Source organism: Rodentibacter caecimuris (assembly GCF_010587025.1).
Lineage (GTDB): Bacteria > Pseudomonadota > Gammaproteobacteria > Enterobacterales > Pasteurellaceae > Rodentibacter > Rodentibacter caecimuris.
Genome location: NZ_CP040863.1, coordinates 397,510 through 512,852, shown reverse-complemented (window position 1 = coordinate 512,852; position 115,343 = coordinate 397,510). Strand labels below are relative to the sequence as shown.

The 115,343-nt window shown below is 38.8% G+C and carries 108 protein-coding genes, 1 tRNA gene, 1 other RNA gene and 2 pseudogenes (2 of these 112 only partly in view); 62 read left to right on the top strand and 50 right to left on the bottom strand.

Annotated features, from left to right (window positions below; all coding sequences use genetic code 11):
• From FEE42_RS02600 to purE, 3 genes are all read right to left on the bottom strand, one after another.
• Positions 1-765 carry the 5' portion of an amino acid aminotransferase gene (locus FEE42_RS02600; protein ID WP_164027646.1) on the bottom strand. The gene continues 426 nt to the left of window position 1, outside the view, so 765 of the gene's 1,191 nt are visible here — the first part of the coding sequence; the start codon lies at positions 763-765; its stop codon lies off the left edge, out of view.
• A 139-nt stretch (positions 766-904) separates the two neighbouring features.
• On the bottom strand, positions 905-1,993 hold the full coding sequence (gene purK, locus FEE42_RS02595) for a 5-(carboxyamino)imidazole ribonucleotide synthase (protein ID WP_164027645.1): 1,089 nt from the start codon (positions 1,991-1,993) through the stop codon (positions 905-907).
• Between the two features lie 69 nt (positions 1,994-2,062).
• Positions 2,063-2,560, bottom strand: coding sequence for a 5-(carboxyamino)imidazole ribonucleotide mutase (gene purE / locus FEE42_RS02590; RefSeq protein WP_059366409.1), 498 nt, complete (start codon positions 2,558-2,560; stop codon positions 2,063-2,065).
• 159 nt (positions 2,561-2,719) lie between these two features.
• Between purE and pepN the strand changes: the two genes are divergently transcribed.
• The 3 genes from pepN (at position 2,720) to cytX (ending at position 8,041) form a co-directional block, all read left to right on the top strand.
• Positions 2,720-5,329: an aminopeptidase N gene (gene pepN, locus FEE42_RS02585; protein WP_059366408.1), complete on the top strand. Its 2,610-nt coding sequence runs from the start codon at positions 2,720-2,722 to the stop codon at positions 5,327-5,329.
• A 540-nt stretch (positions 5,330-5,869) separates the two neighbouring features.
• Positions 5,870-6,787, top strand: a complete 918-nt coding sequence (locus FEE42_RS02580) for a LysO family transporter (protein WP_174435482.1) — start codon at positions 5,870-5,872, stop codon at positions 6,785-6,787.
• Between the two features lie 69 nt (positions 6,788-6,856).
• Positions 6,857-8,041: a putative hydroxymethylpyrimidine transporter CytX gene (gene cytX / locus FEE42_RS02575; protein WP_059366407.1), complete on the top strand. Its 1,185-nt coding sequence runs from the start codon at positions 6,857-6,859 to the stop codon at positions 8,039-8,041.
• Between the two features lie 48 nt (positions 8,042-8,089).
• Here cytX and FEE42_RS02570 read toward each other — a convergent pair whose 3' ends face one another.
• The 3 genes and pseudogenes from FEE42_RS02570 to FEE42_RS02560 form a co-directional block, all read right to left on the bottom strand.
• Entirely contained in the window at positions 8,090-8,413 is a 324-nt protein-coding gene (locus FEE42_RS02570) for an HI1450 family dsDNA-mimic protein (protein ID WP_164027644.1), read from the bottom strand.
• A gap of 87 nt (positions 8,414-8,500) precedes the next feature.
• Positions 8,501-9,216: pseudogene (locus tag FEE42_RS02565) on the bottom strand (ABC transporter six-transmembrane domain-containing protein).
• A 161-nt stretch (positions 9,217-9,377) separates the two neighbouring features.
• Entirely contained in the window at positions 9,378-10,607 is a 1,230-nt protein-coding gene (locus tag FEE42_RS02560; RefSeq protein ID WP_135968618.1) for an MFS transporter, read from the bottom strand.
• Positions 10,608-10,778: 171 nt separating this feature from the next.
• Here FEE42_RS02560 and FEE42_RS02555 point away from each other — a divergent pair, with 171 nt between their 5' ends.
• The 3 genes from FEE42_RS02555 to FEE42_RS02545 are packed head-to-tail and all read left to right on the top strand — an operon-like array spanning position 10,779 to position 13,679.
• The gene (locus tag FEE42_RS02555; protein ID WP_237184461.1) at positions 10,779-11,492 is read left to right on the top strand and encodes a FadR/GntR family transcriptional regulator; all 714 of its coding nucleotides are present in this window, start codon (positions 10,779-10,781) and stop codon (positions 11,490-11,492) included.
• The gene (locus FEE42_RS02550; protein WP_059366375.1) at positions 11,485-12,555 is read left to right on the top strand and encodes a Gfo/Idh/MocA family protein; all 1,071 of its coding nucleotides are present in this window, start codon (positions 11,485-11,487) and stop codon (positions 12,553-12,555) included. Before FEE42_RS02555 ends, FEE42_RS02550 begins: the two co-directional genes overlap by 8 nt.
• 20 nt (positions 12,556-12,575) lie before the next feature.
• Positions 12,576-13,679, top strand: coding sequence for a Gfo/Idh/MocA family protein (locus FEE42_RS02545; RefSeq protein ID WP_059366374.1), 1,104 nt, complete (start codon positions 12,576-12,578; stop codon positions 13,677-13,679).
• Between the two features lie 299 nt (positions 13,680-13,978).
• Here FEE42_RS02545 and FEE42_RS02540 read toward each other — a convergent pair whose 3' ends face one another.
• From FEE42_RS02540 to FEE42_RS02525, 4 genes are all read right to left on the bottom strand, one after another.
• Entirely contained in the window at positions 13,979-15,115 is a 1,137-nt protein-coding gene (locus FEE42_RS02540) for an IS1595 family transposase (protein WP_059366373.1), read from the bottom strand.
• A gap of 314 nt (positions 15,116-15,429) precedes the next feature.
• Positions 15,430-16,932 carry a hypothetical protein gene (locus FEE42_RS02535; RefSeq protein ID WP_059366372.1) on the bottom strand — a complete coding sequence of 501 codons (1,503 nt, stop codon included), beginning with the start codon at positions 16,930-16,932 and terminating at the stop codon, positions 15,430-15,432.
• A 2-nt stretch (positions 16,933-16,934) separates the two neighbouring features.
• The gene (locus tag FEE42_RS02530) at positions 16,935-19,112 is read right to left on the bottom strand and encodes an HsdM family class I SAM-dependent methyltransferase (RefSeq protein ID WP_059366371.1); all 2,178 of its coding nucleotides are present in this window, start codon (positions 19,110-19,112) and stop codon (positions 16,935-16,937) included.
• 196 nt (positions 19,113-19,308) lie between these two features.
• On the bottom strand, positions 19,309-19,644 hold the full coding sequence (locus FEE42_RS02525; RefSeq protein ID WP_018356035.1) for a helix-turn-helix domain-containing protein: 336 nt from the start codon (positions 19,642-19,644) through the stop codon (positions 19,309-19,311).
• Between the two features lie 106 nt (positions 19,645-19,750).
• On the opposite strand from FEE42_RS02525, the gene FEE42_RS02520 reads away from it, so the two are divergent.
• Positions 19,751-20,767: an IS1595 family transposase gene (locus FEE42_RS02520; RefSeq protein WP_059366369.1), complete on the top strand. Its 1,017-nt coding sequence runs from the start codon at positions 19,751-19,753 to the stop codon at positions 20,765-20,767.
• Between the two features lie 180 nt (positions 20,768-20,947).
• Here FEE42_RS02520 and FEE42_RS02515 read toward each other — a convergent pair whose 3' ends face one another.
• The 5 genes from FEE42_RS02515 to FEE42_RS02495 all read right to left on the bottom strand — a co-directional run bounded on the left by FEE42_RS02515 (position 20,948) and on the right by FEE42_RS02495 (position 27,924).
• Entirely contained in the window at positions 20,948-22,072 is a 1,125-nt protein-coding gene (locus FEE42_RS02515) for an IS1595 family transposase (RefSeq protein WP_059366368.1), read from the bottom strand.
• Between the two features lie 983 nt (positions 22,073-23,055).
• Positions 23,056-25,671, bottom strand: coding sequence for a DEAD/DEAH box helicase (locus tag FEE42_RS02510; protein WP_135968614.1), 2,616 nt, complete (start codon positions 25,669-25,671; stop codon positions 23,056-23,058).
• A gap of 10 nt (positions 25,672-25,681) precedes the next feature.
• Positions 25,682-27,301, bottom strand: a complete 1,620-nt coding sequence (locus FEE42_RS02505; RefSeq protein ID WP_059366367.1) for a site-specific DNA-methyltransferase — start codon at positions 27,299-27,301, stop codon at positions 25,682-25,684.
• Between the two features lie 63 nt (positions 27,302-27,364).
• Positions 27,365-27,553, bottom strand: coding sequence for a hypothetical protein (locus tag FEE42_RS02500; protein ID WP_164027643.1), 189 nt, complete (start codon positions 27,551-27,553; stop codon positions 27,365-27,367).
• A 35-nt stretch (positions 27,554-27,588) separates the two neighbouring features.
• Positions 27,589-27,924 (bottom strand): helix-turn-helix domain-containing protein, encoded by a 336-nt coding sequence (locus FEE42_RS02495; protein WP_059366366.1) that lies wholly within the window; start codon positions 27,922-27,924, stop codon positions 27,589-27,591.
• A gap of 106 nt (positions 27,925-28,030) precedes the next feature.
• Between FEE42_RS02495 and FEE42_RS02490 the strand changes: the two genes are divergently transcribed.
• The 4 genes and pseudogenes from FEE42_RS02490 to FEE42_RS02475 all read left to right on the top strand — a co-directional run bounded on the left by FEE42_RS02490 (position 28,031) and on the right by FEE42_RS02475 (position 30,525).
• The gene (locus FEE42_RS02490; protein ID WP_059366365.1) at positions 28,031-29,065 is read left to right on the top strand and encodes an IS1595 family transposase; all 1,035 of its coding nucleotides are present in this window, start codon (positions 28,031-28,033) and stop codon (positions 29,063-29,065) included.
• Complete coding sequence (locus tag FEE42_RS02485; RefSeq protein ID WP_059366364.1) at positions 29,065-29,499, top strand: hypothetical protein; 435 nt, start codon at positions 29,065-29,067, stop codon at positions 29,497-29,499. Before FEE42_RS02490 ends, FEE42_RS02485 begins: the two co-directional genes overlap by 1 nt.
• Positions 29,500-29,735: 236 nt before the next feature.
• A pseudogene (locus FEE42_RS02480) lies at positions 29,736-30,323 on the top strand (zeta toxin family protein); the annotation flags it as partial.
• Positions 30,324-30,354: 31 nt separating this feature from the next.
• Entirely contained in the window at positions 30,355-30,525 is a 171-nt protein-coding gene (locus FEE42_RS02475; protein ID WP_157888087.1) for a hypothetical protein, read from the top strand.
• 92 nt (positions 30,526-30,617) lie between these two features.
• On the opposite strand, the gene FEE42_RS02470 is transcribed toward FEE42_RS02475, so the two are convergent.
• The gene (locus FEE42_RS02470) at positions 30,618-31,001 is read right to left on the bottom strand and encodes a hypothetical protein (RefSeq protein ID WP_164027642.1); all 384 of its coding nucleotides are present in this window, start codon (positions 30,999-31,001) and stop codon (positions 30,618-30,620) included.
• 153 nt (positions 31,002-31,154) lie between these two features.
• Between FEE42_RS02470 and FEE42_RS02465 the strand changes: the two genes are divergently transcribed.
• The 3 genes from FEE42_RS02465 (at position 31,155) to FEE42_RS12940 (ending at position 32,766) form a co-directional block, all read left to right on the top strand.
• Complete coding sequence (locus FEE42_RS02465) at positions 31,155-31,625, top strand: hypothetical protein (protein ID WP_059366361.1); 471 nt, start codon at positions 31,155-31,157, stop codon at positions 31,623-31,625.
• 151 nt (positions 31,626-31,776) lie between these two features.
• Positions 31,777-32,583, top strand: coding sequence for a S49 family peptidase domain-containing protein (locus FEE42_RS02460; protein WP_204378672.1), 807 nt, complete (start codon positions 31,777-31,779; stop codon positions 32,581-32,583).
• Positions 32,584-32,643: 60 nt separating this feature from the next.
• The gene (locus tag FEE42_RS12940; RefSeq protein WP_255204533.1) at positions 32,644-32,766 is read left to right on the top strand and encodes a hypothetical protein; all 123 of its coding nucleotides are present in this window, start codon (positions 32,644-32,646) and stop codon (positions 32,764-32,766) included.
• Between the two features lie 213 nt (positions 32,767-32,979).
• On the opposite strand, the gene FEE42_RS12775 is transcribed toward FEE42_RS12940, so the two are convergent.
• The 3 genes from FEE42_RS12775 to purR form a co-directional block, all read right to left on the bottom strand.
• Positions 32,980-33,300 (bottom strand): hypothetical protein, encoded by a 321-nt coding sequence (locus FEE42_RS12775; RefSeq protein WP_237184460.1) that lies wholly within the window; start codon positions 33,298-33,300, stop codon positions 32,980-32,982.
• A 119-nt stretch (positions 33,301-33,419) separates the two neighbouring features.
• Complete coding sequence (gene ppc, locus FEE42_RS02450) at positions 33,420-36,059, bottom strand: phosphoenolpyruvate carboxylase (protein ID WP_135968612.1); 2,640 nt, start codon at positions 36,057-36,059, stop codon at positions 33,420-33,422.
• Between the two features lie 173 nt (positions 36,060-36,232).
• Positions 36,233-37,249, bottom strand: coding sequence for an HTH-type transcriptional repressor PurR (gene purR, locus FEE42_RS02445; protein ID WP_164027641.1), 1,017 nt, complete (start codon positions 37,247-37,249; stop codon positions 36,233-36,235).
• Positions 37,250-37,615: 366 nt separating this feature from the next.
• Between purR and dapD the strand changes: the two genes are divergently transcribed.
• Entirely contained in the window at positions 37,616-38,443 is an 828-nt protein-coding gene (gene dapD, locus FEE42_RS02440; RefSeq protein ID WP_164027640.1) for a 2,3,4,5-tetrahydropyridine-2,6-dicarboxylate N-succinyltransferase, read from the top strand.
• 74 nt (positions 38,444-38,517) lie between these two features.
• Here dapD and tehB read toward each other — a convergent pair whose 3' ends face one another.
• From tehB to metG, 4 genes are all read right to left on the bottom strand, one after another.
• Positions 38,518-39,378 (bottom strand): SAM-dependent methyltransferase TehB, encoded by an 861-nt coding sequence (tehB, locus tag FEE42_RS02435; RefSeq protein ID WP_164027639.1) that lies wholly within the window; start codon positions 39,376-39,378, stop codon positions 38,518-38,520.
• Positions 39,379-39,413: 35 nt separating this feature from the next.
• Positions 39,414-40,091 (bottom strand): multicopper oxidase domain-containing protein, encoded by a 678-nt coding sequence (locus FEE42_RS02430; RefSeq protein ID WP_237184459.1) that lies wholly within the window; start codon positions 40,089-40,091, stop codon positions 39,414-39,416.
• Entirely contained in the window at positions 39,988-40,353 is a 366-nt protein-coding gene (locus FEE42_RS12640; RefSeq protein ID WP_059366355.1) for a hypothetical protein, read from the bottom strand. Before FEE42_RS12640 ends, FEE42_RS02430 begins: the two co-directional genes overlap by 104 nt.
• Before the next feature lie 226 nt (positions 40,354-40,579).
• Positions 40,580-42,628 carry a methionine--tRNA ligase gene (gene metG / locus FEE42_RS02425; RefSeq protein WP_164027638.1) on the bottom strand — a complete coding sequence of 683 codons (2,049 nt, stop codon included), beginning with the start codon at positions 42,626-42,628 and terminating at the stop codon, positions 40,580-40,582.
• Positions 42,629-42,782: 154 nt separating this feature from the next.
• On the opposite strand from metG, the gene apbC reads away from it, so the two are divergent.
• From apbC to FEE42_RS02410, 3 genes are all read left to right on the top strand, one after another.
• A complete protein-coding gene (gene apbC / locus FEE42_RS02420) occupies positions 42,783-43,895 on the top strand; it encodes an iron-sulfur cluster carrier protein ApbC (RefSeq protein WP_164027637.1) in 1,113 nt (370 codons plus the stop codon).
• Between the two features lie 100 nt (positions 43,896-43,995).
• The gene (add, locus tag FEE42_RS02415) at positions 43,996-45,024 is read left to right on the top strand and encodes an adenosine deaminase (protein ID WP_164027636.1); all 1,029 of its coding nucleotides are present in this window, start codon (positions 43,996-43,998) and stop codon (positions 45,022-45,024) included.
• A 176-nt stretch (positions 45,025-45,200) separates the two neighbouring features.
• A complete protein-coding gene (locus FEE42_RS02410; RefSeq protein ID WP_164027635.1) occupies positions 45,201-45,908 on the top strand; it encodes an SIR2 family NAD-dependent protein deacylase in 708 nt (235 codons plus the stop codon).
• A 113-nt stretch (positions 45,909-46,021) separates the two neighbouring features.
• Here the strand turns inward: FEE42_RS02410 and FEE42_RS02405 are convergent, their stop codons facing one another.
• From FEE42_RS02405 to FEE42_RS02395, 3 genes are all read right to left on the bottom strand, one after another.
• On the bottom strand, positions 46,022-46,321 hold the full coding sequence (locus FEE42_RS02405; protein ID WP_237184458.1) for a putative quinol monooxygenase: 300 nt from the start codon (positions 46,319-46,321) through the stop codon (positions 46,022-46,024).
• An 80-nt stretch (positions 46,322-46,401) separates the two neighbouring features.
• A complete protein-coding gene (locus FEE42_RS02400; RefSeq protein WP_059366349.1) occupies positions 46,402-46,944 on the bottom strand; it encodes a KdsC family phosphatase in 543 nt (180 codons plus the stop codon).
• Positions 46,945-46,953: 9 nt separating this feature from the next.
• A complete protein-coding gene (locus FEE42_RS02395; protein ID WP_059366348.1) occupies positions 46,954-47,889 on the bottom strand; it encodes a KpsF/GutQ family sugar isomerase in 936 nt (311 codons plus the stop codon).
• 27 nt (positions 47,890-47,916) lie between these two features.
• Here FEE42_RS02395 and FEE42_RS02390 point away from each other — a divergent pair, with 27 nt between their 5' ends.
• Entirely contained in the window at positions 47,917-48,084 is a 168-nt protein-coding gene (locus tag FEE42_RS02390; RefSeq protein ID WP_157888084.1) for a hypothetical protein, read from the top strand.
• An RNA gene (gene rnpB / locus FEE42_RS02385) (RNase P RNA component class A) lies at positions 48,073-48,449 on the top strand. The genes FEE42_RS02390 and rnpB overlap by 12 nt, the downstream gene beginning before the upstream one ends.
• Before the next feature lie 98 nt (positions 48,450-48,547).
• On the opposite strand, the gene FEE42_RS02380 is transcribed toward rnpB, so the two are convergent.
• Entirely contained in the window at positions 48,548-49,444 is an 897-nt protein-coding gene (locus FEE42_RS02380; protein ID WP_164027634.1) for a LysR family transcriptional regulator, read from the bottom strand.
• Between the two features lie 103 nt (positions 49,445-49,547).
• On the opposite strand from FEE42_RS02380, the gene FEE42_RS02375 reads away from it, so the two are divergent.
• The 3 genes from FEE42_RS02375 to FEE42_RS02365 all read left to right on the top strand — a co-directional run bounded on the left by FEE42_RS02375 (position 49,548) and on the right by FEE42_RS02365 (position 52,350).
• Positions 49,548-49,916, top strand: a complete 369-nt coding sequence (locus FEE42_RS02375) for a DUF2255 family protein (RefSeq protein WP_206023157.1) — start codon at positions 49,548-49,550, stop codon at positions 49,914-49,916.
• Positions 49,917-50,049: 133 nt separating this feature from the next.
• Entirely contained in the window at positions 50,050-50,799 is a 750-nt protein-coding gene (locus tag FEE42_RS02370; protein ID WP_059366345.1) for an SDR family oxidoreductase, read from the top strand.
• Positions 50,800-50,991: 192 nt separating this feature from the next.
• Positions 50,992-52,350, top strand: a complete 1,359-nt coding sequence (locus FEE42_RS02365) for an esterase-like activity of phytase family protein (protein ID WP_206023156.1) — start codon at positions 50,992-50,994, stop codon at positions 52,348-52,350.
• Positions 52,351-52,459: 109 nt separating this feature from the next.
• Here the strand turns inward: FEE42_RS02365 and dacB are convergent, their stop codons facing one another.
• Entirely contained in the window at positions 52,460-53,899 is a 1,440-nt protein-coding gene (dacB, locus tag FEE42_RS02360) for a serine-type D-Ala-D-Ala carboxypeptidase (protein ID WP_164027632.1), read from the bottom strand.
• A gap of 164 nt (positions 53,900-54,063) precedes the next feature.
• Here dacB and greA point away from each other — a divergent pair, with 164 nt between their 5' ends.
• Positions 54,064-54,540: a transcription elongation factor GreA gene (gene greA, locus FEE42_RS02355; RefSeq protein WP_059366342.1), complete on the top strand. Its 477-nt coding sequence runs from the start codon at positions 54,064-54,066 to the stop codon at positions 54,538-54,540.
• 44 nt (positions 54,541-54,584) lie between these two features.
• On the opposite strand, the gene yhbY is transcribed toward greA, so the two are convergent.
• Positions 54,585-54,884, bottom strand: coding sequence for a ribosome assembly RNA-binding protein YhbY (gene yhbY, locus FEE42_RS02350; RefSeq protein ID WP_059366341.1), 300 nt, complete (start codon positions 54,882-54,884; stop codon positions 54,585-54,587).
• A 153-nt stretch (positions 54,885-55,037) separates the two neighbouring features.
• On the opposite strand from yhbY, the gene rlmE reads away from it, so the two are divergent.
• From rlmE to FEE42_RS02315, 7 genes are all read left to right on the top strand, one after another.
• The gene (gene rlmE, locus FEE42_RS02345) at positions 55,038-55,676 is read left to right on the top strand and encodes a 23S rRNA (uridine(2552)-2'-O)-methyltransferase RlmE (RefSeq protein WP_077587352.1); all 639 of its coding nucleotides are present in this window, start codon (positions 55,038-55,040) and stop codon (positions 55,674-55,676) included.
• Positions 55,677-55,756: 80 nt separating this feature from the next.
• Positions 55,757-57,658: an ATP-dependent zinc metalloprotease FtsH gene (gene ftsH, locus FEE42_RS02340; protein WP_059366339.1), complete on the top strand. Its 1,902-nt coding sequence runs from the start codon at positions 55,757-55,759 to the stop codon at positions 57,656-57,658.
• A gap of 111 nt (positions 57,659-57,769) precedes the next feature.
• Complete coding sequence (folP, locus tag FEE42_RS02335; protein ID WP_164027631.1) at positions 57,770-58,597, top strand: dihydropteroate synthase; 828 nt, start codon at positions 57,770-57,772, stop codon at positions 58,595-58,597.
• Between the two features lie 36 nt (positions 58,598-58,633).
• Complete coding sequence (glmM, locus tag FEE42_RS02330) at positions 58,634-59,968, top strand: phosphoglucosamine mutase (RefSeq protein WP_164027630.1); 1,335 nt, start codon at positions 58,634-58,636, stop codon at positions 59,966-59,968.
• Positions 59,969-60,026: 58 nt separating this feature from the next.
• Complete coding sequence (gene sixA / locus FEE42_RS02325) at positions 60,027-60,512, top strand: phosphohistidine phosphatase SixA (RefSeq protein ID WP_059366336.1); 486 nt, start codon at positions 60,027-60,029, stop codon at positions 60,510-60,512.
• Positions 60,513-60,757: 245 nt separating this feature from the next.
• Positions 60,758-61,324, top strand: coding sequence for a prolipoprotein diacylglyceryl transferase (locus tag FEE42_RS02320; RefSeq protein ID WP_164027629.1), 567 nt, complete (start codon positions 60,758-60,760; stop codon positions 61,322-61,324).
• A gap of 69 nt (positions 61,325-61,393) precedes the next feature.
• On the top strand, positions 61,394-61,660 hold the full coding sequence (locus tag FEE42_RS02315; protein WP_135968600.1) for a YcgL domain-containing protein: 267 nt from the start codon (positions 61,394-61,396) through the stop codon (positions 61,658-61,660).
• Positions 61,661-61,691: 31 nt separating this feature from the next.
• Here FEE42_RS02315 and FEE42_RS12935 read toward each other — a convergent pair whose 3' ends face one another.
• From FEE42_RS12935 to asnS, 3 genes are all read right to left on the bottom strand, one after another.
• A complete protein-coding gene (locus FEE42_RS12935) occupies positions 61,692-61,826 on the bottom strand; it encodes a hypothetical protein (protein ID WP_255204530.1) in 135 nt (44 codons plus the stop codon).
• A 4-nt stretch (positions 61,827-61,830) separates the two neighbouring features.
• Complete coding sequence (can, locus tag FEE42_RS02310) at positions 61,831-62,514, bottom strand: carbonate dehydratase (RefSeq protein WP_059366333.1); 684 nt, start codon at positions 62,512-62,514, stop codon at positions 61,831-61,833.
• Between the two features lie 69 nt (positions 62,515-62,583).
• Positions 62,584-63,987: an asparagine--tRNA ligase gene (gene asnS / locus FEE42_RS02305; RefSeq protein WP_059366332.1), complete on the bottom strand. Its 1,404-nt coding sequence runs from the start codon at positions 63,985-63,987 to the stop codon at positions 62,584-62,586.
• A gap of 138 nt (positions 63,988-64,125) precedes the next feature.
• Here asnS and sohB point away from each other — a divergent pair, with 138 nt between their 5' ends.
• The 6 genes from sohB (at position 64,126) to FEE42_RS02275 (ending at position 70,877) form a co-directional block, all read left to right on the top strand.
• A complete protein-coding gene (gene sohB, locus FEE42_RS02300) occupies positions 64,126-65,184 on the top strand; it encodes a protease SohB (RefSeq protein ID WP_164027628.1) in 1,059 nt (352 codons plus the stop codon).
• A 193-nt stretch (positions 65,185-65,377) separates the two neighbouring features.
• Entirely contained in the window at positions 65,378-66,238 is an 861-nt protein-coding gene (locus FEE42_RS02295) for an OmpA family protein (RefSeq protein ID WP_164027627.1), read from the top strand.
• Between the two features lie 354 nt (positions 66,239-66,592).
• Positions 66,593-67,582 carry a phenylalanine--tRNA ligase subunit alpha gene (gene pheS / locus FEE42_RS02290; RefSeq protein ID WP_164027626.1) on the top strand — a complete coding sequence of 330 codons (990 nt, stop codon included), beginning with the start codon at positions 66,593-66,595 and terminating at the stop codon, positions 67,580-67,582.
• Positions 67,583-67,646: 64 nt separating this feature from the next.
• Positions 67,647-70,034 carry a phenylalanine--tRNA ligase subunit beta gene (gene pheT, locus FEE42_RS02285; RefSeq protein WP_164027625.1) on the top strand — a complete coding sequence of 796 codons (2,388 nt, stop codon included), beginning with the start codon at positions 67,647-67,649 and terminating at the stop codon, positions 70,032-70,034.
• 4 nt (positions 70,035-70,038) lie between these two features.
• Entirely contained in the window at positions 70,039-70,335 is a 297-nt protein-coding gene (locus FEE42_RS02280) for an integration host factor subunit alpha (protein ID WP_059366327.1), read from the top strand.
• A gap of 50 nt (positions 70,336-70,385) precedes the next feature.
• Entirely contained in the window at positions 70,386-70,877 is a 492-nt protein-coding gene (locus FEE42_RS02275) for a C40 family peptidase (protein ID WP_164027624.1), read from the top strand.
• A 40-nt stretch (positions 70,878-70,917) separates the two neighbouring features.
• On the opposite strand, the gene metF is transcribed toward FEE42_RS02275, so the two are convergent.
• Positions 70,918-71,802: a methylenetetrahydrofolate reductase gene (gene metF / locus FEE42_RS02270; protein WP_059366325.1), complete on the bottom strand. Its 885-nt coding sequence runs from the start codon at positions 71,800-71,802 to the stop codon at positions 70,918-70,920.
• A gap of 310 nt (positions 71,803-72,112) precedes the next feature.
• On the opposite strand from metF, the gene rplM reads away from it, so the two are divergent.
• The 4 genes from rplM to FEE42_RS02250 all read left to right on the top strand — a co-directional run bounded on the left by rplM (position 72,113) and on the right by FEE42_RS02250 (position 74,221).
• Complete coding sequence (gene rplM, locus FEE42_RS02265) at positions 72,113-72,541, top strand: 50S ribosomal protein L13 (RefSeq protein WP_018355584.1); 429 nt, start codon at positions 72,113-72,115, stop codon at positions 72,539-72,541.
• Positions 72,542-72,557: 16 nt separating this feature from the next.
• Positions 72,558-72,950, top strand: coding sequence for a 30S ribosomal protein S9 (gene rpsI / locus FEE42_RS02260; RefSeq protein WP_059366324.1), 393 nt, complete (start codon positions 72,558-72,560; stop codon positions 72,948-72,950).
• A 183-nt stretch (positions 72,951-73,133) separates the two neighbouring features.
• Positions 73,134-73,772 (top strand): stringent starvation protein SspA, encoded by a 639-nt coding sequence (gene sspA, locus FEE42_RS02255; RefSeq protein WP_059366323.1) that lies wholly within the window; start codon positions 73,134-73,136, stop codon positions 73,770-73,772.
• Positions 73,772-74,221, top strand: a complete 450-nt coding sequence (locus FEE42_RS02250) for a ClpXP protease specificity-enhancing factor (RefSeq protein ID WP_059366322.1) — start codon at positions 73,772-73,774, stop codon at positions 74,219-74,221. The genes sspA and FEE42_RS02250 overlap by 1 nt, the downstream gene beginning before the upstream one ends.
• A 50-nt stretch (positions 74,222-74,271) precedes the next feature.
• Here FEE42_RS02250 and trpA read toward each other — a convergent pair whose 3' ends face one another.
• The 9 genes from trpA to FEE42_RS02205 form a co-directional block, all read right to left on the bottom strand.
• The gene (trpA, locus tag FEE42_RS02245; RefSeq protein WP_059366321.1) at positions 74,272-75,078 is read right to left on the bottom strand and encodes a tryptophan synthase subunit alpha; all 807 of its coding nucleotides are present in this window, start codon (positions 75,076-75,078) and stop codon (positions 74,272-74,274) included.
• On the bottom strand, positions 75,075-76,274 hold the full coding sequence (gene trpB / locus FEE42_RS02240; RefSeq protein WP_135968593.1) for a tryptophan synthase subunit beta: 1,200 nt from the start codon (positions 76,272-76,274) through the stop codon (positions 75,075-75,077). Before trpB ends, trpA begins: the two co-directional genes overlap by 4 nt.
• 24 nt (positions 76,275-76,298) lie before the next feature.
• Positions 76,299-77,057, bottom strand: a complete 759-nt coding sequence (locus FEE42_RS02235; RefSeq protein WP_059366319.1) for an SDR family oxidoreductase — start codon at positions 77,055-77,057, stop codon at positions 76,299-76,301.
• Between the two features lie 65 nt (positions 77,058-77,122).
• Positions 77,123-78,562: a bifunctional indole-3-glycerol-phosphate synthase TrpC/phosphoribosylanthranilate isomerase TrpF gene (trpCF, locus tag FEE42_RS02230; protein WP_164027623.1), complete on the bottom strand. Its 1,440-nt coding sequence runs from the start codon at positions 78,560-78,562 to the stop codon at positions 77,123-77,125.
• A gap of 37 nt (positions 78,563-78,599) precedes the next feature.
• A complete protein-coding gene (gene trpD / locus FEE42_RS02225; RefSeq protein WP_164027622.1) occupies positions 78,600-79,607 on the bottom strand; it encodes an anthranilate phosphoribosyltransferase in 1,008 nt (335 codons plus the stop codon).
• A 39-nt stretch (positions 79,608-79,646) separates the two neighbouring features.
• On the bottom strand, positions 79,647-80,033 hold the full coding sequence (locus FEE42_RS02220) for a tautomerase family protein (RefSeq protein WP_059366316.1): 387 nt from the start codon (positions 80,031-80,033) through the stop codon (positions 79,647-79,649).
• Positions 80,034-80,079: 46 nt separating this feature from the next.
• Positions 80,080-80,661: an aminodeoxychorismate/anthranilate synthase component II gene (locus tag FEE42_RS02215; RefSeq protein WP_164027621.1), complete on the bottom strand. Its 582-nt coding sequence runs from the start codon at positions 80,659-80,661 to the stop codon at positions 80,080-80,082.
• An 8-nt stretch (positions 80,662-80,669) separates the two neighbouring features.
• On the bottom strand, positions 80,670-82,217 hold the full coding sequence (gene trpE / locus FEE42_RS02210) for an anthranilate synthase component I (protein WP_164027620.1): 1,548 nt from the start codon (positions 82,215-82,217) through the stop codon (positions 80,670-80,672).
• A gap of 152 nt (positions 82,218-82,369) precedes the next feature.
• On the bottom strand, positions 82,370-82,954 hold the full coding sequence (locus tag FEE42_RS02205; RefSeq protein WP_164027619.1) for an FMN-dependent NADH-azoreductase: 585 nt from the start codon (positions 82,952-82,954) through the stop codon (positions 82,370-82,372).
• Between the two features lie 270 nt (positions 82,955-83,224).
• Between FEE42_RS02205 and thrS the strand changes: the two genes are divergently transcribed.
• The 5 genes from thrS to FEE42_RS02180 all read left to right on the top strand — a co-directional run bounded on the left by thrS (position 83,225) and on the right by FEE42_RS02180 (position 88,748).
• A complete protein-coding gene (gene thrS, locus FEE42_RS02200; protein ID WP_164027618.1) occupies positions 83,225-85,156 on the top strand; it encodes a threonine--tRNA ligase in 1,932 nt (643 codons plus the stop codon).
• Positions 85,157-85,354: 198 nt separating this feature from the next.
• Positions 85,355-85,726, top strand: coding sequence for a YgiW/YdeI family stress tolerance OB fold protein (locus tag FEE42_RS02195; protein ID WP_059366311.1), 372 nt, complete (start codon positions 85,355-85,357; stop codon positions 85,724-85,726).
• 59 nt (positions 85,727-85,785) lie between these two features.
• Entirely contained in the window at positions 85,786-86,454 is a 669-nt protein-coding gene (locus FEE42_RS02190; RefSeq protein WP_059366310.1) for a response regulator, read from the top strand.
• Positions 86,444-87,799, top strand: coding sequence for a quorum sensing histidine kinase QseC (gene qseC / locus FEE42_RS02185; RefSeq protein WP_135968587.1), 1,356 nt, complete (start codon positions 86,444-86,446; stop codon positions 87,797-87,799). Before FEE42_RS02190 ends, qseC begins: the two co-directional genes overlap by 11 nt.
• A gap of 112 nt (positions 87,800-87,911) precedes the next feature.
• Complete coding sequence (locus FEE42_RS02180) at positions 87,912-88,748, top strand: DUF72 domain-containing protein (protein ID WP_059366308.1); 837 nt, start codon at positions 87,912-87,914, stop codon at positions 88,746-88,748.
• A gap of 6 nt (positions 88,749-88,754) precedes the next feature.
• Here the strand turns inward: FEE42_RS02180 and FEE42_RS02175 are convergent, their stop codons facing one another.
• Positions 88,755-89,318 carry a YceB family lipoprotein gene (locus tag FEE42_RS02175; protein WP_164027617.1) on the bottom strand — a complete coding sequence of 188 codons (564 nt, stop codon included), beginning with the start codon at positions 89,316-89,318 and terminating at the stop codon, positions 88,755-88,757.
• Positions 89,319-89,438: 120 nt separating this feature from the next.
• Here FEE42_RS02175 and FEE42_RS02170 point away from each other — a divergent pair, with 120 nt between their 5' ends.
• From FEE42_RS02170 to tyrA, 12 genes are all read left to right on the top strand, one after another.
• Positions 89,439-90,158: an RIO1 family regulatory kinase/ATPase domain-containing protein gene (locus FEE42_RS02170; RefSeq protein ID WP_059368831.1), complete on the top strand. Its 720-nt coding sequence runs from the start codon at positions 89,439-89,441 to the stop codon at positions 90,156-90,158.
• Positions 90,158-90,292, top strand: coding sequence for a hypothetical protein (locus FEE42_RS12930; RefSeq protein WP_255204529.1), 135 nt, complete (start codon positions 90,158-90,160; stop codon positions 90,290-90,292). Before FEE42_RS02170 ends, FEE42_RS12930 begins: the two co-directional genes overlap by 1 nt.
• A gap of 96 nt (positions 90,293-90,388) precedes the next feature.
• Positions 90,389-90,465 (top strand) — tRNA-Met (locus FEE42_RS02165).
• A 165-nt stretch (positions 90,466-90,630) separates the two neighbouring features.
• Complete coding sequence (gene rimP / locus FEE42_RS02160) at positions 90,631-91,086, top strand: ribosome maturation factor RimP (protein WP_059366306.1); 456 nt, start codon at positions 90,631-90,633, stop codon at positions 91,084-91,086.
• 17 nt (positions 91,087-91,103) lie between these two features.
• Complete coding sequence (gene nusA / locus FEE42_RS02155) at positions 91,104-92,591, top strand: transcription termination factor NusA (protein WP_164027616.1); 1,488 nt, start codon at positions 91,104-91,106, stop codon at positions 92,589-92,591.
• Positions 92,592-92,603: 12 nt separating this feature from the next.
• Positions 92,604-95,132: a translation initiation factor IF-2 gene (gene infB / locus FEE42_RS02150; RefSeq protein ID WP_077582830.1), complete on the top strand. Its 2,529-nt coding sequence runs from the start codon at positions 92,604-92,606 to the stop codon at positions 95,130-95,132.
• Between the two features lie 161 nt (positions 95,133-95,293).
• Positions 95,294-95,737 carry a DUF3302 domain-containing protein gene (locus FEE42_RS13015; RefSeq protein ID WP_377092347.1) on the top strand — a complete coding sequence of 148 codons (444 nt, stop codon included), beginning with the start codon at positions 95,294-95,296 and terminating at the stop codon, positions 95,735-95,737.
• A 3-nt stretch (positions 95,738-95,740) separates the two neighbouring features.
• The gene (locus tag FEE42_RS02140; protein WP_164027615.1) at positions 95,741-96,874 is read left to right on the top strand and encodes an HlyD family secretion protein; all 1,134 of its coding nucleotides are present in this window, start codon (positions 95,741-95,743) and stop codon (positions 96,872-96,874) included.
• A gap of 321 nt (positions 96,875-97,195) precedes the next feature.
• Positions 97,196-98,677 carry a nicotinate phosphoribosyltransferase gene (locus FEE42_RS02135; RefSeq protein ID WP_164027614.1) on the top strand — a complete coding sequence of 494 codons (1,482 nt, stop codon included), beginning with the start codon at positions 97,196-97,198 and terminating at the stop codon, positions 98,675-98,677.
• Positions 98,678-98,871: 194 nt separating this feature from the next.
• Positions 98,872-99,258, top strand: coding sequence for a 30S ribosome-binding factor RbfA (rbfA, locus tag FEE42_RS02130; protein ID WP_059366302.1), 387 nt, complete (start codon positions 98,872-98,874; stop codon positions 99,256-99,258).
• Entirely contained in the window at positions 99,258-100,178 is a 921-nt protein-coding gene (truB, locus tag FEE42_RS02125; RefSeq protein WP_059366301.1) for a tRNA pseudouridine(55) synthase TruB, read from the top strand. The genes rbfA and truB overlap by 1 nt, the downstream gene beginning before the upstream one ends.
• 88 nt (positions 100,179-100,266) lie before the next feature.
• Positions 100,267-101,391 carry a bifunctional chorismate mutase/prephenate dehydrogenase gene (tyrA, locus tag FEE42_RS02120; protein WP_059366300.1) on the top strand — a complete coding sequence of 375 codons (1,125 nt, stop codon included), beginning with the start codon at positions 100,267-100,269 and terminating at the stop codon, positions 101,389-101,391.
• A 68-nt stretch (positions 101,392-101,459) separates the two neighbouring features.
• Here tyrA and FEE42_RS02115 read toward each other — a convergent pair whose 3' ends face one another.
• Entirely contained in the window at positions 101,460-104,048 is a 2,589-nt protein-coding gene (locus FEE42_RS02115; protein ID WP_059366299.1) for an ATP-binding protein, read from the bottom strand.
• Positions 104,049-104,265: 217 nt separating this feature from the next.
• Here FEE42_RS02115 and FEE42_RS02110 point away from each other — a divergent pair, with 217 nt between their 5' ends.
• From FEE42_RS02110 to FEE42_RS02100, 3 genes are read left to right on the top strand one after another with little or no spacing between them, the layout of a single operon-like run.
• Positions 104,266-105,777: a sugar ABC transporter ATP-binding protein gene (locus FEE42_RS02110; protein ID WP_164027613.1), complete on the top strand. Its 1,512-nt coding sequence runs from the start codon at positions 104,266-104,268 to the stop codon at positions 105,775-105,777.
• Positions 105,778-105,821: 44 nt separating this feature from the next.
• Positions 105,822-106,793: an ABC transporter permease subunit gene (locus tag FEE42_RS02105; RefSeq protein ID WP_059366297.1), complete on the top strand. Its 972-nt coding sequence runs from the start codon at positions 105,822-105,824 to the stop codon at positions 106,791-106,793.
• A gap of 29 nt (positions 106,794-106,822) precedes the next feature.
• Entirely contained in the window at positions 106,823-107,752 is a 930-nt protein-coding gene (locus FEE42_RS02100; protein ID WP_059366296.1) for an ABC transporter substrate-binding protein, read from the top strand.
• Positions 107,753-107,907: 155 nt separating this feature from the next.
• On the opposite strand, the gene FEE42_RS02095 is transcribed toward FEE42_RS02100, so the two are convergent.
• Positions 107,908-108,630 (bottom strand): response regulator, encoded by a 723-nt coding sequence (locus tag FEE42_RS02095; RefSeq protein ID WP_135968580.1) that lies wholly within the window; start codon positions 108,628-108,630, stop codon positions 107,908-107,910.
• A 151-nt stretch (positions 108,631-108,781) separates the two neighbouring features.
• On the opposite strand from FEE42_RS02095, the gene mak reads away from it, so the two are divergent.
• Entirely contained in the window at positions 108,782-109,687 is a 906-nt protein-coding gene (gene mak, locus FEE42_RS02090) for a fructokinase (RefSeq protein ID WP_164027612.1), read from the top strand.
• 104 nt (positions 109,688-109,791) lie between these two features.
• Here mak and FEE42_RS02085 read toward each other — a convergent pair whose 3' ends face one another.
• From FEE42_RS02085 to FEE42_RS02065, 5 genes are all read right to left on the bottom strand, one after another.
• The gene (locus tag FEE42_RS02085) at positions 109,792-111,831 is read right to left on the bottom strand and encodes a TonB-dependent siderophore receptor (RefSeq protein WP_164027611.1); all 2,040 of its coding nucleotides are present in this window, start codon (positions 111,829-111,831) and stop codon (positions 109,792-109,794) included.
• A 436-nt stretch (positions 111,832-112,267) separates the two neighbouring features.
• Positions 112,268-113,095 (bottom strand): NADPH-dependent 7-cyano-7-deazaguanine reductase QueF, encoded by an 828-nt coding sequence (gene queF, locus FEE42_RS02080; protein WP_059366292.1) that lies wholly within the window; start codon positions 113,093-113,095, stop codon positions 112,268-112,270.
• Positions 113,096-113,110: 15 nt separating this feature from the next.
• The gene (locus FEE42_RS02075) at positions 113,111-113,896 is read right to left on the bottom strand and encodes a Zn-ribbon-containing protein (RefSeq protein ID WP_059366291.1); all 786 of its coding nucleotides are present in this window, start codon (positions 113,894-113,896) and stop codon (positions 113,111-113,113) included.
• A complete protein-coding gene (locus FEE42_RS02070; RefSeq protein ID WP_059366290.1) occupies positions 113,887-114,267 on the bottom strand; it encodes a SufE family protein in 381 nt (126 codons plus the stop codon). The genes FEE42_RS02075 and FEE42_RS02070 overlap by 10 nt, the downstream gene beginning before the upstream one ends.
• Positions 114,264-115,343 carry the 3' portion of a cysteine desulfurase gene (locus tag FEE42_RS02065; protein ID WP_059366289.1) on the bottom strand. Its footprint extends 120 nt past the window's final position, so 1,080 of the gene's 1,200 nt are visible here — the last part of the coding sequence; the start codon falls outside the window, past its right edge; the stop codon is at positions 114,264-114,266. Before FEE42_RS02065 ends, FEE42_RS02070 begins: the two co-directional genes overlap by 4 nt.

Genomic DNA, 115,343 nt, shown 5'->3' with positions numbered 1-115,343 from the left:
GACACGTTCATTATATAAACCGAAATTTTTTGAGAAAGAGCTGGCTACGAGCAATTCTTTGTGATTTGCAGCAAAGGTGCGTAAACCAAGGGCATCTTCATCTAAGCCGTTTGCTAAGCCTTGATAAGCAAAATCAAATAATGGTAACCAACCGTTTTTTGCAGAAAGATCGGCAAGTTGTTTCCATTGTTCCAGTGTCGGATCGATACCGGTCGGGTTATGGCAGCAACCGTGCAGAAGCACTACATCGCCTTCGTTTGCATTGCTTAAATCGGCGATTAAATTATCCCAATCTAGCGTTTTGTTTTCCGCATCATAATAGCGATATTCACGAATTGTCATTCCTACCGCATTGAAAATCGCATTGTGGTTCGGCCAAGTAGGTGTGCTGATCCAAACATTTTGCGCTTTGGTTTGGCGTTTAATAAATTCCGCTGCAATACGTAACGCCCCGGTTCCGCCAAGACTTTGTACGGTTCTGGCACGTTGTTGTTTAATAATATTGCTGTCTGCGCCAAATAAAAGTTCTTGGGTTAATCGGTTGTATTCCGCTATACCGTCAATGGTGAGGTAATTTTTGGTATCTTCTTTATCAAGTAAGCGTTTTTCGGCTTCTTTTACGGCACGCATAATTGGTGTTGCGCCTTGTGCATCTTTATATACCCCAATGCCAAGATTGATTTTATTTGCACGGGTTTCGGATTTGAATGCTTCACCTAAGCCAAGGATTGGATCGGCAGGGGCGGCTTTGATATTTTCAAACATAGCGTTTTCCTTTTTTAATGGATTTAGGTCTGTTGCTTTATACTGCAAGCTTTTGTGTTTAGCAAGTAAAAACACAATAAAAATTAACCGCACTTTTTTGTTTTGTTAATTGCATCAAAAAGTGCGGTCAAAAATGAATTTATTTTAATTGTGCGACTGTCCAGTCCAAACCGGATTGGTAATCTTCCGGTAAAGTATGTCGAAGTTTTTCCAGTTGTTGAATAATAACGGATTTATTTGGGTGAGAAAGATTAATATGCCCGACTTTCCGCCCTGCACGCACTTGTTTGCCATACCAGTGGAGTTGGGCAAATTCTGTCTCCAGCCATTGCGGGTTATGATCTGTGCCAATTAAATTCACCATGACACTAGGTGCAAAGGTTTCTAAGTTTGGTGTGGGTAAATCCAGTAAAGCACGCAAATGTAATTCAAACTGGCTAATCGTACAGCCAAGCTGTGTCCAATGGCCGCTATTGTGTACGCGTGGGGCAAGTTCATTAATCAGAAGTTTATCGCCAACGACAAAACATTCCATCGCCATTACGCCCACATAATTGAGCTTGTCCATAATTTTACCCAACATCATTTCAGCTTGAGTTTGCTGGCGGGCGTGTTGCGGGAAAGTGGTATCCATCACGCTATAACGTAAAATCCCATTTTGTTGAAGATTGTGTGTCACAGGGTAAAAGTGTTTTTCACCATTTTTGAAACGAGCGCCAACAAGTGATACTTCATCATCAAAAGGAATAAATTGCTCTGCAATCACTTCACCGAATAAATCATCGGTAATTTCAGTGTTGTTTTCATTGGTGATAATCCATTGTCCGCGTCCGTCATAACCGCCGGTACGGCGTTTCACCACAACTTTTTCACCTACGCTTTGGAACACACTTTGCCATTGGGCTTTATTTTCCAATAGACACCAAGGTGAAGTGGAAAGCCCAAGTTCATCTAGTAGTGATTTTTGGGTAAAGCGATCCGCCAACAAGCCAAAGATGCGTTGATTAACAAAATGGGGGTGGTTGCCAAGCAATTCGGTGAGAGGTGTTTTTTCCCAACGCTCGATTTCAGCTGTGATAACCGCATTTTTCGGTAAGTCAAAAATAGGGGCGTTGAAAGCTAAAGGTTCGACTTGAATATCTAAAGGGGCGCCGGCATAGCGGAGCATTCTGCCTAATTGACCGTTACCAAGTACATAAACCGTGGGGTAGAGTGAAGACTTTTGCATTTTATTTCTCGTTAAAAATAATCGAAAAAACAACCGCACTTTTTTAAGTGCGGTCAAATTTTTTGTGTTTTATACGCGTGGATCAGGATTATCCAATACCGCGTTTGTTTGTTTTTCACGGAAAGCCTGTAAACGGGAAAGTAAGTCATGATCCCAAGCCGCCAGAATTTGTGCTGCAAGCAAAGCAGCATTTGCTGCGCCTGCCGGCCCGATGGCTAAAGTGCCGACCGGAATTCCCTTTGGCATTTGCACGATAGAATGAAGGCTATCCACACCACTTAACATGGAACTTTTCACCGGCACGCCAAGTACGGGAACCAAGGTTTTCGCCGCAATCATACCGGGTAAATGTGCTGCCCCGCCTGCGCCGGCAATAATCACTTTATAGCCGTTTTGCTGTGCATTTTCGGCAAAACTAAAAAGTTTATCAGGGGTACGGTGGGCTGAAACGATTTCAACGTGGTAAGGTACATTGAGTTCATCTAGAATTTGCGTGCTTTCTTGCATGGTTGTCCAATCGCTTTTGGAACCCATTACAATCGCAATTTGTGCTTGTGTTGCGGACATTTTTTGCTCTCAAGTAAAACTAAAAACGGTGCGTAGAATAGCATAATTTAACAAGGCTAAGCAAACGTTTGCTCGGTTGTGGTGAGAGAAAATTCCATTGCAACTTTTGCCGTAAAATCATATCCTAGTGGGCGATTTTTTCTTAAAAAAGAGCCGATTATGTTAGCCAAAGCAAAATATCGAAAAGATTATAAAAAACCGGATTTTACTATTACGGACATTTATTTGGATTTTCAATTAGATCCGAATCACACTGTAGTTACTGCAACCACAAAATTCCAACGACTAAACGACGACGCAAGAAGTTTGCGTTTAGACGGTCATAGTTTCCAATTTTCCTCTATTAAATTTAACGGTACATCTTTCACCGATTATCAGCAGGATGGCGAAGGGTTAACCTTGAATTTGAGCAATAAAAGTTCGGCTGAATTTGAGCTGGAAATTGTCACCATTCTTGTACCGGCAGAAAATACCTCGCTACAAGGTTTGTATCAATCGGGCGAGGGGATTTGCACACAATGTGAAGCGGAAGGTTTCCGCCAAATTACTTATATGTTGGATCGTCCTGATGTGCTAGCGCGTTACACCACAAAAATTACGGCAGATAAAACGAAATATCCTTACTTACTTTCCAATGGCAATCGTATTGCTGAAGGCGAGTTAGATAATGGTTGTCACTGGGTTGAATGGCATGATCCTTTCCCGAAACCAAGCTATTTATTTGCCTTAGTGGCTGGTGATTTTGATCTGTTGGAAGATAAATTTACCACAAAAAGCGGACGGGAAGTGGCATTAGAACTTTATGTGGATCGCGGTAATCTTGATCGTGCCGGTTGGGCGATGGAAAGTCTGAAAAAATCGATGAAATGGGATGAAGATCGCTTTAATCTTGAGTACGATTTGGATATTTATATGATTGTTGCGGTGGATTTCTTCAATATGGGGGCGATGGAAAATAAAGGATTGAATATTTTCAATTCTAAATTTGTGTTAGCAAATCCGCAAACTGCAACGGATGAAGATTATCTAGCCATTGAAAGCGTGATTGCCCACGAGTATTTCCATAACTGGACGGGGAATCGTGTGACCTGTCGTGATTGGTTCCAATTAAGCTTAAAAGAAGGATTAACCGTATTCCGTGATCAAGAGTTTTCTTCCGATACCGGCTCTCGCGCGGTAAATCGTATCAATAATGTGAAATTTTTACGTACCACGCAATTTGCTGAAGATGCCAGCCCTATGGCACATCCGATTCGTCCGGAAAAAGTCATTGAAATGAATAACTTTTATACGGTTACTGTGTATGAAAAAGGCGCAGAAGTGATCCGTATGTTGCATACCTTATTGGGCGAGGAGGGATTCCAAAAAGGTATGACATTATATATTGCGAAAAATGACGGCAAAGCCGCGACCTGTGAAGATTTTGTCTCTGCAATGGAGCGTGCGAACGGGCTTGATTTAACTCAATTCCGCCGTTGGTATAGTCAATCAGGCACTCCGGAATTGTTAGTTAGCGATGCTTATGACGAACAAACCCATACTTATCGTTTAACCGTCTCTCAATCTACTCCTCCAACAGCAGATCAAATGGAAAAAGTGAATCTGCATATTCCACTTAAAATGGCACTGTATGCCCAAGACGGTACAAAACAAATGCTCCAGTATGATGGCACACCACTAAGCAGGGTATTAAATATTACTGAAAAAGATCAAGTGTTTGAATTTCACGGCATTTATGGTCGCCCTGTTCCGGCATTGTTGGAAGATTTTTCTGCACCGGTGAAGTTAGATTACGATTACACCACGGAACAACTTCTTACTTTATTAAAATTTGCCGAAAATGCCTTTGTGCGTTGGGATGCGGCACAAATGTTATTTACGAACGAGTTACGACGTAACGTGACTCACTTCCAACAAGGAGAAGATTTTGAGATTTCGCCTCAAATTTTGACCGCACTTTTACAAGTGTTGGAAAATTATGCAGACGATATTGAATTGGCAACCTTAATCCTCACCTTACCACGGGATATTGAATTTGCCGAAAGTTTTAAAACTATTGATCCCGATGGCATTGTGGCAGCCCGTGAATTTATGTTGCGTACCATTGCCGAACATCTAAAAGAACAATTACTTAAACGCTACAATCATATTCGCTTGGCGGGGTATCATATTACCCAACAAGATATTGCCTTACGTGCAATGCGTAACCTTTGTTTAAATTATTTGGCTTATACATCGCTTGGCAATAGTCTCGTCCATAAGCATTACAATGCGGCGAATAATATGACTGACACCCTCGCGGCACTTACAGCGGCAACCAAAGCCTGCCTTCCGTGCCGTGATACATTGCTCGCTGATTTTGAGCAAAAATGGCAACACGACGGCTTGGTGATGGATAAATGGTTTGCTTTGCAAGCCACAAGACCGGATGAAAATGTGTTAGAAATTGTGAATCATCTTATGGATCACCCAAGTTTTAATTTCAACAATCCAAATCGTCTTCGTGCTTTAGTGGGGAGTTTTGTCAACCAAAATCTCAAGGCTTTCCACGAAATTAGCGGTTCCGGTTATCGTTTCTTAACGGATGTGTTAATTAAACTCAATGATAGCAACCCACAAGTTGCCGCTCGGCTAATCGAACCGTTGATTCGTTTTGCCCGTTATGATACTCAGCGTCAAATGCTAATGAAACGCGCGTTGGAACGCTTAAGCACTGTCGAAAATCTTTCCAAAGATTTATTTGAGAAGATTGAGAAAGCGTTGAGATAAAGTACGGTTGGTTTTCTAAAATATTGGGGCGTATAAATTACGCCCCATTTTTCATTCTTCTAAATTTCCAACTTAGGCAAACTGTTCACAATCCGATTGGTTTCAAGGCTCACGGTGATGACCCGTAGTAGCAACTCCATTGGATAGCGTGAGTTTTTCCTTATTCCTATTGCTCAGTCGCTTGCGTTATTGACGATTCCGCTGTTTTTGTCATTCTCTTTCTTACTGGTTTCTGTGTTGAGAATTTTGTCGCCAAATTTATTTTTCCAGATAAAAATCCTCGCTAATATTACAGAACTTCGCTCATTGATTATTGTTAAACAGCTTTTAAACAGCACATTTTTATACATCGGCACTTTTTCATAAAAGCGGTGTAATTCGGAAAGCTCTCTTTCTGCCTGTCAAATACCCAAAAATCCACCGCACTTTTCACACAAGGAATACGTGTATTGTCAATGAGTTTCAAAAATTGATTGCTTGGCTTGACCCTATTAATAAAAAAGGTATGCTAGGCGAAGTTTATTGTAAAGGAAAATAATCATGCAGGACATGATCAATGGATTGTTAATCGTTTTAGTGCCTATGCTATTAGGCTATTTATTGAAAGTAAAAAATAAAAAGTATATCGCCGGAATTAATCAAATAGTAATATTTCTGTTGTACATTATCTTATTTTTAATGGGATATTTACTTGGTCAGCTTGATGATCTTGAAACAAAATTACCCATCATTGGTAAAACAGCAGCGATACTTTCAATGAGTATTTTAACTTCAAATATGATTGGGTTAATGATTTATGATCGTTTTAATCCGGCACCTGTACTCAAATCCCAAGGAAAGATCATCTCTCGTTGGCATTCGTTAGTTGATTCTTTTAAACTCTCCGGCTCGGTCGTTTTAGGTATCTTATGTGGTTGGTTATTTAACACTTATCTTGTTTTACCAACGGGCATTAATCTTTATGTTCTGATCGCATTAATCTTTTTTGTCGGTATTCAGCTGCGCAATAATGGCATCACGTTAAAAGAAGTATTGTTTAATAAACGTGGTTTTCAAACCGGTATTGTGTTTACCATTACTTCTTTATTAGGTGGGATCATCGCGGCGTTGGTTTTAACGATACCTATTACTCAGGGTTTAGCATTTGCTTCAGGAATGGGATGGTATTCTTTATCAAGCGTGGTTCTGACAAATGCGTGGGGGCCGATGCAGGGGAGTATTGCATTTTTCAATGATTTATCTCGGGAAATTATTAGTTTGTTTATCGTACCGCTTTTTATGCAACATTTTCGCTCAACCGCTATTGGTATCACCGGTGCGACCGCATTAGATTGTACTTTGCCCATTATCCAAAAATCGGGCGGAATAGAAGTCACACCCATTGCTATTTCTTTTGGATTTGTAACCAATATCCTCCCCCCGCTTTTGTTGGTATTCTTCTCAAGCATTCCTATTTAATCTAATCTTTTTGAATTTTTTATATTATAAATTTTAATCAACAATACTTAACCTAAAAGGAAGAAAAAAATGCAACACAAACATTCAAACCTTACTGCAAGTCTTGTGTGGTTTACTGCAGCTATTTCTATGGCTGAAATTTTAACCGGAACTTGGTTTGCGCCCCTTGGTTGGAAACAAGGGCTTCTTGCTATTCTACTCGGGCATATTATTGGCGGTGCAATGTTCTTTTGTGCTGGCTTAATCGGTGCCAAAACACAAAAAAGTGCAATGCAAACCGTACAGATTTCTTTTGGTCAAAAAGGTTCGATACTTTTCTCCGTGCTCAATGCGATGCAGCTTATCGGTTGGACTGCCGTAATGATTTATATGGGGGCAGAAGTGATTTCTATTTTGAATCAACAGGAAGCTCAAAATGCACTTTTCCCCTTATTTACCGTTGGATTAGGTGTACTCATCATAGTCTGGTTATTAATGGGATTTACTAATCTTGGTGTGATAAAAAGTCTTTCTTTGGTGACGATGTTTTTATTAATGCTTTGGTTAACATTACAAATCATTAGCCGTGATTTTATCCCGCTCTTGGAAGAGCAACATCATATTAAGTTTGGTACTGCGGTAGAGATTGCCGCGATTATGCCGTTATCTTGGATTCCGGTTGTTTCCGATCATACGAAACACACAAAAACACCGTTAAAAACAACCGCACTTTCTACTCTCGCCTATACAGTTACAAGTTGTTGGATGTATTCCATTGGATTAGGGGCTGCGCTTGTAAGCGGAAAATCAGAAATCGCTCAAATTTTGGCATTATCCGGTGTCAGTATCGTTGGTGTGCTGATTGTTGTCACATCAACCATGATTAATACAGCATTACCAGCCCATTCTACGGGAATGAGCTTGAATAATATTTACGCGAAATTGAGTGTGAAATGGGTTTCAATTCTCACGGTGGTTATCGGTATTATTCTTGCAACAATGTTGCCGGTCACACAATATGAGCATTTTCTCTTTTTTATCGGCTCGGTGTTCGCTCCTATGATAGGGGTATTGATTGCTGATTTCTTTGTGTTTAAACAACGCGAACCTCAGAAAAATATTGATGTTATAGGCTTGGCTATTTGGTTTATCGGCTTTGTTATTTATCGTGTTTTAATGTGGCAAGAATGGGAAACCGAATTAGGAGTAACTTTTCCTGTTATTGCTTTCACCTTTGGCTTAACCACCGTGGTGCGAAAATTGACAAAAAAATAGAAAAGATAAGGGGGAAATGATGAATTTCCCCCTCTTTTTTTACAGGAATTATTTTTTCCAAACAACGTGGAATTCACGATTTTCTTCACTGTGAGAAATAAGGAATTTGGCAAAGACATCGTCCATTTCATCTTTATCATTGACTAAACCGATCCAGACTTCGGCAAAAGCCTCCGGATCGATTAATACCCCGATTTCCTGTTCCCAATCTTCTGCCGTTTCGACAAATTCCACGGCGCCACGATCTTCAAATTGGAGATTAAATAGCATAATATCCGCCGGATCTAAATTTTCCCCCGCCATTTCCAAGAAGATATTATAAGCAGTGTCAATTGCGGCATCAGGATCAAGTTTTTGAAGTTCAGTTGTCATAATTTTGCCTCTTTTTCAATTATGGGCGGTATGATACTGAAATAAAAAGTGCGGTCAAATTCATTTGTGTTTTTTATCATTAAGAGCCTACACTTCAACCCGTTTGCCAATATCTCTCAAATTGGAAAATTGCTCAAGTAGTCTTGGTGCGTCATCAAGACTTGTAGCAAAAGTCCAAAGATAGGTAATCACCGCATAAATGTGCCCCGCTTGTACATTTTCTGTCATTGCCAAGCGAACGACAGTAACGCCAAATAAAATCGCAGAAACAATACCGATCCATAAATAGCCATCGGCTTCACGGTTTGATAATCGAATGCGTAATGTTGCTAGCCAATCATAGTGCTTATTTAAGTGATAATGGCTTTTTTGTTCAATCACATTGACTTCTTTTTCCAAGTGGTCATTGAATTTCAAGTAGAGTAAATCGTTGGTTTTGCATATTTAGGGAGCATCAATCCAAAAAATATCAAAACGAAACAAGCTGTAACGCCGGACCAAAATTCCAACCACAATAACATAATTGCCACACCAATAATGGAAAAACCGGACATAATCAAGGTTGGTAAATGTCGCTCAAAGAAGTCCACAAATTGGCGTGATAGTGCTACACGCGCGGTGATTGCTGATTTATCTAATCCTTTATTTCGTTGGTTTAATATCACCGGTACGGCAAGTTCGGCATAAATGCGGGCAAAAGCTCGTGTATCTACCGCATGCCGTGCCGCACCAATTCCCCAAATAATTAACACAACGAAAGAATAGCTAAGTGATAACGTGATATTACCGCTCTTTGAAATCATTTGATTTTTTTATGGACACCAGCGTGGGCGTCCCTACCTATGAGATAAAATCTAAGTTTATGAAACTGCTACATAATACCGAAATAATAAAAAAGTGCGGTTGAATTTGACCGCACTTTGAGTAACTTTCAAAAAGTTAGTCAGACAACTGTATTTGGTATCTAGTTACGTTTTACATATTCTTGGATTCGTTCCGGGATTCTTAATCCGACTAATCCTACCAATAGTAATGTCCAGAATAATGTGACATAAACCAATGATGAACCCAAACCAACGCGCTCACTTAAGGCGGCAGCTATGACCGGGGCAACTCCACCTCCGATAGCGGCAAAGTTATAAATAAAACCGATACCTGTGCTACGCATTTCTGTGGGGAAGAATTTCGCCATATATTTAGGGACTAAACCGGCAATCCCCAAATTTGTTGCGAGTAAAAAGAATAGTAATATACCAAGTGCAAACTGGTTATTTTCAGGTAAGTAGAATACAGGGAAAAGGAAACAGAGTGAAAGTAACAAACTATAGACGAAGGTTTTCTTTTCACCCAATGTATCTCCGACAAAACCTGCGATTAATGTTCCTATGAGAATGCCGAATCCGGCCCAAAACATTAACGATTTGACATTTTCAGCATAACCGTTTTCTTTGAGATAAAGGGGGAGTAATCCTACTACCGGCCAGTTAACGGAGAAAATAGAATAACAAACAAGAAAAATGATGAGTGTTATTGGTAGTTGTTGTTTTGAGAAAAGCTGTGTCAGCGGAACTTTTTGCACTTTTCCTTCTGATTTTGCCGCTGCCCATTCTTCACTTTCCGGTGCATGACGACGAATATAAAGCACGAGAATCACTGGCGCTAAACCGATAAAGAATGCAATTCGCCAACCGTATTCTTGTGCTACCCAAGGGATAATTTGCGAGGCTAAAATATTCCCGACAGAAAAACCGCTGACTAAAAATGCACTGGCTTTTGTACGTAGATGTTGCGGCCAACTTTCGATTGCATAGGAAGAAGAACAAGCATATTCCCCCGCCATTCCCATACCAACAATCATTCGGAATATAAAAAGCCAAATGTAGCTAGTCGATAACCCACATAGGAAAGTGCCGATAGAATAGACTAAAATTGAAACGATCATTGCCAATCGGCGCCCATATTTATCGGCAAAGCTACCAAAAATAGCACCGCCTAAAGGACGGGCGACGAAAGCGGCTAATAATAGTGTTGAAGTTTCCGTTGTACTCATGGCAAATTCTTTTTGAATATCCAAAAGTACATAGGTGATGAGCATATAATCAAAACCATCGAAAACGTATCCTAACCAAGCGGCAAATAATGCTTTTTTCTGAATAGGGCTGACTTCTTTGTACCATGGTAATGTGGTTGCCATAGTAACCTCCTTTATATGTTGATAAAAATTTGTGAAAGAGATCACAGTATTTTAAATTGCTACAAATTTCTGCTTGCATAAACAAAGATAAGACGTATGATGTCTTATGTCAATTAGGTGGAATTAAGAAGAGTGAGACGTAGATCACAAATCTGAAAGAAAATACTAAAAATGCAGAAAATGAAAATAAACAAGAAAGAAGCCAGTCTTGAATTGCAAGACAAAATCAAAGCGTTAATTATTAAGCGTAATTTAAAATCCGGTGATTTAATGCCAACAGAAAACGAGTTGATTGAATTGCTTGGGGTAAGTCGGTCTAGCTTACGTGAAGCCATAAAATCTCTTGAAGCGTTACATATTTTAGATATTAAACACGGTGTCGGTACATTTGTGAGTGAATCTTCTTTGATTCCGATGATCCGAGGATTGAGCTTTCATACCCAGTTGAATCTACATTCCGAGAGCAATCAATTAGGAAATATGCTGGATATTCGTGAAATTCTTGAATATGGGTTTGCGCCAATGGTGCTTAGTAAAATAACCGATGAAAAAATTACCGCACTTCAGAAATACGTCGCAAACATGGAAAAGTGTGCAAAAAATAGGAAATTCTCACCGAAGGATGAATATCGTTTACACGTTGAATTGTATGAGCCATTGAATAATCCCCTGTTATTGCAATATTTAGATGCATTTTGGCAAATTTATCACAAAGTGGAGAAAGATTTAGCGGAAATACAATGCTCATCCACTCAAATGGCGATGTACCATAAGGAGCTCATTGATGCCGTAGAAGCCCGTGATCTCGTGCGAATGCAGCGCGCCATTTTGCATTATTTCCAAAGCATTAGACAACGTTTATCACAAGGAGAAAAAAATGACTAAGCCTCTCAATATTGCCTTAGTGGGGTGTGGATTTTTCGGTACTCAACTTGCCTCCGCCTTCCATAAAGCCGACGCAAATTTAATCGCGGTGACCGACATCAATCCTCTGCTTGCCGAGAATCTGGCCAAACAATATCACAGTCATGTTTTTCAACATATTGAAGATTTGCTCAATGAAACCACCCCTGATCTTGTGATTATCGCAACGCCAAATTACGCCCACTATGCACCGGCAATTCTTGCACTTAATGCCGGTTGCGATATTTTTATTGAGCCCCCTTTCGTTTTAAGTTCGGCACATTGCCGGCATTTAATCACATTGGCAAAAGAGAAAAAACGCCAAATTTTTGTTGGTCATTTAGAACGCACTCTACCTGGTTTACGGAGAGTGAAACAAGTATTAGACAATCAACAACTTGGGCAGCTCACCGTTATTCGTGCCGTAAGGCAACGTTGGATCGAAAATTTAACGAATAAAGAGTGGTGGAAACTTGATACAAATTTAACCGGTGGCGAACTTTTCCATTTAATTCACGAATTGGATTTACTCTGTTGGCTTGTAGGGAACATTGAATCGGTTTATGCCCAATCAACCAATATCGCTCATCAAGATATACCGGACACAAAAGATATTATCCAATTGCTCTTTCATTTTGAAAATGGTGCTTTGGGTTCGCTAGAAATGGGCACGGCTTATCGCCAACATCAATGGGGAATACAAATTCACGGCGAAAAAGGGATGATAGATATTAACTTTTTTACCTCAAGTGTGACATTCACCTATGCAGAGGAAAAAATAGAACACTATGATTTGTATGAAGAATTTGAAGCGGATTTATCATTACGGGATAGTGCAAAAGGCACGCAACAGTACAATCAAACTCATACCCTTTGCCCATTTTGGTTAACCCGTGCAGCAGAAATTGAAGCGCTTGATGTGGTGAAACATTTACGATATGAGACCGTTACCCCATTAAGCCAATGTCTTTCTGATGCGATTAAAATCGCAGAAGCGGCAAAATATTCAATGATCGTTGAAAAACGAATCGCCCTCAAACATTAACTCAAATTAAGGAGATAAATATGATTAATTATGGTGTAGTCGGTGTCGGTTATTTTGGTGCGGAGCTTGCCCGTTTTATGAATGATTTAGAGGATGCGCAAATTACGGTTGTGTATGATCCTGAAAACGGAAAAACTATTGCAGAAGAGCTACAATGTGACGCTGCCGATTCACTCGAAGCATTGGTTACTTCACCTAAAGTCGATTGCGTGATTGTCGCCACCCCGAACTATTTACATAAAGAACCGGTTTTGTTAGCGGCAAAAAATAAAAAGCATGTTTTTTGTGAAAAACCGATTGCGTTAAGTTACCAAGATTGTGATGAAATGGTGCGTGCGTGTGAAGAAAACGGGGTGAAATTTATGGCGGGTCATGTTATGAATTTCTTTAATGGCGTTCGTCATGCCAAAGAACTCATTAACCAAGGTGTCATTGGTAAGGTGCTTTATTGTCATACGGCACGCAATGGTTGGGAAGAAGAGCAACCTACGATTTCTTGGAAAAAAATCCGTGAAAAATCCGGCGGGCATTTATATCACCATATTCATGAGCTTGATTGTGTTCAATTTCTTATGGGGGGAATGCCAAAAACCGTTACCATGGCTGCGGCAAATGTCGCACACAAAGGGGAAAAATTTGGCGATGAAGACGATATGATTTTCGTCACTATGGAATATGAAGACAACCGTTTCGCTGTATTGGAATGGGGCTCGGCTTTTCGTTGGGGAGAGCACTATGTGCTAATTCAAGGTGAAAAAGGGGCGATTAAAATTGATATGTATAATACCAAAGGCACATTGCGTGTAGATGGCAAAGAAAGTTATTTCCTTGTTCATGAAAGCCAAGAAGAAGATGATGATCGTACCCGTATTTACAACAGTACCGAAATGGATGGGGCGATTCAATATGGTAAACCGGGTAAACGTACACCGATGTGGTTAAGTTCAATTATGAAAAAAGAAATGCAATACTTGAATGATATTATGCACGGTATGAAGCCTACGGCGGAATTTGAAAAGCTCTTGACCGGCGAAGCGGCACGAGCGGCTATTGCTACCGCAGATGCGTGTACGCGTTCACGTTATGAACATCGCAAAGTCGCATTATCAGAAATTATAGGTTAGCTATATTCGCTATAAGAAAAAGTGCGGTCAAAAATATAAATAAATTTCGGCATTATGTAGCAGTTGCACAAAGTCCGAAAATTGACTAAAACCACACTTCAAATTAAATGCCTTTCCGAGATGATCTTGCGAAAGGCATTTATTTTTCCTGAAATTTTACTAACAACATCATCATTTTTCACGCAAATTTTCCATTTTCCGCTGATTTAGGCGTAACAAGTCCGCTCGACCGTGATTTAGGTAAGCTAGTTATACCGTTCTATTTAAATCTGATGAAATATATCTAAGTCAGTTGCAAGTTACGCAGCCAACAGTATTTCATCGTACTTCATTTGCTCTTCTAGTCGCTTGAAGTAGTTTTGTGAAATTTCTTCAGGCGCAAAGGCTTTCATTCCAATTAACTCGCCTTGTCGGTGATTCCCTTGCCAGTAACCGACCCATTCTTTGAGGGGTAATACCCATAGACAGCGTTGAAGTACATCAGAAAATAAGTCTCCGTTCGATTTTCTACGATTATCTGACATAAATGCCGCTTGATTGGCGTAATGCAGGGCGTATTTATTATCGGTTTTGTGATGTACGCCACGATGTAAATCACGAAAACGAGCGTTAAAGGATTCCGCAAGATTGTTATTTATGCCTTTGGCACTAAAGGCTTCTTGATGATTGACCGACCAGCGTGTGTAATGAAAGTCAAGGTTGTTATAGGCTGGGTTTTCATCGCACATAATATCGCTGCCAGCGGTGACAAAGCGTTGATTCAAGGCAAACACCGTATCAGCGTTTTCGGTGTAATCTATTGCAACAATGGTGCGGTTTGAACCCCACATTTGTTCATCATTGGCGGAACGTTGATTCAAGCTGATAATACAGCGTTTAGTCGGTCTAAATTTGGGAAATTTCCGTCCTTTTTCGTCCGCTTGTTGGCGTTGTTTATAGTTGTTTTTACGGTAGTTAGGCTTGCGTAGCGTGAAGTTAATCCACGCACCATCTTCGTGAATTTCGCCTTGCATCTGGCGTAAATCACGGGTTTTAAACAGGGTTTCACGCAGCTTATGACATAGCACGAAAGCCGTTTTGTAATTAGTGTTGAGGTGGCGGCTAATATCAATAGCGCTAATGCCTTTTGAGCTATTTACCATCAGCAAAGTAGCGGCAATAATATCGACCAACGGGAGCTTGTGAAAAGCGAAAATCGTGTTGGTGGTAACATAGAAATGACGTTGGCAATGCTTGCAGCACCAACGTTTGCGAGATTCAAGAAAATAGGCGTGGTGGCGAATGCCGCAATGCGGGCAACAAACATCGCGAATGTTATCAGGATTGCCCCAGCGTTTTGATTTGAGCAGATGAAAGGCTTCGCTTTCGGTTAAACGGAAAATGTCTTTTAGAGCGATATTTTTTGATTTACTTGCCAATAAATGATGTTGAGCCATTGTGAATTTCCTTGTGTAGTACAAGGCATTCGAGAGTTTGCTAAACGCTAGACATAAAAAATTGCCCACTTGAAAATTCAAGTCGGCTCAAAGCGTTTATGCCTCGAATACCGTACTGTCACAAGAAAACTTGTGAGCTAAACTCCTAGATAAACTCATTGCGACATTCGCCACATAATGTGCGAGATGCTCAATTTTTGCGGTTTATCTATCTTCCCCATTTGAAGGAAAGCTAAAGACAAAATAATAAGTTTATTAGCTTAATGGGAAGGTAATAAAGATAAGTTATATTTCCTTTTTAATAAGTAGCCCAATCATCTTATATTAAATCTAATTTTGATAGGATTATCGTTTATAATATTTTCGATAGTTTGATCTAATATGCTTTGTAATATTTTAGCTGTTTTATCTAATTCATAGATACCTGCTTGATTATTAAATTCATCATCTAATTTAAGAAAATTATCCAGAGTGGTTCTTTCTACATCATAATTGATGGGGTTATGATATAGTTTAGCTATTTCTTCTTGTTTTTCTGTTGGGAAATTTGGGAAAGGAATCATACTCCAGTATTTTTGAGCTAAACTTCCACCATTACCACCAACGGCATAAAGATCAATTATTCCTTTGCTTCTAAAGTAATCTAAGATACATTTTACGAATATTGCTTTATTAGCATTATGCTCTTCTTGTTGTATTGTAATGCCATGAATATTTGTAATAACCTTATCCTGTTCTTCAATAATTACTATGGATCGTCCTTTTTCAAATCCTTCAGCCCCAAAAATTAGATCTCCTTTTTTGAGGGTTTTCAAAGAATTTGGATTGCCCAAATATTCTATACTATCAACGGTTCCATATTTTGAGATAAATTTAGGTAATATCAAAGTATAGAAATTGTCATATCTATTTTTGCTATAAATACTATTTCCTATATTTGACACTTGCAAATTCTGTCCGCGAGAAAGCGAGAATCCAAATTCGTGAATGGTTTTATAACCATTTATATAATTTTCTATTGTAAAAACTATATTCTTAAACTTTTTACGATAAATGTTAGTATCTAATCTACATATATTTTCAACTTCTTTTATCGTTGGCAGATTATAAGAAAATACAGCATCACCTTGATTATCTAATAACTCTTTTTCAATTAACGATAAAATAGTTTGATGACGTTCTTTAATCAAACGTTGTTTATTCACAATTGCTTGAGTTAAATTTTCTACAAATTTAATTACATTATCCACATTATCATTAGGTATAGGAATTTTACAATCCAAAAATAATGTTTTAGCGTGGCGAATTGTTGCACCTTTGGGTACAATAAAATCCAGCTGTTCACGAAAAATAGAATGTTTCATCATTGCAAGCAAATAATATTTATGCTTATTGACAGGTAGTTTATATAATGCTCCTGATAGCATATAATTGGGGTAATCTTTATCCAAAATGACAATTTCACCAATATTGCTATCTTTGGAAATAATTAGATCCCCAGCCTTTAAATTCATTTCCACAAAACTACTTGGCATAATAGGTAATGCAGTTTCGGAACTGATTTCCGGCAAGTAAGAATGCTCCTGCAAGGCTTTGGTGCGTAAAAAATAATGGCTAGATTGACTTATATAATTCGCAGAGCCAACTTCCTCGCCCAAATCTCCGCGAGTTAAATCACGAGCTAAAAAATCTCTCACTAATTTACAGTTTTGATTGGTAATTTCAAATCTTTTATGTTGTGATGATGATAAGCTAAAGCTATTTTCTACAATATCATTGTAGCTAATTATTTTAGGAGTATGAATATAATTGCTCATAATTATTTCTCCTTAATAAACATATCTTGCAATACCTGTTCTTGCGATACACACCACTGTTTAAAATCAGTAATTGTTTGGGTAAAATCTTCATCTAACATTGGATTACCGCCATTATCAATCTGTACTTCAAAAGTTTTATAATCAATCTTGTAAGTTGGTACAAACTGTTTGACACGTTTATTAGTTTTAACTTCATAACCCACTTTTTGAATATCTTTAGCAAATACTTGATAATTTTGCTCTTTTAGTTTGTCTAATTCATCAGCTGTTGGTTTATATGCAACAATAATAGATGTATTTACCCCTGTTTCAGCAAATACATTAGCGGGCAAATCAAAAATTGCCACAATCCGCATCTTATCCATTAACCATTGACGAGCGATTTTATGGCTATCAATACTGGCAATAGAATTAGATAGTACAATTCCCATTCTGCCACCTTCTTTTAAAATACGATAGGCGTTCTCAAGAAAAATGACTCCTAAGTCAATTTTTGTAGCTTGCTTTTTAGATGATTTCTTTTTACCACCAGTATCACTATTGTTGTCACCTTTATTAGAATACAAATTCCATAATTCATAACATTCAATTACAGCTTTATCTGTATCATTATCCTTTTTGGGGGTAAAAGCACGATCTTCTCCAAAAGGCGGATTAGTTAATACTACATCAAATTTTTTTAATTTTTTTTCATCTGGGCGGTTATCCCAATTTCCATTTTTGTTCATAGATGGTATTAACTCTAAGATACCTCCCTCATTATCAAATTTGGATAATAATGAGCCATACCCTGATTTCGCTTCTATTTTGGCATTTCCATCACCATTTAGTAGCATATTTAAAGTAGCAAGCATCACCATTTGTTCATCAATATCCATACCAAAAATATTGCCGTCATCTAGCTTACTATTTGAATTGACATAAGACACAGATAAAAAATCTGCGATACCAACTGTTGGGTCAATGACGGTTTCACCATTTCTAGGGTTGACAACCTTAACCAAGAAATCAATTAGTGGTAAAGGGGTAACAAATTGAGCATTATTTTCTTTAGAAAATGGTGTGGCAAACTTATAAAAAACAAGTTGATAAAGGTCTGTTTTATGTGAACGTACAAATGAATAATTTTGAAATTGACTAATAACTTCAATCAAAACTTTAACGTGATTTTCATTTTTACTATTAAAAACATTGTTTTTTAAAATTCGAGTATATGCACCAGATGCATCACCTCTTAACTGATTTATCCGTTCAATAAGTTTTTGTACATTTTCATCGGCTAGTGACTCATATTTCTTTTCACTAGGGGTAATATAAAAATCAAGATAACGGTTGTTATTCTTTTCATTTCGTTTTTCATCAAAGATCTTTAATGATAAAATTTGAATTAAAATTTCAAATCCGCGCTGATTAGTTAAACCTACTTTATCCATTGTACGCAAGATGTTACTCATTACATCATTGATTTGCGTTGAATGAACGCCCGAAATAATATCCAAATCAAAAATAGTACGGCTCGATAAGTCTTTTTCTTTTAAGTTTTCAATATCTAACAAATATTGAAAGCTAGGAATGTTTAAATAAGGATCAGTTAAATGCAAGCAAAGTTCTTTAGTTTTGCTATCTTCACCTTTTGTATTATATTCATCACTAAAACGTAATAATTTATTATTTTGTTTTTTAAATAAGTACAATCTACCAGTGTCATATAAAATACCTAAACAGAATTTTCGATCACTTTCTCGTAAATAGGCTTTTAATTGCTTATCCCACACTTCAGGAATATTTTTCTTATCTTCTTTCTTAAATTCTATGACAACAATTAAGTGTTCTCTTAACCATTCTAAACTGTCTATATCACCATTCTGGTGGTAGTTTTTATAATGTTCAAACCACTTCTTATCATCAAAAATTGCTCCATCAATTTTTATTGGTGCAGATGATTTATTTCCTTTTGGGAAATGAACTTCTGTTCCAATATAGTCTTTTGGAACAAGCCCAGAATTTACTAATGAATATAAAAATTGCCATTTGTAAAATTCTTCATTAGTTGATCCATCTTTCTTCTTAAAAATAGTCTTTTTATTATATGTCAAATGGACAGGAAGAAAGCAATCATACTCAATTGTATTAATGTTTTCTTGATCAAATTTAGCTTTAAATTCAGAAAAATTCATTTTAAACCTCCAAATTGTCTTGAAGATTTAAAATAAAATGCAATACTAGGCTTGTAGGCTTGTAGGCTTGTAGGCTTGTAGGCTTGTAGGCTTGTAGGCTTGTAGGCTTGTAGGCTTGTAGGCTTGTAGGCTTGTAGGCTTGTAGGCTTGTAGGGACATTTTTTGTTCCTTATTGAGTTAATGTCAAGTTAAATATTTATTGTTTATTGGAAATTTCTTTGAAAGAAATTGAGAAAGCATCTTTTAAGTTTTCAGGCATAGTGCGATAGTCAGCAATCAATTTTTCTTCTTGTGCCGAAATTTTACTTTCTTGTGTTGCTGCTTGAAACATTGCTCCATTTCCTGTAAGCAACCAAGTTATACTGATTTCAAGCCCATTATGAATTTTCACTAAGGCATCTACATTCGGATCACGCCCTTCATTTAAGTAATTCATAGCAGAACGATACGAAATACCAGTAACATTAGAAAACTCTGTAACGCTCATATTTTTAGCATCTAAAACCTGTTTTAAACGTTCTGATATGCACATTGTTTCACATTCCTATTGAAAAAAGTGAACGATTATGATACATTATACACAATTAATATGAATAATGTTTCATATTTTAGTTTAATCAAGGTGTGATCTCAATACTATGGCACAACATTTTCTCCTCTCCAGCAAGGCTCGTACAATTTCTTCTCGTGAAGTGGCTCAACTTTCCGATGAAGAAGCCTTTAGCTTGCTTTGCGAATTGCGTTGGGGAAGTAAAGAAGTGGTTGTTTGTCCGAAATGTGGTGTACAGCACAAGGCTTATTGGATTGGAACGCGTAAACAATGGAGATGTAAACATTGTCATCATACTTTTAGTGTGACATCTGGAACTATCTTTGCAAATCGCAAATTGTCATTTCAAATCTATCTCTATGCCATTGTCGAATGGATAAATGCCGTAAAAGGTATTTCTTCACTTCAACTTGCAAGAAATACGGGAATTAATCCGAGAACGGCATTTGTACTTTCTCATAAATTCCGTAAAGCGCTATTGGAAAGCCGTGATATGAAACCACTTTCAGGCATAGTCGATATGGACGGTACTTATGTGCATTCTGCGCCACGCAAAGCGAATAAGAAATCTGACCGCATTGACTATCGTTTAAAGGAAAATCAAAATCCTAATAAACGTTGTGTGATGGTTGCTCGTGAACATTACTCACGAGAAGAAAAAACATCAAATGTGTTGCATTGTGGTGCAAAACGTTCGCACGTTTTCGTGGCTCATACTGAATCGCAATCGGTCGTAAAAAGTTTTGCTGACAAATTCATTAAGCCTAATACACGAATCAATACCGATGAAAGCACGGCTTACGATGTTCTATTACCTTACTATGACTTGAGAACAGTAAATCATAAGGAAGAATATCGCAGTGATTTCGGTGTGACAAATAATCAGGCGGAAAGTTTATTCAGTCGCTTTAAACGTATGTATTACGGACAAATCCATAAAATCAGCAATGAATACTTACTAAACTATGCGAATGAAATTGCATATCGTGAGGATAATAGACGTGCCTCAAACAAAGCACAGTTCATTGATGTCTTGAGTCGGTGTTTGAAAACGACCAACGATAACAATGAATCGGTATTATGTAGCAGTTGCACAAAGTCCTAATATTGACTAAATCGCAAACTATGTGAATGCCTTTCGGAAATGAAAGGCATTGCTTTTGGTGCAAATTCTACCGAAAATCCCTTAAATTATCATGCCATTTTTGTCTTTTTCTGTGAATAAGGCGAGTCAAATCAACCTAACCTTATAGAAGTTAAGCTGGTTTTTGGCATTTTATATCATTTAATACGTTGTGAGTGCCATCATCTCCTTGAGATGTTTAAAATAGGTTTGAGAAACCTCTTGAGAACTAAATGCCGCCATACCAATTAGCTCTTGTGTGCGATGATTGCCTTGCCAATAGCCTACCCATTCTTTTAACGGAAGTACATATAAACAACGTTTTAGCATATCGTGGAATAACTCGCCGTTCGATTTACGGCGATTATCAGACAGATAAGCGGCTTGATTGGCATAGTGTAAGGCGTATTTATTATTGCACTTGTGATGTATGCCTCGATGTAAATCACGGAATCGGGCGTTAAAGGATTCAGCGAGATTATTATTGATACCATATTTACTGTAACATTCTTGATGATTGACCGCCCATCTTGTGTAATGAAAATCTAATCCGTGATAGGCGGGATTTTCATCACAGAAAATATCACTCCCTTGTTTCACAAATCGGTGGTTGAGTGCCAATACCGTGTCTGCACTTTCGTTGTAATCCATTGCCACAATGGTTCGGTTGGAACCCCACAGAGTTTCATTATAAGAAGCTCGTTGATTTAAGCTAATAATGCAACGTTTGGTAAGGCGGAATTTGGGGAATTTTCGCTTTCGTTTATCGGCTTTTTGTTGCTGTGTATAGGTGTTTTTACGAAAATTTGTTTTTCTCAAGGTGTAATTAATCCAAGCGCCATCTTCGTGAATTTCGCCTTGTAGCGGTGTGAAATCACGCGTTTTAAACAACGCTTCACGGAGCTTATGGCAAAGGACAAAAGCAGTTTTGTAGTTGATATTCAAATGGCGACTCAGTGTTATCGCTGAAATCCCTTTCACACTGTTGATAAAAAGGGCAATAGCAGCCAATAAATCTACTAAAGGCAATTTATGAAAGGCAAATACTGTATTAGTGGTAAGATAGAAATATCGTTGGCAATATTTGCATAACCAACGTTGGCGAGAAGGTAGAAAATAAGCGTGGTGGCGAGTATGGCAATGGGGACAACAGACATCATTAAGGCTATCGGGATTACCCCAGCGGTAGCCTTTTAACAAACGAAAAGCCTCTGTGTCAGACAAACGGAAAATGTGTTTCAAGGAGAGAGTGCGAGAGGCAGACGAGAGTAAATAATGCTGGGGCATAAAAAATCCTTTCACGGGCGATAAACCGTGAAAGGCGTTTAAAGGGAACTATGCCCAGATGGATGTATTGTACGTTTTTTAGGCTTTTGTCAAGTAAAACTTACATTGAGCGATAGGTTCTATTTTCTAATTCAGTTAGGATAAAATCCTTTCGTTTTTCAAATGCCTTTCTTTTTTGTTTTGATAAGAGTGAGGTTTGATAAACAGTTGCTTTCATATTGAGCAAATACTGTTTTTCTTTTTCGTTTCTTAAGCTTTCAATTCTTCCGATAATATCAGAAAAGCCCCACAAAATGCCAAACGAGTAGAAAATAGACCAGACAATAGTTGCCAACCTAATGGTAGATAAAGAGAGCTTGTGACAAAGATAACATTTGACATGAAGAAGTAAGACATCCTGAAATGGATAGTTTTTTCTACCAAATAGCTTGAGGCTAAAACAGATAAGGTTAAAAGGAGAAAGTCTGACATTGCTTTGAAATCAAAAAAGTTAATATATTGATCATTATCGTTTAATTTGGGTGTTAATTACAACAGCAGTAGTTTGGTTCTAGTCACTTTTTTAGAGATATTGTGTCGCTTTTAACTGAAAACGAGAAGGGTAAAAGTAAGCTTTGTAAGTAATTTTACAAATCAGACATTCAACGGTATAGAAACAATGAGAATTTCCTCAACAAATATTTTTCAAAAAGATGGGAGTTTCAGCATAGATAAATCACGGATCTCAGAAAAAGGGAAATTGCGATATGCAAAGAGTAAAAGTGGAGATGTTTTTTGCTTCTTTTTCATTTATTCGTTCTATATATAATTAACCTCTGGATTATTGCTTTACGCCGAATAAGTCCAGTTTCTCTTGTTAAATTAGTTGAACAAATTAAATATAAAAAAACAAACGAGAAGATTTGCTCAAAAATAGAAACATTGTAGAATAAATTTTGAACAATTTGTAAGAAAAAATAGCGAGCTGGCACTCGCTAAGGCTTCTAAAGATAAGATATTGTTTCAATTAGTTCATCTAGTGATCTAGCTCCTTCCATAGGTTTAGTGATAAACACCATAAAGTATCTAAATTTATGAGGTAAACCAAGTTGGTTTGCAAGAGACTCCCACTTTTTTCCTAACTCTAATTTATTTTTAGATTCATGATTGGCTAATTGCTCTCCTTTTACTTCAACTAAGATCAAGGTGTTTTTCTTAGTTAAAATCAGGAAATCAGGATAATGATTAATAAATCCATTTATTTTAAAACTATATGCTTTTCTTTTATCATCAATCCGATGCCACCAAACGATATTATCTAAACTAATAACACGAGAAATTACATTGAATTCATAATTATTCATACCCGACTCTCTCTCATATAAGCTACGACTTAATGAATCAGCAAAGTTTTGTGGTGTAATTTCTATTGGGAGTTGATATTCGGCTTTAATTTGAAAACGTTCCTGATCAACCCATTTTAAAAATTCTTCTTTAGAGAAATCTTCTTGTAATTGTCTAATTTTCTTTTTGATCTTATCAAAAAATGGTGAAGGTTTAATTAAACAGCTTTCCATATCAGTAAGGCTCATTTGTTCAATGATTTTTCTAAAGTAAACTCGAATTTCAGAATCTGCAATAGGAAAAAAGGCATTCTTTCCAGCAAAAGTTAGTAAACTAGTTACAAGATTTTCTTTTTTTTGTTCTAACGAATAATTTCTAAATAATTTTAACAACTGTTCGGATTTTTCTTTGTTTAACGGTGAGAATTTAGCATTCTGTTCATTTTCAACATCAATACTATATAATTCTGGATCTAAATCTGAAAAAGAAATATTTGTATCACACTTATTTAACTCAAAATGTGTTAGTAGGTTATTTTTATCAAATACGACTTCATCCTGAAAAAGTCCTGAAATTATTTCAAAAAACTGTGGTATATATATTTTTCTAACTGTTTCAATAAATTCTTGATTAATCTTCGCAATGTTCATATTTTCACTTAATTCTTTAGGAATGGAGGAGCGACTATTTTCTATCTCCAAATTAAAGTTCGTACTTTGTGTTATGACTTCTTTTGTAAAATCACTAGATGTAGTACCAAGATTAATTTTGTTAATATTTTGATTTTTTAATCTATTTTTATTAAAATCAAACTCTTCCTTTTCTGTTATATCTTCTTTAAAATCTGAATCTAGCTGCAATTCAAGAGGCTTATTATCTGAAACTGGCTTTATAGATTCTTCATTCTTGATTATAGTGGAATTAATTGCACGATAGTCCTTTGGACTAAAACCTGCCAAAGTTAAACCTTCTACAATATTACCTAATACTGTTCTAAATTGAGCTGAAGCAGTGAATATATAGCTCATATTAAGCAATGGATTACTAAATAGTTTCGCATTTGGCTGGCGTAAAATACGCCCTACAATTTGAGTCACATCAATTTCAGAGTGTTTATTTGCTAGGTTAGCTAGAATATATGCAAACGAGCAATCCCAACCTTCTTTTAAAGCATTTACCGTAATTATAAAACGAACAGGACAATCAGAAGAAAATAGATTCATATTTTTTAATTCATCTATTTCTGCTGTTTTAATCTTAATTTGTTCTGCTGGAATTTGTAATTCTTCTACTAAGGTTTGTTTTACTTTTTCAAAAGTCGTATTATCTCCTTTAGTTTTAGCTTCTGCTTGAAATAATACAATAGGTCGAACATAAGGTTCGCCATTTTCAAAGGCTTGTTTGGCTACTTTCTCCAAATAATGTTGGAAAGTAACTGCGGAAATCAACACATCTTCTTTGTTTGCCTGATTAGAAGCATTAACAGGCAACTTAACCATATTTTCTTTCTTTAAAGAAAGTGAACTTACATAAGAAATAATATTACTATTCTTTCTTGGTGTTGCAGTCAAATCTAAAATAAATTTCGCATTCAGATTACTCAGCATTTCTAATGATAAATCAGATGTTGCATTATGGCTTTCATCAACAATCACTACAGGCTCAAGACTACGAATCACGTTAATTAGCGAAGTATCATCACTCTCTGGTAGCGCTGTTGTTTTAGTATCAAAAGAAGCTAAATAACCATTTTCACGATAAATCAAACGCCCTTCTTTATTTCTTGTTCTAAATGCGTCAAAAGTCATTATCACAATAGAAATACCGCTTTTTACCGTGTCAGCGTCAAATCCTCGCCCAAGCAGGACATCATCTTTTTCATACACATTGACTCGTCCATTGAATAATACATTCAATTTTTGGCGATAAGGATGTTCGGGATTTTGTAAATTTGTTAATGTTTGTTCTAAAATTGCAGTGGAAGGTACAAGCCAAACAGTAAAACGAGGTTTTCTTTCTCCGTGATATTCCACTGCATCATAAATAGAACGTAAAGCATTGACCGCAATGAAGGTTTTTCCTCCAGCCGTAGGCACTTTCACGCAAACGTGCGGTGTATTTGAAATTTTTTCTATATAATTTTGGTTAGACACACCTTTTTTTACCCAATAACTAGCAAAGGATTGATTTAACTTCTTACTGCCATATTTATTTAATTCTTCCAGATAATCATTAAGATCGAGGATTACTTTTTCTTGATAACTATTTAATTCCATTCTTCTTTCCTTATAACTTGCTAATATCTCTTGGTATGCGTTTGAATCTAATCTTAAATTGTGCTAACTGTTCATCACTTAATGTACATTTATCAGCATAAATAATATAATCTTGTGGTTTTTCAGAAAGGAAATCAGCGTTTAAATAGCGTAAAAATTCTAAACTTAACGTGGTGATTTGATCAGACTCATAATAAAAAACATAAGCGGTATAGTAATTTTTCCCTAAAAAATAACCGCTTATTTCTTGATTAAATACAGTCTCTAGTTTCTCACTATGTGCAATATACTCACGAATACTGTGTAAATCAGCTTGATTGTTTAAATTACCATCTGAATCAAATAAGGTTTCACCAATGGTATAAAAACTAAACCCACCTCCTGTACCTTTTTGAGTTTCAGCTTTTGAACCGTAGCCATTGATAACGCGGCGGATTCGTTCAGCAGTAATACTTTCAGCATAATCCATCATTTCAATGCCAATAAACTGGCGGCTACCTCCATCTCTGGTGTTAAGATTTAAAACAGCGTGGGCAGTTGTGGCACTACCAATAAAGCTATCCAAGATTAAAGATTTTTTTGATGTTGCAATAGTTAAAATATGTTCAAGAACTGAAACAGGCTTTGGTGTATCAAAAACTTTTTTATTAAAAATCTCTTTTAATTCTCTAGATGCTTTCTTATTCCCATCAATCTTTTCACCATCCAATTCGGTCCATAGATTAGAGGGTCTCTTTTTTCGACCTTCCAAATAGTATTTGTAATAAACTTTCCATTCACTATTATCATTTTTAAAGTAAATTTCATTGTTTTCTAACATTTTCTGGTAAGTATCTTCACCAACTCTCCAACGACTTTCATATCCAGTTGGTCCTATTGGATAAATTGGCGTGTTATCAGGAGACATAATAGGATAATACATTGAAGGTCTATCTTCTCTTCGATCCTCTGCCCCAGTCCGTCTTAATTGTAGAATGGAAAATTTACCATTCTCATCTTCTAAGTTATATCTTTTCTCATCATCTTCGGATAATTCAATACCATTTATCAGAAAACTGTTTGTTTTTGCATAAACCAAAATTGAATCAAAAGCATTTCCTAATTTATTGGTATCTTGAACTGTTGTTCCTGTTGCTCTAGTTATATTTCCTACAAAATTTCCATATCCAAAAATTTCATCGCAAATTAATCTTAAATGAGCAATTTCTATATCGTCAATGCTAATAAAAATAACCCCATCATCAGCTAACAAACGATGTAATAATTTCAATCTAGGATACATCATACAAAGCCATTTATCGTGACGAGATAGATCTTCACCTTCTTTACCTACTATTTCACCTAACCATTTTTTGATACGAGGATCATTTACATTATCGTTATATACCCATTTTTCATTACCTGTGTTATATGGAGGATCAATATAAATACAATTAATTTTACCTTCGTATTTAGGCAAAAGACTTTTTAAAGCTAATAAGTTATCCCCCTGAATCAACATATTATTTTGACTATTTTCAGGTTTTCCATTATCGGCTTTAAAATCGTATTCTTTTTTTAGAAGATGAAAAGGAATATCGTGATGATGATTTTTGACTTTATCTTTTCCAATCCAAGTTAACTGCGGCATACAGCCTCCTTGAATTTTTTGGATAAAAAAGATGAGAATATATTGACAAAAGTTAAAGTTGGGCTAACGTTGCGTTGCGTTGCGTTGCGTTGCGTTGCGTTGCGTTGCGTTGCGTTGCGTTGCGTTGCGTTGCGTTGCGTTGCGTTGCGTTGCGTTGCGTTGCGTTGCGTTGCGTTGCGTTGCGTTGCGTTGCGTTGCGTTGCGTTGCGTTGCGTTGCGTTGCGTTGCGTTGCGTTGCGTTGCGTTGTTCATTTTTTGTTCCTTATTAAGTTAATGTCAAGTAATATTTACTGCTTATTGGAAATTTCTTTAAAAGAAATTGAGAAAGCATCTTTTAAGTTTTCAGGCATAGAGCGGTAGTCTGCAATTAGCTTTTCTTCTTGTGCTGAAATCGTACTTTCCTGTGTTGCTGCTTGAAACATTGCTCCGTTTCCTGTAAGTAGCCAAGTTATACTAATTTCTAACCCTTTATGAATTTTTACTAAGGCATCTACATTCGGATCTCGTCCTTCATTTAAGTAATTCATCGCTGAACGATACGAGATCCCTGTTACGTTAGAAAATTCAGTGACGGTCATATTTTTAGCTTCTAAGACCTGCTTTAAACGTTCTGATATGCACATTATTTCACATTCCTGTTGAAAAAATTGAATGATTATGATATATTATGCATAATCAATATGAATAATGTTTCATATTTTAGTTTAATCAAGGTGTAATCTCAATACTATGACCCAACATTTTCTTCTCTCTAGCAAAGCCCGCACGCTTTCGCCACTCAAGATAGCACAGCTATCTAATACCGAAGTGCGGGCATTGCTCTGCCAAATTCGGTGGGGAAGTGAAGAAAATGTGGTGTGTCCAAAATGTGGCGTACAACATATTGCTTACCGTATTCCTGCTCGTCATCAATGGCGATGTAAACATTGTAAGCATACCTTTAGCATTACTTCAGGTACAATTTTTGCTAACCATAAGCTGCCGATTAAAACTTACTTATTCGCTATCGCTTTATTTGTGAATGCAGTAAAAGGCATTTCCGCTTGCCAGCTATCTCGTGACTTGAATGTACAGTACAAAACGGCTTTTACGCTTGCGCATAAAATTCGTGAGAGCTTAATTGTACAACGTGAACTCTTTCCGCTGTCAGGCGAAATCCATATTGACGGCACTTACATACATTCCGCTCCACGTCCAAAGAATAAGAAAGCAGAGCGTGTGGATAGACGTTTAAAAGCCAATACCAATCCAAACAAGCGTGCAGTATTGGTCATGCGTGAACGTTATTCAGAACAAGAAACGACTGCTAATCCACAATTAGTGGGAGCAAAGAAAACCATCACGTTTCCTATTCTCTCAGAGAATACCGACACCGTAAAGAAATTAGCTACGGCGTATATTGAGCCAAACAGCCGTATCCATGCGGACGAAAACGCAGCCTATGATGAACTGATGGTCAATTACGATTTGCAACGAGTAAATCACCAACATGAATATTGTAGCGATGAAGGGATTACGAACAACCTTGCGGAGAGTTACTTTGCACGATTCAAACGTATGTATTATGGGCAAGTCCACAAGATGAGTAACGTCTATCTTGATAACTATGCGAACGAAGTCGCCTATCGTGAAGATACTCGTAAACTGGATAATTTAACTATTTTCAATGATGTGACCAGTAAATGCCTCAGCACTTCATCAGATAATGCTTGGAAAGGCTACTGGCAAGGTAATCATAGACAAACAGAAAGATTGGTAATGTGATGGCAAAGAAAATCTATCTCAGTCAAATTCAGGCAAAAATTGACCGCTTGCAACGTGAGCGTAAACAAGTGTTAGAACACCTTACATTAGTGGAAGACAAACTCGATAAGCTACAAGCTGCCATTGAGATTATGCAAGAAGAAGCCCTAACTGATAAATACAATACAGAACTTTATACCTACCGCACTTATCAACATCGTTTCAAGGGAAAACTACGCCAAATGGTACTAGCCGAGATGAAGGCAAAACCAAACCACGAATTTACCGTTAATGAATTGATTAAGCTCGTCCTTATTCGAGATGGACAAAACCCCATCATTCAACCGCAGCATACTGTTTCCGTGCGTGGTGCATTGAAGCATTGGTTTAATAAAGGCGTACTAGAGAGAATAGAATTAGGTGTTATGGATATAAGATGGAAATTGAAAGTCTAAATATCGCGTTCAGATACCTTTCTTTTATGCAGAATTTTAAGGCTTTTTCTTGCTTTTTCCCACTAACGGCACTATAATCCAAGCATCCAAGTTGAAAATCACATACCATAATAAAATCAAAAATGCAAGATATTATTTCCACCTTAGATGATTGTAGCGAAGAACAAGCTCAAATTATAGCATCTATTATTGATAAATACATAAAAGAAACTACGTAGCCATTACAGTCTAGGAATGTAGCAATTTTTATCGGTGGTGGAAGTGGTGCAGGGAAATCAACAATCCGAAAACTGATTCAACAGCAATATGCTGGTTTTTTAATTATTGATCCCGATGAAATAAAAACATTAATTCCTAGTTATGAAAAATTACAAGCTGAACATGGCTATGAAGCCTCAGCTATAGTTCACGCGCAAAGTAGCGAAATAGCTCGAAAGTTGATTCAGCTTGCTCAGAAAGAGCTTTATAGTTTTATGTATGATGCTACATTAAAAAATGTTCATAAGTTTGAATTGATTTTTAAAGAATTAAAACAATTGGATTATAACATATCATTGGTTATTGTAGATTGTGATATAGAGCTTGCAATTAAGCGAATTAAAGGTCGAGAAATTCAGGAAAACAGAAGTGTTCCTGAAGATATAGTAAGACAGAGCCACAAAATGATTCCAGTTTCATTTCGAGCATTAAACAAGCATTGTTCTGAATGGGTCATTTATAATACAGATGAAGAGCAGCCTAAGCAAATTGCTGTAAAGCACAATAATAGTGTAAATATTGATTCCGATCTATATACTAGATTCATGAGTAAATCTGAAGATTAAATATGGTGAGTTTAACATTAGGAGGGTATTTATGAGTATTATTTACGAAATAGATCAAATCCTTGTGAATAACAAAGATTATTTTATTTTGAAAAGCAAGGAATTTGAAGAAAATTATTTGAGATTTGAAGAAAAACATCTTTCAGATAATGAAAAATTTCCATTATATTCAAAAAATAAAAATTATGAATATGAAGAGTAATATATTAGCTAAATAGCTCCTATATGTTAATAGGAGCTGTTTTATTTATTTCTGTCCTATATACCAAGTATAGTAGTAGATTACTGTTGTTTTCACGAATGGAATAACTTTAATGGCTTCAATCGCCAATGAAACCCTGTACGCTCAATCAATCCTTGTTTCTCCAACCGCAGTAATATTCTCTTAACCGCCTTATAATGGTTATCGCCCACATCAACAAATTTTGGCTGACCTTGTAAACTCAATACCGCTTCAGCAATTTCTCCACATTGCATCAAACCACTAGATTCTCGTAATACTTTTGCTATCAAAGAAGTTGTGATGAGTGGTGGAGCTTTAGGCTCAGATGCAAAGGGCTGTGCCAGTTCATTAATTTCTTGTGTTAATACATTAATTTGTTTTGCTAATAACGCTTGTTTTTCTTTCAGCAGCAATAAACGTGCACCTAGCTCTCGTTTCGATAGTTTTTGTGTCATAATAAAAAAAGTCCTTACCTAATCTAATAAGTAAGGACTTTAACAATTTCTAATAATACGGTCTTTGTGCAACTGCTACATAATACCGCAATGAATGGTGCGGTTATTGGCAGCGTAAGATTATTCATCAAGAAGTGATTTGGCAGTAGATATATGGCATATAACCTAGATAAAAAGCTCAAAGAGTTTGAATTTGAACGTAAACAGGTGTTGCATCACCTTGCGTTGCTTGATACGAACATTGCCACATTAAAACGCGCCATTGAGCTTACTCAACAAGAAAGTGATGTTACACTTTATAATACGGAAAATTTTGTGTACCGTCGCAAATTCAAACTCTTTAAAGGGAAAATCCGTAAATACATCGTACAGATAATGCGAGAATCTCCCCATAAGGGCTTTACTATTGCAGAACTCACGCAGCGTATTTTCGATATTGAACAAAATCCTGATACACCGTCCGAAAAACATCTTGATTCCGTTCGTAAACAACTGAATGAGTTTTATAAAAGAGAATGGATTAATAGGACTCAAATCAGCCGAAATGAGGTTCACTGGCAATGGAAAACAAAAATAGCAGATGTACTCATATCTTTATTTAGTAAATATTGTTATTTAAATTGATTATCTTTGTTTTCTCTATTATTATTCAATCAATTTTTATAAAGATATGTTTACAATGAGTGCACTAAGTAATCAATCTGTTAACTTTATAGCTTAGCAACTAGGTAGTTTCGCCGAAAAATACTTTAAAGAGTGCGATATAATCTCTTACATGGGAAACATTAACGAATCTAGTATAGATTATTGGAAAACAAGAATTCAGGAAAATGGTAGAACAGCTAGAAGTAATGGAATATCAACTCTAGTAGTATTTTTATCTACAAATGGTGGTAGTGCAAGTGCTGTCGAAAAAATGGTTGAAATTACTAGACATTTCTATAACGAAGTTTATTTCGTTATTTTAGATCAAGCAATGTCTGCTGGAACTATTTGGGCAATGTCTGGTGATAAGATTTACATGAACTATGCTTCATCTCTAGGTTCTATAGATCCACAAGTAGAAACTCCTGAAGGAAGATGGGTTCCAGCTTTGGGTTTTTTAGATAAAATAGATGAACTTGTTCGTAAATCTAAAGAAGGCACTCTAACACAAGCAGAGTTAATGTTGTTAAAAAATCAAAACTTAGGTACTATTAGATCATACGAACAAGCTGCTGAGCTATCTAAAGCACTATTAAAAACTTGGTTAGTTAAGTATAAATTTAAAGATTGGCTCAAAAAAGAAACATCTGGGAAGGATGTAACGAAAAAAGATAAAGAGGTTCGAGCTAGTGAGATAGCAGAAAAACTTGGTGATAACAAGCGATGGCATTCTCATGGTCGTTATATTGGTATAAAGACTCTTACAGAAGAGTTAAATATAAAAATTGATGACTTTAGTGATAACATAGAAATGTGCAACGATTGTGAGCAATTAAGAAATAGTTTAAGAGAATTTATGAGAATGTTTTCCCAAGAAATTCTTATAGTTTTTGGTTACAGAAGACCTAAATCCATTGAGGAAAAGGGGGGAGAATGAGCTATACACAACAAGACTTAGAATATTTACTTTCTAACGATTGATTTAGAACAGGATAATATGAGTAATGAATTAAACTCTAAATTTTCTTTTACTGACTCTAGTTATGATATTGCAACACCACAGGAAGTATTTCTTTTAGGGCTACAACAGGAAAAAGGTTATACCTATCAATCGCTATAAATCTAAATAGCGGTATCTCTACCGCTATTTCTTATTCCTGCACTAAAGGTTTTAATCGCCATTCAGAACGCCTGAAAAATCTTCGCTTTATTGTCCGTTTATGTAATTCAACTTCTTTCCGTTCAATAATTCCTTTCTTATACAGTTCTTTTAATACGCGAGCAACAGCTAATTCATGTTCTCTTTGGGGTGGAGGATAATTTTTGCCAGTGTCTAATTCCAACGCCGCATCTGTAATAAAGTATAATGTTTTCCAACTATCACTTTGTTTGAATCCCTTGCAACCAACAATTGAAGATTTTGCTTAAACAATCGAGGTTTTATTAGCCTTGAAACATTAAATTGTGTGTTGATTTGCCTTAAATCGAAATTAGGTTCAATGTATATCAAGGTATTCTCAAAACAAAGTATTTTATCCTCTAAATCTGATTTCTGTTGTTTTAACTGATCAAGTTGATGTTCAAGAATTGCTTTTTCTTTATAGCTACTTTCGATTAATTTGGTAAGTTGAGAAATAAGGTGGGATTCTGCCATAATAAAAATCTCCATTGAGTTAAACTTTCAATGGAGATTTTAGTATTTTCAAGCGGTTAGGTCTTTGTGCAACTGCTACATAATACCGATAAATTTGACCGCACTTTTATTTTTATCGACTAACCGGTATTACGCATTCCTGCAGCGATACCGGTGATGGTGATCATCAATGCTTGTTCTACATCAGGATTTGGGTGATCCGGATTTTCGCGGAAACGGTGGAGGAGTTCCGCTTGGAGAAGATTGAGCGGATCGGTGTAAATATTGCGTAATGCGATAGATTCGGCGATCCATGGCAAATCGGACATTAACTCACTGTTATGGGAAAGTGAGAGTACCGTTTGAATATCAGCCTGTAATTGTTGGCGTAAATTTTCGCCCAAATACCAAAGTTCTTTTTTCACCAAACGTTGATCGTATTGTTGTGAAAGCCAGCTATCCGATTTGCTGAATACCATCTCTAACATACCGATTCGAGTGGAGAAAAACGGCCATGTTTGGCACATTTCTTGAATAATATCGCTCTTGCCGTTTTCAATTACTTGACGCACCGCTGCACCAGCTCCCAACCATGCCGGTAACATGAGTCGATTTTGCATCCAAGCGAAAATCCAAGGAATGGCTCGAAGACTTTCTACACCACCGTTTGGATTACGTTTGGCAGGGCGTGAACCTAGGGGTAATTTAGAGAGTTCTTGTTCCGGTGTGGCACTGCGGAAGTACGGTACAAAGTCTTTATCACCCCGTACGACATCACGGTAGATTTTGCAAGAAATAGTAGAAAGTTCATCCATTATTTTGCGCCATTCCGCTTTAGGTTCCGGTGGCGGTAAGAGATTTGCTTCTAAAATAGCGCTTGCATAAAGATCGAAGGTTTCTACCGCGACAGCCGGTAAACCGAGTTTGAAGCGGATCATTTCGCCTTGTTCTGTTACGCGTAAGCCATTTTTCAATGAACGTGGCGGTTGAGAAAGTAGCGCCGCATGTGCCGGTGCACCGCCCCGACCGATTGTTCCGCCACGTCCGTGGAATAATGTCAGTTCAATACCGAGTTTTTCAGTTAAATTCACAAGCGCCTCTTGTGCACGATATTGTGCCCATGAAGCAGCCATCATTCCCGCATCTTTGGCTGAATCCGAATAGCCAATCATCACCATTTGGCGGTTATTAATTACGCCTCGATACCAACCGATATCGAAAAGTTGGCTCATGACATTTTCTGCGGCATCCAAATCATCTAAGGTCTCAAAGAGAGGAACTACCGGTATATGGTAAGAAACCCCGGTTTCTTTTAGTAATAAATGGACGGCAAGTACATCGGATGCACTACGTGCCATAGAAATAACGTAACAAGCAATGACGCCTTGTTTTTGTGCCGCAACAACTTTGCAGGTATCAAGAATTTCTTGTGTTTCTGCAGATGGTGTCCAATTTTGCGGAATTAATGGGCGGCGTGAACTTAATTCACGAATTAAAAAGGCTTGTTTATCTTCTTCTGTCCACTGTGAATAATCACCTAAACCGATATAACGTGTGATTTCCGCAATGGCATTGGTATGACGTGTACTCTCTTGTCGAATATCCATTTGTGACAAGGTGACGCCAAAGCAGCGGATACGATGTAAAATATCAAGTAACGAGCCGTTTGCAATAATACGCATACCACACGACATAAGTGATTGATAACAATCATAAAGCGGTTCCCAAAGTTGGTTATCCTCTAAAATAATCTCACTTTCTGTTACACGAGGCAGACGATCGGCAAGGAGATCATCAAAGTAGGAGAGGGTTGTGGTGAGTTTTGTGCGTAAGCCTTTTACGACGGTGCGATATGGTTCTAAATGATCGCCATATTTTGTTCGGAATTCATCGGTACATTTCACCATGGAAAGTTCATCAACCAGTTTGCAGATGTCTTGTAGGAATAAATCTGCCGCTTTCCAACGGGCAAAATTCAGAACTTTTTGGGTAATTGGGGCGGTCACAAACGGGTTTCCGTCACGGTCGCCGCCCATCCAAGAAGAAATGCGTACCGGCTTTAAACCTACCGGCAAATCATAACCTAAGAATTCACGTGCATTTTCATTTAATTGACGAAGAAATTCCGGCACAGCTTGCCAAAGGCTGTTTTCTAACATTGCAAATCCCCATTTCGCTTCATCAAAAGGGGTTGGGCGAACGGTGCGAATTTCATTGGTGTGCCAAGCTTCGGCAATTAAACGAAGGAGTAAACGTTCAATAATGCATCGTTCTTTTGAGGTGAGATCGCCGTGTTCTAATTTACTTAAACATTTGTTAATTTCAACATGCTTATGGATCAGTGAACGGCGCGTGGTTTCTGTTGGATGTGCTGTTAATACAAGTTCGATTAATAGTTTTTCAATGGTGTTATACACCTCGTCTTTTGAGGCATTTTCAGCTTTCAAACGCGTGAATAGTGTGTGTAAAGAGCGTTCTGAAGGGGCTTTTTGTGAATGTTCTCGGGAGATGGTTTGATATTGTTCTGCAATATTTGTCAGGTTCAGAAATTGACTGAATGCACGAGCTACAGGAATGATGTTATCCGTTGAAATATTCGCGAGGGTTTCGAGTAATGCTTGACGTGCGTTATCGTCCCCAGCTCGAGAATCACGGGATAATTTGCGGATATTTTCGATGAGTTCAAGAATATCGGCACCTTGTGCATCGTTAATGGTTTCTCCGAGAAAGCGCCCTAACATATTGATGTTATTGCGCAGAGTAACATACTCTTGTGTCATATAAACTCCTAAAAAGTAAAATAAAACTGGATATAGATATAACTAAAAATAGGTGTAGGGTCAAACTCAACAAGATAAAAGATTGATGAAAAACAGGAAAAATAAATTTTTCTAAAAAAATAACCGCACTTTTTAACTAAAACATAAAAAGTGCGGTTATTTTTTAGTATGTTTTATAACATGGTTTTAACAGATTTTCTGATAACCAATTCAGGATGAATATCAATGCGACTTTGCTTATGTAATAAATTATCTTTATCTTTCTGTGAAATGCGTTCAAAGAGCAAATTAACCGCTTGTGCACCTAATCGGGATTTTGATTGGTGAATCGTTGTAAGTGGCGGAGCATAAAAACGTGATGAATGAATATTGTCATAACCAATGACCGAAATATCATCCGGTACACGTAACCCTTTTTCTGTGATGGCTGAAATAGCACCGAGTGCCATGACATCATTACAACAAAAGACTGCCGTTGGTAGCTCGGTTCGGGCAAGAATTTTATTCATACATTCATAGCCGTCTTCCGGTTCAAAATACCCCTCCATTACCCAATCTTGATTAACCGCCAGATTTGCCTCGGTCATCGCTTTCTCAAAACCTTCGTAACGGGTTCTTGCCGTAGTTTTACTCAGTTCCCCTGCGATAATACCGATTTTTTTATGACCGCAATCAATCAAATGTTTGGTTGCAAGATAGCCGCCCATAAAGCTGTTATCTTCGATCACATCGGTGTCACTGTTAGGTCCCCAATCCATTACCACTATCGGTAAGCTGGAAACATTGGAAAGTAAATCAAGAGAAGTTTGGGTATATTCGGAACACATCACAAGTAAACCGTCCACCCGTTTTTTAACTAACATTTCTAAATGATTTTTAATTTTTTCAGGATCATTTTGCGTGTTGCATAAAAACAGGGAATAGCTTTGGCGATAACAATGTTCCTCCACTGCATGAATAATTTCGGCGAAGTAGGGGGCTTCACTGGTCGTAACGATCATACCGATAGATTTTGTGGTATTGACTTTCAAACTTCTTGCCACTGCACTAGGAGAATATTTTAGGGTTTTAATCGCATGCTGAACGGCTTCTTTCGTTTCTTTTGCAACAAATCGGGTTTTATTTATTACATGGGAAACGGTAGTGGTGGATACCCCCGCCATTTTTGCCACATCTTTAATTGTTGCCATAATTGGATTTTCTCTAAAAAAAATTTTTCCCATTATAAGGATTGTTTAGGAATAGTTAAGTAGGTAACAAAATTTTTTTAAAAAAGGTCGTTTTTTTTCTTTTTCTTGTTAGAATAACAGCGCATCAACATCAATTTAAGGAGAAAACATGAGTGATTTTGGTTATGCGATGATTGCAGTTGTGTTAAGTATGTCTTTTATTGTTGGCTTAACACTTGCTATCTTGTAATTAAGATAGGTTTTTATCATCACCGCACTTTGGGTCTCACAAAGTGCGGTGATTTTTTTCGGTGTTTTTTGCTTGATAGTTAGAAATATGGTAAAACTAACACCGTTTTATTCAGTTAACTAACATTAGGAAGTACCATGTCAAATTTACAAACAATTATTGAATCCGCATTTGAAAAACGCGCAGATATTACGCCAAAAACCGTGGATGCGGAAACCCGTCGCGCGATTGAAGAAGTGATTGAAAGGTTAGACAGTGGAAAATATCGTGTTGCAGAAAAAATTGATGGTGAGTGGGTCACACACCAGTGGTTAAAAAAGGCAGTATTGCTTTCATTCCGTATCAACGATAACCAAATTATTGATGGTGCGGAAACAAAATACTATGACAAAGTCGCATTAAAATTTGCAGATTATACTGAAGAACGTTTCCAACAAGAAGGTTTTCGGGTTGTACCATCTGCTACGGTTCGTAAAGGGGCGTATATTTCTAAAAATTGTGTCCTAATGCCGTCTTATGTGAATATCGGTGCCTATGTTGGCGAAGGTACTATGGTAGATACTTGGGCAACAGTGGGATCCTGCGCTCAAATTGGTAAAAACGTTCATCTATCGGGCGGTGTAGGTATCGGTGGAGTATTAGAGCCATTACAAGCTAATCCGACCATTATTGGTGACAACTGCTTTATCGGCGCCCGTTCCGAAGTAGTTGAAGGCGTTATTGTTGAAGATGGCTGTGTGATTTCAATGGGAGTATTCATTGGTCAATCTACCAAAATTTATGATCGTGAAACCGGTGAAATCCACTATGGTCGTGTGCCTGCCGGCTCAGTGGTGGTTTCAGGTAGTCTTCCGTCAAAATGCGGTAAATACAGCCTTTATTGTGCAGTTATCGTGAAAAAAGTGGATGCGAAAACCTTAGGGAAAGTCGGAATCAACGAATTATTGCGCTCAATTGAAGAATAATTAAAAATTCTCATGAAAAATAAACCGCACTTTGTTATCACAAAATGCGGTTTTTTATTTTATAAATCAAATTATTATTTCTTTTTGGCTAACATTGTCACAAATTTCATTTTAATGCGATTGCCGTTTTCATCGGTTTTGTGCAATTCACCCATTTCTTCATTGTATTTAATTAATTCCCAGTCTTGGTAATAATCTTTTAATTCATTCTCTTTGAAAGTGAAAGAGAAAGGCATTGGGCAAGGCACGTCATGAGTGGACATAGCGGCAACAATTAAGTTGTACCCGCCAGTATTGGTATGTTCCTGCATATTTTTGATAATGTCCGGGACGCGTTCGCGGTTTAAGAACATAAATACGACCGTAGAAAGAATAAAATCGTAGTTTTCTTGAATATTCGCCGTATTGATATCGTAAAGTGCGGTCAAAATTGTCAGATTTTCTTTTTCTTTCGTTTCATTTAAGAAAGTCAGGCTGTTTTCATTATGATCCCAAGAAGTGACATCATAACCAAGTAAACTGAGAAAGAGCGAATTTCTGCCTTGCCCGCAACCAAGATCGAGGGTTTTACAAGGGCTAATTATTTTAACCGCACTTTTCACTTCGGAATGGGTTGCCGTCATATTGTATTTTTTGCTGAAGTAATCTTCTTTTTTACAATAAAAGCCAAGAGTACATTCCAAATCATCTGTTACGGCTTCCACCCGATGCCAAGCTTGCGGTTCAACAAATGGGGTGTCCGTTTCAGGTGTAAAAATATGCTCGGCAAGTACCTCACCTTTCTCTGTTAATTCATAAAATTTGAGTTTACCTTTTAATACGGTTATCTTTCCCCAAGTGCCCACTTTGGTATTATGTTTTTCTTGAAACATTTGAGGAAGCTTATCCTTTGTCCAAACGGGCATTTGTTTATAACAGATTAATTCATTTTTCATTGTTGTTCTCCAATAACTCGTTCAGTCATTTACCATTATTTTTCAACGGTAAACGCCAACATCATACCGGTGTCTTCATGTTCCAATAAATGACAATGAGCCATATAAGGGGCTTGGTTACTGGCTAAATAATTAAATTTAACGAGTATCTCGCTGATCGCACCATTCACGCTTACCGTATCTTTCCAGCCTTGACGGTGTGCGGCAGGTGGTTTTCCGTTTTCGCTTAGGATTCGGAATTGTGTGCCATGCACATGAAATGGGTGTAACATCATATCACTTTCTCCGGAAATTACCCATTTTTCATATTGTCCCTGTTTGGCACTAAATACAGGGGGATGATGGAAACTTTGACCGTTAATTCGATTTGCCGTCCAAATATCTAATGCTGCTTTTTTAGGCGCATTCATATCTCCATCGTGTGGCATATGTGACATATGGGTATCGTGCGACATCGGCATAGTGTGTTGCGGCATATGCATATGATGCGTCATGTTCATACCTTGATGACCGTATTTTTGCATGAATAATTGCATTCCTTGGTGATCTAATTCCGGATCCATGCTGAGCTGAAAATGGCGGACTACAATATCATTCGGTATTTTTACTTCAGATAAGTTTGCCAATTTTGTCGGTAAATTGCCTTGTCCTTTTTGTAACGTAGTTTCTAGACTTAATACCGGTAGTTTTTGATTGAACGGAGGTAATCCCATGTCCATTTGATCTGACTAAATCCACCGCTTTACCATCACTCAAATCAATCAGAACCTCAAAACGTTCTCCTATAATCATTTCTAATTCATTGACTTTTATCGGTTCATTCAAAAATCCGCCATCACTTGCGATAACATACATAGGCCGTTCATCGCTGGTTGCAAGTCTGAGTGAGCGGGCATTACAGCCGTTGAGTAAACGTAATCTTACCCAGTCTTTTGGAGTGATATGTTTAGGATATTGCGCGCCATTTGTTAGCATTGTATCGCCAAACCCATTTCATCGGTATCCCTGCCATTGCAATGAAAAGCGCACTGTGTTTTAAGAAATTTCTCCATTGCATAATAATTTTCTCTTTAAGTTGTTGAGTAGAGTCGCAAGGATAAAGCTTGACCTTAGGTAAAGATCAAGTGGGAATTGTATGATCTTGAAGAAATCTTTGATAAAGAAAAAGGCGACTAATGCCGCCTAATTCGTATTGAATGAATTATTTCACCTGCATACCGGCTGTTACGCCACTATCTGCAGAAAGTAAGAATAAATCACTGCCACCACTGCCGGCGGAAAGAATCATCCCCTCAGATACGCCAAACTTCATTTTACGTGGTGCAAGATTTGCTACCATAATCACGAACCGACCTTCTAATTCTTCCGGTTTACTATAGGCTGCTTTGATTCCGGAGAACACTTGACGGGTATGATCACCAAGATCCAATTCAAAACGTAAAAGTTTATTGGATTCCGGCACGGCTTTGCATTTCAGTACTTTTGCCACACGTAGATCAAGTTTGGCAAAATCATCAATAGTGATGGTGTCGGCAATGGGTTCTACGTTAGAAAGTGCGGTTGATTTTGCCGCTGTTTTTTCTGTAACTTTGTTTGATTCGGCAAATAATCTCTTGGTTTCTTCTACCACCGCGTCAATTTGTTTTTTCTCTAAACGGGAGAATAAAGATTTAAACGGAGCGATTTGGTGATCAAATAAAGGTCGGGTAATGTTATTCCAACGCAATTCGCTTTGTAAAAAGGCTTCTGCACGTTCTGCTAATTTCGGTAATACCGGTTTTAAGTAAGTCATCAACACTCGGAATAGTTCAATGCCCATCGAGCAGACGGTTTGCAGTTCAGCTTCTTTGCCTTCCGCTTTTGCGATTAGCCAAGGCGCTTTTTCATCGATATATTTATTAGCTTTATCGGTGAGAGCCATAATTTCACGAATCGCTTTATTGTATTCACGGGTTTCATAATAAGTCGCGATTTGTTCTGCTTGTGCGGTAAATTCAGCAAAAAGAGCCTCATCTTCTAATTTGGAAGCAAGTTTTCCGTCAAAACGTTTGGTGATAAAACCGGCATTTCGAGAGGCTAAATTGACTAATTTATTAACAATATCGGTATTTACACGCTGCACAAAATCATCAAGATTGAAATCAAGATCTTCAATACGATTATTGAGTTTTGCCGCATAGTAATAACGTAGGCATTCAGGATCGATGTGATTCAAATAGGTACTTGCTTGAATAAAGGTGCCGCGAGATTTTGACATTTTCGCACCGTCTACGGTGACATAACCGTGGGCAAATACATTGGTCGGTTTGCGATAGTTGCAGCCTTCCAACATCGCAGGCCAAAACAGACTATGGAAATAGACGATATCTTTTCCGATAAAATGATAAAGTTCCGCCTCGCTGTTTTCAGCCCAAAACTCGTTGAAATCAATGCCTTCGCGATCACAAAGATTTTTGAATGACGCCATATAGCCAATTGGGGCATCCAACCATACATAGAAGAATTTATCCTTTTCTCCCGGGATTTCAAAACCAAAATAAGGCGCATCGCGGGAAATATCCCATTGTTGCAAACCGCTTTCAAACCATTCTTGCATTTTATTGGCGATTTCAGGTTGAAGCGAACCGGAACGCGTCCAGTCTTGCAACATATTTTCAAATGCTGGTAAATCAAAGAAGAAGTGTTCGGATTCTTTTACAATGGGCGTCGCACCGGATACGGCAGAACGCGGATTAATTAAATCCATCGGGCTATAAGTGGAAGCGCAAACCTCACAGTTATCGCCATATTGATCTTCCGCTTTGCATTTCGGACAAGTCCCTTTTACAAAACGATCCGGCAAAAACATATTTTTTTCGGGATCATAAAGTTGAGCAATCACTTTGCTTTTTATGAAACCGTTTGATTTTAACTTGTTATAAATTTCTGCTGTGATTTGTTTGTTTTCTTCACTGTGTGTGGAGTGGTAATTATCGAAACTAATATTAAAACCGGCAAAATCACGAATATGATCCGCTTTCGCCTTCTCGATTAATTCTTCAGGTGTGATGCCTAATTTATCGGCATTCAACATAATTGGTGTGCCGTGTGCATCATCCGCACAGACAAAATGGATTTTATTGCCACGCATACGCTGAAAACGCACCCAAATATCCGCTTGAATATGTTCTAACATATGACCTAAATGGATCGCGCCATTGGCATAAGGCAAGGCGCAAGTCACTAAAATTTTACGGGGTTGAGTTGTCATTTTTATTCTCTTTTATTTACACAAAAAATTGTGCACTATCTTACCCGATAAACGGTATTTTTTCTAGTTCGGTCACATTTTGTCTTAACAGAATAGCATTAAAATGGTTAAATACGCCTGATGAATTTACTCTATTGTTTTAGTAGGATTTTTTATGGCAATCTTTTTTTCTGAAAATATCAGCGCGGAGCAACAAGCCGATCTTCTCCAATTTTTTCAGCATTTTACTCATCCCAGTCTGCAAAAAGATCTCATTGCTCTTAATGTGTTAAAAAAAATAGAAAAGGGCAGTGAAACATTACGTATTGAATTGCAGTTCCCTTTTGCTTGGAACACCGGTGTCGAGCAACTTAAACAAGCGTTATCCGATGCCTTGTTGCAAGTAGCGGATTGTAAGGAAATCAAATGGTCGGTGAGTTATCAAATCGCGACATTAAAGCGTGCCAATAACCAACCTGCCGTAAAAGGTGTGAAAAATATTATTGCGGTGACATCAGGCAAAGGTGGGGTGGGTAAATCTAGCGTTTCTGTGAATTTAGCCCTTGCGTTACAAGCCCAAGGGGCGCGCGTAGGTATTTTGGATGCGGATATTTATGGCCCTTCTGTACCGCATATGCTCGGTGCACCACATCAACGCCCAACATCGCCGGACAATCAGCATATTACACCGATTAAAGCACACGGATTGTCGGCTAATTCCATTGGTTTTTTAATGGATGAAGATAGTGCGACCATTTGGCGCGGTCCGATGGCAAGTAGTGCATTGAGCCAATTATTGAACGAAACATTATGGGACAGCTTGGATTATTTGGTGATAGATATGCCACCGGGTACCGGCGATATCCAACTGACCCTGTCACAACAAATTCCGGTAACCGGCGCTGTAGTGGTAACAACACCGCAAGATATTGCATTACTTGATGCAGTAAAAGGGGTTTCAATGTTTGAAAAAGTATCTGTGCCTGTATTAGGTATTGTAGAAAATATGTCAATGCACATTTGTGGCAAGTGCGGTCATCATGAGGCTATTTTTGGTACGGGCGGGGCAGAAAAAATGGCTGAAAAATACAATGTGAAAGTGTTAGCTCAGTTGCCTTTACATATTCGTATCCGTGAAGATTTGGATGTCGGTAATCCAACAGTGGTTGCCGCACCGGAAAGTGAAATCACACAAGCTTTCCTACAACTGGCAGAGAAAATATCTACCGAACTTTACTGGCAAGGCTCGGTGATTCCAAGCGAGATTTTGTTTAGGGAAGTGAAGTAAGGATAAGGGCTGTATTGACAGCCCTTTCTTGTTCCCTCTTTCCTTTAGGATTAAAATACCGTGCAATTTTTTTCACTTTTCTAACTAATTGAGTACAACAATGAAAAATTTTACTAAATATAGCCTGATTGATTTACACCTTCACCTAGACGGCTCACTTTCTCCGGAATGGATGTTTGAATGGGCAGAAAAACAGAATATTGTCTTACCGGCTCAAAATGTTGAACAGCTTCTTTCACTGGTTTCCGCTCCCCAAGATTGTACAGATCTTAATCAATATCTTAACTGTTTTGCGATTCCCGTTTCTTTACTGCAAAGCTCGCAGGCGATTACTTCTGCGGTTGCTGATTTATTAAAACGCTTAGATCAACAGGGGTTAGCCTATGTTGAAATTCGTTTTGCTCCACAACTTCACACGCAAAAAGGTTTAACCCAATCACAGGTGGTGGAAGCAGCCTTAGCTGGTTTACAAGAGGGATTAACGGAAAGCCGATTATTTAAAGCAAATTTAATATTATGCTGTTTGCGTGGTATAGGTTCGCAAGAAGGGAATTTAGAAACCGTACGAATGGCAAAAAAATACCTTTCAACAGGGAAAGCGGGGGTGGTTGCCGTGGATTTAGCTGGTCCTGAAGCCGGTTATCCCACCATGAATTTTGCAAAAGAATTCGAGCTTGCCAAATCACTTGGTGTACCTTTTACCATTCATGCCGGTGAAGCAGCAGGAGCGGAGAATGTTCAACAAGCGATTGACATTGGTGCAATCCGTATCGGACACGGTATTCGTGCGGCAGAATCAGAATCGGTTATGCAATCTTTAGCCGATCGTCATATTGCTGTGGAAATGTGCCCTTGCAGTAATTTACAAACCAAAGCTATCGATCATTTAAAGCATTATCAGCTTAGAACATTCCTTGTGAAGGGAATTATTGCCACATTAAATACCGACAATATGACTGTTTCTCAAACGAATATTCAGCAAGAATTTAATTTATTGGCGCGAGAATACCAATTAAATGAAAACGAAGCACAACAGCTGCTTGAAAACGCTATCCGTGCCGCTTTTCTCAGCGATGAAGAAAAGCGTGAGTTGAAAAGCGATATTGAAAAACGGATGAATTGTTCCTAAATGAGGGAATCATGTCTAAATCAGGCTAGCTTGGATAGTGCCGAGCAGTTGAATATGCCTCTATTGCTCAGACAAGGATCGGATTTTACTTCTTATCTTAACTAAAAGCCTATGAACTTCGTAAACAGGCTTGAACAGATAAAATTCATCGTTGTAATAAAATAGAGAAAGATATTATGAATAAACCAATTTGTGTTGTTTTAACCGGTGCAGGTATTAGTGCTGAGAGTGGCATTCCGACTTTTCGTGCGGAAGATGGTTTGTGGGCAGGGTATAAGATTGAGGAAGTTTGTACACCTGAGGCGTTGAAAAAGAATCGGGCTAAAGTGTTGGAATTTTATAATGAACGCCGTCGTAATGCTCAAGCGGCGCAACCGAATGCGGCACATCTCGCTTTAGTAGAGCTTGAAAAGGCTTATGATGTACAGATTATCACTCAAAATGTTGATGATTTACACGAACGTGCAGGCAGCCAGAATGTATTGCATTTGCATGGTGAGCTGAACAAAGCTAGAAGTAGTTTTAATACGGATTACATCGTTCCTTGCTTGGGCGATCAGCATATTGACGATAAAGATAATCACGGGCATCCACTGCGTCCACATATTGTCTTCTTTGGGGAAAATGTGCCAATGCTGGATCAAGCGGTCAAGTTAGTGAAAAAAGCAGATATTGTGATCGTGATTGGTACATCGTTACAAGTTTATCCCGCCAATGGTTTAGTCAATGAAGCACCTTATGGCGCAACGATTTACCTTGTTGACCCAAATCCTAATACCGGCTTTATTCGTAAGCATGTCATTGTGCTGAAAGAAAAAGCTGGCGAAGGCGTGCCGAAAATTGTGAAAGTATTGCTCAATAAAGCTACCGGTTCTAGCAATTAAGTGCGGTCAAAAAATCCGATAAATAATAAAAAGGCTGTGTTTACAGCCTTTTTATTATTTATTAGCTGTGAACTAATCTAATTTTTAAATAGGAGGGAATAACCTACGGCAATTTAGATAAAATTCACGACATTAATATCTAGACCATTTTCCAACATTTCGATTAATTTAGGTGCATTTTGTTGAAAGAATGGAGAGGCTAGGTGAGCATCTAAGTCGGTTTGCGCTGTCCAACGTTCAATAAAACAGTAAGTTCGAGCTTTTTCTGTCACTGCACCACAGTCATAGTTTTGACAACCTTGATGAGTTCGGCTTTCTGTGATGAATTGTTTGACTAAATTTTCAAATTCGGTTTCAAAACCTTGTTTTACTTGGCAAGTAGCATAAACGCCTATCATATCTGTCTTCTCCATTGTTACTGTTATAAAAGAGCGGTTAATAATACCAAAAATTAAATTATGAAAGTGAATTCCTTTTCTTTTTCTAAATTTAGTTATTGCGCCATATTTTTGACCGATTTTAAAAATCCCTGTGCACTGTTAAAGACGGCGGATTTACCTTGGGCGGTTAAAATCATATCGGACATTTCACGAAATGCGCCTTTGCCACCAGCAAGAGACAGCACATAATTTGCGGCATTTTTTACATAAGAAGGCGAATCTGCGACCGCAAAGGAAAGTCCGCTGACGGCAAACGCGGGGAGATCCACACTATCATCGCCAATATAAGCGGTTTCTTCCGGATTGACGCCGGCTTGTTTCATCAATTCAAAACAGGCACTTTCTTTCTCTAATTTGCCAAGGAAGAATAATGTTATGCCGAGATCGGCAATACGACGACGCAAAATAGCAGAATCTCTACCTGAAAGTACCGCAACTTGAATGCCGGACTCCATCAACATTTTAATGCCTAAACCATCACGCACATGGAAACTTTTAATGGCCTCACCATTTGCGTCATAATAAAGTTGACCGTCAGTCAGCACGCCATCCACGTCGGTGATAACCAATTTAATTTTTTCGAGTTTTTGTTGCATTTGTTTTCCTTAGCTTGAAAATTCGATTAAACCCACCACGTTATTTTCATCATCTACCGCCACCAGAGAGTGAATTTTTTTCTCTTTCATGAAATCTTCCGCTTTTGATAAGAATTCATTTTGGTTAATAGTTTTTGGTGAACTTGTCATAAAATCTTGTGCCGTTTTCTTAAGTGTTTGTTCACCATTAGCGGTAAGGGCTCGGCGAATATCTCCATCAGTGATAATGCCTTTTAATTGATCGTTTTCCATAACAAGTGCAACGCCCATTCGTCCTTCATTCATCACGGTTAAACAGTCGGTGAAATTTGTAGTGGGGGAAATAGTCGGTAAACGTGTTTGCATTTGATCTTTTACCCGACAAAGCAATCGGCGACCAAGACTGCCACCCGGATGGAATTTGGCAAAATCGGCAGGTTGGAAATTTCTTGCGGTGATGAGCGATACGGCAAGGGCATCACCTAATGCAAGCGTTACAAGGGCTGATGTGGTTGGAGCAAGATTATTTGGGCACACTTCACGCTCAACCGTAATATCCAATACATAATCCGCATGACGGGCAAGGGTAGAGTGTTTATTGCTAGTGAGAGCAATAATTTTATTGCCAAAGTTTTTCAAACTTGGAATCAGTTTATTAACATCATCCGTTTCACCGCTATAGGAAATGAGCATAACAATATCAACCGGTTTGAGCATACCGAGATCACCGTGAAACGCCTCTGTGGGATGTAGAAAGAAACTTGGTGTGCCGGTGGAAGCAAAAGTCGCGACCATTTTTTTTCCAATTAAACCTGATTTGCCAATCCCGCCAATGACGAGACGGCCTTGGCAATGCAAAATAAGCTCAACGATTTGGTTGAAGTTTTCATCTAGACGTTGGCTTAATTGGGTGAGTGCGAGACTTTCTACGGAAAGCGTATCGCGTGCAATTTGTAGATAGTTCATAAACAGTCCTAAAGTGCGGTTAAAATTGTGGGTATTTTAGCTGAATGCGATAAAAATACGAATGAAAAATTATGCCTGATCGCTGATGCGATTACTTACGGCTTCACCGCCGTTGGCAATGACAATGTTCAAAATCCATTGGATTTTATTGACCGCACTTTTATTAATCTCTATACTACGCGCCGAGTTGGTTAGACAATCGCTGGTTTATTGAAGCCCTTGACCGTGTTCACACGACCTAGTGGGACAAGTAAACGAGAGGAAAGTCCGAGCTACACAGGGCAGAGTGCCGGATAACGTCCGGGAGGCGTGAGCCTACGACCAGTGCAACAGAGAGCAGACCGCCGTGCAAACGGTAAGGGTGAAAGGGTGCGGTAAGAGCGCACCGTGTCGCCGGTAACGGTTGGCAGCAGGGTAAACTCCACTCGTAGCAAGACCAAATAGGAACTCAATGGATGGCCCGTCTAGAGTTCGGGTAGGTTGCTTGAGCGGCGGAGTAATTCGTCGCCTAGATGAATGATTGTCCACGACAGAACTCGGCTTATCGACCAACTCGAAAAACAACCGCACTTTAGTTTGTTCATTATGAATAGATTAAAGTGCGGTTATTTTTTTCATCGTTTTGGTATGATCTAGCTATTTCCTCAAACTTGTCGTGTTAGATTAAACCTTTATTCCTCACTAAAATCTTTTCCAATATCTCAAATACTACCTGAACTCGTTTTGGTGTGATGGGCTGATAGGGACGGTAAAGATATAGCCCCCAAAGGGAGGATTCTTTGTCGTTTAGCACGACTTGAAGTGTGCCGTTTTCAATGTATTTCTTACAGTCGTGGTACATAATCGGGGCAAAAATTCTACCTGCCAGCACAGCTTGTAATAAGCTGCGAATATCACTGGTTACGACGCAAGGTTTTGGTAAGGGAACAGGCTCATTATCAATAAACCAATCCCACACTTTACCTGTTTTAGGGTTCAAAAGATTTCCGACGGGAAAATTTTCTGTTAAGTCGTGAATATCTTTTGGTAATCCTACATTTGCAATTAATTCCGGAGTGGCAACGATAGGTTCATGTAACATCATTATTTTCTTTGCAACCCAATATTCTTTAGGGGTGCGGCTGATTCGGATACCAATATCAATTTGATCCTCTACGGCATTGAGTGTGTCGAAATCTGTTCGCCAATCAATGGCAATATGTGGGTAAGGTTTTAGTGCGGTTAATAGTTGTTGCAAAATATAGTCGGCATAATCAGAGGGCGGTAGTGTTATTCGAACCATACCGGCTAAATCATTATTTTCTTGCTTTAATCCAAATAACCACTCTTCTTGTTGTAGAAAAGCAATCGCATTTGGGCGAAACTTCTCACCAAAATCCGTTAAATGAATAGCGCGCGTATTGCGCTTGAATAAAGGTTCACCGAGTTCTTTTTCTAATTCGGCAATCACTCGGCTGATTACTTGTGGTGAAACGGAGAAACGAAGTGCGGTCAATTTAAAACTTAAATTTTCTGCTGCGGCAACAAAGTATTTAAGGGCATCTAGTCGATTCATAATCTCATTTTTTGGAATTGTGTTTTCTGATTTTATTCATTGTATGGAGTTATGAGGATAAATACAATAACACCACCAATCAGTTTTGATGAAGGAGAAAGTGATGTGGGATAAAGAAGTTTTAAGCCAAATTGATATTGCAGATGATTTAAAAATCGCGCTATTCCGCCCTGATGGTCAAACAACGGGTACGCCCACTTGGATTTGGGCGGTGATTGTGGAAGGTCGATTATTTGTGCGTGCTTATAATGGTGTACATTCCAGTTGGTATCAGGCGGCAATCCGCCAACAAGCGGGCAAAATTTACGCCATAAACCGTGTTTTTGATGTGGTCTTTAATTCAATTAAGGATTCCCAATTGAACGAGAAAATTGATCAAGCCTATCGTAAAAAATATGCCTCAAGCCGTTATGTGTCGTATATGATTGGTGACAACTGTCGAGCTGCAACGATAGAAATTTTGGTGAAGTAAGAGCGGTCGTTCTTTGGCGTGCTCTATAAGCCAATTATAAGTTTTACCTTATTGCGTCTTTATGATTTTTAGGCTAATCAGGTAAGCTTAAACAAGCTAGAATGATAGCCATTCAAACAACAGGAGAAATAACATGAATAATATTCAAGATAAAGTCGTCATTATTACGGGAGCATCATCAGGTATTGGTGAAGCTACGGCGTATAAATTAGCCGAAAACGGTGCAAAATTAGTGTTAGGTGCGCGTCGTGAAGCTAAATTACAAGCGATTGTAGAAAACATTAAAGCCAAAGGCGGGGAAGCCGTTTATCGTGTAACGGATGTCGTGAAATCGGAAGATAATACGGCGTTGGTTGAACTGGCTAAAAAGACGTTTGGCAAAGTTGATGCGATTTTCTTAAATGCCGGTCTAATGCCAAATTCACCACTTTCTGCCTTGGAAACAAACAATTGGAATGCCATGGTGGATGTGAATATCAAAGGCGTGTTAAACGGTATTGCGGCGGTATTACCCACTTTTGAAGCGCAAAAATCCGGTCATATTCTAGCGGTTTCTTCCGTCGCCGGGTTAAAAGTGTATCCTGGTGCGAGTGTTTACTGTGGGACAAAATGGGCGGTAAAAGCCATTATGGAAGGATTGCGTATGGAATCCGCTCAAGCCGGCACAAACATTCGTACGGCAACGATTTATCCTGCGGCGGTGCAATCCGAATTAGTCGATCACATCACTAATGAAGCAACATCCAAAGGCTACCGTGAGCTTTATGATACTTTTGAAATCCCAGCGGAACGTGTCGCGAACGTAGTGGCATTTGCGCTCTCTCAACCGAAAGATACAAATATCAGTGAATTTACCTTAGGGCCAACAACTCAGCCTTGGTAATTTTCCCCAAAATTTAACCGCACTTTGGTTTTTGACTTAAAGGGCGGTTTTTTAGCTGTTATGTCGTCAATATAAATCTGCACAAGATAGTATGTTGTGATTATGTGCAGATTTCTTTTTTATTTATCGTCATATTCTCGTCACTTTTACAAAGTATTCTCTTTAATCGCAATAAACTAAAGAGGAAACGATATGAAAAATAAACATTACTTTACTATGTTGGGCTTAGCTTTAAGTATGGCTAGTATTGCAGAAACACCTGTCGCTTTTGAAACTCCGGCTGAATTGGCAGGCCATGCCGTGTTACCGGCAAATGCAGTAGTTAGCGTACCGAATGACGCACCGAATGACTTAAAAACAGCAGGAAAATATACGACGTTAAAGCGGGTAGAAAAATTGCAATCCGTACCGGGAAAATCAAAAGATCGTGAAACGGGTTCTTTTTTACCGATTCAAAATCAGCCGAGACAAGGTCATTCCGGCATAAAAGTGGTTGGAAAAGATACCGTGTGGATCCTTACCGATAATGGCTTTGGCAGTAAAGCTAATTCACCGGATTCGATGCTTTACTTGAATCAATATCAAATTAATTGGTCGAAGGGCGAATTTGAATCGCTTAAGACGGTCTTTTTAACGGATCCTGATAAGAAAGTACCGTTCCGTATTGTGCATGAAGATACAAAGGAAAGATATTTAACCGGGGCGGATTTTGACACGGAAAGCTTTCAAATTATCGGCAATAATATTTGGATTGGCGATGAATTCGGCCCGTATTTAATCAAAACGGATTTAGACGGAAAAGTATTATCTGTGTTTGAAACGGAAATAGACGGAATAAAAGTTCAGTCGCCTGATCATTATCAAATCGTCTCACCGGGCATACCAAACGGTCGCCACAAAAATGTCAATTTAAAACGTTCGAAAGGTTATGAAGGCATGGCTGCCTCACCTGACGGTAAATATCTTTACCCATTATTGGAAGGACCTTTATGGGTTGAGAAAAAACAAAGTTGGGAAACAGTGGACGGCAAGGTTGCATTACGTATTTTGGAATTTGCTGTTGATAAACAAGAATGGACGGGGCGTTACTGGTTTTATCCTCTAGAAAACGAGCACAATGCGATTGGGGATTTTAATCTGCTTGATGCAAAAAACGGCTTGATTATAGAACGGGATAACGGTGAAGGAACAGAGGATAAAGGCTGTAAAAATCTTACGGATACGACACATTGTTTTTCTGATCCGGCAAAATTTAAGCGGGTTTATAAAGTGGCATTTTCCTCTGATAATGTCGGTAAAGCCGTGAAAAAAATAGCATATATTGATTTGTTGAATATTTCCGATCCAAATAAAGTGAGTCTTAAACCTTTGAATGACGGAGTATTGAAATTCCCGTTCTTTACTATTGAGAATCTTGATGTTGTTGATAATGAACACATTATTGTCGGCAATGATAACAACTTCCCTTTTTCATCAAGCCGAGAACCTAATCGCCAAGACGATAATGAATTAATTTTATTGAAAGTCCCGGCTTTACTCGGCGCTCAATAATCATAGATTATCGAAAACTCAGTTAAAATTAACCGCACTTTGAGTTGGGTTTAGAACGCTGTTACTCAAAGTGCGGTTAAATTTCTTTATGTTTTATCCTGTTGTTTTATTATTCTTTATATAATTGATTATACAATCCGCTTTCAAATTGCACCAAAGGGGCGCGTTTCGTTTTATTTTCAAGTTCGCCGGTAGAATAACCGTTAATAAATTGGACAAAGGCGATCTTCTCGCCACGGGCATTTGTCATAAAGCCCACCAGGTTGTAAACCCCTTTTAATGAGCCGGTTTTGGCGATGACATTTTTGACTAACGGTGGATTAATCAATCCGCCACGTCCGCTGATAGTGCCGTCAACGCCTGCAACAGGGAACGTTTCCATTAAATGCAGTTTATCTTCATTTTTCGCAATGTATTCCAGTATGGAAAGCATGGTTTTAGGCGCAACTAAGTTATGCCGTGAAAGACCCGAACCGTCAGCCAAGATACTATTACCGAATTTGATTCCTTGCTTTTGTAAAACGGATTTAACCGCTAATGTACCGAGTTGAAAGGATGCCGGACGTTTATAGTAATGGTAGGCTATGGATCGAAATAGAGAATCTGCAATTTGATTATCGGATTTTTTCATCATTTTTTTCAATAAATCCGGTAAAGGTTTAGAGAAATGTTGCGCCAATAATTGCCCTTGTTGTGGTTTTTGCGGTTGTAATACTTTTCCGTTAAATTCAATGCTTAATCGTTTTAATTGACGTTGAATAATCGCCGCCGCATAAGCATCGGGATCTTGTACGGCAAAACTTAAACCGAAGGGTTTTGTTTGACGGGCAAGGCAACCTTTAACTTGATAACGATTATTATCATGTACTACCACATCTAATTGACAATAGGGGGATTCACGACTGTCTGCTACATAAACTTGTCCGAAAACTTGGATGGGAAATTGCGCCGGCACATTAATTTTAACGGTTTCCCCCGGCGCTTGATTCGCATCTAATTCCGCATAAAAACAGTTATTATCAATATTGGCGGCGGAAGGTGGGGAGTTGAAACACATGGTCAAATCATTCCAAATCCAACCTAGCCCCCGATCATGGCTGGAGAACACGGAAGTATCCAGGATGAGATCACCATTAATTTTATTGATGCCTTGTTTTTTTAATTCGACAAGTAAGCTATAAAGTTGTCCGCTGGTGAGATCCGGATCGCCGGTAAAATGCACGATTAAATTGCCTTCTAACAGCCCATTTTGAATTTTGCCATTGGTTAAAAGAGTGGTATCAAATTTGAAATCATCACCAAGCACTAATTTTGCCGCAACGGCGGTAAACACTTTTTGTGTACTTGCCGGTAGCATAAAGGTCGTGCTGTGATAATCCGCAATGATTTGATCTTGATTTAGATTTTTAGCAATAACGCCTATACTTGCCCCTTCGGGCAAATATTCAGTAATCAAGGGAAAGTCAATTTTTGCATAGCTGGGAAGGGAAAAGCCGAGTGTAAAAAATATTGCTTTAAGTGCGGTTGAAATTGAAGATATTTTTTCCATTATTAACGGTTCTGGTTGCTATTTCTTTCAAGACGGACAATAATAGTCCCCGAACTCACGAGAGTAAATCATTTTCTTGTGGATAGTTAATTTTAAGTCGCTACGGCAATGTTTTTTCAATTTTGCCGTAGTTTTCTTTTTGTTAAATTTTAAGGAATAAAGTTATGAAACAAATCCCAATGACTATGCGTGGTGCAGAGCTGTTGAGAGAAGAATTGGATTTCTTGAAAAATGTTCGTCGCCCCGAAATTATTAAGGCCATTGCAGAAGCCCGTGAACACGGCGATTTAAAAGAAAATGCAGAATATCACGCCGCACGTGAACAACAAGGCTTTTGTGAAGGACGAATTCAAGAGATTGAAGGCAAATTGGCAAATAGTCAGCTAATTGATGTCACTAAGTTACCGAATAACGGCAAAGTGATTTTTGGTGCAACAGTCGTATTGGTGAATACCGATACTGAGGAAGAAATTACTTATAAAATTGTCGGCGATGATGAAGCGGATATTAAATCAGGTTTGATTTCTGTGAATTCACCGATTGCACGCGGTTTAATCGGTAAAGAACTGGATGATACTGTAAATATTGTGACACCGGGCGGTGCAGTTGAATTTGAAATTATTGCAGTCGAGTATATCTAGGAAATAAAAAAGTGCGGTCATTTTTCACCGCACTTTAGTAATGATTATTTCCGTGGAAGTTGTATTTTCTTCTCTTCGCTGGCTTTGTAAAGCACGAGAATATGCCCGATAGTTTGAACGTTTGAGGCTTGGGTTTCTCGAACAATAGCGTCAATAATTAATTGTTTGGTTTCACGATCGGCACCTGCAATTTTTACTTTAATAAGCTCATGGTGATCCAATGCGTTTTCAATCTCGGCAAGTACGCCCTCGGTTAAACCATTGCCACCGAGCATAACAACTGGGTTTAGATGGTGGGCAAGGCCCTTTAAAAATTGTTTTTGTTTGGTTGATAAGGTTGTCATAAGGAATCCTATAAATGAATACGAATAACAAAAAGAGCGGTCAGAAAAAACAGCGATTTTCTCTGTTTTTAAGCTCATCAAGTCTTGAATTTGGCAGATTGTACCCAAATATAGGCGAAACTACTACAAAAAATAGTACGAAAGACAGAAATTATGGGAAAGAAAAAACGTTCGGCGAGTTCTTCTCGTTGGCTAAACGAACATTTTAAAGATCCGTTTGTACAAAAAGCACATAAGCAAAAACTGCGTTCCCGTGCTTATTTTAAACTTGATGAAATTCAGCAAACGGACAAATTATTTAAATCGGGAATGACTGTTGTCGATCTTGGGGCGGCACCGGGTGGATGGTCGCAATACGTGGTAAGCCAAATCGGTAGCAATGGCAAAGTGATTGCTTGTGATATTTTGGAAATGGATCCGATCGTGGGAGTCGATTTTTTACAAGGCGATTTTCGTGATGAAAATGTCCTCAATGCCTTGCTGGAACGGGTAGGTGAAGCCAAGGTAGATGTGGTGATGTCGGATATGGCACCCAATTTCAGCGGTATGCCGTCGGTTGATATTCCCCGCGCGATGTATTTGGTAGAACTGGCATTAGATATGTGCAAGCAAGTGTTGGCAATAAAAGGCAGTTTTGTGGTGAAAGTATTCCAAGGAGAGGGATTTGATGAATATTTGAAAGAGATCCGCTCTCTTTTTAGTGTGGTGAAAGTCCGAAAACCGGAGGCTTCACGCGGACGTTCCCGTGAGGTTTATATTGTGGCTACGGGCTATAAAGGTGAATCGCTTTGATAGCTTTTCAAGGGCTATGATATATAGTATCTTGTGACGAATTTATTAACTTAGGAAAGGCAGGTTAAACTTTGAACGATATGGTCAAAAATTTGGTGCTCTGGATCGTAGTGGCAGTTGTTATGATGACGGCTTACCAGAGTTTCAATTCTAATTCGGTAGAAAATTCCACCGATTATACGACATTTGTTTACGATGTGAGCAATGGTCAAGTAAGAGAAGCACGTTTTGATACCAATGAAATTACGGTAACAAAAAACGATGGCTCAAAATATATGACTGTTATGCCACCATTGGAAGATAAGAAATTACTTGATGATTTATTAAGTAAGAAAGTGAAAGTAGAGGGGACGCCGTTTGAAAGACGTAGCTTAATTTCACAAATTTTAATTTCTTGGTTTCCAATGCTATTTCTTGTGGGTGTGTGGATTTTCTTTATGCGTCAAATGCAAGGCGGTGGCGGTAAGGCAATGAGCTTTGGTAAAAGCCGCGCAAAAATGTTAAGCCAAGATCAAATCAAAGTTACTTTTGCCGATGTGGCGGGTTGTGATGAAGCAAAAGAAGAAGTCGGCGAGATTGTCGATTTCTTACGTGATCCGACCAAATTCCAAAATTTAGGCGGAAAAATTCCAAAAGGGATTTTGATGGTAGGCCCTCCGGGTACCGGTAAAACCCTATTGGCAAAAGCCATTGCCGGTGAAGCCAAAGTGCCGTTTTTTACTATTTCAGGTTCTGATTTCGTTGAAATGTTCGTTGGTGTGGGGGCTTCCCGTGTACGCGATATGTTTGAACAAGCGAAAAAAAATGCGCCTTGTTTGATCTTTATTGATGAAATTGATGCGGTGGGTCGCCAACGTGGTGCCGGTTTAGGCGGCGGTCATGATGAGCGTGAGCAAACCCTTAACCAAATGCTTGTTGAAATGGATGGTTTTGGTGGTCACGACGGGGTGATTGTTATTGCCGCAACTAACCGTCCGGATGTATTGGATCCGGCATTAACCCGTCCGGGTCGTTTTGACCGTCAAGTCGTGGTGGGATTACCGGATGTAAAAGGCCGTGAGCAAATTTTAAAAGTACATATGCGTAAAGTACCGTTGGCTGACGATGTCGATGCCATGACATTAGCTCGTGGTACACCAGGTTATTCCGGTGCGGATCTGGCTAACCTTGTCAATGAAGCTGCGCTATTTGCCGCCCGTAATAATAAACGTAAAGTTTCCATGCTTGAGTTTGAAAAAGCAAAAGACAAAATTAATATGGGACCGGAACGCCGCACTATGATTATGACGGAGAAACAAAAAGAATCGACGGCTTATCATGAGGCAGGTCATGCCATTGTGGGATATTTAGTGCCTGAACATGATCCTGTTCATAAAGTAACGATTATTCCTCGTGGCCGTGCATTAGGGGTTACATTTTTCTTACCTGAAGGCGATCAGGTCAGCATTAGCCAAAAACAATTAGAAAGTAAACTTTCTACCCTTTATGCAGGGCGTTTGGCTGAAGATTTGATTTACGGTGAAGAAAATATTTCGACCGGTGCTTCTAATGATATTAAAGTGGCAACCAATATTGCCCGTAATATGGTAACGCAATGGGGCTTCTCTGAGAAACTTGGGCCAATTCTTTATTCCGAAGATGAAGGTGAAGTATTCTTAGGTCGCTCAATGGCAAAAGCGAAACATATGTCTGATGAAACCGCACATCTTATCGATGAGGAAGTTCGTGCAATCATAGGCCGTAACTATGAGCGTGCAAGACAAATTCTTATTGATAATATGGATATTTTGCATGCGATGAAAGATGCGCTTGTGAAATATGAAACGATTGAAGAAGTGCAAATTAAACAGCTGATGAATCGTGAACCGATCACTCCGCCATCAGGCTGGGAAGAGCCGAAAGCCTCACAAGCGGCTTATTCGAACGTATCTCCTGAAAGCAAATCGGAAAGTGCGGTCGAAAAAACACAAGATTCAGAATAATCAAATATAGCCTCCTAATGGGAGGCTTTATTTTTACTGAATGATTTTTTTCCTTAGCATATTTGGTTATAATCTCAGCCTTAAACTTACCCTAGGAATTGACCGCACTTTATGAAAATTTACGCCAATCAAAAATCTCTTGATCTATCATTTCCTCAGATTATGGGAATTTTAAATTTTACACCGGACTCTTTTTCAGATAGCGGAAAGTTTTTTACCCTTGATAAGGCATTGTTCCAGGTAGAAAAAATGCTAAATGAAGGGGCAAATATTATTGATATTGGTGGGGAATCTACACGCCCCATGGCGAATGAGGTGTCGGAACAAGAAGAATTATTACGGGTAATCCCCTTAGTCGAAGCTGTGCGGAAACGATTCGATTGCTGGATTTCAGTAGATTCTTCTAAGGCGATAGTGATGCAAGAGGCGGCAAAAATTGGAATGGATTTAATCAATGATATTCGATCCTTACAGGAACCAAATGCCTTACAAGTTGCCGCAGAACTGGATTTACCCGTTTGTATTATGCATATGCGAGGACAACCAAGCACGATGCAAACCAATCCTCAATATCAAGATGTCGTGCAAGATGTCCTCACTTTTTTACGGGAACGTTCGGAACAATGTATTACAGCAGGAATAAGAAAAGAAAATTTAATTTGGGATATGGGGTTTGGCTTTGGTAAAACCGTTCAACACAATTATAAGTTATTGCAGCAGTTAAATAGGTTTTGTGAAGAGGGATACCCTGTGCTTGCGGGGTTATCGCGCAAATCAATGATTGGTGCGGTGTTGGATAAACCTGTTGATGAAAGAATGACGGGCAGTGTTGCTGGGGCATTAATTGCTGCTCAACATGGGGCGAAGATTTTGCGTGTACATGATGTAGCAGCGACATCAGATGCACTCAAAGTTTGGTTGGCAACAGAGCACGCCTAATTTTTTAGAAAAAATTGAGAAATAAGGGAATTTATTATGGCAAATCGTAAATATTTCGGTACGGATGGCGTGCGTGGTAAAGTGGGAACTTATCCGATTACGCCTGATTTTGCATTAAAATTAGGCTGGGCGGCAGGTAAAGTGCTTGCTTCACAGGGATCAAAAACCGTCTTAATCGGTAAAGATACGCGTATTTCCGGCTATATGTTGGAATCGGCGTTAGAGGCGGGATTAGCTGCTGCCGGACTATCCGCAGCCTTTACCGGACCAATGCCAACACCGGCAATTGCTTATTTAACCCGTACTTTCCGTGCGGAAGCCGGTATCGTTATTTCAGCCTCTCATAATCCTTATTATGATAACGGCATTAAATTTTTCTCTGCACAAGGGACAAAATTGCCGGATGAAATTGAGGAAGCGATTGAAGCAATGCTTGAACAGCCAATGGATTGTGTTGAATCGGCAGAATTAGGTAGAGCTCGTCGCATTAATGATGCGGCCGGACGTTATATTGAATTCTGTAAAGGCACGTTCCCGGCTCATTTAGGCTTAGAAGGCTATCGAATCGTGGTAGATTGTGCAAACGGCGCAACCTATCACATTGCACCGAATGTATTACGTGAACTCGGTGCGGAAGTGATTGAGATTGGCACGGATCCGAATGGTGTTAATATCAATGAAAAATGTGGCGCAACGGATATTCGGACATTACAAGAAAAAGTGTTGGAAGTGAAAGCGGACATCGGTTTAGCCTATGATGGCGATGGCGACCGTATTATGATGGTTGATCACCTCGGAAATAAAATAGACGGCGATCAAATCCTCTTTATTATTGCTCGTGAAGCACTGCGTTCCGGTCAATTAAAAGGTGGTGTAGTAGGAACGTTAATGAGTAATATGAGCCTTGAAATCGCACTCAAAATGCTAGGCGTACCGTTTTTGCGCGCAAATGTAGGGGATCGTTATGTACTTGAAAAAATGTTAGAAAATAATTGGACGCTAGGGGGAGAAAACTCCGGTCATATTATTATTTCCGATAAAAATTCTACGGGAGATGGGATTGTTGCTTCATTAGCTGTCTTGGCTGCAATGGTTCAACATAAACTTTCACTCAATGAATTGGCTAGTGCAGTGAAGTTATTCCCTCAAGTATTAATTAATGTACGTTTCACCGGTGGGGAAAATCCATTGGAAAGTGATAAGGTAAAAGCCATTGCAGCAGATGTAGAAAGACGTTTAGAAGGTAAGGGGCGAATTCTATTGCGTAAATCCGGCACAGAACCGCTAATCCGTGTCATGGTAGAATGCCAAGATGGTGAAATGGCCCAACAATATGCAGAAGAAATTGCTGAAGCAGTGAAGACAAACTAATTGATACGACCGCTCTAAAAAGAGCGGTCGGTTTTTTCTTTAATTTAGGAAAGCAAATATGAAAATTTTTATCATGCGTCATGGCGAAGCCGAAGTGATGGCTAAAGCCGACAAAGATCGTCGTTTAACCGAATATGGAAGAAAACAAGCTTTTGTGCAGGGAGAATGGTTAAAAAATACGACAAAATCAACCGCACTTTCATTTAATAGTATATTAGTCAGCCCCTATCAACGTGCTTTAGAGACTTTTGAGCAAGTGAATTTGGCATTTGATTCGGAACTACAGGCTAATTTAGAAATTTGGGAAGGCATTACACCTTACGGATCGGCAGAATTGGTGGTAGATTATTTATCAGTATTGGAAACGAAAGGCATAGAAAATATCCTTATTATTTCCCATTTGCCGTTAGTTGGAGAAATTGTTGCAGAGCTTTATGGTAAACGAAACCCGATTAGTTTTTATCCGGCAACCATTGCTCAAGTTGATTGGAAAAATGGAAAAGGGCAGATCATGAGCTACAGTTATTCACCTGAAATGCTTTAATTTGTCTAAAATATAAACATTTTACATTTTTAATTTTCTTTACAAAAAATAAATTTTAAATGGGGAACTTTTTATAAAACTATTGTTTTTCAATTGGTTATGATTAAAAGTTAAGATTAAAGACAGTAGTTTTCTTTTTCTAAAGTGTAAATTTTGTTTTCGACTATTTGATTTTTACGTAAACTATACCTTGCACAAAGCAAGTATGCTTTGCTAGTCTATGTACTTATTATTAGGAGATAAAAATGAAAAAGACAGTATTAGCGACATTAGTATTAGGCGCAAGTTTAGCAGTAACAGGTTGTTTTGATAAACAAGAAACAGCACAAAAAGTTGAAGCGGCAAAAGAGGCGACAGCCAATGCGGCTGCAGATGTAAAAGAGGCTGCGGTAAGTGTGGCATCAGATGTTAAAGATTCAGCGAAACAAGCCGCCTCAGATGTAAAAGACGCAGCAAAACAGGCAGTGTCTGATGCGAAAGAGGCAACAATGAATGCCGTAGATTCAGCAAAGTCTGTAGCAGCAGATGCAAAAGATAAAGCTGTGGAAAAAGCAACTGAAATGAAAGACGCGGCAGTAGCGAAAGTTGAAGAAGCCGGAGAGGCTGCAAAAGCTAAAGTAGCGGAAGTTAAAGATTCCACTATGGAAAAAATGGCGGAAATGAAAGAGGCAATGAGCGACAAGGCTTCTAAAATGAAAGACTCAGCAGCAGAAAAAATGGATTCGGTAAAAGAAGCAATGTCTTCAATGAAAGAATCTGCAACTGAAAAAGCGGCTGAAGCTGTAGATGCAGTGAAAGACGCAGCAAAATAATTTTATAAAATAGAATAAATCCCTGCTGGCGTTTCCAGTGGGGATTTTCTTTATAGGGGCAAGGTAAAAATGTTATGTGCGATTTATAAAAGTAAGAAAAAAGCGGGTAGTTACCTTTATATTCAAAAACGTGATGATTTCTCTACCGTTCCCGGAAATTTATTGGAACATTTTGGTAAACCCGAACTTGTGATGATGTTTAATTTATCCGGTAATAAACCGCTTCATCATGCCGATAAAAATGAAGTAGAGGAAAAAATTAAATCACAGGGTTTTTATTTGCAAATACCAACTCAGGATGATGGATTGTTTAATAGCTTGAGTGGAATAAAATAATCCTTGATTATCTAAAAGTAGAATACCGGTATTATGTAGCAAACACACAAGATAAACGATTGAAATTCTTGATTAGATAGAGGCGGAGTGGCATTAAAATATCGGTTTTGTGCCATTGCGACATAATCTCGTAAAATGCAAAAAGTGCGGTCAATTTTAACCGCATTTTTCTATTCTGTATGTTCTTTTTTAAGGATATCTTCTTCACCTAAAGTGAGTAAACGAGCGATGGCGTTACGATAAGAAATTTCAAGGCTTTCACGGCTTGTTGCTATCACTCCTTGATCAATTAGAAAACCATCATTCACATCATATACCCAGCCGTGTAAAGAAAGTTTCTGCCCACGTTCCCAAGCACTTTTTATAATGGAAGAGCGACCGAGATTATATACTTGTTCATTGACATTAATTTTAGTCAGCATATCGGCACGTTTTTCCGGTGAAAGTTTTCCAAGTAAATGGCTATGTTTAAACCAAATATCACGAATATGGAGCAACCAATTATTAATTAAACCTAGATCTTGATCTGCCATAGCGGCTTTAATACCACCGCAATTAGTATGTCCGCAAATGATAATATGTTCAATCTTTAGCACATCAACGGCATATTGCACAACGGAAAGACAGTTGAGATCCGTATGAATAACTTGATTTGCCACATTACGATGAACAAATAATTCACCCGGCTCTAAATTTGTCAGTTTTTCTGCAGGAACACGACTATCGGAACAGCCAATCCAAAGATAATGAGGTGTTTGGTGATCAGCGAGCTCTTTAAAATAAGTGGAATTTTCCTCTTTCATTCGTTGTGCCCAGCTTAAATTATTAGCGAAAAGCTGTTCAATTTTTTTCATTTTACTTTCCTTAAAACAATAAAAATTTGACCGCACAAGAAAGTGCGGTCAAGTTAGCTCTATTTTTGATTAAAAATTCGCATTACGCGGTGTACGAGGGAATGGAATAACATCACGAATATTTTGTACTCCGGTGACATACACAATTAAGCGTTCAAACCCGAGTCCAAAACCGGAATGAGGCACTGTGCCATATTTACGAAGATCACGATACCAATAGTAATCTTTCGGATCTAACCCCATTTCTTCCATACGTTTATCAAGCACTTCTAAACGTTCTTCACGTTGTGAACCGCCAATAATTTCACCAATTCCCGGTGCTAATACGTCCATTGCGGCAACCGTTTTTCCGTCATCATTTAAACGCATATAGAAAGCTTTAATATCTTTCGGATAGTTTTTTACCACAACCGGAGATTTGAAATATTCTTCCGCTAGATAGCGTTCGTGTTCAGAAGAAAGATCGATTCCCCAAGAAACCGGGAATTCAAATTTCTTACCGGATTTTAATAACACTTCAATGGCATCGGTGTAATCTATTTGCGCGAAATCGGATGCAACGAAGTTTTCCAAACGGCTAATCACATCTTTATCGATGTGTTTTTCAAAGAATTTTAAGTCATCTTTACGTTCAGCCAATACAGCACGGAAAACATATTTCAACATGTCTTCAGCCAATTTTGCATTATCCTCTAATGTGGCAAAGGCAACTTCCGGTTCAACCATCCAGAATTCTGCAAGATGGCGGGTGGTGTTAGAGTTTTCTGCACGGAAAGTTGGGCCGAAAGTATAAATTTTGCTTAATGCACAGGCATAGGTTTCACCGTTTAATTGACCGGAAACCGTTAAAAAAGATTCTTTACCAAAGAAATCTTGGCTAAAATCGACCGCACCTTCTTCATTACGCGGAAGATTTTCAAGATCTAAAGTCGAAACTCGGAACATTTCGCCTGCACCTTCCGTATCTGAAGCTGTAATAAGCGGAGTTGCAACCCAATAAAAGCCTTGCTCATGGAAGAAACGATGAATGGCTTGGGCTAAACAGTGACGTACACGCGCTACGGCTCCGATAATATTGGTGCGTGGACGTAAGTGTGCGACTTCGCGTAAGTATTCGATAGAATGGCGTTTGGCTGCCATTGGGTAGGAATCGGGATCTTCTACGAAACCGGCCACTTCGACTTTTTCAGCTTGTAACTCAACAGCTTGACCTTCTGCCGGTGATTCAACGATTTTACCGGTCACAACAACCGAACAGCCGGTTGTGAGACGTAAAACTTCGTTTTCATAATTTTCAATATCATTGTTAATAATCGTTTGGATAGGATCAAAACAAGAACCGTCATAGACGGTTAAGAATGAGAGTCCCGCTTTAGAATCGCGACGAGTACGAACCCAGCCACGCACAGTAACATTTTCACCAATCGCGACTTTTCCTTGTAATACATCTGCAACAGATGAAATTTTAGACATACGAACCCCTAGGTGTAATAAGAATAGTAAAAAGTCTGGCTAGTTTACCTTAAATCCCGAAATTTTCCATAAAAAGTTAGAGCTTGGCGTTAGACTCAAGTAGAATGTTCGAACCATAAAATTAGAGGAGAGTATTTTATGTGGTCAGATATTTTAACCTGCTACGGTATTTTTATTTTAGAAATCTTAACAATTTTACTTGTCATTGCAGCGATTGCGGCATTTATTATTTCTGCCCGCCGAAATAAGGAGGCAGAGCAAGGTGAGCTGGTAATTAGCAATTTATCCGAGGATTTTGAGAACAGAGTTAAATATTTGCGTGATTTTTATTTATCAGATGAAGAGTTAAAACAGCAAAAAAAAGCAGAAAAGAAAGCTGAAAAACAAAAATCAAAAGAGTTAAAAGCAAAATTGAAAAAAGGTGAACCACTTGATAAACCTAAATCATGTGTTTATGTTTTAGATTTTAAAGGTGATATTTCTGCCTCACAGACAACCGCACTTCGTGAGGAAATTTCAGCAATTCTGAATGTAGCCAAAGCTGATGACGAAGTATTACTACGTTTAGAAAGTCCCGGTGGCGTTGTGCATGGATACGGCTTGGCAGCCTCGCAGTTAGCGCGTTTAAAACAAAAAGGAATCAAATTAACTATTGCGATTGATAAAGTGGCGGCAAGTGGCGGTTATATGATGGCTTGTGTGGCGGATCACATTATTGCTGCACCTTTTGCTATTATTGGATCGATTGGTGTGGTTGCTCAAATACCGAATATTCATCGGCTATTAAAAAAACATGATGTTGATGTCGATGTGATGACTGCAGGAGAATTTAAGCGCACGGTAACGATGCTAGGGGAAAATACTGAAAAAGGAAAACAAAAATTCCAACAAGAATTAGAAGAAACCCATGAATTATTTAAACAATTCGTCCGTCAAAATCGACCTCAGTTAGATGTGAATAAAGTTTCTACCGGTGAACATTGGTTCGGCACGCAAGCGTTAGAATTACAATTAATAGACGGGATTTCTACCAGTGATGATCTTTTACTTAATATGATGAAAGATAAATTGGTTATTGGCGTGACTTATAAGGTTAAAAAAACATTATTGAAAAAGTTAGGGCAGCAGGCAGAAGAGAGTGCTAACGCACTTATTCAAGGTTATATGAATAAAACTTATCGAGATTTTATTCATTAAGCTTTTACATTACTTTACAAAAATCATTGTAAATAGAATACTTCAGTCATAGTTTAATATTTACAAATTTGTCTTTTACTATTAGTATAGCCCCTCGAAACTTTTATAGTTTTCTCATTTAGAATTAGTAAAGTTTAGTTGTGTGTTTCTTGATTACAAGGATGGCACTTTTTAATGGTTAAAAGGTAAAAACATGAAATTATCTCGTATTTTATTATCTGCAGCTGCCATCGCGACAGTTGCAGCTTGCGGTAACTTAAGCAAAGTTACTTCTGAAGGTATGCCTGAGTATAAAGACGTTGATGGCGTTCAAGTACCACAACTGGTATGGCCAAAAATTGACAGTTCAGGTTTTAATCATGACGGTAGCCAATTTGGTTCATGGCCAAACTGGGATAATGTACGTATGATTGAACGTGGTATGAATAAAGATCAACTCTACAATTTGATTGGTCGTCCGCATTTCTCTGAAGGTTTATATGGTGTAGAAGAATGGGATTATGCATTTAACTATCGTGAAAACGGTGTGCATAAAATCTGTCAATATAAAATCTTATTTGATAAAAACCATAACGCACAAAGTTTCTTCTGGTATCCAAACGGATGTAACGGTCAGTCTGCATATACTCTAAGCGGTGATTTCTTGTTTGATTTCAATAAAGATGTATTGACTCCACGTGGTAAAGAAGTGGTTGATAATGTTGCTGCTCAACTAAAATCAGCAAATGCGCAAGAGGTTAAAGTAGCGGGTTATACTGACCGTTTAGGTTCCGATGCTTACAATTTGAATCTTTCTCAACGTCGTGCAAATCGTGTACAAGCACGTCTAATTGAAGATGGTGTAAAAGCTCAGATCACGGCTGTCGGCTATGGTAAAAACCCACAGGTTAAAGCTTGTGAAGGTTTCCGTCACGCAAGTAAAGAAGAAAAAGATTGTTTACGTCCTAACCGTCGTGTAGAAATCACTTCTTCAGGTTCTTTGATGAAATTACATCAAGACGCAAGCCAAATGAATGGTGGTACACAAGGTCCTACACCACTTTATCAAAAATAATTTTGATTAAACAGATAGCATAACTTTGGTTATGCTATTTTTTATCTTAACTCATCCTCTAACTTTCCTAATTAATATTGATAGTTAATTATCAAGCTTATACCTTATCCTCTTTTCTATAACACTATAAAAGTGCGGTCAGAATTTACGTAGAATTTGTACAAAAGAATTCAGGTGGTTATGGCTCTCATGGTGGCAAATTTAACTCTGCGTTTAAAAACAGAGAGTCTTTTCGAAATTGCATTTAACTCTAGTGGACTGATATCCCTCAAACATAAATAAAAACGTGATTTTTTAATGCATTGGTATTATTATTACAAGAATTTTTTAGATAAAAGTAAATCAGAGGAAACTATGCAGCATCTGAAAGATCTTGCCGATAAAGCAAAATCGGCGATTAATTCGATCGAGAATAAGAGTTTAGTAGCACTGGATGAGATTCGTGTTGAATATTTTGGTAAGAAAGGTCATTTCACGCAATTAATGCAAGAACTGAGAAATATTGCAGTAGAAGAACGCCCGGCAGTAGGGGCAAAAATAAATGAAGTCAAACAAGTTGTGCTTGAGTTTTTGAACACGAAAAAAGCTGAGTGGGAACAAGAGGAACTGAATGCTAAACTCGAAAAAGAACGCATAGATGTAACTTTACCGGGTAAAAAAGTGGAAAAAGGTGGGTTACACCCTATTTCTATAACAATTAATCGCATTACTCAATTTTTTTCGGAACTTGGTTTTTCAGTAGAAAATGGCCCTGAAATTGAAAGTGATTATTATAATTTTGATGCGTTAAATATTTCAAAACATCATCCGGCACGTGCTGACCATGATACATTTTGGTTTAATCCCGAATTATTATTGCGTACTCAAACTTCAGGGGTACAAATCCGTACTATGGAGAAAATGCAACCTCCAATTCGTATTATGGCACCGGGGCGTGTTTATCGTAACGACTATGATCAAACACACACGCCAATGTTCCATCAAGTTGAATTACTTTATGTGGATAGAAAAGTAAACTTTACAGAGTTAAAAGGTTTATTACATGATTTCTTACGTGCTTTTTTTGAAGAAGATTTAAAAGTACGTTTCCGACCTTCTTATTTTCCCTTTACCGAGCCTTCGGCAGAAGTGGATGTCATGGGCAAAAACGGCAAATGGCTTGAAGTATTAGGCTGTGGTATGGTTCACCCGAATGTATTACGTAATGCAGGAATCGATCCGAATGAATATTCCGGTTTCGCAGTGGGAATGGGCGTTGAGCGATTAACTATGTTACGCTACAACGTCACAGATTTGCGTTCATTCTTTGAAAACGATTTACGTTTTTTGAAACAATTCAAATAAATTATTTTTCAGATATACCCTCAAAACGAGGTTATATATAACAAATTTTAAAGGATAAAGAATAATGAAATTTAGCGAGCAGTGGGCAAGAGAATGGGTTAATCCGGCTGTTTCTACGGAACAATTATGTGATCAAATCACCATGCTAGGGCTGGAAGTGGACGGCGTAGAAAATGTTGCGGGTGATTTTACCGGCGTTGTTATCGGAGAAGTGGTTGAGTGCGCCCAACATCCTGATGCGGATAAATTACGTGTGACGAAGGTTAATATCGGTAGTGACAGATTATTAGATATCGTGTGTGGTGCACCGAATTGCCGTCAAGGATTAAAGGTTGCTTGTGCTACGGAAGGAGCGGTATTGCCGGGTAATTTCAAAATTAAGAAAACCAAATTACGCGGTCAACCGTCAGAGGGTATGCTTTGCTCATTTTCTGAACTTGGTATTGATATTGATGCTGAGGGAATTATAGAGTTGCCGCAAGATGCACCAATCGGCACAGATTTTCGTCAATATTTGAATTTAAACGATAAAGCTATTGAGATCAGTTTAACCCCGAACCGTGCGGACTGCTTAAGTATAGCAGGGATTGCCCGTGAAATTGCTGTTGTTAATAAACAGTCGGTAAATCGACCGCACTTTGACGTAGTGCCGGCAACAATTTCAGATAAAATTGATATTGAACTTGTCGCGCCGGAAGCCTGCCCGCGTTATTTACTTCGATTGGTAAAAAATGTGAATGTAAAAGCCGATTCACCGATGTGGATGAAAGAGAAATTGCGTCGTTGCGGTATACGTTCTATTGATCCTGTCGTTGATATTACAAATTATATTTTACTTGAATTAGGCCAACCGATGCATGCCTTTGATGCGTCAAAAGTTGTACAACCGGTACAAGTGCGTTTGGCAAAAGATAGTGAAGAACTGATTTTACTAGATGGCAACACGGCAAAATTACAATCAAATACTTTACTGATTGCGGATGCAAATGGCCCGCTTGCGATGGCAGGGATCTTTGGGGGACAAGCAAGTAGTGTTACCTCTGAAACTAAAGATGTTATTTTGGAAGCGGCCTTCTTTACTCCGCTAGCGATTGCCGGTCGACCAAGACAATATGGTTTACATACGGATGCGTCACACCGTTTTGAGCGTGGGGTTGATTTTGAATTAGCACATCATGCAATGGAGCGTGCAACGGCATTATTACTTGAAATTTGTGGCGGTGAGAGTGGAGCAATTAATGAGGCGGTAAATGAAGAATTTTTACCGAAAGTCAAAAAAATTCAACTTCATCGTGAGAAATTAGATGCTTTACTGGGGCATCATATTGAAACCGAGATTGTTACCGATATTTTTGAACGCCTCGGTTTTGATGTTCAATACGAAAATAATGTATGGACGGTAACCTCAGTAAGCTGGCGTTTCGATATTGATATTGAAGAAGATTTAATTGAAGAAGTTGCGCGTATTTATGGTTATAACAGCATTCCAAACAATGCACCGCTGGCACATTTGCGTATGCGTGATCATAAAGAAGCCGTATTGGATTTAACCCGAATTAAGACCGCACTTGTAGATTCAGATTACCAAGAAGCGATCACTTATAGTTTCGTTGATCCAAAAGTACAAAGTCTATTGCATCCTCATCAGGAGGCGCTAGCGCTACCAAACCCTATTTCCACCGAAATGTCGGTAATGCGAGTTTCATTGTTAAGCGGCTTACTCGGAGCAGTGCTATATAACCAAAACCGTCAACAAAACCGTGTTCGCTTGTTTGAAACGGGATTACGATTTATTCCTGATGCCGATGCTGAATTCGGCGTACGTCAAGAATTTGTATTAAGTGCGGTAATGAGTGGTACGACAAGTAACGAAAGTTGGAATAATAAAGCGGAATCAGTAGATTTCTTTGATTTAAAAGGCGATTTAGAAAGCCTGTTGTCTTTAACCGGAGTGGGAAATAAAGTACGTTTTGTCGCAAAAACTTTTGCGGCATTACATCCGGGACAATCTGCATCAATCGAACTGGACGGTAAAGAAATTGGCTTTATTGGTACGCTTCATCCATCAGTTTCTCAAAAATTGGGGTTAAATGGAAAAATAGTTGTATTTGAAATTTTATGGAACGCAATTGCAAATCGGAATGTCATACAAGCAAGGAAAATTTCCAAATTCCCGGCGAATCGCCGAGACTTGGCACTTGTGGTAGCGGATGAAATTGCTGCTGGTGATATCATTGATGCATGTAAGCAAGCTGGTGGGGAAAAACTCACTCAAGTGAATTTATTTGATGTGTATAAAGGTATTGGCGTACCGTCAGGTACAAAGAGCCTTGCTATCAGTTTGACGATTCAAGACAATGAAAAAACCTTGGAAGACGATGAAATCAACGCTGTAATTTCCGCTGTGTTAGATGAAGTTAAACAACGTTTTAACGCTGAATTAAGAGACTAAACCTATGACGCTTACAAAAATTGATATTACCGAATTTTTAATTGAAAAATATCGGTTACAAAAATTAGAGGCTAAGAACTTAGTGGATGATTTTTTTGAAGAAATTCGCTTATCTCTTGAATCTGGCTGTGATGTGAAATTATCGGGATTCGGTAATTTTGAATTACGTGATAAAGCTTCTCGTCCGGGACGTAATCCTAAAACAGGGGAAAGCGTACCGGTTTCAGCACGCCGTGTGGTGGCATTTAAACCGGGGCAGAAATTACGTACGAGAGTTGAAAAAGCGAAAATAAGTCGATAAATGAAAAGTGCGGTTATTTTTAGCCGCACTTTTGTTCTTTGAGATATAAAATGAGATCGATTGAAAGGTTACTTCTTGTTTTTACTACAATGCTTTTATTTGCTTGTTCTTCAGGGTATTCCGAAAAGGAAAATTATGCCATTAATTATAAAGGAAAAATTGATGATCCTATTATGGCAATTACGTTATTGAGCGAACAACAGTATGAATGGGCGGGAACGCCTTATGTATTAGGCGGAAAATCCAGACATGGAGTAGATTGTTCCGGATTTGTTCAAAAAACTTTTTTTGATCGTTTTAATATTGATTTACCTAGAACGACAAAAGAGCAGGCTAGACATGGAAAACTTATTCGTAAGGAAGACATTCAAACCGGTGACCTAATTTTCTTTAAAACAGGACGTGGGCCGAATGGTTATCATGTTGGGATCTATGTTAAAGATGGTAAATTTCTTCACACCTCCACGAAAGGCGGCGTTATTTATTCTTCGATGAATACACCTTACTGGACAAAAACGTTTTGGCAAGCAAGGCGAATTTAAAGGTAAAAAGTGCGGTTAATTTTAACCGCACTTTTGTTTTCTAGACTGACGGGCGAACGCCCAACATATGACAAATCGCATAGGTTAATTCACTACGATTAAGCGTGTAAAAATGGAAATCACTCACGCCTTCACTGGATAAAATCTTCACCATATCCATAGCAACACTTGCGGCAACAAGATTGCGGGTGGTCGGATCGTCATCTAATCCATCATAGGCTTTTGTTAGCCAACTTGGTATTTTCACATTGGTAAATGACGCCATTTTCTGAAGCTGCTTAAAGTTCGTTACAGGTAGAATACCCGGCACTATTTCCGTATCAATGCCAATAGACGCACAACGATCACGGAAGCGTAGATAACTATCAATATCAAAGAAAAATTGAGTAATAATATGGTTTGCACCTGCATCAATTTTACGTTTTAAGTTAATTAAATCCGCTTGCGCCGATTTTGCTTCCGGATGGACTTCCGGGTACGCGGCAACGGAAATATCAAAATCAGCAACCGATCGGAGTAGTGCCACTAAATCGGACGCGTAGAACGGTTTTTTATCATAACCTTTCGGTTCATCTCCACGTAATGCAACAATACGGCGGATACCGCTATCCCAATAATCTTGAGCGATCTTTTTCAATTCTTCAGAGGTGGCATCAATGCCGGTTAAATGAGGCGCAGCTTCTAACCCGGTTTCCTGTTTAATTGCTTTTACAATACCGTGTGTACGATCCCGTTCACCGGAATTTGCGCCATAGGTTACAGAGACAAATTTCGGTTTTAACACTTTTAAACGATGAATTGATTCCCATAGCAGATTTTCCATTTTTTCATTTTTAGGAGGAAAAAACTCAAAGGATACGTTGATTTTTTTATTAAAATCAGCAATGTTTTGATTTAGATTATTAATTTCTTTTGCATAGCTCATGGTGATTCTTCCTACGAATTAATTGTGTGATATGACAATAAATTAACTTTATTCATGAGTCAATTTTAATAAATTCATTAAAAACATTAATTATATTAATATTCGTAAGATAAACATAACTATGAAGATTTTTTACACAAAGAATTAGCATTTGACGGAAAAATATGTATAATATGCCGACCCTGTAAGTGCACGGATTCCCACCGTGCATTATTTTATCTGTATCACACTTGAAGGGGTGATGATTAAGATCAATGGTTGTGTTTCATAGAAACACTGGGTATCAAACTTAATTTTTGGTAATTAATTAATGAAAACTTTTGTAGCAAAACCAGAAACGGTAAAACGCGACTGGTATGTAGTAGATGCGACAGGTAAAACTTTAGGTCGTTTAGCTACTGAATTAGCACGTCGTCTTCGTGGTAAACACAAGGCAGAGTACACTCCGCATGTAGATACCGGTGATTACATCATCGTTATCAATGCAGATAAAGTGGCGGTAACAGGTCGTAAAGAAACAGATAAACTTTACTACTGGCACACCGGTTATGTAGGTGGTATTAAACAAGCGACTTTCAAAGAGATGATCGCTCGCCGTCCTGAAGCGGTGATTGAAATTGCGGTTAAAGGTATGTTGCCAAAAGGACCATTAGGTCGCGCAATGTTCCGTAAATTAAAAGTGTATGCGGGTAATGAACATCAACACGCGGCACAACAACCACAAGTATTAGACATTTAATCACGAGGTTTAGGATATGGCAGAGAATCAAAACTACGGCACAGGTCGCCGCAAAAGCTCTTCAGCTCGTGTATTTATTAAACCGGGCAGTGGTAAAATCACTATCAACCAACGTGAGTTAGACGTGTATTTCGGTCGTGAAACTGCACGTATGATTGTACGTCAACCTTTAGAATTGGTTGAATTAACCGACAAATTAGATCTATACATCACTGTAAAAGGTGGTGGTATTTCCGGTCAAGCCGGTGCAATCCGTCACGGTATTACTCGTGCATTAATTGAATACGATGAAACTTTACGTCCTGCTCTTCGTGCAGCCGGTTTCGTTACTCGTGATGCACGTCGTGTTGAACGTAAAAAAGTGGGCTTGCACAAAGCACGTCGTCGTCCACAATACTCAAAACGTTAATTTCTTATTTTCGTTTCAGAAGCAGGGAAATATCCCTGCTTTTTTTATATTTATAAAATCATGTAACTTTATGAAACTAAAGAAAAAGTCAGATTTATTTGGCAATATAAAGCGGATTTATGTTAGAATGTCCAACCTTTTTTAAGAAAAATAATATAGCATTTTGAATCTTCGGAGGAATCAATGTCCAATGCATCAAGTAAACGTTCTGTTATGACTCTTTTCTCAAATAAAGATGATATTTACTGTCATCAAGTGAAAATTGTATTGGCGGAAAAAGGGGTGGCTTATGAAAATGAAGAAGTTAACCCGCAAGCATTATCGGAAGATTTAATGGAATTAAATCCTTATGGCTCTTTGCCAACATTGGTTGATCGTGATTTAGTATTATTTAATTCACGTATTATTATGGAATATCTTGATGAACGTTTCCCTCATCCGCCGCTTATGCCGGTTTATCCTATTGCAAGGGGGAAAACTCGTCTTTTAATGTTGCGTATAGAGCAAGATTGGTATCCAACTTTAATGAAAGCGGAAAAAGGCAATGAATCGGAACGTGCGGAAGCATTAAGACAGTTAAAAGAAGAATTATTGGCTGTTTCGCCTATTTTCCAACAAATGCCTTATTTTATGAGTGAAGAATTCAGTTTGGTTGATTGCTACATCGCCCCATTACTATGGAAATTAAAACAATTGGGTGTAGAATTTACCGGTGCCGGCAGCAAAGCTTTAAAAGGCTATATGGATCGTGTATTTAGTCGAGATTCCTTTTTACAATCCGTAGGTGAGGCTGCGCCTAAGAACCTGATGGACGATAAATAATGGAATATAAATCCTCTCCAAAACGACCTTATTTATTAAGGGCTTATTATGACTGGTTGAGCGATAATGATTTTACGCCCTATTTGGTTGTGGATGCCACATATTGGGGCGTAAATGTACCTGCCGAATATGTCAAAGACGGGCAAATTGTGCTGAATCTCTCGGCAAGTGCCACGGGAAACTTGCAACTTACGAATGATTTTATTCAATTTAATGCGCGTTTTAATGGCGTGGCTAGAGAGCTTTATATCCCTATGGGAGCCGCACTTGCGATTTATGCTCGGGAAAATGGTGATGGTGTAATGTTTGAACCTGAAACAGTTTATGATGAATTAAACCGTCAACCACAGTCTGATCAGCCGAGTAACTTTACCGAAGCGGTTGATAAACCAAAAACCAATAAAAAAGTTCCGGCAAAATCGGCTTCTCATCTAAGAATTGTAGATTAAGATAAAAACAGAAAATCACCCGTATTTTAGAAAGTGCGGGTGATTTTTTATTATTTTGTTGCCGCTTTCATCAGCTGAACAAACTCAGCGAGTTCAACTAAACATTTTGTATGATTGCCCAAATTAGATTCGATGATTTTTACGGTTGCAGAACCTGAAATCGCACCGGCAGCGCCTAATTGCAAGGCTTCTTTCACTTGATTGGGTTGTGCAATGCCGAAACCTTGTAGAATAGGGGGCGCATTATAATGTTTCAATTGTTCCACAAGTCTGTCTAAATTTGTTGCGTGAGCTTGATTTTCAGCACTGGTAACACCGGCACGGGAAACCAGATAGGTGTAACCCTCGCTATTCTCCGCCACACCTTGTACGGTTTTTTCATCAGCATTTGGCGGGCAAATAAAGACAGGTTGAATACCGTATTTTTTCGCGGCTTGAATATACTCATTCTTGGCTAATAGAGGAATATCGGCGACTAACACAGCATCCACTCCGACATCGGCACAGTGTTGATAAAACCTATCAAGCCCTTTGGCAAAAATAAGATTGGCACAAAGTAGTAAACTAATTGGAATCTCAGGATATTTTGACCGCACTTTTTTAAGTAATTTAAAGCTGTCCTCCGAGCTATGTCCGGCATTTAATGCACGATTATTGGCTGCTTGAATAACAGGCCCGTCTAATAGCGGATCAGAAAAAGGAAAGCCTAATTCAAGGGCATCGGCACCATTATCAATAAGCGTACTAATAATCTCAAAAGAATGGTCAAAAGTAGGATCACATAGGGTTACGAAGGGAACAAATGCACCTTCATTTTTTGCTTTGAGTTCGGCAAATTTAGCGTCAAAACGGCTCATGATTTGATTCCTTTTTCGGTTAAAATTTTGTCCACAGTGAAAATATCTTTATCACCCCGTCCCGATAAATTCACCACAAGAATTTGTGCTTTATTCGGTTCTTGATGAATCATCTTAAGTGCATACGCAAGAGCATGTGAACTTTCTAACGCAGGAATAATACCTTCGTGTTTAGCGAGTTCTTGGAACGCATTTAAGGCCTCATCATCGGTGATAGAGGGATATTCCGCTCGCCCAATGCTTTGTAAATAAGCGTGTTGAGGCCCGACAGAAGGGAAGTCCAATCCCGCAGAAATCGAATAAGATTCTTCAACCTGCCCGTCATCCGTTTGCATTAACGGCGATTTCATTCCGAAATAAATGCCGACTTTAGCATGCCCTAGCGGTGCACCGTGTTCGCCCGTTGCAATGCCTTTGCCTGCCGGTTCTACACCGATTAAACGTACATTTGGTTCATCAATAAAATCGGTAAACATACCTATCGCATTGGAACCGCCCCCAACCGCGGCGATAACCGCATCGGGCAAACGGCCTTCTTTTTCCAAAATTTGGCGTTTGGTTTCTTCACCAATCATTTTTTGGAATTCACGTACAATGGTTGGAAAAGGGTGAGGGCCGGCTGCCGTACCGAGCAAGTAGTGGGTATTTTCATAATTTGCCGACCAATCACGCATTGCCTCGCAACAAGCATCTTTTAATGAACAAGAACCTTTCTGCACAGGCACAACTTCAGCTCCCATTAAACGCATACGGAATACATTAGGGGATTGGCGTTCCACATCTTTTGCTCCCATATAAACACGGCAGGGCATATCAAGCATTGCACAAGCGAGAGCTGTTGCCACACCGTGCTGACCGGCTCCGGTTTCTGCAATAATACGGGTCTTTCCCATCCGTTTGGCGAGCAAAATTTGCCCAAGAACTTGATTGGTTTTATGTGCGCCACCATGCAAAAGATCTTCGCGTTTAAGATAAATTTTGGCTTTTGTTCCCTTTGTTAGATTGCGACAAAGGGTAAGTGCGGTTGGCCTGCCGGCATAATTTTTGAGTAAATCTTGAAATTCATGTTGAAATGCCGGATCATTTTTCGCTTCAACAAACGCTTTTTCTAATTGCTTAAGTACAGGTACGAGAATTTCCGGTACATACATACCGCCAAACTCACCGAAATACGGATTTAATAACATCTCTGACATTGTGTTTGTGTTCCCTTATTATGATTAGTTTGAATTTCTTGCGACATTGAGCGGAGCAAAAGTTTGCGCCGTAGGCATGACTTCAATACGATTAATATTGACATGTTCAGGTTGTTGATTAAGCCACAGTACAATATTTGCAATATCTTGCGCGGTAACATACTGAACATTTTCATAAACTTTTTCAGCACGCTCGTCATCACCTTTAAAGCGAACATTCGAAAACTCAGTCCCGCCGCATAGCCCCGGTTCGACATTGGTCACACGAATATTTTTACCGGCAAGATCGGCACGCAAATTTAAACTAAACTGTTTTACGAAAGCTTTTGTTCCACCGTATATATTTCCGCCGGGATAAGGATAATTCCCGGCAATCGAGCCTAAATTGATAATATGCCCCGTATTGCGTTCGACCATTTGAGGTAGCAAAAGGCGGGTGATCGTTACAAGACCTTTAATATTGGTATCGATCATTTTTTCCCAATCATCAAGATTTGCGTTATCGGCTGTTTCTAAACCGAGGGCAAGACCGGCATTATTAACAAGCAAATCAATATTACGCCATTCGATAGGGAGAGATTGGATAGCTTGTTGCGTTTTTGTACGATCAGAAATATCAAAAGCAAGAGGGAAAAATTGTTCACCAAGCTCGGCATGAAGAAGAGTTAAACGTTCAGTACGGCGACCGCTACCAATAACAAGGTAACCTGCGCCCACTAAAGTACGGCAAATTGCTGTGCCAAAGCCGGCTGTCGCACCGGTAACGAATGCTATTTTAGACATAATTACCTCCTAGTAGGGTATCAGAAATTTATATTACACACTTTATAGTGCTTAACTAAAAGTAGTTATATTGTATCGAAAATTTTTTCAAAAACCGACCGCACTTTGTTTTCATCTTTTACGCCGGGTGAATTTTCTACACCGGAGTTAAGATCGACACCTAAACAACCTTGTTGTCGTGCAAGAACAATATTTTCTGGAGAAATGCCGCCGGCAAGGATGATTTTGTGCTTAAGGTTTTCAGGAATGAATGACCAATCAAAGGTTTTACCCGTACCGCCTTGTTGATTTGTGGTTTGGCTATCAAAAATATAGCGGGCAACATTTAAATCGTCTGTAAAATTAACCGCACTTTTTTCATCAATGTTGATTGAGACGGCTTTCCAAATTTGGCAGGTTTCGGGTAATTTACCGCGCAGCTCGGTGATAAACGCCGGCGTTTCCGAGCCGTGTAATTGCACCGCATAAAGTTGCAATTGTTGAGCTATTCTAACGATAAAATCCGCCTCTTGATTTTGAAACACGCCTACAAAACGAAGCGGAGCGGCGGTGACTAATTCTTGAGCCTGACGCAAACTCACCGCACGTTTTGAATGTTCAGCAAAAATTAATCCGCCATAAAGTGCTCCGTTTGCATAAACGGTTTTAACATCTTGGGTGCGTGTTAAGCCACATACTTTGTTTTCACCGAAAATCACCGAACGAACAGCATTATTTAAATCAGTACTTCCCATTAAACTACTGCCGATTAAAAATCCCTGTGCAACTTTTTGTAATTGACGGATTTGCTGATGAGTATAAATACCGGATTCGCTGATGATGCGAACATCCTCCGGTATGCGATCTGCATATTTTTCCGTTAATTCGACTACACGATTTAAATCCACGGTTAAATCATGCAAATTACGATTATTCACACCGATAATCTTCGCACCTAACAATAAGGCACGCTCAAATTCCGCTTCATTACCGGTTTCGGTTAATACCCCCATTCCCAAAGAATGAGCAAGATCTGCCAACACGCGATAGGTTTCATCATTCACCACTGAAAGCATTAATAAAATAGCATCGGCTTGATAATAACGGGCAAGATACACTTGATATTCGCTGATTATAAAATCTTTGCAAAGCACCGGTTGGCTCACGATATTTCGCACTTGAGGCAAAAATTCAAAATCGCCTTGGAAGTATTTTTCATCCGTCAGCACAGAAATGGCCGACGCATAATGTTTATATACATTGGCGATCTCATCTAAATTAAATTCAGCCCGAATCAATCCTTTCGAGGGTGAGGCTTTTTTACATTCCAAAATATAAGCAGGCTTTTGCTGTGTGCCTTTTGCTAGTGCGTCATAAAAAGAGCGGTCAGATTTTGTAACGTTTTGTTGAAATTCACTAAGCGGAAATTCCTTTTCTTTCACTTTCACCCATGCGGCTTTGTCTAGCACGATTTTTTGGAGCACCGTAGCGGAATTAATTGGTTTTGAGAAGTCTTGTGTAATCATCTTATTTTTCTTTTATGACTAAAAATGGTGGTTAATTTCAGAGTGAATATTTTGTTAGTTTTTGCAATGTTTCAAAGGCTTTGCCGCTTGCCAAGGTTTCCAACACGTTTTGAGTATTTTGTTTAAGGTCGTTATAGCCAAATAATTTGAGCAATAACGCCGTATTTGCTGCGATAGCATTGGCTTGTTCCGGTTTACCGCTACCTTGTAAAAGAGCGGTCAATATTTTGGCATTTTCTTGTGGTTCGCTACCTCGTAAGCTTTCTAATGATTGCATTTTTAAGCCAAAATCTTCCGGTGTTAGTGTGAAATATTCAATCTTACCGTCTTTGACTTCTGCGACTTGTGTTTCACCGTGTAATGCGACTTCATCCAAGCCTGAACCATGTACGACAAAGCTATGCTGATGACCAAGCGCCACCGCCGTTTCTGCATAGGTTTTGACTAATTCCGGCGTATAGACGCCAAGCAGGTTGTAATTCGGTCGGGCAGGGTTAATAAGAGGGCCGAGAATATTGAAAATTGTGCGGGTTTTTAGTGCGGCACGAACGGGGGCAACATGACGAAATCCTGAATGATATTGTTGTGCAAATAAAAAACAGACACCGATTTCATCGAGGGCTTGGCGGGCGCTTTCCGGTGAAATATTGATATTGACGTTCAATGCAGTTAATACATCACTTGCACCGGATTGGCTGGAAACGCTGCGATTGCCGTGTTTAGCGACTTTTACCCCCATTGCTGCCGCAACAATACAACTTGCGGTGGAAATATTGATCGTATTTTGCCCATCGCCCCCTGTGCCGACAATATCGGCAAAAGGGTAGTCGGGGCGTGGGAAAGGTTTTGCATTTTGTAATGAAGCCGCTACTGCACCGCTAATTTCCTCAACAGTTACACCACGAACTTTTAAGGCAATCAGCATGGCGGCAATTTGTTCATTGCCGAGTTCGCCTTGCATAATGTCATTAAAAAGCATGCTACTTTCTGAATTTGAAAGAGGATTTCCGTTATAAATTTGTTCTAATAATTGGTTGTGTTGCATGGTTTTTCCTCAGTTTGTTATTGGTTTTTTGAGCCTTTACTAAACGTAAATGTCATAATCCAAATCCCTTGCTTCATCGCCTGTCATACCACGGAAGCCCCAGCAGTGTGCCGGTTGTTCTTTAATGGTAATCTCGACATCATGAGCGCGGATACCGAGTTTGTATTCAAGCTCGCTGAATAGCATTTTTATTAAGCGTTTTTTGGTGCCTTCCATTCGACCTGCCATTAGATTAATTTCAATGACGGTATAATCATCACTACGATCGAAAGGGTAGTAAAAATCTTCTTTTTCTAAGCCCAAAAAGCGAATAGCGTGTTTTCCTTTGGGAATATCTAACCCCAAGTAAAGGCTATTGTAAATGACATCCGCCAGCATTTCTCGGCGTGCTACAAGTTTGGATTTTAATCCGAATACAGTAATCATATTGTTTTCCTTAGGTTGTAGAAGAGGTTTTAGTTTATCAGTATATTTAGCGATTTAATAACCATTCAACGGATTGCTGTAATAGCTGCGATCCTTGCACGGTTAAAATACTTTCCGGATGGAATTGAAATCCACAAATCGGCAAATAACGATGACGGATAGCCATAATAATACCGTTATATTCCGCATTGATGACAAATTCCGACGGTAAATCTTGCCCCATGAGTGAATGATAGCGTGCTACCGGCATTGGATTAGCCAAATTTTTAAACATCGCTTCACCATCATGGGATATTTTTGAGATTTTGCCATGCAAGACTTCGCCGGCATGGACGACTTTACCACCAAATGATTGGATTAAAGCTTGATGTCCCAGACAAATTCCAATTATTGGGATTTGTGATTTTAAACGGTCGATTAACGCTAACAAAATCCCTGCTTCTTCCGGTGTACCGGGGCCGGGCGAAAGGGCAAGAATGGTATCCGGCGTACTCAGTGCGGCGATAACAAGTTGTTCTAAATCACAATCATTGCGGTAAATTTTAACTTGATGTCCTAACACACGAAATTGATCGACTAGGTTATAGGTGAAGGAATCAAAGTTATCCAAAAAAAGAATATTTGCCATAATGTTTCCTATTTTGCCTGTGCGTTGATTTGACGAATGGCTTTTAACACTGCCGCCGCTTTATGGCGTGTTTCATCCGCTTCCATTTGTGGATCGGAATCCAATACTTCACCACAACCCGCTTGTACATGGGCGATACCGTTTTGCACAAAAGCGGAACGAATCACAATACAGGTATCAAAATGCCCGTCTGATGTAAGATAGCCTACCGCACCGCCATAACTATGACGTTTTTGCTGTTCAAACTGATAAATAAGTTGCATGGCTTTAATTTTGGGGGCACCGGTGAGCGTTCCCATATTCATGCAGGCTTGATAAGCATGAAGCGCATCTAGTTCAGGGCGAAGTTTGCCTACCACACGAGAAACTAAATGCATAATATGCGAATAACGATCCACTTGCATTAATTCTGCTACCTTGCGAGTACCACTTTGACAAACACGGGCAATATCATTGCGTGCCAAATCTACCAACATTAAATGTTCAGCCTGCTCTTTATGATCAAGACGAAGTTCGAGCTCTAAACGCCCGTCCAGCTCAGGATCAATATTACCGTGAGCATCAAATCCGCGCGGACGTGATCCGGCAATAGGGTAAATCTCTAATTGACGATTTTTCGGCGTATATTTGAGCGCACTTTCCGGTGAGGCGCCAAACAAAATGAAATCTTCATCGTTCATATAAAACATATAAGGACTTGGGTTATTTTGTTTGAGTTGAGCATAACTGGCAAGCGGATTTGGACAAGCAAGAGAAAAACGACGAGAGGGAACGATTTGAAATACATCGCCAATATTAATGTGGTGTTTTAACGCTTTCACGATATTGATAAATTCGGGATCATCAAAATTCGTTTTTACTTCATCACCCGCAGGTTTAATAGATAAGATGTGATCAATATTTTTTAATTTTTGTGCGATCGCGAGTGCGGTTTTTGCGACATTGACTTGCTCTTCTTGTGAGAAACAGTAACTTTTAAGTGTTGCCTGCTGACTTTGGTGATCGATAGTAATGAGATGCTCAGCAAGATAAAAACTGTAGTCAGGGCAAGAAATATCATCATCTTTTAACGTGATGTCATTCATCGGGATGAAATTGGCAACTAAGTCATAAGCGAATAAACCGCCTAAAAAAATTGGTGTAGTACTGTGACGATAGAGATTGGCTATCACGCGGAGACCATCAAAAACCGTGGCAGATTGTAGTTTACTGTCCTCATCTAATTGGTTATCAAGAGAGGTAAATTCAACAGAAAATTCATTGTTAAAATTGACCGCACTTACGCTTCCAAGTGCGGTCAAGATTGGGTGAATTTCTCTCAACACAGCTAAACCGTTTGCATTGATTGCTTTGAATGTGACGTTGTGACTAGAACAGGTGATTTTTACTGCGGTATTGATTAACAGAAGGCTTTGCAAACTATTTTTACTACCAATTTCAGCAGAATCGAGTAGAAGCGTGTTGGGCTGATCACATAAGGTATTGAAAATGGCGGTAGTATCCTCGTAGTAAGGTACCGGCTGTGTCGTTACCGCAATAAAAGCATGGTCTCGCATTTTTAAATCCTTCTAAGAAAACTTTTGCACTATTAAACTAGTGCACTAAAAATAAGTCAAGCAAAGATTTAAAAAAATTCGATTTAATTTTATAAAAGTACATAGTGGTAAAGAAAAAAGAAAGCCATCTCGAAAGATGGCCTAAAAAAGGATTAAAGTGCGGTCACAATATCATTAATTTTTACTTTGGCAGAGTGCAACGCTTTTTCAACAGCTTTCGGGCCAAATCCAATCCCTTGCGCATAAACGAACTGCACATCAGTAATTCCTACAAAGTCTAAAATTGCTTTCATATATTGTGTGACGGAATTTGCGTCATCGTATAACCCGCCAAATGCACATAATACGATGGCTTTTTTACCTTTCAATAAACCTTCCGGGCCATTTGCCGTGTATTGGAATGTAACACGAGGACGGGCGATAAAATCAAAATAAGATTTTAATTGAGTAGGAATCGTTAAATTATACATCGGTGCGCCGATTACGAGTGTATCCGCATTTTTTAATTCAGCAACGAGTTTGTCTGAAAGTGCTAGAAGTTGTTTTTCTTCATCCGTGTTGGGTTCGCCACGCACTGCAATAGCAGCTGTCGCATCGAAGTGAGGAAGGGGATCATTTGCTAAATCCCGCACCACAATATGATTACCTTGTAGTTTTTCAATCGCATAATCAACTAATTTATTACTTTGAGAATTGTCAGCAAGAATGCTTGATTTTAGCACTAATATGTTGCTCATTTTGTTTCCTTTAATTCAGGTGAAATAAGTGGGACGATTCTAGAGTTTATTTTTTGATAGATAAAGTTGTTGTTGGGAAAAACATTATTTCTTTTTATGAAAATATCCAGGCGGTTTTCTATTTAACAAGATTATAAGAAAGTGGTAGAATTTGCGACCGCACTTTTCTCATTCAATGGTAGGAATGAAGCTAAGTGCGGTTAATTTTTATTGAATTTTTAAACGAGCATGTCACCTTTCGTATGGGTGACCACTGTATAAGGAAAAATTATGCCAATTATTACTTTACCTGACGGTTCCCAACGTCAATTTGATCGCCCTGTTTCTGTGCTTGAAGTGGCTCAAGATATCGGTGCAGGCCTTGCCAAAGCTACTATTGCCGGTCGTGTAAACGGTGAACGCCGTGATGCCTGTGATATTATCGAGCAAGATGCAAAATTAGAAATCATTACTGCTAAAGATGAAGACGGTTTAGAAATTATCCGTCATTCTTGTGCTCATTTATTAGGCCATGCTATCAAACAATTATTTCCTGATGTAAAAATGGCAATCGGTCCAACTATCGAAAATGGTTTCTATTATGACGTGGATTTAGATCGTTCTTTAACTCAAGAAGATTTAGAGGCGATTGAAAAACGGATGCTTGAATTAGCGAAAACCAATTACGATGTCGTAAAAAAACGCGTAACTTGGCAAGAAGCACGAGATACTTTCGAGCAACGTGGCGAGCCGTACAAAATGGCAATTTTAGATGAAAATATTGAACGTACGGCAACACCGGCGTTGTATCATCACCAAGAATATATTGATATGTGTCGTGGACCTCACGTACCCAATATGCGTTTCTGCCATCATTTCAAATTACAAAAAGTAGCAGGGGCTTACTGGCGTGGCGACAGCAAGAATAAAATGTTACAACGTATCTACGGTACGGCTTGGGCTGACAAAAAACAATTAGCCGACTATTTACAACGTTTGGAAGAGGCCGCAAAACGCGATCACCGTAAAATCGGTAAAGCCTTAGATTTATACCATATGCAAGAGGAAGCACCGGGAATGGTGTTTTGGCATAATGACGGTTGGACGATTTTCCGCGAGCTTGAAACTTTCGTTCGGACTAAATTAAAAGAGTACGATTATCAAGAAGTCAAAGGTCCGTTTATGATGGATCGTGTGTTATGGGAAAAAACGGGACATTGGCAAAACTACGGTGATTTAATGTTCACTACACAATCGGAAAATCGTGAATATGCGATTAAGCCGATGAACTGTCCGGGTCATGTGCAAATTTTCAATCAAGGTTTAAAATCTTACCGTGATTTACCAATCCGTATGGCAGAGTTTGGTTCTTGCCACCGTAATGAACCGTCCGGTTCTTTGCATGGTTTAATGCGTGTGCGTGGCTTTACCCAAGATGATGCGCATATTTTCTGTACGGAAGATCAAATCGAAAGTGAAGTAACCAGCTGTATTAAAATGGTTTACGACATTTATAGTACTTTCGGTTTTACCGATATTTATGTGAAACTTTCAACCCGTCCTGAAAACCGTATCGGTTCGGATGAAATGTGGGATCGTGCGGAAGCGGGCTTAGCCGCAGCGTTGGCACATAATAATCTAGAATATGAAGTTCAAGAAGGTGAAGGGGCGTTCTATGGGCCGAAAATTGAGTTTGCATTGCGTGATAGTTTAGGTCGTGAATGGCAGTGCGGTACGGTTCAGTTAGACTTTGCCTTACCGGGTCGCCTAGAAGCTACCTATGTTGCGGAAGATAACGGGCGTAAAACCCCTGTGATGATTCACCGTGCGATTTTAGGTTCTATTGAACGTTTTATCGGTATCATTACTGAAGAATATGCCGGCTTTTTCCCTGCGTGGTTAGCGCCGACTCAAGCGGTAGTGATGAATATTACCGATAGCCAAGCCGATTATGTAAAACAAGTGGCAAAACAGCTATCCGATGCCGGTTTACGCGTGAAAACGGATTTACGAAATGAAAAAGTAGGCTTTAAAATCCGTGAACACACCTTACGTCGTGTACCTTATATGCTGGTTTGCGGCGATAAAGAAATCGCAGAAGGCAAAATTGCGGTGCGTACCCGTAAAGGTGCGGATCTTGGCACATTCACCGTAGAAGAATTTGCGGAAATCTTGAAAAAACAAGTGAGAAACCGTGAATTAAAATTATTGAATGAAGAATAAAAAAGCATTCAAAACTGACCGCACTTTGCGGCGATAACTCATGAAAGGCTAGGTTATATACTAGCCTTTTTTATAAACCCGAAGAAAAATCTCCCCTTCTTAAGGTTTTCTTAAGATTTGTGTTATTTAATAGATCTCAACAAAGCAGTAATGCTTTAAATAATGATTTTTAACCTACAATTTTAAGAGGAAAACTTGATGAAAAAATTAACTCTAGCAACACTTCTGGCAATCGCTACTTCAACTGCATTTGCAGGTTTCAATGGTAATGGAAATACCGTTCAAGGCGGGTTTAAACAAAGTGCAATGCAGGCGATTAGTGTAAAACAAGCATTATCGGAAAAAGATAATAGCATGGTGACATTGGTCGGTAGCATTACCCAACAAATTGGCAAAGATGACTATCTTTTCACTGACGGTTCTGCACAAATCAAAGTGGAAATTAAAGATCGAGTATGGAACGGTTTAAATGTTGGTCCGCAAGATAACATTCGTATCAGTGGAAAACTTGATAACGACGCCTTTGAAAAAGCCGAAGTTGAAGTATATAGTATTGAAAAAGTAAATTGAGAATTAAAAATGGTGAGTATTTGGGCTCACCATTTTGCGTTGAAAGAGCGGTCAAATTTATGCGAATTTTGTTAATTGAAGATGATGTGTTAATCGGCAATGGGTTACAAATCGGGCTGTCAAAATCCGGATTTATTGTGGATTGGTTCACGGACGGCAAAACCGGCTTAAATGCGCTGGATTCTGCTCCTTATGATGCCGTTGTGTTGGATTTGACTTTACCGAAAATGGACGGATTAGACATTTTGCAACAATGGCGAATGAATAATCAATCTACTCCCGTGCTTATTTTGACAGCGCGCGATACCTTAGATGAGCGCGTGAAAGGATTGCAAAAAGGGGCGGATGATTATCTTTGTAAACCTTTTGCATTGGCTGAAGTGGTTGCCCGTTTGCAAGCATTGATTCGCCGTAGCTATGGACATACCACGCCGGTTCTAACCCATCTGAATGTTACGCTTGATCCTAATCAACGAAGTGTCCGATTAAATAATGATCTACTTTCTCTCACGAGCAGAGAATATAAGTTATTAGAACTTTTTATGTTGAATCAAGATCGTGTCCTTTCCCGTTCAGCCATTGAAGAAAAATTATCCACATGGGAGGAAGAAATTAGTAGCGCCGCATTAGATGTTCATATCTACAATTTGCGCCAAAAATTGGGAAAACAATTTATTCGTACCGTTCACGGGGTTGGCTACGTATTAGGACAAGGTGATGACAAATAAAAGTTTAAAATTTCGCTTAATGAGCGGGTTATTTTTGATTGCACTTTTCGTGTGGCTTGTTTCAACTTTTGTCGCGTGGAAAGTAGCAAAAAAAGAGGCCTATGATGTTTTTGATGCGCAGCAGATTTTATTTGCAGAACGCCTCGCCACCTCCGATTTACAAAATATTTTATTGGGTAAGACAAACTTTAATCGTGGCGGATTTAAACCGTTAAAACGTAAGTTCGATGATGATGCCCTTGCGTTTGCGATTTTTTCCAAAACGGGGGAGCGATTGTTAAGTGATGGCGATAACGGTGATAATTTTATCTTTAGCAATAAAGTGGGATTTAGTTCCGCCTATATTGAAAACGATGATGATAAATGGCGGATTTATTGGTTACCTGTGGCACAAGGGGAGTTGCGAATTGCGGTTGGTCAAGAAATAGAATATCGAGAAGAATTGGTGAATAAAATGGTATTCGGGCAAACGGCGATTTGGTTTGCAAGTTTACCTTTTTTATTGGCAGTAGTTTTCTACTTGATTCATAAAGCATTAAAACCGATTAGTCAGCTTAGCCGTGAGGTTTTGCGAAGAAAACCGGGAGATGTTTCTCTGCTTGATACGTCAAATGTACCGACAGAAATTTTGCCGTTGGTGAAAAATTTAAACCAATTTTTTGACCGCACTTCGACTATGCTAAAAAGAGAGCGCCGTTTTACTTCCGATGCAGCTCATGAATTACGCAGTCCGTTAGCCGCTTTACGTATTCAAACCGAAGTTGCCCAACTTGCCGGTGAGGATAAGGAAATTAGGGAACAAGCATTAAGCAATTTAACACTGGGTATTGATCGTGCCAGCCAATTAATCGAGCAGCTTTTAATCTTATCCCGTTTAGATAATTTAAAGGAACTTGATGGATTAGAACCTATAAAATGGCAGGAAATAATTCCTTCTTTAATGAGTGAATTTTATTTTAATGCACAAAAACGTAACATTGAATTATCTTTTGAAGAAAAGTCGTTGCCTCAAATGAGGAACGGTCAACCTGTTTTAGTCACACAAATGTTGAGAAATTTACTGGATAACGCGGTTAAATATGCACAATCAGGGGCGTCGGTGAAAATTGTTTTATTCAGAGAAAAAATTATTGTAGAAGATAATGGCGGTGGGGTGAGTGAAACCGATTTAGCCCGATTAGGACAACCTTTTTACCGTCCGGCAGGGCAAAATGAAAAGGGAAGCGGGTTAGGGTTATCCATTGTATTTCGCATTGCAGAATTGCATCACTACAAAGTGCGGTTGGAAAACGTGATGGATTGCGAAAACATCATTGGATTTAGAGTAATTATTGGCTTACAGTAAAATATGTACTAGGTGATTCGGTGTAGGAAAATGCCGTTCACCTTCTTTTCCAGTTTTAAAATGTTATTTTCTCTCTTACAATAGCGCCCCCGATTCTTATTAAAAATATTAAATGTCTCACATTTACATTGGTACGGGCGGTTATGCAGATTGTGATTTGCTCGGCACCGTTTATCCTTTAGGGACGGCAAAAGCGGATTTTCTGACTCATTATTGCCGCCATTATGACACGGTAGAAATCAATAGTAGTTTTCATGCGCCTATTGGACAGAAAGCAATACAAGGAATGTTGGAAAAATCCGACGGCAAACTGCAATTCTCGATTAAATTACATCAAGATTTTAGTCATACCCGCACAGCAACACGGGACAATGCCAAACAATTTCTAAATGCATTACAACCATTAGTTGAACAACAAGTGCTTGCGGCGTTATTTTTACAATTTCCCCATCGCTTTGAACGTACTCTCAACAATCGTCGCTACTTAGCGGAATTGACCCAATGGTTTATAGAGTATCCGATGACGGTAGAATTTCGTCATCCCAGTTGGCATTGTGAGACCGTATTTGAGACATTCTGCCGACAACCAAATTTAATTTGGGGAAATGTAGATTATCCGCCCAATATCGGATTACCGATGTTTCAACTAAAAATTAATCAAAATACGGGGTATTTACGCCTACATGGTCGCAATGCAAACTGGTGGAATGAAAATTCTGCTCAAGCAAGGCATAATTATCGCTACTCTGAAGATGAGCTGAGCGAAATAGCAAATTTGATTGTTCAACAAAAAGATCGGTTTGAACGACTGTTTATTTATTTTCAAAATACCACTCAAAGTCATTCATTTTATAATATTGCGACGCTCAAAAATTTGCTGTCACCTTTTGGTTTTGAAATGAAAACACACATAGATGACATACCTCATCAGCAATGGGATTTATTTTAAACCGTTTTATAGAACATTAGTTTCAAGTTCTAAAATTCCCGGTTCGATTTTAATACCTTTAGCAAACTTTTTGATTAAAACATCTCGGGTGTTTGTTTCATCAAGGGTATAAATCGGCATTGAGGAAAGTAACAATGCAATACTTTCACTTAAAAATGGCATGGCAATTTGTAATTGTTCCATATATTCATTAGGTTCGCCGGACCACTTTAATATACGTAAATTACGTAGATAGATCTCGCCTTTTTCAGGGCTATAATAAGGAACGGTATCAAACGTTAATGTTAATTTAGCCGGAAATTGTTTATTTCCCAGTTTGAATAATCCTTCGGCAGTGCCGTTTATTTCAACACGTTTTTCTGTGCCTCGTCCGATTTTAGTCGTGAGATCCTTTAACTGATAATCTAATGAAAACAACCCTGGTAAGTTAAATTTATCTTTAATTGCCCCTTTTTCCGATAGATATTGATTGATTTGACTTTCAGTTAAGCTGAAAGGTGAAGATTGTGCCGAGGTAAAAATGGAAAACCCGAGTAACAGGGTAAAGAGAGAAATATTGAGTTTTTTCATAAAATACCTAATCTAGTTGAAAGATTGAAATAAACCCTTAGAATATTCAAGGTTTTATGACAGGCATAAAATATAACATGAAATAGGCGGATTTGGAGTAGTATTGTAGTGGAATCTTGTATTAATAGCGAATTTCAGGAATATGTTAAGCATGTTTTTGAGAAACAACAAGGAAGACGGGTTTATCAATTTAACTACCAAGGAAAAGGATATTGGTTGAAACAACCGGAAAAACTATCAGGTGTTTGGCTACTATTAAAGCCTTATCCTAAAAAGTCTTTTGCAAACGAATTAATGACGCTTTTAGATTTATTTAAACAGGGTGTGCCTGTTCCCAAAGTTGTTTACCATGAAAAAGATTTTTTTGTTTTAGAAGATGTGGGGATGAGTATTTCTCAATGGATGGATAATCCGAACACGTCAGAGAAACAAAAATTTTCAATTCTCTCCGATGCAAGCCAAAGTTTAATCGGGTTACACAAAAAAGGATTGGTGCATGGACGTCCTGCAGTACGAGACATTGTATGGAACGATGGTAAAACTATTTTTTTAGATTTTGAATCGCGTTCAAAAAGCCAAAATAAAGATTGGTTAATCGTGCGCGATATGCTATTTTTCTTCGACAGTTTATGCCATAAAGAAACTATTTCTGATGAATTAATAGCGGAAGTAGCGGTTTATTATCAAACACATTGTGACTCCCGAAATTGGGAAATAATGCAAAACTATTTATCGCGATTTAGATGGGTATATTACTTACTCTTGCCTTTTAAACCAATTGCAAAGAAAGATCTCATTTCGATTTATCGCTTGTTTGCATTATTATATAAGGAAAAATAATGAAAAAAATCTTCTTAATTTTAACTTTGTCTGCTTTACTCGGTGCTTGCTCTGTTGGGGGAGGTATCGGTGTCGGTGGTGGCAGTAGCGGCATCGGCGCAGGAGTGGGATTAAGTACCGGATTCGGTTTCTAGCGCTTAAGTGCGGTTGAAAATTGTCGTGTTTTTTAGATTTTTGAGAAAAGTCTTGATCTTTTGATAGAGAGCACTATAATATGCGCATATTTCGGACGCGGGGTGGAGCAGCTTGGTAGCTCGTCGGGCTCATAACCCGAAGGCCGTCGGTTCAAATCCGGCCCCCGCAACCAATACAAGTTCAGTAAAAGAACCCCAAGTTTGGGGTTTTTTTGTACAAGAAATTTTAGAAACTGGGCTTAGGTTCTGAGAACCTAACCCTTTTTTTACGCCTAAAATTCAATATAGAGTGGTTTTATCTATATAAGAATAAGGGGTTAGGGAAATAGGAGTAGAAATTGGCTACGTTAGAACAGAATTTACAAGAAATACTGCAAAGTTCGATAGAAGATTTAGGTTGCGAGCTTTGGGGGATTGAATGTCAGCGGGCCGGTCGTTTTATGACTGTGCGTATATTTATTGATAAAAATGGGGGCGTAACCATAGATGATTGTGCGGATGTAAGTCGTCAAGTCAGCGCTATTTTGGATGTAGAAGATCCGATAGCAGATAAATACAACCTTGAAGTGTCATCCCCCGGCTTGGATCGCCCATTATTTACACTAGCACAATACAAACGTTATCTCGGTGAAGAAATTCTCATTCATTTACGTATTCCAATGATGGAACGTCGTAAATGGCAAGGAAAATTAGCGCGTATTGAAAATGATATGCTGATATTAAAAGTTGATGATCAAGAACACACCTTTGTTTTTGGTAATATTCAAAAAGCAAATGTTATTGCAAAATTTTAAAAGGAGAAAAAGGAAAAATGAGTAAAGAAATTTTATTAGCAGCAGAAGCGGTGTCTAATGAAAAATTACTACCGCGTGAAAAAATCTTTGAAGCATTAGAAAGTGCGATTGCTCTTTCAACTAAGAAAAAATATGAATACGAAACCGATATTCGCGTTTCAATTAACCCAAAAAATGGTGAGTTTGAAACTTTTCGTCGCTGGTTAGTCGTTGATGAAGTAAAAGTGCCGACAAAAGAAATTACTTTAGAAGCTGCTCAATTTGATGATCCTGAAATCCAGCTTGGGGACTATGTCGAAGATCAAATTGAATCTATCGCTTTTGACCGTATTGCAATGCAAACCGCACGTCAAGTTATCAGCACAAAAATTCGCGAAGCGGAGCGAGCAAAAGTAGTGGAACAATTCCGTTCCGAAGAGGGCAAAATTGTCACCGGTACGGTAAAAAAAGTGAATCGCGAGAGTATTATTTTGGATTTAGGCAATAAAGCTGAAGCGGTTATTGCTCGTGAAGATATGTTACCACGCGAGAATTTCCGACCGGGAGATCGAGTTCGTGGTGTGCTTTATAAAGTTGTTCCGGAAAGTAAAACCGCACAATTATTTGTTACCCGTGCGAAACCGGAAATGCTCATTGAATTATTCCGTATTGAAGTACCGGAAATTGGCGAAGAAATGATTGAAATTCGTGGCGCTGCCCGTGATCCGGGTTCTCGTGCAAAAATTGCAGTGAAATCAAATGACAAACGTATCGATCCTGTTGGGGCGTGTGTAGGTATGCGTGGGGCTCGGGTTCAAGCCATTACCAATGAATTGGGCGGAGAACGCGTCGATATCGTACTTTGGGATGATAATCCGGCACAATTTGTCATTAATGCGATGGCACCTGCGGATGTCAATTCCATCATTGTCGATGAAGATAACCATTCAATGGATATTGCCGTTGATGCGGCAAATCTTGCGCAGGCAATCGGACGTAACGGTCAAAATGTGCGTTTAGCCACCCAACTAACCGGCTGGGTATTAAATGTGATGACTACGGAAGAACTTAATGAGAAACATCAAGCAGAAGATAATAAAGCATTGCATTTATTTATGAATACATTAGAACTTGATGAAGAGTTTGCACAAATCCTTGTAGAAGAAGGCTTTACAAGTTTAGAGGAAATTGCTTATGTGCCGGTAAGTGAATTAACGGCAATTGATGGTTTGGAAGATGAAGATCTTGTTGAAGAACTTCAAACCCGGGCAAAAAATGCGATCACGGCAGTAGCGGTGGCGGAAGAAGAAGCATTGAAAAAAGCAAATATTGAAGAACGTTTATTAAACTTGAATGGCATGAACCGTCATATTGCGTTCAAATTCGCCGAAAAACAAATTACCACTCTTGAAGAGCTTGCCGAACAAGGTGTTGATGATTTAGCGGATATTGAAGAGTTAACAGAAGAACAAGCCGCTGATTTAATTATGGCTGCACGTAACATCTGTTGGTTCAGCGAAGAATAAGGAGAATTAATTATGACTGATGAAGTAAAACAAGCAGATAGCGAAGCACCGAAAAAATTAAGTATTCAACGCAGAACTAAAACGGTAGTAAATGCAACAACAACGGCAGGTAAAAGTAAATCCGTTCAAGTGGAAGTTCGTAAAAAACGTACTGTAAAAACCGATGCGGTTCAAAAAGCGGAAGAAGCTGAAAAATTAAAAGCGCAACAAGAAGAATTGGAAGCGAAAAAAGCAGCGGAAAAGAAAGCCGAAGAGGAAAAAGCCCGTTTGGAGGCAGAAAAAGCCGCCGCAGAGAAATTAAAAGCAGAGAAAGAAGCTCAAGCTAAAAACGCACAAAGTGCGGTCAATTCTAAAGCTAAATCTGTTGATGGCGAAAAAGAAAAACGCAAAGCGGAAGAAGCCGAACTTCGTCGCAAAGCGGAGGAACTTGCTCGTCAAAAAGCTGAGGAACAAGCCCGTAAAGCTGCGGAAGAAGCAAGACGCTATGCTGAAATGGATGATGAAGATAACGAATCTTCGTCAGAAGATTATTCCGACTATAATCTCAGTTCAAAATATGCGCTTGAGGCGGAAGATGAAGAAGAACGCCGTAATGAAAACCGTGGTCGTGGAAAAAATAAAGTAGCAAAAGCGAAAAAAGGTCGCGATGACGATAATAGCAAGAATAATCGAAATGAACGCGAGTCCAACCGTAAAAATCAAAAAGAAGGTAAGTTAGGTAAAGGTAAAAATGCTAAGAAAGGTGCCTCATTACAGCAAGCTTTCACGAAACCGGTTCAAGTTGCTAAAGCGGATGTTGTGATTGGGGAAACCATTACCGTTGCAGAACTTTCCAACAAAATGGCAATTAAAGCCACTGAAATCATCAAAATGATGATGAAAATGGGCGAGATGGTGACAATTAACCAAGTACTTGATCAAGAGACCGCGCAATTAGTAGCGGAAGAATTAGGTCATAAAGTGATTCTTCGCAATGAAAATGAACTTGAAGAAGCGGTACTTGGCGATCGTGATGTCAATGCGGAAAAAGTAACCCGTGCACCGGTAGTGACTATTATGGGTCACGTTGACCATGGTAAAACATCCTTACTTGACTATATTCGTAAAGCTAAAGTGGCTGCCGGTGAAGCGGGCGGAATTACGCAACATATCGGTGCGTATCATGTGGAAATGGATGATGGCAAAATGATCACTTTCCTTGATACCCCGGGACACGCCGCATTTACTTCAATGCGTGCACGAGGTGCAAAAGCAACGGATATTGTAGTACTGGTGGTGGCTGCAGATGATGGGGTGATGCCTCAAACTATTGAAGCTATTCAACACGCAAAAGCAGCGGGAGCACCATTAGTTGTCGCCGTAAACAAAATTGATAAACCGGAAGCCAACCCGGATCGTGTAGAACAAGAGTTATTACAATATGAAGTCATTTCAGAAAAATTCGGGGGTGACGTTCAATTTGTACCGGTTTCAGCGAAACAAGGTCTCGGTATTGATGACTTATTAGATGCAATTCTTCTTCAATCTGAAGTGCTTGAATTAACCGCTGTGAAAGACGGTATGGCAAGTGGTGTTGTGATTGAATCTTACCTTGATAAAGGCCGTGGCCCTGTGGCGACAATTTTGGTTCAATCCGGTACCTTACGTAAGGGCGATATTGTGCTCTGCGGCTTTGAGTATGGTCGTGTACGTGCAATGCGTGACGAAAATGGTAAAGAAATTGACGAAGCCGGGCCGTCTATACCGGTCGAAGTACTTGGGCTTTCCGGTGTGCCGGCAGCCGGTGATGAAGCGACTGTCGTGCGTGATGAGAAAAAAGCTCGCGAAGTGGCATTGTACCGTCAAGGTAAATTCCGTGAAGTCAAACTTGCCCGTCAGCAAAAAGCAAAACTTGAAAATATGTTTAGCAATATGGCAGAAGGCGATGTGGCAGAATTGAATGTTATTGTCAAAGCAGACGTACAGGGTTCTGTGGAAGCGATTGTTCAAGCCTTACACGAACTTTCAACGGACGAAGTGAAAGTGAAAGTTGTAGGTTCAGGCGTAGGCGGTATTACTGAAACCGATGCCACATTAGCTGCGGCATCCAACGCTATTATGGTTGGGTTCAACGTTCGTGCAGATGCCTCAGCCCGTCGTGTGATCGAAAGTGAAAATATTGATTTACGTTATTATTCTATTATTTATGAATTGCTTAACGAAATCAAAGCGGCAATGAGCGGTATGCTACAGCCTGAATTCAAACAAGAAATCATCGGCTTGGCAGAAGTGCGGGATGTGTTCCGTCATCCAAAATTTGGTGCAATTGCCGGTTGTATGGTGACAGAAGGTATTGTTAAACGTAATAATCCAATCCGCGTGTTGCGCGACAATGTGGTTATTTTTGAAGGCGAACTGGAATCGCTCCGTCGTTTCAAAGATGATGTAGCAGAAGTGCGTAGCAATATGGAATGTGGTATTGGCGTGAAAAACTATAATGATGTGAAAGTCGGCGACCAAATTGAGGTATTCGAAGTGGTGGAGGTTAAACGTTCAATTTAATTATTCAGTTGTAACCTTGTCGAAAAGTTAAAAGTTGCGGTGAGATTCTCCGGCTATTTTAGAAAATGTGGGGAAATCTGACCGCACTTTGTTAAATGGGATAACTAGATTTTTATAGAGTTTAGTTGTAGCTATATTTAAATTGCTGTTTATAAGCGAAAATGCAAAAACAGCTATTTTTCGGAGCATTTGAAATGCTGGATTATTTAGCATTATTTTTTCTATTATTTGCGAGCATTGCTATTTTTTATGCAGTGATTGCTATTCACGACATTCCCTATGAAATAGCTAAAAAACGTAATCATCCCCATCTAGAAGCCATCCATTATGCCGGATGGGTGAGTTTATTTACCTTACACGTTATTTGGCCTTTCCTCTGGATTTGGGCAACCTTATGGCATAAAGAAAACGGTTGGGGGAATGGCAATCGTCAAAAAGAATCCGAGCTTCTTTTAGGAATAGAAAATGTCACAAAACAGCTTCCTGAATTGGAAAAACAAAACCTAAAATTAGAAACGGAATTGGCTACTTTACGTCAAGAATTAAATGTATTGACAAAAAAATTAGCTCAGCTAGAAAACAAACAAAATAAGAGTGAGGTATAAGCAATGGAGTTGATGATTTTAATTATTTATGCCTCGCTTTGTATGGGGATTTTTAAACTCTTTAAAATTCCTTTAAACAAATGGTCGGTGCCAACGGCAATTTTAGGCGGGGTCGTATTATTGGTTTCTATGCTATTGTTTATGAACTATAACCATCCGCATACCAAATTAGTGACGCAATATTATATCTCAACGCCAATTGTTCCACAGGTTCGCGGTCGTGTGATTGAAGTCAATCAATTTACACCGAATCAACGGATTAAAAAAGATGAAATGTTATTTCGTATTGATCCTACTCCTTATCAAGCGGATGTGGATGCGAGAAAAGCGGAATTGGCTGATTCAATTCAAGCTGCAACCACATTGCAACTGGATGTGAATGCAGCTAAAGCCCGCTTAGAAGAAGCAAAATTAACCATGCACCAAAAGCAAAAAGAAGCGGAGCGTTATAAGAAATTAGTCGCTACACAAGGGGTAAGCCAACTTGAGTCGGAAGTTAAAATCCGTGAAGCCTTGAGTGCAAAAGCAACTTATGAAACCCGAATAGCCGAACTTGAAAAAGCAGAAAAATTACTAGACTCCAACATTAATGGTGAAAATACAACAGTGGCTGCAAAGCGTGCCGCCCTTGAACGTGCAAAGTTCGATTTGGAATCAACGACTGTGCGTGCACCATCAGACGGTTATGTTTCACAACAATTTTTACAAGAAGGCATGATGGCAGGACGTTTAGCCATTCGCCCGGTTATGACCTTTATTGGTGAACAAAAACGTCAGTTCGTTGCTGCATTTCGTCAAAATTCCCTATTACGTTTAAAAGCCGGTGATGAGGCAGAATTAGCATTTCCCGCTATTCCTGGAAAAGTTTTCCCTGCCAAAGTGAAAGCGATTTTACCCGCTATCGGTGAAAGTGAAGTGCAAGCAAACGGTACAACCTACACCCGTAAATTCATTGATGAACGAGCAATGCCTCTTGTATTACTGGAGCTCACCGAAGAGATGGATGAATATCCATTACCTTTCGGTGCAACAGCTGAAGCGGCGGTTTATACCGAACATGCCCACCATCTCGCCATGATGCGTAAAATTTTATTGAGAATGAATAGTTGGAAAAATTATTTATATTTAGATCATTAAATAATATTTATTACAAAATAAATATTTTCTAAATGTCGAAAACGGTTATATTCTGCAATAAAAATAACCGTTTTGTTTATTAACATCATAGAATATTTATTATTTTATGATAGCTCTATGTAAATTTTTATTATTTAGATATCTTAACCTAAATGGTGTTTTAGTTATTGTCTAAAAATAATAAATTATTATGATAAATAAAGCCGATAGTTTTAATATTCTTCATATTATAACCAGCAGTTAGCTTTCAACAAGTTATCTGGCTTACATTTTGTAACTAACAACAAATCTAACTTAGATTGTAATAAGGTAATAAATTTTATGGATAATCTATTAAATAATTATAGTCGTGCCAGCGCTATACCTTCATTATTATGTGATTTTTATAAAACATCTCATCGCATCATGTATCCTGAAGGTTCACAGATTCTTTATAGTACGTTTACGCCTCGCAGCAATAAACAAGCTCCTTATTTAACACGAGTTGTTTCCTTTGGTTTTCAAGCATTTATTACTAAATATTTAATACATTATTTTAATGACAACTTCTTTTCTCGGGATAAGAATGAAGTTGTTTCTGAATATTCAGCCTTCATTAAAAAAACGTTACAGTTAGATGATACAGGGGAACATATTAAGCGGTTACATGAGTTAGGTTATTTACCTATCCGAATTAAAGCTATTCCTGAAGGAAAAACCGTTGCAATTAAAGTTCCCGTGATGACTATTGAGAATACTCATCCTGATTTCTTTTGGCTTACCAACTATTTAGAAACACTTATTAATGTATCGCTTTGGCAGCCGATGACTTCAGCTTCTATGGCTTTTGCTTATCGGGCTGTATTAGCTAAGTTTGCAAAAGAAACCTGTGATAACCAAGATCATGTTCCATTTCAATCTCACGATTTTTCAATGCGGGGGATGGGCTCTTTAGAATCGGCGGAAACTTCAGGAGCAGGGCACTTAACCTCCTTTTTAGGCACGGATACGATTCCTACGATCTCTTTCATTGAAGCCTATTACGGCTCAAATAGCTTAATCGGCACGTCAATTCCGGCTTCAGAACACTCAGTGATGAGCTCACATGGTGTTGATGAATTACCCACATTTCGTTATTTAATGGATAAATTTCCGAATAGTATGTTGTCAATTGTGTCGGATACAACCGATTTTTGGCATAACATTACGATTAATTTACCTTTATTGAAGCCGGAAATTATGGCAAGACCTGAGAATGCCCGTTTAGTTATTCGACCTGATAGCGGTGATTTTTTTGCGATTATTTGTGGTGATCCTACGGCAGATACCAAGCATGAGCGTAAAGGTCTAATTGAGTGTTTATGGGATATTTTTGGCGGCTCGGTTAATCAGAAAGGTTATAAAGTTCTTGATCCTCACATCGGCGCTATTTATGGTGATGGTGTGACCTATGAAAAAATGTCTAAGATTTTAGAGGGGCTAAAAGTGAAAGGCTTTGCTTCAAGTAATATTGTGTTTGGTGTCGGTGCGCAAACCTATCAACGTAATACGCGTGATACGTTAGGATTTGCCATTAAAGCAACATCTATCACGATTAATGGTAAAGAAAAAGCGATCTTTAAGAATCCTAAAACCGATAATGGCTTAAAAAAATCCCAAAAAGGCCGTGTTAAAGTCCTTTCTTATGATACCTATCTTGATGGTTTAACTGCAAAAGATGATTTTAGTGATGATTTATTAGAAATACTCTTTGAAGACGGCAAACTGTTACGCCGAACCGATTTTGATCAAATTAGACAAAATTTACTTGCAGGTTCTAGTTAGAAAAATTATCTCTATTTGGAGAAAAGAGCGGTCGGATTTTATTGTGTTTTGGTGTTATGTCGCTACTTTTGATATAAAACGTCGCGGTCATTTATACAGATAATTTTATAAACCAACCGCACTTTTCGCTTTTGAGGGATAAATTTTGCTATAATCCCCGCCTTAAAAAGAATTATTGAAAATAGGAAAAGAAAATGGCTCGAGAATTTAAACGTAGCGACCGTGTTGCGCAAGAAATCCAAAAAGAAATTGCGGTGATTTTACAACGTGAGGTGAAAGATCCGCGTATTGGTATGGTGACGGTATCCGATGTTGAGGTGTCGAGTGATTTGGCTTATGCCAAAATTTTTGTCACCTTCTTGTTTGATCATGATGAAAGTGCCATTGAACAGGGGATGAAAGGCTTAGAAAAAGCCGCACCTTATATTCGCACCTTGCTTGGCAAAGCGATGCGTTTACGCATTGTGCCGGAAATCCGTTTTATCTACGATCAATCTTTGGTAGAAGGAATGAGAATGTCCAATTTGGTGACGAACGTGGTACGTGAAGATGAGCGCAAACACGTTGAGGACGAAGCATAATGTCGAGACCACGCAAGAGGGGACGTGATATTGACGGCGTTTTTTTGTTGGATAAACCCCAGGGAATGTCCTCTAACGAAATTATGCAAAAAGTAAAACGTCTCTTCCAAGCCAATAAAGCAGGGCATACGGGGGCGTTAGATCCGCTGGCAACAGGAATGTTGCCGATTTGTTTGGGAGAAGCCACTAAGTTTTCTCAATTTTTATTGGATGCGGATAAGCGTTATTTAGTTACTGCAAAATTAGGCGAGCGCACTGATACTTCCGATGCTGACGGGCAGGTAGTGGAAACCCGTGCAGTGAATGTGGAAACACCGCAAATTTTGACCGCACTTGAGCAATTTCGGGGCGATATTTTGCAAGTGCCGACGATGTTTTCAGCCTTAAAACATCAAGGCAAACCTTTGTATGAATACGCCCGTCAAGGTATCACCGTAGAACGTGAGGCACGCCCGATCACGATCTTTGAACTTAAGTTTATTGAATACCATGCGCCTTATTTAACGTTGGAAGTGCATTGTTCCAAAGGTACATATATTCGCACATTGGTGGATGATTTAGGGGAAGTATTAGGTTGTGGAGCGCATGTTACCATGTTACGCCGACTTGCCGTGGCGGATTATCCGATTGAAGCGATGATGAGTTGGCAAGAATTACAATATCTTGCGGAAAAGCAAGAGTTGGCGTTACTTGATCAACATTTATTACCAACAGACACGGCAGTAAGTAAATTACCGGCATTGCATTTGAATGAGGCACAAAGTCGTGCCATTGGTTTTGGTCAGCGAGTGAAATTTACTAACGACCAGAATTTACAAGGACAAGTGCGGTTGTTTTCGGCACAGAATTTATTTTTAGGCGTGGCGTTGATCGATGGCGATATTATCCGTCCACAACGATTAATTACACAATCCGCATAATTTTATTTGCCTTTCCTTATAAATTCCAGTAATCTCACCTGTAATTAATTTCTTACAAAGAGTGTAAATAAAATATTACAGGTGGATTATGGAAGCACTTAACGATTTACGTTCCGAAATTGATTCGCTCGATCGCGAACTCATTCAACTTTTTTCTAAACGCCTCAAACTGGTTTCACAGGTGGGCAAAGTCAAACATCAACATGGTCTCCCTATCTATGCGCCCGATCGCGAAATTGCTATGTTGCAAGCACGTCGTTTAGAAGCGGAGAAAGCAGGTATTTCACCGGATCTAATCGAAGATGTGCTACGCCGTTTTATGCGGGAATCCTATACCAATGAAAATCAATTCGGTTTTAAAACCGTGAATCCCGATATTCGGAAAATTGTGATTGTGGGTGGTTATGGGAAACTGGGCGGATTATTTGCCCGCTATTTGCGTGCTTCCGGTTATCCGATTTCCGTTTTAGAACGTGATGATTGGGATGTGGCGGATCGAATCCTTGCCAATGCGGATGTGGTGATTATTTCCGTGCCTATTGCGAATACCCTAGAAACGATTGAACGCTTAAAACCTTATTTAACGGAAAATATGTTACTTGCGGATCTCACCTCGGTAAAACGTGAGCCCTTGGCGAAAATGTTGGAAATACATCAAGGGGCAGTGGTGGGATTACACCCTATGTTCGGGCCGGATATTACCAGTATGGCAAAACAAGTAGTAGTACGTTGCGACGGACGTTTTCCTGATCGATATGAATGGTTGCTGGAACAAATTCAAATTTGGGGCGTGAAAATTCATCAAACCAATGCCGTAGAACACGATCACCATATGACTTATGTACAGGCTTTACGTCATTTTTCGACCTTTGCTAATGGTTTACACCTTTCTAAGCAACCTGTGAATCTCAGTAATTTACTTGCGCTTTCTTCCCCAATTTATCGTTTGGAATTGGCAATGATTGGTCGCTTGTTTGCGCAAGATGCGGAACTTTATGCGGATATTATTATGGATAAAGCGGAAAACTTAGAAGTGATTGAAAGTCTAAAACAAACCTATGAAGAAGCATTAGCGTTTTTTGAAAATCATGATCGCCAAGGTTTCATTGAGGCGTTTCATCAAGTGCGGGAATGGTTCGGTGAATATTCCGAACAATTTTTAAAAGAAAGCCATCAATTATTACAACAGGCGAATGATTTAAAACAAGGATAACGCGGTATTACGTAGCACGTAGCTGCGCAATAAATAAAAAGTGCGGTGAAAATGACCGCACTTTTTCATTAAAGACAAAGTAGTTTTTGTTGTAACGATTGTAGTGTAAAAGGTTTGATTAGCACAGGAAATTGTTCGGCATTTTCTAATTGCGCCGTGTGACCTGTGATAAGTAAGATTTTTATTGTAGGGAAGTTTTTCTGTACCCATTTGGCAAGATCTATGCCGGTGAGTTTATCTGATAACATAATATCAGATAATAAATAGTCAATTTTTTCTCCTTGTTCTAATTGTTCAATGGACTGTTCAGCAGATTCACATAAGATAGGTATATAGCCCAGAACATGGAGTTGCTCCCCAAGGGTTTCACGTAAACTTGTTTTATCTTCGACAATCAAAATCTTATAGCGAATCTCGTTTTTACTAAAGTTTTTTGGCATTGGTATAGCGGTATTCATGTTCGTTGTAATAGGTAATTGCAAGTGAATTGCCGTACCTTGTGCCGGACAAGAATCAATTTTCACCCGACCTTTCGATTGGCGAATAAATCCATATACCATTGATAACCCCAATCCGCTCCCTCGACCATTTTGTTTTGTTGTAAAAAATGGTTCAAATACGTGATTTATTGTCTCTTCATCCATACCGCATCCATCATCTATAACAGAAAGTTGAACCATGTGTTCTTGTCGATACGTTCGGGGGACATTAAGGGCCGTTGTTTTGATTGTAATGGTTCCTTGATTATTCAATGCATCTTTCGCATTTACAATTAAGTTGAGAAGTGCCGTTTCAAGTTGATTTTTATCAATGTAAACAGGGGGTAAATTCTCACCTAAATCTAACCGCACTTTGATATTTGTCGGAATACTGTGCTTGATTAAATCATTAAACTCTAAAACAAGTCGATTAATATCTAGCGAAATCGGGTGGAGTGGTTGTTTTCTTGCATAAGCCAGCAAACGTTGGGTTAAAGTTGCGCTATTTTCGGCGGCTTTTAAGGCTCGCTGTAAACGTTTTGCTTGCCGTTCATCAAGATGAGCAGGGTTAATTAAATCTAAATTACCAATAATCACTGCAAGAAAATTATTAAAGTCATGGGCAATTCCTCCTGTTAAATGACCAATTGCCCGCATTTTTTGGTTATGAATAATCTCATTTTCCCATTTTTTCCGTTGTGTACGGTCAATTAAAAAAATAACAAATCCGTCTTTTAAGGGGCTAACACGCCATTCTAAGATATATTTTTCATACTGTATTTCAAGAAAGTCTTGTGCTTGGCGAACTTCTGTGAGTAAGGTTAAATTAATGGATTGATTGCTCCCCATGACTTTGGTTTGTCGAGAATCAAAGTAACCGGCTAATGAATAAAGGCTGTGTTGTTTGTATTCTGTAAAAAACGGTTGAAGTAATATTTTAAATTGAGCATTATGAGAAATGAGATTTAACTCTTTATCAAAAATGACTAATCCGTCCCTCATAGCTAAAAAAGTCTGTTCGACTAATTCATTTTTTTCTTTCAATAAGGAATCCGTTCGTTCCAGTTCTATTACATTTTGGTAAAACACATCAAAGGTTCTCGCTAAATCACCAATCTCATCGTGACTATGTTGTTGTGGCACTGTCACATTTTTATTGCCTTGCGACAAACACTTTAATGCGTTTGTAATGGAATAAAGTCGTTTTCCAATAAGAGAGTAAATATATTTTGCCCAGATAATAATTAGAAAAATCGTAAAAAGTGAAAATAATAAAATAAATAATGTTAATGTGAATAAATGTTGTTGAACTTGTTCTGAATTAGTATTGGCATTTTCAACTTTGTCTTTGACTAATTGTGTATAGTGTTGGTTTATTTGTTGTACTAAAGCATCAATTTTGAATGTCAGAAATTGGATACGTAAATTAACTTTCTCCAATATTTTTGCATTGTCAATCATGGTGGGAAATTGTTGTTGAAGTTTCATTAATTCTTCATTGATATCAGGAAACCGATGAACAGGAGGAAAGAATAAAAAATTAGCTTGTATTCCCGTAAATACACTCACGGAAAAACGGCTTTTCGTTGCATCTTCAATGAGTTTTTCTACCCGATCAAGCTGCATAAGGAAATTTTGTGGAAATTGATGTTCTGTATCGGCGGACACAACACGTTTTTCTAATCTCTTAATATGTCGAATATAAAGTAACCCCTGGTTTAATTGGCTAATCATTGTCGTATGCAATACATGGCGTTCATGGGTTTGCAATAATAAATCTTGTACATTTTTTTCAAGTAAATCAATATGATGAATAACTTGAGTGAAAATTTCATTGGGTTCCACAGTGGATTGTTTGGCTTGCTTGAATAGGTTTTGTAATTCTTCGGCATGACGCGTGAGTGACTTTGATTCCCCCTGATATTCTAAGGCACTGGTGGTTTGTGTTAAACGTTTTGCATAGGTAGAAATTTGTGCAGTTTTAACACCTAATGTCATTGATGAAAACATTTGGTTAAGGGAACGATTACGCAGATTGGATAAAGAATTATAGGTATTATTTAATCCTATAATTGCCGTCGTACTAATGGCAATAATAAGTGAAATTACTGTAATTAAAAACAGCATTAAACGAAAACGTACGCTATAAATTTTTGTTGATGTTATCCAATTCTTCATTTTTTGACCGCACTTTTATACCTATACCGCTTTTGATTATTGTAAGCAGAAATTAATAAAAACAAATAAAGAATATCATCCTTATGATCATTTTGTGATCTAACTCTCAAATTTGATAAAAAGTAGGAATTATGACAATTATGAATAAGTTTCAACATTTTCTATTCATATTCCTATGATTAAATGTTGAAAAATAGTTCAAAGGGGAAGTGATGAAATGCGAGAACATAATTCTAATCAAGTTACCCACCCATTATTAGAAATGAAAGGTATTGCTAAGCGTTTTGGTTCGTTTTATGCATTACAAGGCGTGGATTTACCCATTTATCGAGGAGAAATTCATGCTTTGATGGGCGAAAATGGGGCAGGGAAAAGCACCTTAATGAAAATTCTTGCCGGTGCTTACACTGCCTCTGAAGGCGATATTTTTATTGATGGAGAACGCTTTGTAATTTCCTCTCCAAAAGATGCCATTAAAGCAGGCATTACTTTGATTTATCAAGAAATTCATTTATCGCCAAATTTAACGGTGGCAGAAAATATTTTTTTAGGTTGTGAAATTAAACATTGGTACGGTCTTGATCGCAAGGCAATGGCAGATATATCACAAAAAGTATTGGATCGATTAGGCGCACAATTCTCTGCCACTCAAAAAGTGTCATCACTCACCATTGCGGAACAACAACAGGTTGAAATTGCACGGGCTTTGCATCGTAACAGTCGTGTATTAGTGATGGATGAACCGACCGCTGCATTATCATCTCGTGAAACAGAACGATTATTTGAATTAGTAAAAAAACTGCGTGATGAGGGAATGGCAATTATCTACATTAGTCATCGTATGGCTGAAATTTATGAATTAGCGGATCGGGTGAGTGTGCTACGTGATGGAAAATATGTCGGTTCATTGATTCGTGAAAATGTGGATTCTGCGACTTTGGTTCAAATGATGGTCGGTCGCCCGCTAACCGATTTGTTTAACAAAGAATCTGTTCCGATTGGGGAAGAAGTATTACGAGTGGAAAATCTTGCGGACGGTAATAAAGTGAGAGATGCTTCCCTTGTTGTTCGTGCGGGGGAAATCATTGGTCTATCCGGTTTAGTTGGTGCCGGGCGTTCTGAATTGGCACATCTATTATTCGGCGTTAAACGGGCAACGCAAGGTAAAATTTATCTTAGTGGGGGCGAAATTAGTTTTAATTCGCCACGGGACGCTATTGCTCATCATGTCGCATTATTGCCGGAAAATCGTAAAGAGGAAGGGCTATTTCTTGATTTAAATATTCTTAAGAATGTAACTATGGCAACCATTGAGCGTGATGCCACAATGTTGGTGATAAACCGAACAAAGGGAAAACGAGCGACTCAGGAAGCCATTGAAGGGCTAAAAATGCGAGTACCCAGTGCCAACGTGAATGTGAGTGGATTATCCGGCGGAAATCAGCAAAAAGTATTGCTGTCCCGCTGGGCGGCTATTCATCCTAAATTGTTTATTATGGATGAACCGACACGCGGTGTTGATGTGGGGGCAAAAAGTGAAATTTACCGAATGATGATCGAAATGGCAAAACAAGGTGTGGCCATTTTGATGATTTCCAGTGAACTTCCAGAAATTGTGGGAATGAGTGATCGTGTTTATGTAATGCGCGAGGGTTATATGGTCGGTGAATTGACGGGAAATGATATTAATCAAGAACAAATTATGGCATTTGCTTGCGGTGCGCAATAAATAAAAATCAAATGAAGGATTAAATCTTAAAAGAGAGGTAAAAAATGGGAACAGCACAATCAACCAACGTGGGGTTTAAGAAAATAGCATTAGCTGATGCGATGCAAGCGATGGGGATCTTGCCAATTTTAATTTTAATTGTCATCGTTTTTTCTTTTGTTGCTCCTAATTTTATGACGGAAGCTAATGTTATGAATATAACCCGTCAAGCCTCCATCAATATTGTCCTTGCCGCCGGAATGACTTTTGTGATTTTAACCGGTGGGATCGATCTTTCAGTCGGTTCTATTCTTGGTGTAACGGCGGTGATGGGGTTAGTGGCATCATTAAATCCGGCATTAGCAGATTTTGCTGTCCCAATCGCTTTACTTGCAGGATTGGGAATGGGTGTATTCAATGGTTTACTTGTTGCTTATGCAGGCTTACCACCGTTCATTGTTACCTTAGGCACTTACACGGCATTGCGTGGCGCAGCTTATTTAGTCGCAGATGGTACTACGGTAATCAATTCAAAAATCTCATTTAGCTGGATTGGTAACGGCTACCTTGGTTCTGTTCCTTGGTTGGTGATAATTGCTTTTGCCGTGATTGCAATCTGTTGGTTTATTTTACGTCGTACGACTTTGGGCACTCATATTTATGCAGTTGGAGGAAATTTACAAGCGGCCCGTTTAACCGGTATTAAAGTTTCTTTAGTATTAATTTTTGTTTATGCCACCAGTGGCCTGTTGTCAGGTCTTGGAGGCGTAATGAGTGCATCACGTTTATACAGCGCCAATGGTAATCTTGGTGTCGGCTATGAACTTGATGCAATCGCAGCCGTTATTTTAGGGGGAACCAGTTTTGTCGGGGGGATTGGTACGATCACCGGAACATTGATTGGTGCATTAATTATTGCGACCTTAAATAATGGTATGACATTAATGGGCGTGTCATATTTTTGGCAACTCGTCATCAAAGGTGGGGTTATTATCGTGGCGGTATTAATCGACAAATACCGTACTCGCTCAGCATAATATTTACTTCAACATAGGAGAAAATCGTCATGAAATTAAAAACTTTAGCTGTATCGTTAATGTTAGCCATCGCACCTTTTGCTCAAGGGAAAGAATTAAATTCTATCGGTGTGACGGTCGGAGATCTTGCTAATCCGTTTTTCGTACAAATTGCAAAAGGGGCGGAATTAAAAGCGAAAGAATTGGCGGGTGATAAAGTTAATGTTGTCTCTGTATCCAGTGGTTATGATTTAGGGCAGCAAGTGGCGCAAATCGACAATTTTATTGCCGCAAAAATGGATATGATCATTTTAAATGCGGCAGACTCCAAAGGGATCGGCCCCGCAGTACAACGTGCACGTGATGCCGGAATTGTCGTTGTTGCCGTTGATGTGGCGGCAGATGGGGCAAATGCCACCGTAACCTCAAATAACTATCAAGCCGGAGAAATTGCCTGCCAAACCATCGTAGATAAATTAAATGGCAAGGGAAATGTTGTCATTATTAATGGACCACCGGTTTCAGCGGTACAAGATCGTGTTCAGGGCTGCCAAGATGTGTTTGCGAAACACAGTGAGATCAAAGTGCTATCCCATAACCAAAATGCGAAGGGAAGCCGAGAAGGCGGATTGGAAGTGATGACATCATTATTAATCGCTCATCCAAAAATTGATGCCGTATTTGCAATTAATGATCCGACCGCAATTGGTGCGGATTTAGCGGCTAAACAGGCGCAACGCAATGAATTCTTTATTATGGGCGTGGATGGCTCACCTGATGGTGAAGAAGCATTAAAATTATCCGATAGCCTATTTCGTGGTACTCCTGCACAAGATCCTCAAGTGATGGCGGCAGAGGCGGTAAAAATCGGTTATGATATTTTACAGGGTAAACCGGCACCTAAAGAGGCGGTGTTAATTCCGGTGAATTTAATCACTCGTGAAAATATCACGGATTATAAAGGTTGGACAGTAAAATAAAACGACGAAAAATAGAGGGCAGATCTTAGATCTGCCTTAAAGATAAAAAAGTGCGGTCACAAAAAACAATGTTTTTTGAACGTTGGCTTTGCCAACGATCTCGTTAGAGATGAACAAACGAGTGAACGAGTTTGTGAATAATTTTTCACTGTGTTTTAACAGGATTCTACGATTGCATTAAACAAATAACCGATTCCCCTTATTGTTTGGATATAACGAGGATTTTTAGGATTCGGCTCAATTTTTTTACGCAGACGCATAATGAGTACATCAATAGTTCGGTCGAAAATATCCAAACTTTCAGAGTGTGTTAATTCAAGTAATTTTTGACGGGAAAGCACTTTTTGAGCATGGCTGATTAGAGCATATAGTAGAGTATATTCACCTTGAGTGAGTATAATTTCTTGTTTTTGTGGTGAATATAATTTGTGATTTTCCGTATCAAATAACCAATGATCAAACTGAAAACCATGGCGAATCGGTGTATTGGAAAAAGGCTGAGGTTGATGGTGACGTAAGGCAACTTTTGCTCTTGCAACAACTACTCTGGGATAAAAAGGTTTCGGGATATAGTCATCTGCCCCCATTTCTAATCCCACAACAATATCTGATTCTGAATCCAAACCGCTTAACATAATAATTGGGATTGAAGTGAGTGACTTTAAATGCTGTAGTAAAGTAAGTCCATTGACATCAGGTAAAATAAGATCGAGAAAAATAAGTGAGAATGTTGGGGTGGTTTGTTGGAGTAATGCTAAGGCTTGTTTGCCTGTATTGACCGTTGAAACAGCATAGCCGTGTTCTTCAAAAATATCAGTGAGTAGTTCACAGATTTGGATGTCGTCATCAATAACAAGAATAGATAAATTTGATGGCATTGCTTATCTCACGAATTTAATTAGTAGAAAAGGGGCGTGACAATTTTGCAGAAACATAGTAAAAACAACACGTTCACAAGCCCTAAAAGTATATACAAGTTTTTAGAAAAAACATATTTTAAATTTTAAGTTCGGTAAACAGGAGAGGAATATGCGTATTGGGATTGATTTAGGTGGCACTAAAATAGAAGTCATTGCGTTATCTCATCATGGGGAAACATTATTTAGAAAACGTATTCCGACACCAAGAGGTTCTTACGAAGCCACGCTTACTGCCATTAAAAGTTTGGTTGATGACGCTGAACAAGAAACGGGGCAAACAGGAACGGTTGGTGTGGGGATTCCTGGCACGATTTCACCTTTTAGTTTAAGAGTCAAAAATGCCAATTCTGTTTGGTTAAACGGTCAATCGCTAGATAAAGATTTATCTCAAGTATTGAATAGAGAAGTGCGCATTGCCAATGATGCTAACTGTATGACGGTTTCTGAAGCGACTGACGGTGCCGGCGCAGGAAGTGCGGTTGTTTTAGCATTAATTTTGGGGACAGGTTGTGGTTCCGGCATTGTGATTAATGGTAAACCTCATAATGGTGGCAACGGTATTGGTGGAGAGTGGGGACATAATCCTTTACCTTGGATGGATGAAGAAGAGCAACAAATTGCTCAAATGTCACTTTGTTATTGCGGTCGTTCTGGTTGTATCGAACAATTTGTTTCAGGTACAGGGCTTTGTGATGATTATACACGCCGCTCAGGAAAAGTGTTAAAAGGGCATGAAATCGTGGCGCTTGCGGAACAGGGGGATGAACTGGCAGAACAAACTTTGCAGGTTTACGAACACCGTTTAGCAAAAGCACTTTCTGCTTATGTCAATGTGCTTGACCCGGATGTGATCGTGTTTGCCGGTGGAGTATGCAATATAGACAGGCTTTATCATAATATACCCAAATTGATGCCGAATTATATTTTTGGCAAAGAATTTCATACTCCTATTCGTAAAGCTCGGCATGGTGATGCCAGTGGGGTTAGGGGAGCGGCTTGGTTATGGCCTGTGTAATTTAGAATTCATTTTTATCTACGATTTCATCATAAAAAAATCCACCCTTTACAATAAACGGTGGATTAATTTTTAAATACTATCAATACTAAAATTATCTTTAATTAGAACTGATAATTGATACCTACGCGTAACTCACGTCCTACACCCGGTAATACGTTCGGACGTTGGCTATGTGGATAGTAGAACTTATTAAACGCATTATTAAGTGAAACATTGATATTTAATTGATCATTATTCAATGGCTTCCAGTTCACATAAAAATCATGCACACTATAGCCTGAGCGTACAATATCCGAGCCTGTCTCATTATCACGTACCAGAACGGAGCCCTTAGCTTTCTGTACGGTACGATTACGCCAACCGAGTTCTAGGTTAGGATCTTCAAAGCGATAGGATAATGCAGCTGTCCAGGTACGACCAACTTGTACTGCAAATTCCGGATTTGAGCTGAGTAATTTTTTAGGGTGCGAATCATAGATGCGCGGTTTACTTTCAGACACACCAACACGGGCAGTAAATCCACCAATGGTATAGCCGGCGTTAATTTCATAACCACGGTTTTTAATAAAACCGGCATTCACAGCTTCTCTCACGCCACCTGCATGTCTATCTTGCGGATTAGCTAAAGCGTCATTAATACGTTGCCAGAAATAACTTCCTTCCAATGAAAACCCTTCATAAGTATAGTTAAAACCAATTTCCGTATTACGTGCACGTTCTGCAACCGTGCCGTCAGCAATAGATACAATACCTCGTTTTCCATGAGTTAATAATGCATCATAGAGGCGTGGACTGCGTGTAGCATAGTTATGGTTTGCACTGAGACTTAATCCTTCCGTAGCCTGCCAAATGACACCAAAGCTAGGATTGAATTTGCCATCAGAAACAGACTTGTTATCCATTGCTTTAAGGTTGAAATAGTCATAGCGTAAACCTGTCGTGAAGATGAAGTCGCCTAGCGCAGTGATCGCTTCAACGTAAGCACCTGTATCTTCTTTGCTTGGTTCAACTAAATTAGGACGGAAGAATGTATGAGGTGTAATTTTTTGGTGACGATAATTTAATCCATATTTGAGCAAAACCGAATCGCCAATATCAGAGTCAAAATTGATATTCGCCCCTTTAGTCGTGATTCTTGTGGTGGTTGGACCGGCAACATTGCCACAGTAACCACAACCGGAATCATCAGCAGAGTAACGTTTATCCTGCATAATATAAGCATTAGCGGTCAGTTCTTTAATAAAACCTAGGTTTTTACCGGTATATTCAAGATTGGTATTGTTCTTACTTGTTTCACGATAAGTTGGTTTTTGACGTTCTAAAGACAGTCTCCCTTCTGTCACCGTAAATTCCTCACGCACAGTACGCACACCACGATGTTCATCTTTAAGATGACTTAATACTATGCGATGATTCCCATCACCAAAAGTGCCACCTAATTTAATTAAATAATTACGCTTATCTAAAGCACTGTAAGGTACAGTATCTCCGCCATTGATATTACGGTAGTTTTTACCCGGTTTGTAGTGATCATTATCGGTTCTTGCGTAAGATACTAAGGCATCAAAATTACCTGATTTACCGAAAGCTGTTGCGCCGTAGCTATAACTGTCATTGGATGAGAATCCGGAATTTAAACGAAAGCCGTAATCTTTATTGCTCCCTTTTAGCAAATCAAGCGCATCGACTGTTTTCACAATAATTGCACCATTTGTTGCACCTATTCCTGCACTCGCAGAACCCGCCCCTTTTTGTACGGAAACAGTTTTTAATAAGGCAGGATCAATAATAAAACGACCTTGGTGATATAAAATTTGGCTATCGGAATAAGCATTATCCACTTTAATATCAACAGAGTTTTGCCCCATGCCGCGGATAGTGAGGAATTGAGATGTTCCGTTTCCGCCACCAAAGGAAATGGAGGGCTCTTTAGCTAAAAAGTCGCGTAAATCGGTAGAAGTACTCTCATTACGTTCCTGCATTGTGACAATATTTGTCTGCACTTTTGTACCTTGACGATCCGTCACAGTAATTTCATCTAGCATAATACTTGAACCGCTATTTGCTAAAGCAGTACTTGCAGTTAATACACTCATCACAACGAAACTGATGTGTGTAAGGCCAAATTGTTTTCCTTTCATACATTTCCCTTGATTTATAAATGAAAAAATAATTTCTTACCTTAGTAAGTTACAAAATCACTAGTAATATTAAACTAAATGATAACAATTATTATATATATTTTTATTTTAATCTCAATCAAATTAATCAAGGTAATAGACAATATCTCATAACACGTATTTGTTTGAAGAAAATCGAATAAAAGAGGGGAATTTTTATGAAAAATCTAAAAAATATTAAAATGTCTTATTTTAACTAAGGAGATTTTATAGAACAGTCTCAACGTTAAAACAAAATAGATTAACTCTCAGTTTTATGAAGAGAGGGCAACAGAGGAAAACCATGCTTATTTTCTAGTCAATCTGTTGCCCCAAACGTTTTTCTGAAACCAACCGCACTTTATAAGTGTAAGGCTAAATTTGCCATATTATCGTGTGTCATTTGACATCATAATCCTTATTGTCTGGCTAAACGTAAGTTTTCCGGTAAGGTTTCAAAGTTAGAGCGGAAAGGGTTAATATCCAAACCGCCACGGCGGGTATAGCGGGCGTAAACCGTGAGTTTTTCCGGTTTGGCATAGCGCATTAAATCGCAGAAAATGCGTTCCACACATTGTTCGTGGAATTCGTTATGTTGGCGGAAAGAGACAACGTAACGCAATAATTTTTCCCGATTGATTTTCTTGCCTATGTAATGAATTTGCAACGTTCCCCAATCCGGTTGATTGGTGATTAAACAATTTGATTTGAGTAAATGGCTGACGAGATATTCCTCAACCTTTTCATTTGAAACACAATCCTTCAACCAATCCGGGTTAAATTCATAATTGGTGATATCAATATCCTGCCCATCAATACAATCGCCTTGTAAATGATCAATTTTTTGCGCTTGATAAAATGAAAGGGGATTTAACCGCACTTTCACCTCACCTTGCGCACATTCCGTTAAATCTTTTTGCATCACTTGCGCCACTTGCTGGAAGTCGGTGAATTTGCTTTGGTTAAAACTGTTTAAATAAAGTTTAAAACTTTTGGATTCAATTAAATTTTGGCTTTGTTGATCCAAATAGATATCCGCAATCGCCACTTGTGGCACACCTTTTTCATTAAGCCATGATATTTCATAGGCTGTCCAAATATCCGCACCTATTGTGAAAGGTTGTGTTTCGGTTATACCTAAATCATCACGATTCAAAGCCCGCGGCACGGATTGTAATAAAGTGCGGTCATATTCGCTGGCATATTCGGTTTTTTGCCCAAGTTTAAGTGATGTTAGCTTGTTCATTATTTCTTTTCCTAGTTATAAAAAATTCCACGAAATGTTCGATATCAATCGACATTGATCACATTTAAAATGAAACACCTCAAAAATGGGTTCGCTTAACACCCAGTTACCACCACATTCAGGGCAGTGACGGTGTTGCTCATTTTCAAGAGATTGGCCGCCTACACGATAGAGATAATAGTAGGTCGGAATATTATTTATTTTTTCGATTTCTTGCGCTAAATAACGACCATGTTTAGCGAGCGTGCTTTGATGATCGGCTATTTCTTGTAAAGCAGCTTGTTCCAAGGTCGAACCGTTCATTTGTAATTGATCGCAGGCTTGCCAGTTTTCTTGCCATTTAATTAAATCTTGACTCAAGTGCGGTTGATACTGAAGCTGTTTATAAAGCGGGATTGGTGCAAAATTTTCGCCACTGTGAATGGGAGAACAGCTTTGTAAATGAGTCGTATAAAGTATTTGCCACGTAGGATGAGAATTTGCTGTGGTTTGATCGCTATTGAAGTCATCTCCAATAAGTTGAAAACCATCAAAAATTAGTCCGAGCTTTTCTGCATTTGCTAATGCTTGATTGACTTCTACATTGTTATTTTGCGGAAAAAGGCTGTTTTGTTCAGGGCAAATGACACGCATTGCAAAACCTTGTTGATCATTTTCCTCCGCTAGATAGAGAGGAATTTCACGCCCGATAATTTGACCGTTATAACGCCATTGATCGATAACATTATTAAGCAAACGGCTTTGCTCCGTAATGTCATTCTCAAGTGCGGTCAATTTGAAGAAAGTTTCAATTAAGTACATAGTTGTTTTAGCTGTTGTCCGATTTGATTTAAGCCGTTTAAGCGGGTTTCGCTTAATCGTTGTGCAATACCGAGTTCAGTAAAAAAGGCGGTAAGGTCAAATTCTCGTAGCGCATTTGCCGTTTTACCATTAATTTTTTCAAGTAAAATCCACAGCAAACCATTCATAATGCGGGCTTCGCTAAAGGCGTTGAATTGAAAAGTGCGGTCATTTTTAGGGATAATTTGAAACCACATTTGTGCTTCACAGCCGCTAATTGATTGCATATTGGCAAGTTCATTATCACTTGGACGGGGCAAATTTTTGCCCGCTTGAATAATCAGGCGGTAACGTTCTTCCCAGTTTGTTGCCAGTTTTAATTGTTCGATCATTGTAAAAGTTCCAAGGCTTTATCCAGTGCGACAAAGAATTGTGCCACATCCTCAGGCGTATTGTAAGGGGCAAAGGAGAGGCGTAAGGTCGTTCGTTTTCCAAGTCTTGTTAAATAGGGCTGTGCGCAATGTTCTCCCACTCGCAATGCAATATTTTGTTCACTGAGTAATGTGGAAAGATCCGAACTATCAACCCCCTCAAAGATAAAACAGACAATGGTGCTCGGTTGTGGAGAATTGAATAATCGGCAATTTACATAATTTTTTAACCGCACTTTGACAGATTCCGCTAATGCCACAGCATGCTGTTCGGCAGAGACAAAATCCCATTGTTGTAACCAATCCAATACCGCATTAAAGCCAATCACACCTGCGATATTGGGGGTGCCGGCTTCAAGACGATAGGGCAAATCCGCAAAAGTAATGTTTTCCGCCGACACGCGATCTACCATTTTGCCACCAAAAAAGAGCGGTTGTAGTTGTGAAAGTGCGGTCAGTTTTCCGCTTAATACGCCAATCCCGTTTGGCCCATAAATTTTATGTGCGGAAAAAGCGAGAAAATCCGCATCAAGATCTTGTAGATCAATCTGAATATGGCTAATCGCTTGTGCAGCATCGACTAAAACAAGTGCGCTACCGGATTGGCGGATATATTGGATCAAGCGTTTGACGGGCTGTTCCGTGCCGGTGACGTTTGAAACAAAATTTAACGCCACCAACTTTGTACGTTCATTGAGGGCATTTTTTAATGCGGTTTCATCAATGAGCCAATTATCTGAAATAGGTAAAATTCGAATTTTTGCACCGCACTTTTTGGCGGTTTCATGCCAAGTAACAAAATTAGCGTGATGATCCGCTTGGCTAATCAGAATTTCATCACCGGCTTTTAGATGTGGCAATAATCCGTTTGCCACTAAATTAATCGCATGTGTAGTACCCGATGTCCAAATTACTGCCTTTTCATCTTCCGCATTAATCAATTGTCTCACTTGCGTGCGGGCTTGTTCATATTGAGCGGTTTGCTTTGCATCATATTGACTACGATGAACCGAACCGGCGGAGGCATAAAATTCAGT

What these genes read in the sequence shown, in the direction of transcription:
- purK (WP_164027645.1), bottom strand. Translation starts at nt 1,993, where the DNA reads ATGCAAAAGTCTTCACTCTACCCCACGGTTTATGTACTTGGTAACGGT.
- purE (WP_059366409.1), bottom strand. Translation starts at nt 2,560, where the DNA reads ATGTCCGCAACACAAGCACAAATTGCGATTGTAATGGGTTCCAAAAGC.
- pepN (WP_059366408.1), top strand. Translation starts at nt 2,720, where the DNA reads ATGTTAGCCAAAGCAAAATATCGAAAAGATTATAAAAAACCGGATTTT.
- FEE42_RS02580 (WP_174435482.1), top strand. Translation starts at nt 5,870, where the DNA reads ATGCAGGACATGATCAATGGATTGTTAATCGTTTTAGTGCCTATGCTA.
- cytX (WP_059366407.1), top strand. Translation starts at nt 6,857, where the DNA reads ATGCAACACAAACATTCAAACCTTACTGCAAGTCTTGTGTGGTTTACT.
- FEE42_RS02570 (WP_164027644.1), bottom strand. Translation starts at nt 8,413, where the DNA reads ATGACAACTGAACTTCAAAAACTTGATCCTGATGCCGCAATTGACACT.
- FEE42_RS02560 (WP_135968618.1), bottom strand. Translation starts at nt 10,607, where the DNA reads ATGGCAACCACATTACCATGGTACAAAGAAGTCAGCCCTATTCAGAAA.
- FEE42_RS02555 (WP_237184461.1), top strand. Translation starts at nt 10,779, where the DNA reads ATGCAGAAAATGAAAATAAACAAGAAAGAAGCCAGTCTTGAATTGCAA.
- FEE42_RS02550 (WP_059366375.1), top strand. Translation starts at nt 11,485, where the DNA reads ATGACTAAGCCTCTCAATATTGCCTTAGTGGGGTGTGGATTTTTCGGT.
- FEE42_RS02545 (WP_059366374.1), top strand. Translation starts at nt 12,576, where the DNA reads ATGATTAATTATGGTGTAGTCGGTGTCGGTTATTTTGGTGCGGAGCTT.
- FEE42_RS02540 (WP_059366373.1), bottom strand. Translation starts at nt 15,115, where the DNA reads ATGGCTCAACATCATTTATTGGCAAGTAAATCAAAAAATATCGCTCTA.
- FEE42_RS02535 (WP_059366372.1), bottom strand. Translation starts at nt 16,932, where the DNA reads ATGAGCAATTATATTCATACTCCTAAAATAATTAGCTACAATGATATT.
- FEE42_RS02530 (WP_059366371.1), bottom strand. Translation starts at nt 19,112, where the DNA reads ATGAATTTTTCTGAATTTAAAGCTAAATTTGATCAAGAAAACATTAAT.
- FEE42_RS02525 (WP_018356035.1), bottom strand. Translation starts at nt 19,644, where the DNA reads ATGTGCATATCAGAACGTTTAAAACAGGTTTTAGATGCTAAAAATATG.
- FEE42_RS02520 (WP_059366369.1), top strand. Translation starts at nt 19,751, where the DNA reads ATGGCACAACATTTTCTCCTCTCCAGCAAGGCTCGTACAATTTCTTCT.
- FEE42_RS02515 (WP_059366368.1), bottom strand. Translation starts at nt 22,072, where the DNA reads ATGCCCCAGCATTATTTACTCTCGTCTGCCTCTCGCACTCTCTCCTTG.
- FEE42_RS02510 (WP_135968614.1), bottom strand. Translation starts at nt 25,671, where the DNA reads ATGGAATTAAATAGTTATCAAGAAAAAGTAATCCTCGATCTTAATGAT.
- FEE42_RS02505 (WP_059366367.1), bottom strand. Translation starts at nt 27,301, where the DNA reads ATGCCGCAGTTAACTTGGATTGGAAAAGATAAAGTCAAAAATCATCAT.
- FEE42_RS02500 (WP_164027643.1), bottom strand. Translation starts at nt 27,553, where the DNA reads ATGAACAACGCAACGCAACGCAACGCAACGCAACGCAACGCAACGCAA.
- FEE42_RS02495 (WP_059366366.1), bottom strand. Translation starts at nt 27,924, where the DNA reads ATGTGCATATCAGAACGTTTAAAGCAGGTCTTAGAAGCTAAAAATATG.
- FEE42_RS02490 (WP_059366365.1), top strand. Translation starts at nt 28,031, where the DNA reads ATGACCCAACATTTTCTTCTCTCTAGCAAAGCCCGCACGCTTTCGCCA.
- FEE42_RS02485 (WP_059366364.1), top strand. Translation starts at nt 29,065, where the DNA reads ATGGCAAAGAAAATCTATCTCAGTCAAATTCAGGCAAAAATTGACCGC.
- FEE42_RS02475 (WP_157888087.1), top strand. Translation starts at nt 30,355, where the DNA reads ATGAGTATTATTTACGAAATAGATCAAATCCTTGTGAATAACAAAGAT.
- FEE42_RS02470 (WP_164027642.1), bottom strand. Translation starts at nt 31,001, where the DNA reads ATGACACAAAAACTATCGAAACGAGAGCTAGGTGCACGTTTATTGCTG.
- FEE42_RS02465 (WP_059366361.1), top strand. Translation starts at nt 31,155, where the DNA reads ATGGCATATAACCTAGATAAAAAGCTCAAAGAGTTTGAATTTGAACGT.
- FEE42_RS02460 (WP_204378672.1), top strand. Translation starts at nt 31,777, where the DNA reads ATGGGAAACATTAACGAATCTAGTATAGATTATTGGAAAACAAGAATT.
- FEE42_RS12940 (WP_255204533.1), top strand. Translation starts at nt 32,644, where the DNA reads ATGAGTAATGAATTAAACTCTAAATTTTCTTTTACTGACTCTAGTTAT.
- FEE42_RS12775 (WP_237184460.1), bottom strand. Translation starts at nt 33,300, where the DNA reads ATGGCAGAATCCCACCTTATTTCTCAACTTACCAAATTAATCGAAAGT.
- ppc (WP_135968612.1), bottom strand. Translation starts at nt 36,059, where the DNA reads ATGACACAAGAGTATGTTACTCTGCGCAATAACATCAATATGTTAGGG.
- purR (WP_164027641.1), bottom strand. Translation starts at nt 37,249, where the DNA reads ATGGCAACAATTAAAGATGTGGCAAAAATGGCGGGGGTATCCACCACT.
- dapD (WP_164027640.1), top strand. Translation starts at nt 37,616, where the DNA reads ATGTCAAATTTACAAACAATTATTGAATCCGCATTTGAAAAACGCGCA.
- tehB (WP_164027639.1), bottom strand. Translation starts at nt 39,378, where the DNA reads ATGAAAAATGAATTAATCTGTTATAAACAAATGCCCGTTTGGACAAAG.
- FEE42_RS02430 (WP_237184459.1), bottom strand. Translation starts at nt 40,091, where the DNA reads ATGGGATTACCTCCGTTCAATCAAAAACTACCGGTATTAAGTCTAGAA.
- FEE42_RS12640 (WP_059366355.1), bottom strand. Translation starts at nt 40,353, where the DNA reads ATGCTAACAAATGGCGCGCAATATCCTAAACATATCACTCCAAAAGAC.
- metG (WP_164027638.1), bottom strand. Translation starts at nt 42,628, where the DNA reads ATGACAACTCAACCCCGTAAAATTTTAGTGACTTGCGCCTTGCCTTAT.
- apbC (WP_164027637.1), top strand. Translation starts at nt 42,783, where the DNA reads ATGGCAATCTTTTTTTCTGAAAATATCAGCGCGGAGCAACAAGCCGAT.
- add (WP_164027636.1), top strand. Translation starts at nt 43,996, where the DNA reads ATGAAAAATTTTACTAAATATAGCCTGATTGATTTACACCTTCACCTA.
- FEE42_RS02410 (WP_164027635.1), top strand. Translation starts at nt 45,201, where the DNA reads ATGAATAAACCAATTTGTGTTGTTTTAACCGGTGCAGGTATTAGTGCT.
- FEE42_RS02405 (WP_237184458.1), bottom strand. Translation starts at nt 46,321, where the DNA reads ATGGAGAAGACAGATATGATAGGCGTTTATGCTACTTGCCAAGTAAAA.
- FEE42_RS02400 (WP_059366349.1), bottom strand. Translation starts at nt 46,944, where the DNA reads ATGCAACAAAAACTCGAAAAAATTAAATTGGTTATCACCGACGTGGAT.
- FEE42_RS02395 (WP_059366348.1), bottom strand. Translation starts at nt 47,889, where the DNA reads ATGAACTATCTACAAATTGCACGCGATACGCTTTCCGTAGAAAGTCTC.
- FEE42_RS02380 (WP_164027634.1), bottom strand. Translation starts at nt 49,444, where the DNA reads ATGAATCGACTAGATGCCCTTAAATACTTTGTTGCCGCAGCAGAAAAT.
- FEE42_RS02375 (WP_206023157.1), top strand. Translation starts at nt 49,548, where the DNA reads ATGTGGGATAAAGAAGTTTTAAGCCAAATTGATATTGCAGATGATTTA.
- FEE42_RS02370 (WP_059366345.1), top strand. Translation starts at nt 50,050, where the DNA reads ATGAATAATATTCAAGATAAAGTCGTCATTATTACGGGAGCATCATCA.
- FEE42_RS02365 (WP_206023156.1), top strand. Translation starts at nt 50,992, where the DNA reads ATGAAAAATAAACATTACTTTACTATGTTGGGCTTAGCTTTAAGTATG.
- dacB (WP_164027632.1), bottom strand. Translation starts at nt 53,899, where the DNA reads ATGGAAAAAATATCTTCAATTTCAACCGCACTTAAAGCAATATTTTTT.
- greA (WP_059366342.1), top strand. Translation starts at nt 54,064, where the DNA reads ATGAAACAAATCCCAATGACTATGCGTGGTGCAGAGCTGTTGAGAGAA.
- yhbY (WP_059366341.1), bottom strand. Translation starts at nt 54,884, where the DNA reads ATGACAACCTTATCAACCAAACAAAAACAATTTTTAAAGGGCCTTGCC.
- rlmE (WP_077587352.1), top strand. Translation starts at nt 55,038, where the DNA reads ATGGGAAAGAAAAAACGTTCGGCGAGTTCTTCTCGTTGGCTAAACGAA.
- ftsH (WP_059366339.1), top strand. Translation starts at nt 55,757, where the DNA reads ATGGTCAAAAATTTGGTGCTCTGGATCGTAGTGGCAGTTGTTATGATG.
- folP (WP_164027631.1), top strand. Translation starts at nt 57,770, where the DNA reads ATGAAAATTTACGCCAATCAAAAATCTCTTGATCTATCATTTCCTCAG.
- glmM (WP_164027630.1), top strand. Translation starts at nt 58,634, where the DNA reads ATGGCAAATCGTAAATATTTCGGTACGGATGGCGTGCGTGGTAAAGTG.
- sixA (WP_059366336.1), top strand. Translation starts at nt 60,027, where the DNA reads ATGAAAATTTTTATCATGCGTCATGGCGAAGCCGAAGTGATGGCTAAA.
- FEE42_RS02320 (WP_164027629.1), top strand. Translation starts at nt 60,758, where the DNA reads ATGAAAAAGACAGTATTAGCGACATTAGTATTAGGCGCAAGTTTAGCA.
- FEE42_RS02315 (WP_135968600.1), top strand. Translation starts at nt 61,394, where the DNA reads ATGTTATGTGCGATTTATAAAAGTAAGAAAAAAGCGGGTAGTTACCTT.
- FEE42_RS12935 (WP_255204530.1), bottom strand. Translation starts at nt 61,826, where the DNA reads ATGCGGTTAAAATTGACCGCACTTTTTGCATTTTACGAGATTATGTCG.
- can (WP_059366333.1), bottom strand. Translation starts at nt 62,514, where the DNA reads ATGAAAAAAATTGAACAGCTTTTCGCTAATAATTTAAGCTGGGCACAA.
- asnS (WP_059366332.1), bottom strand. Translation starts at nt 63,987, where the DNA reads ATGTCTAAAATTTCATCTGTTGCAGATGTATTACAAGGAAAAGTCGCG.
- sohB (WP_164027628.1), top strand. Translation starts at nt 64,126, where the DNA reads ATGTGGTCAGATATTTTAACCTGCTACGGTATTTTTATTTTAGAAATC.
- FEE42_RS02295 (WP_164027627.1), top strand. Translation starts at nt 65,378, where the DNA reads ATGAAATTATCTCGTATTTTATTATCTGCAGCTGCCATCGCGACAGTT.
- pheS (WP_164027626.1), top strand. Translation starts at nt 66,593, where the DNA reads ATGCAGCATCTGAAAGATCTTGCCGATAAAGCAAAATCGGCGATTAAT.
- pheT (WP_164027625.1), top strand. Translation starts at nt 67,647, where the DNA reads ATGAAATTTAGCGAGCAGTGGGCAAGAGAATGGGTTAATCCGGCTGTT.
- FEE42_RS02280 (WP_059366327.1), top strand. Translation starts at nt 70,039, where the DNA reads ATGACGCTTACAAAAATTGATATTACCGAATTTTTAATTGAAAAATAT.
- FEE42_RS02275 (WP_164027624.1), top strand. Translation starts at nt 70,386, where the DNA reads ATGAGATCGATTGAAAGGTTACTTCTTGTTTTTACTACAATGCTTTTA.
- metF (WP_059366325.1), bottom strand. Translation starts at nt 71,802, where the DNA reads ATGAGCTATGCAAAAGAAATTAATAATCTAAATCAAAACATTGCTGAT.
- rplM (WP_018355584.1), top strand. Translation starts at nt 72,113, where the DNA reads ATGAAAACTTTTGTAGCAAAACCAGAAACGGTAAAACGCGACTGGTAT.
- rpsI (WP_059366324.1), top strand. Translation starts at nt 72,558, where the DNA reads ATGGCAGAGAATCAAAACTACGGCACAGGTCGCCGCAAAAGCTCTTCA.
- sspA (WP_059366323.1), top strand. Translation starts at nt 73,134, where the DNA reads ATGTCCAATGCATCAAGTAAACGTTCTGTTATGACTCTTTTCTCAAAT.
- FEE42_RS02250 (WP_059366322.1), top strand. Translation starts at nt 73,772, where the DNA reads ATGGAATATAAATCCTCTCCAAAACGACCTTATTTATTAAGGGCTTAT.
- trpA (WP_059366321.1), bottom strand. Translation starts at nt 75,078, where the DNA reads ATGAGCCGTTTTGACGCTAAATTTGCCGAACTCAAAGCAAAAAATGAA.
- trpB (WP_135968593.1), bottom strand. Translation starts at nt 76,274, where the DNA reads ATGTCAGAGATGTTATTAAATCCGTATTTCGGTGAGTTTGGCGGTATG.
- FEE42_RS02235 (WP_059366319.1), bottom strand. Translation starts at nt 77,057, where the DNA reads ATGTCTAAAATAGCATTCGTTACCGGTGCGACAGCCGGCTTTGGCACA.
- trpCF (WP_164027623.1), bottom strand. Translation starts at nt 78,562, where the DNA reads ATGATTACACAAGACTTCTCAAAACCAATTAATTCCGCTACGGTGCTC.
- trpD (WP_164027622.1), bottom strand. Translation starts at nt 79,607, where the DNA reads ATGCAACACAACCAATTATTAGAACAAATTTATAACGGAAATCCTCTT.
- FEE42_RS02220 (WP_059366316.1), bottom strand. Translation starts at nt 80,033, where the DNA reads ATGATTACTGTATTCGGATTAAAATCCAAACTTGTAGCACGCCGAGAA.
- FEE42_RS02215 (WP_164027621.1), bottom strand. Translation starts at nt 80,661, where the DNA reads ATGGCAAATATTCTTTTTTTGGATAACTTTGATTCCTTCACCTATAAC.
- trpE (WP_164027620.1), bottom strand. Translation starts at nt 82,217, where the DNA reads ATGCGAGACCATGCTTTTATTGCGGTAACGACACAGCCGGTACCTTAC.
- FEE42_RS02205 (WP_164027619.1), bottom strand. Translation starts at nt 82,954, where the DNA reads ATGAGCAACATATTAGTGCTAAAATCAAGCATTCTTGCTGACAATTCT.
- thrS (WP_164027618.1), top strand. Translation starts at nt 83,225, where the DNA reads ATGCCAATTATTACTTTACCTGACGGTTCCCAACGTCAATTTGATCGC.
- FEE42_RS02195 (WP_059366311.1), top strand. Translation starts at nt 85,355, where the DNA reads ATGAAAAAATTAACTCTAGCAACACTTCTGGCAATCGCTACTTCAACT.
- FEE42_RS02190 (WP_059366310.1), top strand. Translation starts at nt 85,786, where the DNA reads ATGCGAATTTTGTTAATTGAAGATGATGTGTTAATCGGCAATGGGTTA.
- qseC (WP_135968587.1), top strand. Translation starts at nt 86,444, where the DNA reads ATGACAAATAAAAGTTTAAAATTTCGCTTAATGAGCGGGTTATTTTTG.
- FEE42_RS02180 (WP_059366308.1), top strand. Translation starts at nt 87,912, where the DNA reads ATGTCTCACATTTACATTGGTACGGGCGGTTATGCAGATTGTGATTTG.
- FEE42_RS02175 (WP_164027617.1), bottom strand. Translation starts at nt 89,318, where the DNA reads ATGAAAAAACTCAATATTTCTCTCTTTACCCTGTTACTCGGGTTTTCC.
- FEE42_RS12930 (WP_255204529.1), top strand. Translation starts at nt 90,158, where the DNA reads ATGAAAAAAATCTTCTTAATTTTAACTTTGTCTGCTTTACTCGGTGCT.
- nusA (WP_164027616.1), top strand. Translation starts at nt 91,104, where the DNA reads ATGAGTAAAGAAATTTTATTAGCAGCAGAAGCGGTGTCTAATGAAAAA.
- infB (WP_077582830.1), top strand. Translation starts at nt 92,604, where the DNA reads ATGACTGATGAAGTAAAACAAGCAGATAGCGAAGCACCGAAAAAATTA.
- FEE42_RS13015 (WP_377092347.1), top strand. Translation starts at nt 95,294, where the DNA reads ATGCAAAAACAGCTATTTTTCGGAGCATTTGAAATGCTGGATTATTTA.
- FEE42_RS02140 (WP_164027615.1), top strand. Translation starts at nt 95,741, where the DNA reads ATGGAGTTGATGATTTTAATTATTTATGCCTCGCTTTGTATGGGGATT.
- FEE42_RS02135 (WP_164027614.1), top strand. Translation starts at nt 97,196, where the DNA reads ATGGATAATCTATTAAATAATTATAGTCGTGCCAGCGCTATACCTTCA.
- rbfA (WP_059366302.1), top strand. Translation starts at nt 98,872, where the DNA reads ATGGCTCGAGAATTTAAACGTAGCGACCGTGTTGCGCAAGAAATCCAA.
- truB (WP_059366301.1), top strand. Translation starts at nt 99,258, where the DNA reads ATGTCGAGACCACGCAAGAGGGGACGTGATATTGACGGCGTTTTTTTG.
- tyrA (WP_059366300.1), top strand. Translation starts at nt 100,267, where the DNA reads ATGGAAGCACTTAACGATTTACGTTCCGAAATTGATTCGCTCGATCGC.
- FEE42_RS02115 (WP_059366299.1), bottom strand. Translation starts at nt 104,048, where the DNA reads ATGAAGAATTGGATAACATCAACAAAAATTTATAGCGTACGTTTTCGT.
- FEE42_RS02110 (WP_164027613.1), top strand. Translation starts at nt 104,266, where the DNA reads ATGCGAGAACATAATTCTAATCAAGTTACCCACCCATTATTAGAAATG.
- FEE42_RS02105 (WP_059366297.1), top strand. Translation starts at nt 105,822, where the DNA reads ATGGGAACAGCACAATCAACCAACGTGGGGTTTAAGAAAATAGCATTA.
- FEE42_RS02100 (WP_059366296.1), top strand. Translation starts at nt 106,823, where the DNA reads ATGAAATTAAAAACTTTAGCTGTATCGTTAATGTTAGCCATCGCACCT.
- FEE42_RS02095 (WP_135968580.1), bottom strand. Translation starts at nt 108,630, where the DNA reads ATGCCATCAAATTTATCTATTCTTGTTATTGATGACGACATCCAAATC.
- mak (WP_164027612.1), top strand. Translation starts at nt 108,782, where the DNA reads ATGCGTATTGGGATTGATTTAGGTGGCACTAAAATAGAAGTCATTGCG.
- FEE42_RS02085 (WP_164027611.1), bottom strand. Translation starts at nt 111,831, where the DNA reads ATGAAAGGAAAACAATTTGGCCTTACACACATCAGTTTCGTTGTGATG.
- queF (WP_059366292.1), bottom strand. Translation starts at nt 113,095, where the DNA reads ATGAACAAGCTAACATCACTTAAACTTGGGCAAAAAACCGAATATGCC.
- FEE42_RS02075 (WP_059366291.1), bottom strand. Translation starts at nt 113,896, where the DNA reads ATGTACTTAATTGAAACTTTCTTCAAATTGACCGCACTTGAGAATGAC.
- FEE42_RS02070 (WP_059366290.1), bottom strand. Translation starts at nt 114,267, where the DNA reads ATGATCGAACAATTAAAACTGGCAACAAACTGGGAAGAACGTTACCGC.